Source organism: Psychrobacter sp. TB20-MNA-CIBAN-0197 (assembly GCF_040309765.1).
Taxonomy (GTDB): Bacteria; Pseudomonadota; Gammaproteobacteria; order Pseudomonadales; family Moraxellaceae; genus Psychrobacter; species Psychrobacter submarinus.
The window spans coordinates 1-115,343 of the sequence record NZ_JBEOPC010000001.1 but is presented as its reverse complement, the minus strand read 5'-3'; the positions used below and the strand labels follow the sequence as shown (position 1 = coordinate 115,343).

Below are 115,343 nucleotides of genomic sequence, written 5' to 3'. Positions count from 1 at the left end.
GGCGGATGGATAATCAGACCAAAGTCTTGTAGTACGGGATTGAGATCAGCGCCATCTACCGGCAGGTTAGGTAGAGTACGCTCGAACGGCGATGAGGTAAAGATCAGCATCGCCAGCATCATCAGCTGCACTGCTGCCAATATCACGAGTACCCGCGCGCGCATAGATAATGGCAGACCGCGGCTAAAGTAGGAAACTAAGGCGCACCAGCTGGCCATGATAGTCATCCACAGTAGCAGCGAGCCTTCATGCCCGCCCCATGTTGCGGATAGCTTATAGTACCAAGGCAGCAACGTATTGGAGTGCTGAGCCACATAGACCAAAGTGAAATCATTGTAATAAAAGCCTGCCATCAACGCGGCAAATGACACAATCATAGCGGCAAACTGTGCCCAAGCTAGACTTGGTGCCAAGCGCTGCCAAGCGACTTGATGACGCATAACGCCAATGGTCGGTAATACAACTTGCAATATTGCCAACACAAAAGCGGCAAGCAAGGCAAAATAACCCAATTCTGTGATCAACATACCGTCTAACCTTGTCTACTTTAGCGCAAAACCTCAAACCGCCATTAAGCGGTATAAGCATGCTACATTTAGCGGCTTATCTTTTAGGTTTTGCTTGATACCATCGTCGTTTATTTTGTCGCCGCGAGTATAGTACGGTTCAATAATTTATAACTACTTAATACATGCAGCGATTAAGTAGTTGTTGAGTAGTTATATTGTCTTTTGAGTAGGGCGTTATTTATCGCAGCTTTTAGCCTACTTTGGATATCGAGGTATTTGGCTATAAAAAACCTAACCCACAGCGGGGAAAAATACTAATACTAAGTGTAGCCAACCGGCTAAAAACCCAGTCAAACCGCCAAGTACAATCAGCGTCAGCTCATCCTCTCGAAAGGCAGGTCGCAGCAAGTTTTGAAACTCACGCGGGGTCAAAGCGCGGATGCGGTCACGAAATAAACCAAAAATTTTGCTAGCGCGGCTCTCGTTCAGCTCAGGATCGCGTATTGGTACCATCGTAGCGCTAATCGACTTATCGATGATAGTGTTTTTGAGCTTACCAAACTCGCGACGACCTAAGCTCATACGCAGCGACGTCCTAATGACAGGAGTCTCTAACAGCTCATAAAGGTGCGACTTCATCAATACACGCGTATCGTTTGCGCGCGTACCATACATCATCTCATTCATGATGTTCTCAAGTGTCACCAAGTCTTTGACCACAATCTCAGCAAATACCTCAGAGACCTCTTCTTGGCGCTTCATAAAACCGCCTTGAAAGCGAAACTGAGCAATATGCGGTAGCTGCGGCACTACAAACGGAAAGCGGCTACTGCGTCTAAAGAACTTTACATAAGGAATAAAGCGCGGCTCTACAGGATTAAACACCATCCAAATAGCAATCCAATTGGTCAAAAGCCCCCAAATAGCAGCAAAAAACGGTACTGTCCAATGCTGCGGTACAAACAAGAAGATAAACATCTGAATCAGGCCGAATACTAACCCAATGAGCGCGCTGATATGCCAAATGAAATTAATCTCTTTTTGCCCAACCCGTAAGAACATATTGACCATCAAGCGCCGATCGTTCTCCATCGTATTGACGATCATCTGGCGCATATCTACTAATTCTTCGACGTTATTGGTCAAATCCAGTACCAAAGCTTGCATAATCTCTGGCAGGGCTTTGTGCGCTTGATTATAAATACGGCGTTTGATGGCATAAGGCAAATTGCCCCACAACGTCTCTGAGCGCTCAAGCATAATCTCATCGATGAGCGCCTCGAGGTTTTCATCGACCTTTTCGGTAATAAAAACAGCCATCTGTTCAGGCTCCATCGCCTTAAAAAACTCATCTAATGAGCCAAGCTTTGAGAGCGTCTGATCAACGATAACCCCAGATATCTTACCCGCTTTACGCGGTACAATACCTTGCCACCCTATCCCTGGTAAACCAAAGAAGGGAAAGTTAGGAATGCGAATACCCCAAAACTTGATGGGATAAAATAGCATTTTTAATGCCATCCATACGTGTGCCCAAGTGACAAATGCAGTCACCGGCGGAATAGTCAGCATAGCAAGGAATTCTGGATGCTCAGCGATTGTCTGCCATATCGAGGTTACGTCCATGACTTTGCACGTCCCTTATATAAAGGTTATTGTCAGCCTATTGATTTTATACGGTTACGTTTTTACTGATAACTTTTTATTAGGCTTAATGATAAGCCGTCTTACTGCATTGATACCGTTTTGATACCGGACATAAAGCCGCCTGATTTTAACATACTTGCTATTTTTTAGCACCCATATAGGTTATGGAAGTTATGACCGTAGGCGACACTTTTAGTGAAGCTCAATTGGCTCTACTCATCTAAAATAGTGTTGTTAAGTAAGCGTCTAAGAGTAAGGCTAAAAGCAAGATTGTGGGCCTTTTACATCAGTCATTATTTAGCGTCACTGTGCATAATTTTTATTAGCCAATACTCATTAACATATCCTCATTATTGGACACTTATTAGTGAACTTATAGCCTGCTACGGTTATATCCTTTTATATTTAGTGAGTAGTCTCTGTTATAATCTGCGCCTTGCAGCTTGGCTGACATTATAACTTAGCGCAAAAAAATCGCTATGTGATTGAAATTATTATTGTTATTTTTGTCAGCATCCTATATATTTGCTGCACTCTTTATTGCTTAGTTATTGCTCAGCGCTGTATGTGTCGCCCCTCTCGTTTTAGGTCCCTGTCTGCTATGAATAAACCACTCACTCCAAATACTGAACAGGTCAATCGCATGTTTATGCGGCGGATTATTATCCTTGGAGTGCTGATATTTTTGGGTTTGAGCGGTTTGATAGTGCGTTATGGTTTTTTGCAGGTGTACGCTCACGATCGTTATAGTACGCAGGCGGACAATAACCGTATCAAACTGATATCTGCGCCGCCGAGTCGCGGTTATATCTACGATCGTAACGGTATCTTGCTTGCGGATAATCAGCCGGTATTCACCGCTATGATTAACCCAGATATTGTCGAAGACCCTGAGCGTGTGCTTGCGCTACTTGCACCTATTTTTGATTTGAGCGATAAAGATATTACCGATATTTTGTCCCGTCTGTCTCGCAGTAAGCGCGATCCTGTCACCGTCAAAATCGATTTAACAGAGACTCAATTGGCGCAGTTTAGCGAGCGTAAGCCTTTTTTTCAGGGGGTGACTATTCAAAGTAAGCTCACCCGCTCCTACCCTTACGATGAGCTGTTTGCCCATGTGATCGGTTATGTTGGCCGGATTAATGATAAAGAAACCAAGCGCATCGATAAGGATCGTTACGCAGGTACAGACTTGATTGGCAAAATCGGTATCGAGGATTATTACGAAGATATCTTGCTCGGCGAGCCAGGCTATCAGTCGGTGGAGACTGACGCTCATGGTAATATCATTCGCCAATTAGAAACCAAGCCGCCTATCGCAGGCAATGACATTACTTTGAGCTTAGATTATGGCCTACAAAAAATAGCGCAAGAGCAGCTAGATGGTAGACGCGGCGCTATCGTCGCTATCGACCCGCAAAATGGCGATGTACTCGCCTTTGTCAGTAACCCAAGCTACGATCCCAATCCGTTTATCTCTGGTATCTCATTCAAAGACTATGGCGCCCTGCGCGACGATATCGATCAGCCGCTATATAACCGTGCCCTGCAAGGAATGTATCCACCAGCATCTACAATTAAGCCTTTTGCAGGTTTAGGCGGTATTCATTACGGTCTACGCGACTGGGAAACCACTATCTATGACCCTGGTTACTTCAGCTTGCCTGGGGACTCGCACCGTTTTCGTGATTGGAAACGTGGCGGTCACGGTACCGTCGATCTCAAAAAATCGATCATGATGTCGGTCGATACTTATTATTATAAGCTTGCTTATGAGATGGGTATTCAGCGCCTACATGATTGGATGGTTAGATTTGGCTTTGGAGAGCGTACCGGTATCGATTTGCCTAATGAGAAATCTGGCATCATGCCTTCGCCCAAGTGGAAAAAAGATCGCTATGATAAAGACTGGCTGCCGGGCGAGACGATATCGGTGAGTATCGGTCAGGGTTATTTTTTAGCCACCCCGCTCCAAGTCGCTAACGCCACTGCGATGACGGCTAATAAAGGCAATCATATCACCCCACATCTACTAAAAAGCAGTGAAGGCGCGGCTCCTGTCAAGGTCATTAGCAAGCCTGATGGCAAAATCGACTATAATGGAAAGCCATCCGACTGGCTGCGTATGCACGATGCTATGGAAGATACCGTAAAGCGTGGAACCGCGCGCCGTATTTATACCAAAGACTATCGTATCGCTGGTAAAACCGGTACCGCACAGGTAAAGTCTATCGCGCAGGGTAAAAGCTATGACAAATCGGCTCTGGATAAACGGCACTGGGATCATGCTTGGTTTACCGGTTTTGCGCCAGTTGAGAACCCAACTATTGCGCTAGCAGTATTGGTCGAAAACGGCGGCGGCGGTAGTACCGTGGCCGCCCCTATCGGACGAGAGCTCTTTGACTATTGGGTCGTGCAGCGTGATAAAGACCCTATTATGCCGCCAACCCCAGATCAGCTAAAAATAATTAAGCGTCACAAAGCGTTAGAAAAGGCGCGCCTTGATGCTATCCGTGAAGCAGAAGCCGCCGCCGAAGCTGAGGCCGAAGCTTTAGAAGAAGAAGCGCTATCTACTACCGAGACATCTACTCCCTAAAACTATTAATATTCAACCGTTTTATTATGAAAAAGCCCTCAGCAATACGCCGCTCGCAAGCCCAAAAAGTAAAAACTCAAAGAACAAAAGCTTCAAAACCAAAGGGCGGTAAAGCAAAAGATAGTACATTAAGATCGCAACAAGCGGCCGGCCATGTCCGCATCATCGGTGGTCAGTTTAAGCGGCGTAACATCACCTTTATCGATGGTGAGGGCCTGCGTCCGACGCCAGATCGCCTGCGTGAAACGCTATTTAATTGGCTACTCGCTGACATTCATAGCGCGCGCGTATTAGATAGCTGTGCAGGTAGCGGCGTCTTAGGCTTTGAAGCTTTATCTCGCGGCGCTACGCATTGCACTTTTATTGAAGCCAACCCAGCACAAGCAAAACTGCTAGCACAAAGCGCTGAACAGCTACGTTTAGAGGCGGATAGCTTTATTATAAAGTCTGGTAAAGCTGAGCTATTATTGCAGCAAGATCAGAATATTAACCAACCGTTTGATATTGTCTTTATCGATCCACCATACGCAGACGATCTGTGGCAGCCTATCTTGAAGACACTTATAGAGCAAGAATTACTCACTCCGAGCACGCTCATCTATTTAGAAGCCGATAAAGACTTAACGACTCAATTGGCGCAATTGGCCGAAACCCTCAATGAGAATAGTAATTTGCAGCCAATAACTGGCTTTGAGTGTCTAAAACAAAACAAAGTAGGACAAGTTGTCGCTGGACTTTATCAGCTGTCAACGTCATAATTATCTCACTGCTTTTTACGATTAGACTTAACCCCTCATCATCAAATAATGATAAGGTATCGAGTGCTTTATCGCTGAAAAGTACAAAACCCGTAAAAACCTGCTAAATACGACTGTTTAATGTAATGCAGGAGAAAATAAACCCCATTGGCGCTTGCAAGCCGGAGCGCTACTGCTTATAATGTGCAGTCTGTTTTTTGAGAGCCCCGTTCCCAGCTAAACTCTCAACGAATTCTAAATTTAAGGTTTTATCATGAAAACACTTAGTGCAAAACCAGCTGAAGTGACCCATGACTGGTATGTTGTCGATGCTGACGGCAAAACCCTTGGTCGCTTAGCCACGCAAATCGCTACTCGCTTACGTGGCAAGCACAAAACGTCTTATACCCCGCACGTTGACACTGGTGACTTCATTGTCGTCATCAATGCAGATAAAGTCGCGGTAACGGGCAAAAAAGCACAAGATAAAAAGTACTATCGCCACAGTGGTTACCCAGGTGGTATTAAAGAAACCAACTTCAACAAGCTGATTGCACATAAGCCTGAAGATGTTCTACACAAAGCAGTTAAGGGTATGCTTCCTAAAGGCCCTCTTGGCTATGCGATGATCAAGAAGCTGAAACTATATGCGGGTACAGAGCATCCACATGAAGCTCAGCAACCTAAAGAACTAGACATCTAAGGATAATTTTATGGAACGCAATTACGGAACTGGTCGCCGCAAGACGTCTACCGCTCGTGTCTTTTTAGCGAAAGGTACTGGTAGCATCAATGTCAACGGTAAACCACTTGATGAATACTTCAGCCGTGAAACTTCACGTATGGTTGTTCGTCAGCCATTAGAGCTACTTGAATCACCTAATGATTACGACCTTTACATCACTGTAAAAGGTGGCGGTATCAGTGGTCAAGCAGGCGCGATTCGCCACGGTATCACTCGTGCCCTAATCGAGCTTGACGAAACTAATAAGCCTGCTCTAAAAGCAGCTGGTTTTGTAACTCGTGATTCACGTCAAGTTGAACGTAAGAAAGTTGGTCTACGTAAAGCACGTAAGCGCCCACAATTCTCAAAACGTTAATCGAAGCTATGGCTTATTGGCTTGCTACTCTATTTCTCGTCAGATATTGGTAAGAGTAGCTGCTAATTTAAGCTTAGTTTTGCAAAACCTTATAAGTGGCTCGCTGCTTATAAGGTTTTTTTATGCCTGACGATTTATATATTGTAATCAACGATGTAAATAAATTATTGGGCTCAAACACAGACTCATACTTGCTACAAGCAAAACTCATCTTGTAAAGCAAGCTTATCTACCCCATCATAGTAGCACCTTTTATTATAGTACCTTCTTATGAAAGCGCCCGAACAATACGATCCTAGCAAAGCCGATAACCAAAATTCTACCGCACCAAATAGCGTCTCTAATAAGCAAGCAAAATCACCTGCTCTGCCGGCAGGTACGCCTATGATTACTGAGACGCAAAAGAAAACTGCCCAAGCCGAGAAAAGGCCTTTTGAATGGCAGTTTTTATTGCCGAAGTACTGGGGTATTTGGCTAGTTTTAGCGCTAGTATTGCCGCTGATTTATTTGCCGCTACGTTATCAGTTTTGGCTCGGTCGTAAGCTCGGTGTTTTGATTTACAAGCTAGCAGGTTCGCGGCGTCGTGACACGCTGATTAACTTAAGTCTGGCTTTTCCAGAGAAGCCGGAAGCGGAGCGCGAGCTAATGGCAAAGCAAGTCTTTGTCAATCAAGGCGTCGGAGTGTTTGAAACCTTATGTGCTTGGTTCCGTCCTAATGTATTTACCCGTACGGTATCGGTATCGGGTTTGCAGCACTTAGTCAACGCCCAAAATGAAGGGCGTGCGGTAATTTTACTGGGCGCGCACTATACGATGCTCGATTTGGGCGGTCTACTTTGCACGCAGTTTTTTGCCGCCGATTGTATGTACCGCGCGCAAAATAACGCGCTGCTTGATTGGTTTATCTACAATGGTCGCACCAATATCTTTGGCAAGCAGATCTCTAGTCGTGATATGCGCAGCTTAGTCGATTCTATTAATAAAGGCCATGTCATTTGGTACTCACCCGATCAAGACTATGGCCTCAAGCAAGGAGTTATGGCGCCCTTTTTTGGTGTACCTGCGGCGACCATTACGATGGCACGGCGTTTGGCTAAGCTAGGTAGTAAAACCCATCCACCAGCAGTAATGGCGCTGCATACTTATCGGCAGACCCCAGATAATCTGCCGCGTGGTAAGCGCCCACATTATCATCTAACAATCACACCAAAGCTTGAGAACTATCCGAGTAAAGATGAAGTCGCTGATGCCACGCGAGTCAATGAAATACTAGAGAGCCTCATTCGTATTGACCCCACTCAGTGGATGTGGTTTCATCGGCGCTATAAGCATGGTCCTAACGGCCGCCGCGATATTTATAAGTAATAGGCTAAATAAACTGCTCTTCAGTTATTCGAGCATAAAAATCGCCGATAAATTTGTTATACTCTGCGGTTATGATTTAGCACCTAAACGCCTATACACCATAATTTAAAAACACTGTAATGGATATTTTATGAGCGATAACTCTAATTCGGACGCTTCCAATCAAAGCAAACGCATCCTTACCGGTATAAAACCCACCGGTATTCCTCACTTAGGTAACTATGTTGGTGCCATTCGTCCTGCGATTGAGTCCATTCAGAATAGTGACGATGAAGCGTTTTTTTTCTTAGCCGATTATCACGGTATTATTGGCTGTTATGATCCTGCTATCATTCATGAGTCAACTAAAACCATCGCCGCCACTTGGATCGCTTGCGGTCTTGATCCTGAGCGCGTAACCTTTTATCGTCAATCCGATGTGCCAGAGATTACCGAGCTGGCTTGGATCTTAAACTGCTCTTGCGCTAAAGGTCTGATGAACCGCGCACATGCTTATAAAGCTGCAGTCGATATTAATGCTGAGAAACCAGACGTCGATGCAGATTTTGGCATTACTATGGGTCTATTTGGCTATCCGGTGCTGATGGCGGCTGACATCTTGATGTTCAATGCCACTCACGTTCCTGTAGGCCGTGACCAGATCCAACATATTGAGATGGCACGCGATATCGCTGGTACTTTCAATCATAGATATAAGCCACTATTTACCTTACCAAGCGCAGTAGTCGATGATGACACTCCACTACTGACGGGCCTTGACGGCCGTAAAATGAGCAAGAGCTACAGTAATACTATTCCGCTGTTTGGTGAAACCAATCCGCAAGTGAGCTCAGAGAAGCAAATGCATAAAGCCATTATGAAGATTGTGACTAACTCACAGCTGCCTGATGAGCCAAAAGACGCGGACGATTCGGCTATCTTTGAGATATACAAAGCCTTTGCTACTCCTGCTGAGATCGCTGATATGCGCGCGCAATTTGCGACAGGTATTGGCTGGGGCGATGCCAAACAAGCGCTCTTTGATAAGATTAATAATGAGATTGCCCCGTTCCGCGCGCGTTACGAAGAGCTGATGGCCAATCCAAAAGAGTTAGAAGAAATCTTGCAAATGGGCGCAGACAAAGCTCGCCGTCATAGCCGTAAACAGCTTGATAAAACGCGCCGCGCCATCGGTATTCGCCCACTAGCTAAACTCAAATAACCAGTCAGCTAGTCAGATTAAGATGCCTTCAACGATTAGCCTAGCGCCTGATGCTGCCTCTGATTTAGCCGACCAGGCGTCAACTGATACGATTGATGCCGCTCTGCGCATTTATCAAACGCCAGTAGCAAACCTGCCCGAGGACTTATATGTACCGCCGGGCGCTTTTGCTATTTGGCTTGAGCAGTTCGCAGGGCCGTTAGACTTTTTGTTGTATCTCGTCAAAAAAAACAACGTCGATCTAACCCAGATGGATATTTTGCCGATCACTGAGCAGTATTTGGCTTATATTGGCGAGCTTGATAGTGATCATTTTGAGCTCGCTGGTGATTATCTACTGATGGCCTCAACTTTGATTGCCATCAAGACAGAGCTGCTGCTACCAAAACCGCAAACCCCAACTGATGAACGTGACCCAAAAGCGGAGCTGATTGAACGCTTAGAATCTTACGCGCAAATCAAAGAAGCAAGCCTGCGTTTAGATAGCTTAGTTCGTCTTGAGCGCGATGTGTTCTTAGCTATGGTCAGTTTGCCAAGTACGGATGTCATGCAAGCTGAGCTACCTTGCTACTCACCTACTCTACTGATCGATAGCTTATTTAAGATGCAACTGCAGCCTGATTATCAAATGCATAACATCAAAGTCGACGCGGTGCCCCTATCTGATCGAATCGCTAGCATTAGTCGGCAGTTAAGTACTGGTAGTGCTCGCTCCTTTTATCAGCTATTAGACAAGTCGCAAGGCAGAGTCGGCGCAGTAGTGAGCTTCGTAGCGGTGCTAGAGCTCATGAAAAGACAGTTAGTAGGCGTAGTTAGTAGCGATGTAGAAGCTGATAAAGAGGCTAGCCAGATAAACTCGTTAACTTTGCAATGGTTGCTGTAGTGTTCGCCGTTGGCGTTTAATTTACCGATAAATAGAACAGACATGATAAATAATAACGATATCTCTAATACTAAAGAGCATAGCCTACAAATAGAGGTGCTACTGCACGCCTCAGATGCACCGCTGACTGATAAAGCTCTACGCAAGCATCTGTCTGTGTCTGCCAAGGAATTAGAGCAAGCCCTAGCGGAATTACAACAGCGCTTAGCTTCTAGTGTGTTAAGACTTCATCAAACCGCTAGCGGCTACCGTTTGCAAATCGCTGACGACTATAGCGCGCTCATTCAGCGTGTGTTTCCACAGCGGCAACAGCGTCTTAGCCAGGCGCTACTTGAGACGCTAAGCGTCATTGCCTACAAGCAGCCGGTCACTCGTAGCGATATTGAGTATGTGCGCGGCGTGACGTTATCTAGTAGCCTATTAAGACAGCTGTTTGATAAAGGTTGGATTATGGAAGAGGGCTATAAAGACACTTTAGGACGTCCAGCGCTACTGCATACTACCCCACAATTTCTGGACGCTTTTGGATTGACAGCTTTGGACGAGCTGCCACCGATGCCGGATTTGTCCTCAACTGTTACGTCTACTTGATTCGCAATAAAAAAGAGCTTACTAATCAACTAGTAAGCTCTTTAAATTACAATAACTTAGTTTTAGTAAGTCGCAAGCTCAATACCGATACCAACACCGACATCGGTTGACTCTACATCTGAATCTACTGCCCATAATCTTGTGCTAACTTTGGTCAGCGGCTGTAGCTGATGCTCCCATGCAACATCGACAGCGGTGAGCTTATCCGTTGTTGGATAGGCTTGGTTATCCGCCTCCCCAGTGCGAGAGTCTAACTCTCCTGACTGATTGACTTTAGCGTGTTGTAGTTTGGCATTGATAAAGTTACGCTCATCAAGCCATAAGCGACCACCAAGCGCAATACTTTCCGCATCACCGCCTAGTGCATAGCCTAATGGAAAACCTTGCTGATAATAACCATCGGTATAGTTAATATGGTCATAGGAGATCCCTCTGACCTCACCACTTGTACGCGTATCGGTATATTCAGCATACAGCTGATAGGGCTTGCCGTAGGCAGATGAAGCATAGTCAGCGCCAGCTAGATACATGTTTTTAGCCGGTAAGCCGCCAGCTTCGTCTTCACCAATATACTGGCCGTAGACGCTAGCCGGAACATCAATCAGTGAGGCAAGCTTGAGTTTGGCATCAAAGCCGCCCAATTGATTGGCTGGATCGCCACCATCACGACCACCATTGTCTTTGGTACCTAATATGGCATCACCAAAGGAGCTTAAACTTTCAGGTCGACCCTCGCCGCCCCACATAAAGGTACGAGAAGCGCCGACTTCTAACCAAGGCAATGGACTAGCGGTTAGACGCGCGCCAAATAGCTTAGCGTCAGGAACCGCATCATAATCATCCAATTGCCCAGCAAATAGCTGATACTGCCAAGGTCCGACCCAGTTTAAATACTTATAATCAGGCGCAGTTTGCGTATCACGCTGCATAGTAAAGCCGGTCACCGGGATACTAGCATCACCGCGAATCAGGCTACCATCATGCCCAGGACCCCACCAAGTCGGAATCTTACCAGCGACTAGCCATTGGTTAGCAGCCATACCCGCTAGATAAGAGCCTTCAAAGCTGACGTCAGAATCATCATCTATGAGCTCATCATTCTTGACATTAGCCTGCAGATTAAACTCCCAATTGGCTTCGCTAAGTCCGACTGAACCGCTAAGTTGCTGCCCAGCGAGTTTATTATCGCCGAAGCTTTGTGGCAGCTGTTGACGATCGGTCTGTATAGAGAGCTCGCCAGTCGCTTTAACTAAGGACTCACGATCTTTATTAAGACGGGTTTGGATAGACTGCACGACTTGCTGCTGCACAGGCGTAGTTAACTGGGCGCCCAATAGTCCGCGCTCAATCTCATTAGCCGTCAACGGCCAAGTGCTCGTACTGATCTGAGTGACGCCTTGAGTGTTGAGCCAGTCGATATCAGCCTTTAAGCGCAAGTCATTCATATAGAGGTTTTGCGCAGTAGCGGTTGTGGCTAGCATAGAAGACATTGTTACGATACTGGCAGTTAATGCCGTCATTAACTTTTTATTCATAAGGGTCTGCTTTTATAACAAGGTTTGATAAATAATAGCTTAATAATACAGATTATACTTACACAGCATCAGCCATTTTGGTAAATACTTGTTCGATAGCTTGCACAGTTTGTTCAATCTCTGACTCAGTTAAAGTTGGATGTACCAAGAACATAAGACTCGTCTCACCCAATTGCTTGGCTATCGGTAATGGCAATGTTGGCCGCAGACCTGTATCATCAAAAGCTTTTTCTAAATACACTTCAGATGCTGAGCCTGAAAAGCACGGCACGCCTTGCTCATTAATGGCTGCAATAATACCGTCTCGTGTCCAGCCTTTGGGTAGGTTTTCAGGCTTTACATAGACATACAGCTTATAGTAGGCGTGCTTGGCATCAGCAAAGTCGGTGCGCTCTTCTAAGCGGGGTACAGACAAATAGCCTTTTTCTGCCCAGCGTGTGCACGCATCCAAAATTGCCTGCGCGTTTTGCGTGCGCTTTTGTGTCCAATCGCTCATTCGCGCCAGCTGGATACGCCCGATCACCGCTTGCATCTCAGTCATACGCCAATTGGTACCAAAGCTCTCATGCAGCCAGCGATAGCCTGGTGGATGCTCGGTTTCATAGACCGCGGCATAGCTTTTACCATGGTCTTTATACGCCCACATCTTGCGCCATAATTGCTCATCATTGGTGGTGACCATACCGCCTTCACCGCCTGTGGTCATTACTTTATCTTGGCAAAAGCTCCACGCACCGATATGGCCAATACTACCAACGCTACGACCTTTGTAGCGCGCACCATGTGCCTGCGCGCAGTCTTCGATGACATATAAATCATGCGCATCCGCCAATGCCATGATACCATCCATATCGCACGGCCAGCCAGCCAAATGTACACAAATGACCGCTTTGGTCTTATCCGTCAATACCGCTTTGATGGTCTCAGGCGAGATGTTGCCAGTCTCGGCATCCACATCCGCAAATACAGGCGTCGCACCTGCATTGACCACACAAGAGATACTGGCAATAAAGGTGCGCGGCGTGACAATCACTTCATCACCTGCGCCGATATCCAGCGCTTTTAATGCCACATCCAATGCCAGTGTGCCATTAGCAACGGCTACTGCATATTTGCTGTCTGCCCATGCTGCAAATTCTTTTTCAAACTCGCGCCCTTCTTGTCCGGTCCAGTAGTTAACTTTATTAGACAACAAAACAGCACTGACCTTGTCCGCCTCTTCTTGAGTAAAGCTCGGCCACGGTGAAAAAAATGAATTTAGCATAATATCCTCAATAAATAAGACGTTGGAACAATTAGGGCAATATATTAAGAAAAAATTGAGCGGGTATTAGCGCGCCAACGGTCTGGCGGGGTTGCCTATCATAATAGCACCTGCAGGCACGCTCTTGGTGACGACAGCGCCCATACCTATGACTGCGCCCGCACCGATGACTAAGGGCTTGTCAGGAGTACCCTGTTTAATCACGGCACCTGCACCGATATAGGCATGGTCATGGATATGAATGTTGCCGTTACAGCTGACACGCGGGGCAAAGGTCACATAGTCGCCAATGACGCAGTCATGCTCGACATAACTGTATAAATTGGCATGAAAGCATTTGCCAATACGCACATTTGCACCAATCGTCACAAAAGGGCTGAGCGCTGCACCGGCAGCGATACTGACTGCATCCATAATTAAAGTGGTGGTTCCCTTTACTGTCCACAATGAGATACCATCTTGAACCAATTTATCTGCAATTTTTTGACGAATGCTGCTATTAGCAATGGCAATCAAGACAAATTTATCATCACTATTTATACTCTTAAATTTTGCATAATTCATCGCTGTATAGCCGTTAACATTCGCATCTTTATCTAATGCGTCATCAATAAATACGATTTGGCTATCTGCTTGAGCATTTAAGCTCCGTAATTGATCAACGGCTACCGGCATTAAGCTACGACCACAGCCTGAGGCACCATAGACGGCAAATATTTTACTCATAGCTATTTTCTAAAGCTGATTGGTTTTGAGAACCAGTAAACTTACTCATGGTCGCTTCGCCGTCAGCGCTAATACCATCTTTGATAACTACTTTTTTTACCGTCTTAAACAATATCTTGATATCTAACCACAATGATTGGTTATCTACATACCACGTATCAAGCTCAAACTTCTTATCCCAACCGATGGCATTACGCCCATTCACTTGCGCATAACCCGTAATACCAGGGCGAACATTATGGCGACGCGCTTGTTCTTTACTATATAGCGGCAGGTATTCCATTAATAATGGGCGTGGTCCCACTAAACTCATATCACCTTTGAAGACATTCCACAGCTCAGGCAGTTCATCCAAACTACTATTACGTAGTGCTTTACCAAAGTCAGTTAAACGCTCACTATCAGGCAAAGGATTGCCATCACTATCTATGGCATCTTTCATGGTACGAAATTTAATCATCTCAAATGGCTTACCGTCTAGACCCGGACGTGTCTGACGAAATAGCACTGGTGAGCCTAAGTTCTTTTTGACTTTGTAAGCAGTGATCACATATACCGGAGATAAAGCAACTAAAGCGGTGGTAGCGGTGGTGATATCAAAAAGGCGTTTTATCATTCTTCTTCCTGTGACTCTACTATATAAATTATAAACCCATCGCTTCTAGCATTGATTGATTGACAGCATCCACATCAAACTTTTCTTCTACCAATTGGCGTGATGCCTTACCCATTTCAATAATAAGCGCTGGATTAACAATAAAATATTCCATCGCAGCCGCTAATTCTTCTACCGCTTTAACAGGAACGAGATAACCATTATAACCATCAATCACTGTTTCACGACAACCTGGTGCGTCCGTCGTAATGATTGGGCGACCCATTGCCATCGCTTCTAGTACCGTGCGCGGTGTGCCTTCTCGATAAGAAGGCAATACATAAATAGAACTCGCTGCAATGGCTGGCTTCACATCATCAAGCTTACCCCAAAAGTTAAATAACCCTTCATTAATCCAATTATCTAACTCTTTTTGCTCGATAGCATCAGGGTTATCGTCGATCCAGCCTACTAAGTCAAATTGAGCTTGCGGATATTTCTCTTTTACAATACGAGCTGCCTGTGCATATTCGCGTACTCCTTTATCGCCCAGCAAGCGAGCTATCAATAGAAACCTAGGGATCAATATATCATCTATAGTGGCAAATGGCTGGACACTATATTCTGATATATCAACACCTGAGCCATTAACAACGGTAGTTGAGGCATTGGGCGTTAAGATACCCATAGATTTAAATAATGCTTCATCATCAGGATTTTGAAAAAATACTTTATGAGTTGATGCTAATGCTACTGAATACAGCTTATGCATTATTTTTTGTAGATTAGACTTTTTATAGTCTTGTTCATCTGCTCCTTGAAAGGCGTAACCAAGACCTGTAATCAGAGCAAAACGATGCGGCACACGAGCGAGTTTAGCTGCTAGCGATCCATAGATGACTGGTTTAATGGTATAACCCATTACATGGCTGGGCTTAATTTTCTTCATCAATAAGTATAAAGCAGACAAAGTTTTAGCGTCGTTTAACGGGTTGGTCCCTGTACGCTGCATAGGTATAGGGTGAACCACATAGCCTAAAGCAGTGAGATTCTCATACTCTTCTGGAAAAGTCTCAAATTCAGGAGCAGCAATGTGAACCTCAAAGCTCTTATCTTGTAGCGCTTGAATTAAAGCACCACGAAACTTTAGAATTGAAGCGGGATAGCTGGCTATAATTAGGAATTTCATTAGTTACTTTAGCCTTAGTTCTTTATGAGAAAAGTCAATCTCAGAATAATCTTAATTTGTAATAACTGCTGTTTTTCTTTCTTTTCCAATGAGAGATATTAGTAGAAATATAAGCATAGGGGCAAACATCCACTTCTGTCGCATAGCTATACCTAAGTTTGCAGTAGTCATTGCCAAGATAATCCAAGCTAAAAAGCAGTATATCCACAAGAACATTCTATTATGCTCAGCGAACTGACTAGGCAATTTCTTTTTTATAGCAGCACGAGTACCTGCAATGAACAAAAATAGCAATATTATATTATCTATTGATGCCAGTAGCGAAAATATACTATTCGCCTCAAATGGCATAGGGCGGAATAAGTAGGTAAACAGTTTCATAGGAAAGCTCATGTTGGCAATGTCAACACTAGAACCGCCTTGTAAGTTCTGTCCTTCACGTCCTTCAATATAACTCATTACATCACTAGAATTTGCATCCTCACCTACTCCAGCATAATTAAGCCCTAAAGGCACCAAAACAGCGGTTGCTACAATAGCCACTGCACCAAAAACTATGCGTTGGACAATAGGTGTCCTGCGCTGAAATACCATAGAACCGGCTAACCCGATCACCATCATGCCAGCAATATGTGGTCGCACAAACAGCATAACTAATACAGCAATCACCATCAACACTACTCGGCGATTGAGCTTCATTGCTGCCCATAGCGCTAAACCCATTGCCATAAAAGATAAGGAGTCTTTACCTATTGCAGACGACCAAAAACTAACTGAGGGTAAGAATACGATTAAGGTGGCTATACGGCGTATTTGACGAGATTTATATTGTGTTACTTCTCTTAGAGCGGCATCGAAAGCTAACAGACCAATAAACCCAAAAATTTGAAAAACAAGAAACGTACCTAATAGTGAGAGACCAAAACCTTGGGTAAACAAAGAGGTAAATAATATGACGCCTTTCGTTCCAAAAGAAAATACTAGTTCTGGTAAAAAACTACTCTTAAAATACATAATAGCGTCTCCGCCATTATTGATTACATAAAAAACATAAACAATAGATAAAAGAGCATGCCATAAATAAAGCGCAAGCGCACGTTTAGTAGAACAGTTAAATGATCTACGCAAGCTTATAGCGATAATTGCACCGAAGACGAAAACTATAAAGGCTGTAATTATTTGCCATGGGTTTGTAACAAGATTCATAAGCACAACTTTAATCTAGGGGCTGTAGTAGATAAGGATTAAATATCACACCATTTTTTCAGCGTTTTCAGCTTATTAGATGGTGAGCCATAGTTAAACCTAAACTCACACTCTTTTAAAAATAAATGGAAGTTCTTCTTATCGATCCCATTATATTTTCTGAGCGTTCGTTTAGACTGATTCCAAAAGTTCTCAATGCCGTTGATGTGATTGTTTTTACCGCAAGTGAACTCTATAGAGTGATTGACTCTGAAATGTTTAAACTCGCTCACATCCAGTGCATTGTAACTTCGATAGCTATCCGTATAAACAAAGCTGTCAGGCTTGATTTTACGCTTAATAACAGGCATTAGAGTAGTCTGTTTGGTGTCTGCTACGACAATGGTATACACCTTACCGTTTCGTTTTAGAATCCCAAATACAGCGGTTTTACCAGCAGCCCCGCGACCTCTTTTGCCTTTGCGTACGCCGCCAAAGTAACTTTCATCTAATTCGACTTCGCCATCAAAAAGCTCATCAGCTTGTAATGAGAGATGATGATCTATCACAAGTCTTATTTTATGATAAAAAAGTGCAGCAGTATTAGGCTGAATATCAAGCAAATCTGCGGCTGTTCTAGCAGTCACTTCAGCCGTAAAAAACTCTAACAGCCTTCGCTGTACTTTTTTACTGAGTTTACAACGGGTTATCTTCATAAAAGTAGTCTAGCATAGTGCTTATCTACTACAGCCCCTTAATCTATATTATTTACTATATTATTTAAAAACCAAGATTATTATCAGCTTAAAGAGATATTTTATAAGTTTTATTTATAAATATTATTATCATAATAAACCAGCTAAATATAAAAAAGAAATTAACTATTAAGCATCAGTTCTTCTAAATCACGTGTCGAAGCAGAATAGAGGTACAACCACTTCTTAATAGCGCCACCTAATGAATAATGCTGTATAACCCTCTGCCTTGCCTTTATACCTAATTCTAGTCTCTCATTAACACTTAACTCTAAAGCTCGTTCTAGTGCATTAGCTAATGCCTGACAATTCTTAGGCGGCACAAGAAAATTCGTTTCACCTATTACTTCTTTTACTCCGCCACAATCAGTAGCCACAACTAAACGCTCACAGGCCATAGCTTCAGCAACTACCAAGCCAAACCCTTCCCAAGCTGAGGAAAGTACAAAAACATCTGCAGCAGACATCAAAGATGGAATATCTCTTCGTATCCCTAAAAACTGAATAACATCAGTCAGGTTTAGCTCATCAATGCGCTGTTTGAGGTCATCTTTTAGGGGGCCATCACCAGCTATAAAAAGCTTAAAGTCTTTTCTGTTTTTGCTTAAAAAATGTACAGCATTTATAAGATTTGGATAGTCTTTTTGTGTATCTAATCGTCCAACAGCAAGTAATACTTTCTCATTATTTACGGATAGCTCGGCTCTTATATTTCCTCTAGCATTTCTATCGAATGAAAACTTTCTAATATCAATCCCATTTGTTACGTTGACCATGCGACCTGTTTTCACTGCACCTTTACGAATAAACTCAGATACTGCTTCACTACTTACATTTGTAGAAATATCTGTCAACTTATCCGTTATTCGATAAGCCAACATTCTAGTCTTTCCACCTTCATTAGTGTTATGTGCTGTACTTATTAATTTAGGAATATTAACGGATATCCTTAGAAGTCTTGTGAATATATTTGCATGAAACATATGGCTATGAACAACATCTGGATTAAAGCTATTAATGAGCTTTCTCAACTGTAAATATGATGAAAGGGTATCTGTATAGCTATTCATCTCTAGAGAAACGACCTCTATTTTCTTACTCTTAGGCAGCACTAACTTTGGCCCAGTCATATAAGCTACTTTAACCTCATGATCTCTATTAACAAGTTCATCTGCTAAATTAGCTACTACATGTTCAGCACCTCCCATACCCAGGCCTGTTATGACTAATAATACTTTCACACCATTCACCTTATTATTTATTATTTATTATTAATTCTATATATGAATGTATTTTTCCTAGCACTTCGTCTTCATTGAATATTTTAGCTTTATCAATACAAGCTTGATGATAGCTTTCTGCATTATCAATTAGTGAAAGTACTTGTTGTTGAAATTCTAAAGAATCTATTTCCTTGGGCTCAAAAGAGATACCAGTAGCTCTACCAAAGCCCTCTACAAACTCCGCACAGAATCCAGCACTTTTAGTTGTTATAGCTGGCACACCACGAGCATGCGCTTCAAGTAAAGTAGTAGCAAACCCTTCATGATGACTGGTAATAGCAAAGCATTTGATACTGTCGTATATAGCTGGTAGATCTTTCCTATCCGCCCAGTCTTGCAAATCTATAACATCTTGCAACCCTGCTTGTTCAATAGCACTGATGATGTTTTCTTTTTCTTCACCACGCCCTAATATTAGAGATTTGATTGGCTGAATGCCTTGAGAATTAAGCCTATTTATCAAATTAACAAAAAGCGGAATATTTTTTTCCTTGGAAAGTCTAGAAATAATAGCTAAATCATACTTCTTAGATGCTTTACTGTCACTAAAAAACCAAGGAGAGATAAAGTTACCTATAAATTCAACCTCTACAGGAAATGCTTGTAAGTTCTCTTTATTTACACTAAAAACCTTGTCGCAAAAACGGCTTGAAAACCTTAATAGATGGTATTCCGCATCGCTATGTCCCAATCCAGCCGCATTCCTTTTCTGCAGATATAAATGCAAAAGAGACACTACCTTAAATCCCTGTAATCTAAACATGGGGGCTAGCCATAATGAAGACAGGTCATTAAGAACGATAACTTTGATACCAGAACGCTTAAGGGTTTTAGCAAGGTGTAATGAGCTGGATAGTCTTTTGGCTTTTGAAGCGACTGAATCCATCGTTATTGTGGGGCAAGAAAAGGTATCAGGCTCTGAGGTTGCAATGACAGTCGCTAGACCTTTATCATTCATATAGCGACATAGATTCTCTATATAAATCTGACCGCCACCCCAAATATTCTCACTCGGAGAGTAAATACATACCTCTAAATTTTTTATCATAACTTTATACTCATTTATCTTATCAACTAAACTTTAAACTTTAACGCTTGTAAAATATATCGATTAATTCTTTATATAAGAGTATATTTTAAAGGTATTTTTTAATATAGGTTCTGGAGTGAGGTTAAACGTAAATAAGAAAATAGAAATCTTATCTAGCTGAGGTAAAGACAAACTAGAAAGCTTCTTTGCTCTCTTGATATCTTTATTAAACACTGATGCTTTTACACCGTTGAATAGGCGACTGTTAATATATTTCTTTACGTTATTTCTTTTGAGAATTGCAGGATTCTCCGTAGCCCTCTCTACTAACATATTTACAGAGGGTGACAAGTCTTTCAGTGATTTGATACCTGTTCTCTTCCGAGCTGCTACGCTTTCGCTCTCCATTATACCTCCTGTCCCTCTGAAGTAATAACAGGTTATTTTATCAGATATTGCTACTGGATAAGATAGTGCTACTCTTGCCCAATACTCTAAGTCTTCTCCCATTTTTGCATCACTAAAGCCACCAATACTACTAAACACTTCCTTTTTGATTGCTACTGAAGAACTGTGTATAACACTTATATCTTTAGCAGCTTCAAGGAAATAGTCTGCTACGCGAATAAAACTTAGCGTATCTTCTTCAGTATCAGTTATATTCATAGCTGTATTTAACTGTAATACCTTATTAGATACCATCTTTGATAAAGGAAAGGCATTGATTATTTTCACTAATTCAGCTAAATGAAAAGGTGACCATGCATCATCAGCATCAAGGAGTGCAATCCAATCATATTTTGCTTCAGCCATTCCTGTATTTCTTGCTGGACCTACGCCTTGATTAGCCTGCTGTATGATTCTAACTCTAGGGTCTGAAATATTTTTAATAACCTCTAAACTACTATCGACTGAACCGTCATCGACAATAATTAGTTCGAAATCCACAAAACTCTGAGAGAGAACGCTTTCTACTGTTCTTAAAATATATTCTTCTTTATTATATAGAGGTATAACAACACTGAACATTTTGACTTCCTTAAATTAAAATTGGTGTGCATCCTGCTTTTTTACTTAACTCAAATAGCTCAGGGGTTTTAGGAGCGCCTTTAGGAAGTAGTACTATACACTCTTTACAAAGAGGTCCTATATTGAGCATAACTGTGCTAAACAGACCAACTAATACTATAGAAGCATCTTTTGCATCTAATATTATCGCTTCTTCAGCAATCCTACCTCTTTTATCTAGAAGTTTAGCACCCAGATTAAGTAGATTTTTCTCCCTTGGGTGAGCAACATACGCGTCTACTTCTAGAGCTCTGGCATACTTCTCAAGCCTATCTATTTCTTGTAGATTCATAACCTCTTCAAAGGGTGCACCTAGAAAATATATTTTACTTTCATTAATATTTCTAGATAATTTTTCAGTCCATCCTTCTATATAGCGAAGCCTATTTGATTCTACTATATTCTCTCGATCCCTATATAAGGTGTAGTGCCTACTAATTTTTTGCTTTAATTGTATAAGCGGCAAAGCTTTCATAAAATATCTATAGAGAAAAATCCTCAGATTATTACTCTCTACGTGATAGATACTATTAGGATTTATATTTGCAGTCCCATCATCAAAAGTTATCAATTGTGCATTAGGATAAGCATTTGCTAAAGAATTAATAAAAAACGCATCAATGCTCGCAAAGAGCAATTGATTATAATTTGATGATTTATACCAGGCTCTCGATTTGATTTTGAACATTATAGCCGACAGTATACTAAACCGTTGAGAAGGTACAAAAACATACTCTGAATTTCTAGCTTTCAAAGAAAGTTTTTCATAGTAAAAACCATCTTCTTTAGAGTTATTTTGAGTAAAATATAGAACATCGAAAATTTTAATACACTCTTTTTCTAAAACTTTTTCTACTAACCATGCTTGAAATGGTGTTCTAATAATTACTAAGGCCCTCATGTAGCTCCTACTCTAAATAACTTAGATTTATTTAATATTGTTAGTGTATTAACAATTAACTATAAGCATTCTAATTTTACTGGCGTGTTTTTATACACTTCTTTAGTCAATCGCTTCCCTATAACCTCATCCAAAAACTTAGGAGCCAACCCAAACCCAGGACGCACACTACGCACTGCATCTTCAGTAATAATATCCCCAGCTTTTAAATCTTTTACAAAGTATAACGAGCGACGAAATTTAATGTTGCCTTGCTCACTTGCTTTGCGCCCATAGTCTACTTTACCAAGAGCTTGCCACGCAGTCTTACTATCACGGCATAGAGCGGTTAAGTCCTTAGGTTCTAAAGAAAAGCTATCATCAGGACCACCGCCGTCACGATTAAGCGTAAAATGCTTTTCTATAATAGACGCACCTAGTGCCACACTAGTGATTGCTGTCGTATTATCAATAGTATGGTCAGAGAGGCCTGTAACTAAGCCAAAACGCTCTCTCATATCTAAAATAGTGCGTAAGTTATAATCTTCTGCCGGTGCAGGGTAACCACTAACACAGTGTAGGATAGCAAGCTCTTTACAGCCTCCAGAACGAGCTGCTTCAATTGCTTCTTGTATCTCTTCAGCATCAGCCATACCGGTTGATATGATCATTGGTTTACCAGTACTCGCCACATATCGTATTAAAGGCAAGTCAATCGCTTCAAATGAAGCGATCTTATAAGCTGGTGCATTTAAGTCTTCCAATAAATCTACAGCCGTATTATCAAAAGGCGAGCTAAACATAGTGATATCTAACTCACGAGCATAGTCAAATAAGGGTTTATGCCACTCCCAAGGTGTATGTGCTTCTTGATAAAGCTCATAAAGCGTACGCCCATCCCACAGACCACCATGAATCTGAAAGTCTGGTAAATCAGAATTCAAGGTTATTGTATCAGGCGTATACGTTTGTATTTTTAAAGCATCTGCACCTGCTTTTTTCGCTTCTGCAATAATGTCTTTAGCTGCATTGAAGTCACCATTATGATTAGCAGACATTTCAGCAATTATATATGGAGGTGTGTCTAGACCGATAATACGGCCGTTAATATTAATATTATTCATTGTCTATTTTCTCTAACGTTAATTTAAATTTTTTACCATGAATTTCTAAATAAGCTGGAAACCGACTAGGGTCGCATACTCTTATTTTGTCAAATTGGCTTTCAATGCTTTTAGATATATCTATTTTACTATCTAACGGAGTCCGTTTTGGATAATAAGTTGGTTGTATATCAGAGCTTTGCGGAGTGGGAGCAATAGATTCAAAGTTTTGTACGGCTAAATCTATTAGTTCAATCTCTTTATCAAAAAGTATATGGTTGATTTCATCCCATAATGCATGATTCGGTATTTTAAACTTTATTTTCTTCCATATGTTTCCGCTATCAACCTTATCCGCAGCTTCTAAAAGGGTGAGAGTTATTTCATCGGAACCATCAATGATTTGCCATATATGTGGACTCCATCCTCTTCCTTTCGGAAGATCACTGGCATGAAGGACTAGGCTTTTGTTGTAAGAAGAACGATCTTCTTTATTAATAATTTCTGAGCAAGAAATAAGAAATAAGATATCACCTCCGCTCAGCTCACTTTTTTTCCTAACTAATTCAATAGTATGCTTATCAGTATTGTCTTTAATCCAGTTGTATAAGTATGTGTTAACCGGATGCTCTGAATCACTACATAAAAAACTGATTTTCATTATTAAATTTTATCCTTAGCAGTATTAGACAATAACTTTAAGAGTCTTTGCGCACCTAATCCATCACAAATTAAGCTGGCTGCCTCACTCATTTTAAGAAGGTTATCTTCCTTGCTAATAAAACCTACGCTTAAGTCAGTTATGGAACCGTTATTTAACTTCACCAGAGATACTGCGCCTGCGTCTTCTAAATTTTTAGCAATTAGAAGCTGATTTTCCGCTAAAACTAACATGAGAGTAGGCAAGCCTAAGCAACACCGCTCCCAAGATGTAGATCCAGCAGCACCAATAGCTAAGTCACTGTTCGCCATTAGCTCAGCCATATTAGAAACACCTGTTTTTACTTCCGTAGGCCAAGGCAGTTGTTCAGCTTTCTTCTTAACCGCCTCTATCCAGGGAGAGGTTGAGCCCATTACCACAGTGATTTTGCATGAATCAGATAGAGGGGTCTGTTTTAATGTATCTAGCATCTTTGACGTTAGATTATCTTTATCCACACCACCCAAGTTAACTAATATATGCTCTAAAGTATTATTTTTTCGACGTTCTAAACTGTATTGACGCCATTTAGAAAACTCTGGGCGTAACAGTGCATAAGTAGTACCACATAAAACTTTACAGTGATCTCGAACTAAGCCCTGGTAATCCTGCCTGTTACGACCAAATGTTTGATCTAATAAGACATCGCAGTCATGTTTTCTATCTGCTAAATCATCAATTACTAATATACTGTCACAATGAGGTCTAAACTTTTGTTCCCAATAATCGTTTAGTGCATAGTGATCAACAATAAGCCATTTAGGCTCTATATCACTAACGATATCTATAGTTTGCTTAGCGTCTTCAGCTTGACTTGTTCCTAACCATTCTGAATGAAATAGAGTAGACTCCGCTTCACCCTTGTTGCTATTATTTAGAGGTATTGCATCAAGCTTATAAACCTTATAACCCTTTTTAGTAATAAGATCTATAAGATTGCCTTCATGCTCACGACATATAAAATAGCATTTAGCACCCTGACGAGCTAACTCATCAGCAAGGGTTAAGCAGCGCATGACGTGACCGGTGCCTATTAGAATGGAGGCGTCGCAGCGAAAAACTACATTCATAGTTGCATGGCCTTAAACAATAGCTCAGCACGTTGCCAGTCTTCAGGAGTATCAATATCTTGAACCCGATGTCTAGGCAAAATAACAGGTGTAGATTCCGAGCCAAAGATAATCTTTTCTATTAGCCAAGCCTCTTTAGTACCCCAGTAAAACTGCCCAGCATCATGATAAGCTTCTTCTAAGTCTTGTGAGCGAGTATTAAACTGTTGTGGCTCAAACATTTCTACGCCAAGAGAGGACTTAATTTTAAAGGCCCGTTGAATAGGAAAGGCATAGCTGGTCGCTGAAAAAGCATACGCAGCGTTCGTATCTTCTAACTGCTGTAAACCCTGTTTTATTGCTTCCGGCGTTATAAAGGGTGCAGTAGCATACAGACAGCAAACAAATTCAGGAGTTCTACCCTGCTCAATTAAGCAGTTAACAGCGTGCTGTATTACAGGAATGGTACCTGCATGATCATTAGAAAGTTCTTCCGGTCTAATAAAAGGAACTTCTGCATTATACGCCTGCGCTACTTCTGCAATCTCAGTATCATCCGTAGAGACAATAACTCTGTCAAAGCAGCCAGATTCAATAGCTGCTTCAATAGAGTAACTTATCATTGGTTTTCCACAGAACTCTTTAATATTCTTTCGTGGAATACGTTTGCTACCGCCTCTTGCTGGAATAATAGCTACTTTCATTGATGAGGCTCCAGTAATCCTAAAAGCTTTATAGGTTTACCCCATGAGAGATCTCGGTTCTCTAGAAAGTAAGCAGTTTGGTCGTTTAATTGTAGGTATGATAAATACCAGTGAAATAAAAAGTAAGTTTTGAATTTTAAGCTTTTACTTTCTAGAAGTGATATATGATTTTGTGTAAGGTTTAATTCGGTAGATACTTCTCTAAAGTATCGCATTATTTTATGTGTGATTAGCCATTTTTTGGAAGGCTTAAGTGAGTTGAAGATACTAACGTTTCCAAAAAGAGTATAATTAATAAACTTAGTTTCTAGTAGCTGTAATTGTTCCTTATTATTAGTCAATTTTCGAGCTGCTTTGAAGCATACTACTGGAGTAAAAAGTCTATCAAAGTTCCTTGGGCTGTATTCATTACCTCTTGTGATAGAGTCGAATTCAGTATTATGAGTGTATGCAACAGTATCCGATTTATAGCATGTTTTTATAAAAAATGGATATATGAAAAAAGTCATTGGACCATCTTCATATATACAGTTTTCTGGAAAAAATAAACCATTATTAATTAGAAGGTCTCTTTTAAAGATATTTGTCCATATCCATCCAAAATTTAAAAGAAGGGTCTCGGGCATATATTCTTGATCACTATAAACACCCTCTTTAAGGCGCATACTATTATGGGTTTCGTTATTATTAGAGTGATTAAAAGCAATCAAATCATAACTTTCAAGACTTAAGCTTTTTATTTCTTCTAATGCTTCTGGTTTAATGTCATCATCTGAATCAACAAACCAAACATACTGACCCTTAGCTACTTTTAGCCCAGCGTTTCTTGCTCCACCAGGGCCTTTGTTTTCTTGGGCTATAACAATAACATTAACCTTACAACTCTCTTTGAATTCTTCTAAAGCAGTCAGTGTACTATCAGTCGAACCATCGTCAACTAATATTAGTTCTATTCCATTATCTTCTATACTAGATAGAGTTGATAGAAGTCTCTTAGATTTATCCTCAGAATTATGGAAAGGTATAATTATTGATAAATAGTACATTGTTTTAAGCCTCTAGAATAGATTTTAGACTAGAGACAACCTGATTTTGCTGATCTTCAGTCATGGTTGGAAACATAGGTAAGCTAATGGCTTCTTTATAGTACTGCTCAGCTTCAGGGAATTGATCTTCGTTAAAGCCCATTTCCTGATAATAAGGCTGCAAGTGTACTGGAATATAATGAAGGTTTACCAGGATGCCTGCTTCACGCATACCATTAAATACTTCAAGATGGGTTTTGGATATCTTATCTAATTGCAAACGAATCACATATAGATGCAAACCTGAGTAGCTGTCCTCAATCTGCCAAGGTAATGTAATAGGCAGGTCTTTCAGTAACTGATTATAACGCTCAGCTAAATTATGGCGTTTAGCAACGTACTCATCTAAGCGCTGCATTTGCGAAACGCCTAAGGCAGCTTGCATATCCGTCATGCGGTAATTATAACCAAGCTCAATTTGCTGATAATACCAGGGTCCATCAGCAGGTTTAGTCATTAAGCCTTCATCACGAGTGATACCATGGCTGCGTAACAGATTTAACTGCTCCGCTAACTCAGGATCATTCGTAACTGCTATGCCACCCTCAGCAGTGGTTACGATTTTTACAGGATGGAAGCTAAAGACAGTGATGTCACTATAACGGCAATTGCCGATAGGCTCGTCTTTATATTTACCACCGATAGCATGAGAAGCATCTTCAATAACCTTAAAGCCATATTTCTGAGATAAGGCATGAATGGCTGCCATATCACAGGGCTGTCCACTAAAATGAACAGGAATGACGACTTTAGGCAGTGTACCTTCTTGTTCTGCAATAATAAGCTTTTGTTCCAAAGCCTTGGCAGACATATTATAAGTACGAGGATCGATATCAACGAAGTCCACTTGGGCACCACAATATAAGCCACAGTTAGCAGATGCCACAAAGGTATTAGGTGTTGTCCATAACCAGTCCCCTTTAGCAAGTCCTAATGCGAGACAAGCGATATGTAGGGCAGAGGTTGCACTGTTAACCGCTACTGCATACTTAGCGTTACAGGCATCCATAACGGACTTCTCAAAAGCAGGCACCTTAGGTCCCTGCGTTAAGAAGTCAGATTGTAATACTTCAACTACCGCATCAATATCTTGTTGACTAATATCTTGGCGACCATATGGAATCATTTAGATGCTCCCGATTTTTTCACGATTGATTTCGATCCACTCTTGAAGTTGCTCGTCACTCATCCATTCAGAGTTGTTATCGCTAGCATAGACAAAACCTTCTGGTACACGTTTACCGTCTTTAATGCGTTTAGGATCAGTTGCCCAATGATTAATAGTGGGTAAAATCTTGAAATGCTCTGGATATTCGTAGGTGTAATAGGCGTCTTCAGCACTGATCATTTGTTCATGAAGTTTTTCGCCAGGACGGATGCCAATGGTTTCTTGCTTGGCTTCTGGAGCTACAACGCGAGCCAAATCAGTCATCTTCATTGATGGAATCTTCTTGACGTATATCTCACCACCGACCATATCTTCAAAAGCATGCCAAACCAATTCCACACCATCTTCTAACGAAATCATAAAGCGGGTCATACGCTTATCAGTAATAGGCAATACGCCTTTGTCTCTAATAGACATAAAGAAAGGGATGACTGAACCGCGTGAACCCATCACGTTACCATAACGCACTACTGAGAACTTAGTGCCATGTTCACCAGAGTATGAGTTACCTGCAACAAATAGTTTGTCTGATGCTAGTTTGGTCGCACCATATAAATTAATTGGACTGCTGGCCTTATCCGTCGATAGCGCAACAACTCCTTTAACACCTTTATCAATACAAGCATCAATTAAGTTCATAGCGCCATTGATATTGGTTTTTACACACTCAAAAGGATTATATTCAGCTGTAGGTACAATTTTTGTTGCAGCCGCATGAACGACATAATCCACTCCATCTAATGCACGATATAAGCGCTCTTTGTCACGAACATCACCAATAAAAAAGCGGACTCTATCATCCCCAATAAATTTTTTGGCCATGTCCCATTGTTTCATTTCATCACGTGAAAAAATAATAACTTTTTTAGGGTTATATTTTTCTAACACCATGGGAACAAAAGTGTTACCGAATGAACCTGTTCCGCCGGTGATCAGAATAGTACTATTACTTAACATTTAGAAATTCCTTTAGCGTAGTTATGTTGTAAGCAACTCATATTTACGAGATATTTAAGAATTAAAATATTTATTAGCTTTCCAAAGCTCAGCTACTTAAGCTTATCTATTGATATACAACAACTTTAAAAAGCATTTATTTATTAGGCTTTAGTCAAAATTTTTCCAATAATTTTTAAGCGTTTTAAACGACATAGTATGCTTTGTTTTAATCGATGCCGAATAACTACTAAGTCGCTCCGAATCGTCTATATTTGCTGACTCAATTGCCATATCTATTGCGCTTTCTAACGTCGGGCTATTGAAGGTATTTATTTGATAGTCTTGCTTAAATGTTAAATCATTTAAAGAGTTAGTTATGGTAATAACTTTGCCAACTTTGGCTAAATGCATGATTAGGTTAGGTTTGAACTGATTAAAAGCTTTCTCTACCGCCTCTGCATCACAAATGTCAATCTGTTGAAATGTATATCTTGGATTTTGATCAATCTCTTTGAGAGATTCTAAATTACCCGCGTAGGTTAATTTATCAATATTTAAGACTTCGTCGTCCGTATTATGGATAATATGGCGGATAACAGCAGAGCCGATAAAGCCTGCGCCACCTGTAACTAATATTTTCATGATTAAACCTTTATATATGCCCTATTATAGGAAGCTAAGAATGCTCTGCCATCTCTCTAAATTTAGGGTTGTTATCTACAAGCTGTTGGTAGGTGCCCTGGTCAACGACTTTACCTTTTTCCATTAGATAGATGGTGTCGCACTTCTGAACTGTTTTTAGACGATGGGCAATCATAATAATAGTTTTTTGGCCACTAAAATCATGAATAGCATCCATGATTATTTTCTCAGTGATACCATCAAGCGCACTGGTCGCTTCATCAAATATTAAAACATCTGCTTGATTATAAAGGGCTCGAGCAATACCAATGCGCTGGCGCTGACCGCCAGAAAGTTGTACTCCACGCTCACCCACTCTGGTATGAAGTCCTTTAGGTAACTCTTCAACCAGTTCAGTTAAATGTGCCAGCTCAATAGCCTTCAGCACTTGACTATAATCAATTTCATTAGCGGATATCCCAAAAGCAATATTTTCAGCAATACTACCTTCACTCAAAAAGATACTTTGGGGCACAAAACCTAAGTTATTTCGCCAGCCCCTTATATTATCTTCAGTGATAAGCGTGTCATCAATATAAATGTGACCAGATTGAGGAGGCAGTAGACCCAGAATGATATCGATTAAAGTAGATTTACCTGAGCCGGAAGAGCCCACGATGCCTATCACATGATTAATAGGAATAAAGATACTGACATTATTGAGAGCGTAATTCTCTTTGTTGGGATAAGCAAAAGTAATATTATCAAGTTTAATTTGCTGCTCAAACTTTAGTTTTGGAGATACTGTTTTTTCATTGAGCTCATTCTTAGTTATTTTCGATTGCTGTAAATCCTCTTTAACAGCTTCAAAGGCTGCTGAGTTCCCTTTAATCTGCGTAATACTAGAGTAAATTTGCTGTAAAGCAGGCAGTAGTTTAAAACAAGCTAATGCATAAATAGCTAATACCGGAAGCACCTGCCCTAAATTTCCATCGTAACTTTTTATTAAGACGAGTACTAAGCTAATCATAGCTCCAAAAGCCAGCAGCTCAACAAAAAATCTTGGCACTAGGCTAATCGTATTATTCGTTCCCTGCGCGCGAGCTTGCAACCCACCTTCCTCTGTGAACCTATCTATGAAGTCATACTTACGGTCTAATAGCAATACATCCTTAATACCACCAAAGCCTTCATTCATTAATCTAAATCTTTGCGTAGAAACTTCTGATAGTCTACGCCCATTAAGTATAAGGGACTTACGCACGAGCTTGTACATAATCATATAGGCTAAAACAAAGGCAAATATACCTGCTAGAGCAATAATAGGGTTGTAGATAAAGATACTTACTGAGATAAATAAGGCCAATACTAACTTAGCATTAAGACTCATCAAAGGCTGAATAATACCTCCACTGATTCTATTAGCTTCAGTAGATACTTGCTTGGTAAGCTGGGCGCTACTACCACTGGCGTGAAATAGCCAAGACTGCTGCATATAGTAAGAATATAGGCGGTCTGCAAGTTCTGTACCCACGCTTGCCCCATACACCGCTAAACGCCAAGTAGTGAGCATAGACACTATAGTAGATATTGTAAGCATTAAAAGCACTAGACAACCGGCAGCAAATACAAAGTCAACAGGGCTATTTATCCCCGAAAACTGATATAGCTTAGAATAAATACCTTCCTGTTGTAGCAAACTCGTATCACCTACTAATGCCATAAAGGGAGCAATAGAAGCAATCCCTAGTAGCTCTGTAAAGGCCATAAGAATGACTAGAAACTGTAATATGTAAAAATGCTTACGTTGCTTCTCAGAAAGTAAAGAAAATAGCTCTTTTATGACGCTTAACATATAATTTCATCTACAGTTTATTTTGAAGTGAGTGAACATACCAAGGCATCGCTTTCTCAATACCTTGAATAATATCAAACTGTGGCGCATAGCCTAGTGCACCTTGTATCTTACTAATATCAGCCTGACTATGACGCACGTCTCCTTCACGGAAATCTCGATAGACTGGTTCTTGAGTATAGCTAACTCCGTTAGCACTTAAATGTTCTTTCAGTGCTGAAAACAGTGTATTAAGGGTAGTACGACCACCAACTGCCACGTTATATACTTGGTTCTTGGCTTCTTCGGTAGCAGTCGCTGCCAAAATATTAGCTTGTACTGCATTTTCAATAAAGTTAAAGTCGCGACTGGTATCGCCATCACCATTAATATAGACTGCATCACCTGCGATCATAGCAGCCGTCCACTTTGGTATTACCGCTGCGTAGGCACCATCTGGTGTTTGGCGTTTACCAAAGATATTGAAATAACGCAGACCAATGGTCTTAAAGCCATAAGTACGTGAGAATACATCTGCATATAGCTCATTGACATATTTAGTTACCGCATAGGGTGATAACGGATTGCCAATAGCATTCTCGACTTTTGGTAACGCAGGATGATCGCCATACGTTGAGCTACTCGCCGCATAGGTAAAGCTAGCTACCTGAGCATCACGAGCTGCTACGAGCATATTTAAGTAGCCTGAGATATTGGTATCATTGGTATTGATAGGGTCAGCGATAGAGCGTGGCACCGAACCTAGGGCTGCTTGATGCAGTACGTAGTCCACGCCTGTACATGCTGTCTGACAGTCATTTAAATTACGAATATCACCTTCTATAAAGGTAAAGCTCTGCCACTGATCTTTGCTGACCAAACCCTGTACTTCATCTAAATTATGCTGAAAACCCGTCGCAAAATTATCTAAACCGACTACTTTTTGATTTAGTAATAGTAAAGTTTCAAGTAAATTAGAACCAATGAACCCCGCTACCCCAGTAATTAACCATGTCTTTGGCTCGTTAATTAGCGACTCTTTAATTTTTTCATATGCAGTTAACGTCATAACCATTACTTTCCGTATTTTTTATAAATTTATAGGCGGATATCAGTGTCTTCTTTAGTGAAAACATACTTTAAATCGTAAAGCACGTGTTCATTCTTTCCAAACGCTCTAATCTGCTCGATACCTAGATCGACGAACTCATTATGCGCGACGGCTAAGATAATACCATCATAGTTATTTACAGTAGGTTTGCTGATAGGCGTAATATTATACTCACGCTCAGCTTCTGCTTTATCTACCCAAGGGTCATAAACGTCAACTTCAATATTATATTCTTCTAACTCATGGACAATATCTATAACCTTAGTATTACGCACATCAGGACAGTTTTCTTTGAAACTCAGCCCTAAGACCAATACCTTGGCACCTTCAACTTGAATACGCTTTTTAATCATGGTTTTGACCAACTGCGTGACCACATACTCACCCATGCTGTCATTCAAGCGACGACCGGCCAATATAATTTCTGGATTATAACCAATCGCTTGCGCTTTATGAGTCAAGTAATAAGGATCTACACCGATGCAGTGACCACCGACGAGACCTGGACGGAAAGGTAAGAAGTTCCACTTGGTGCCAGCTGCTTCTAAGACCGCTTGAGTATCGATACCCATTTTATTAAAGATAACGGCTAACTCATTAATTAAGGCAATATTGACATCTCTTTGGGTGTTTTCGATCACCTTTGCCGCTTCTGCTACTTTGATGCTTGATGCCTTATGTGTACCAGCGGTAATAATCAAGTTATAAACACTATCGATGAAGTCTGCGACTTCAGGTGTAGAACCTGCAGTTACCTTCAAAATATTAGTAACTCTATGCTCCTTATCTCCTGGGTTGATACGCTCAGGACTATATCCTGCATAAAAGTCCTGATTAAAGATAAGTCCAGAAACATGCTCCAATACTGGAATACATACTTCTTCAGTTGCGCCAGGGTACACAGTAGACTCATAAACGACAATATCGTCTTTTTTAAGTAGACTACCGATAGCTTCTGATGCTTTGATCAAAGGGGTCAGATCCGGCTGCTTATAATCGTCGATAGGCGTAGGTACAGTCACTATAAAGAAATTGCATTCTTGGAGATCCGCTATTTCTGAACTGAAACTCAAATGTGTTGCTTGAGATAACTCTTCATTATTTATTTCTAAAGTATGATCTGTACCTGATATTAGTTCAGCTATACGATCAGTATTAATATCAAAGCCGACAACTGAGTGATGCTTACCAAATTCAACTGCCAATGGTAGCCCTACATATCCAAGACCGATGACCGCAATTTTCGAATTTTTAATATTGTGCATAAGTTTTCTCTGTATAGTATCTATCAATCGATATTACTAATTAGTATAACCATCAGGGTTTTGAGATTGCCATCGCCAAGTATCTTTCATCATGTCCTCAATAGACCTTTGGGCAAACCAATTTAGTTGTTGATGAGCTTTAGTCGCATCAGCATAACAACTAGCAATGTCACCAGCTCTTTTCTCTACAATTTGATAGGGGATGTTAGTGTTACTGGCTTTTTCAAATGCTTTCACCATATCTAAAACAGAATGGCCGCTACCAGTTCCTAGATTCCATACATGGTATCCTAGATTGTTAACTATATAATCTAATGCTCTTAAGTGCCCTTCAACCAAGTCCATAACATGTATATAATCGCGTATACCTGTCCCATCATGGGTAGCATAATCATTACCATAAACAGAGAGTTTATCTCTTTTACCAACTGCAACCTGAGCGATATAGGGCAAAAGATTATTGGGAGTGCCATTAGGGTCTTCACCTATCATGCCACTCTCATGTGCGCCAACTGGATTGAAATACCTCAACGTAGCTACTGCCCAAGTAGGATCAGACTCTACTACCTGCATTAGCATTTGCTCTACCGCCATTTTTGTATAGCCGTAAGGGTTCGTAGGCATATACATAGGGCATTCTTCAGAAATTGGTAATTCGTCTGGATCGCCATATACGGTAGCAGAAGAGCTGAATACTATTTTCTTTACGTTGTATTTTTGCATAGACCTTAATAGTTGTAGGCTTCCGCTAATATTATTATCAAAATACAACAATGGTTTTTCGGTACTTTCACCTACTGCTTTTAGACCTGCAAAGTGGAGGACAGCGTCGATATTATATTTATCAAAAATACTATTCAGGCATTCACTATCTCTTATATCACCTTCAATAAATATACACTGCTTATTACTTAGAGCTTCGACTCTCTTGATAGACTCGTAACTACTATTTAATAGGTTATCTAAAACAACTACTTTATGATTCGATTCTAGTAATTTCAGTAGCATATGGGAACCTATGTAGCCTGCTCCACCTGTTAATAGAATCATAGAAAGCACCTTATAAAATTTAATTCTGTTTTCGAAGAGTTTTACTAAAATGTTTGATTATGAAACCGATTGATACCCTGCGACAAAATAGCGAAACTCTTGTTTGAGCCAATCAACATCATAGTTCTGCGCTCTTTGCGCAAGCTCGTTCAATGTCTTTTCTATATCCGCCAAAGGAAAGCTAGATTCCATCGCCTGCATGATCAGCGGATGGTCGGTGTCTTCAACATTGTCATCACCGATTATGAGCTCCTCATAGAGCTTCTCTCCTGGGCGTAGTCCAGTATAGGTGATCTCGATATCTCCATAGGGATGGGCTTCGTCTTTTACCTCAAAGCCGCTTAATTGAATCATACGGCGCGCGAGATCAACAATCTTTACTGGTGCGCCCATATCGAGGACAAACACTTCCCCACCTTTTGCCATTGCCCCTGCTTGAATCACTAAGTTTGCCGCTTCAGGGATCGTCATAAAGTAACGTGTGACATCTGGATGGGTCACAGTAATAGGCTTACCCTGCGCGATTTGCTTGGTAAATACCGGCACTACTGAGCCTGACGAGCCTAATACATTACCGAAGCGCACCATACTGATAAGGGTATGATTGTTATTAGGGTTATTTTTCTGGCTCAGTGCTTGACAAACTAATTCCGCTAAACGCTTCGTCGCACCCATAACATTAGTCGGTCTTACTGCTTTATCAGTGGATATCAAGACAAAAGTCTCAACCTTCGCTTCGATAGCGGCGCGAGCACAGTGATACGTGCCCTTGCTGTTATTTATTGCACCTTCAAAAGGGTTATGCTCGACGATAGGCACATGCTTATAAGCAGCGGCGTGATAGACGGTCTGGATTTGATAGCGTTTGAGTACACGTAGTAGATTGGCTTCATTAGTGACATTACCGATCACTGCGATGACTTCGATGCCTTGATAGATGTCTTTGCTAGCGACTCGAGCGATCAGCTCTTGATGGATACTATAGAGCGCAAACTCAGATAGCTCGTAGAGTACCAAAACTTTGGGCTTATTTATGATAATTTGCCGGCACAATTCGCTACCGATAGAGCCACCGGCACCAGTGACCAGTACGCATTTATCAGTGATATTGTGCCGCAATAAGCGCTCATCAGGCTCGACCGTCTGCCGATCTAGTACATCTAAGATATCGACTTTGCGCATACTACTGACAGTGACTTTACCATCGACTATCTCTTCTAGGCTTGGTAGCTCTTTGATTTTAATCGAGATGCCTTCTAGCTTGTCGATGATTTGCCGCTTGCTAGCACGGCTGATAGAAGGAATAGCTAAGAACACTTGAGAGATATCAAGCTTAGATACGACTTTCACTAGCTCATCAGCACCATAGATGCGCTTGCCTAACACATAAGCGCCGGTAAGCTGAACATCATCGTCAACAAAAGCCACGACATTATACTTATGAGAGTTTCTAAGGCCCTCTAGCAGCTCTTTACCTGCCTCACCTGCACCATAAATGATGACATTATCAGAGTCATCATTGAGCTGACGCTGCGGCCGCTGACCTTGCCAACGTGCAAGTAGCTCGCGAATAGTTAAACGACTATTCCAAAGCCAAATAAAGAATAAAAACAAGTATAGAATAGGTACGGCACGCGGCATACCGGGTATCAGATCAAGATAAAGAGCCCCTTGCGCGATGACGATCAGCAATAAGAACAGTTGTAGCACTTTGCCCATCGCTGAATCAAAAAAGCTACGGGCAACACCTTTATAAAAGCCTATAAGGTATAAACCAATCACCGGGATTAATGCATAAAAGCATAGCGCAACTGGGCTGATATGATTGCCCATATAACCATAGCGTGCTGCAATGGCGAAATATAAGCATACCGCTGACATCATAAAGTCAGCCGTCATCAAGATAGCTTGCTTAGCGCTGCGCGGTAGCGCTAGTAGATACTCAGCAACCCGTTGCGACCAACTGGTCGCTTCTTGGTGCTGCTGAGCGCTAGTAGGCTTAGACTCTATCGACATAATGGACAACTATTTTATTTATAGGCTTAGTTAAATATTCACAAAACCATAGTTAGCTATTATTACCATAGGCATAGCTATAGTGATAACTATATTTACTCATTAGGCCTTGTTGTACATCATTAAGGACGATGCCATCGACTTGGATATCGGCCTTATGCATCTGCTTGATCGCATAAGCCACTTGCCCTTCTACCGATTGATCATAGCGCGTGACCATCAGTACTTTATCCGCGTAATGCGACATAATCATCGCGTCTGAAGCAGCTAAGATAGGCGGCGAATCGATAATAATATAATCGTAGTGCTCATTGAGCTCAGTCATCATCTGTTCAAACTTATCACCTGAGAGTAAGGATGATGGGTTCTTAGGATGCTGTCCACGCGGCATAAAGTCGATATTATCTATAGAGGTCGGATGTATAGCCGCTGCTAACTCTCCCTGCTGCGCTAAGTAATCTCCTAAACCATTATCAGGCGTCATATCGAACATTCTATGTAGTTCACCTAAGCGCATATCCGCATCTATGATCAACACCTTTTTATCGAGTTGCGAAAATACTTCAGTTAAGTTAGCAGAGATAAACGATTTACCTACCCCTGGGCTCTCACCGGTGATTAAGATGACTTTAGCACGTTCACCGACTTTGCCGACTACTGGCATACCAAACATTAAGTTCGTTCTTAAACTCTTTATCGCCTCGTAGCTCAGGCTATTGTTATCGGCATGGGCCAACAGACGATTTGGTGACTTCTTATTCTTTCGTAGTCTGGTTAACAGTGGTGAGCGCGGAACAGTCGCAATGACTGGTACACCGGTCTTAGCTTCAAGGCGCTCAGGATCTTTAACCACGTTTCGTAATAAGTTTTTAAGCAGCACTAACATAGTTCCTAGCATGCCACCTAATAATAGCGCTAAGATCATGATTTGTAGCTTTTTAGGGGCGATAGCATCAAAGGTGTTGATAGGCAAGTCAATAATACGCGCAAAGCCTTTTTGACCTGCTTTTGCTATTTGTAGCTGTTGATAGTTCTTAAGTAGATTTAAATAGATCTCTCTATTTATCTCGGTATCTTGTGATAGCTTTAAGAACTCACGCTGCACTTCTGGTAGGCCGGCAATGGTATTATCAATTTTTTGCTTGCGAGCATTCAATACAGCTATTTGCTCATTGATTTGAATAACTAATGGATGCTCGTCAGTGTAATACGTTGTGAGATCTGCTTTTTTTAGCTTAAGCTCACTGAGCTGTGTGTCAATTTGAGAGTTTTCTGCTAATAAAATCTCTGCTTCTTGGCTGACATCGATGGTACCGTACTTAGTTCGAAACTCATTGAATTCTGCCTCAGAGTCTTCTAATTTTTCTCTCAATACCGGAATTTGAGTCTCCATAAACTCAAGCGTTCTAGTGGTATCTTCAGTGCCACGAGACTGGTTTTGACCCACATAAGATAAGACGATCTCTTCAAGGATAAGACTAGTCTGTTGCTGGTTATTACCTGTCATGGACAGTTCAATAATACCAGTCTGTTGACCCTTTTCAACTACCGATAGCGCGCTATTTATCGTATTGGTAGTCTTTTGTAATGATTGCTTAGTCAGGCTAATAGCATGATTATCAGGTAAATCGTTTACCGTAATCTGGATCTGGCCATCCGCCCCTTTGAACTGATGAGGTTGGTTCAGCTGACCTTTAAACTCATCAAGCTCATTGCTAAGCGTAAAACCCGTTTCAGAGCGAGTGAGAGTAAATGGCTGATTTAGATAGCCTTGCGAGACATTAAATTGACTGATATTGGCTTGACCGTCTGTCGTAGTTAGGGACACTCCTTCTGGCGTATGTATAGCAGTATTTGTACGGTCATTGACGATTCTATCTATAGCGCCTACTTCAGGATCAGCCAGACGGATACGCAGATGTAGCGAGTTAATCACGGGCTCTAAGATCATCCGAGAACGGATCAATTCAGCTTCCGCCTGCGCTTTACTATCTTCAGCGCCGATTAGCTCTGAGATATCGCCGCCAAGCGCTGATACCCCTGATGATTTTTCATCGATCTGTATGAGAGCTTCAGATTTATAAGTCGGATTGACATAGCGACTATATAAGATACCAATCAATAGCCCCAGTATGGCAAAAAACAGTATAGTCTTCCAACCACGCAATAACGCTAATAGTAGCGCCATTAGGTCGATTTCATCGTCTTCTTTTTCGACAGCCGTTTTGGCACTATTTTGTGAATCTATAGTCATAACTTTGGGTTCATCATCTTAGATTAGTAGCTCAATATCAGTAACTCGATATCACTTAATTAGGGGTAAGCCGTTAGCTAATTTTATCAGCCCAAGGTTTTAGGCTATCAAAGATATCTTGCCGCGCCTTTTCAAACACAGCAAGATCATGGCGATATGGATCAGCGATGTCTTTGTCAATCCAATGCCCAATACGAAAAGTCTTACCGCGGCAATGCGGCCAACGATCCTCAATCCATTTGCTTTGATTATTAGACATCGTCAGGATCAAATCCGCGCGCTTCACTAGCGTCTCGTCAATCTGCTTGGCAATATGCGCAGACATATCTATGCCGAGCTCTGACATCACTGCCAAAGCGTTAGGATCAGCGCCATTACCGACTACAGCAGAGAGCCCAGCAGAGTCGATTGTCTTATTAGGATACTGCTGCGTAAGAGCCGCCTCAGCGATAGGACTGCGACAAATATTGCCTACGCAAACCACCAAAATATTATCAAATGCCATAATATTTGCCACCTATAAGATTGAAACGCTTCTAATTGCTGATGTAGAAGGAAGCAATGCACTGATCACACGGTTCCAACGCGTCAGGCCAGTTGGATCCACATAGAGAATATCATTAGGCTGCATCTCGAAGCGATTGGCCAGTGCGAGGCTAGTCAGATTTTGCATATCAGCATAATAAATGTTGGTACGCTGATAGTTTGGATTGTCACGGACTACATATACTTTGGCCGCATTAGCAGTAGCAGAGTTCAGACCTTTAGATCTGCCTAAGACTTGCGCTAAGCTCAGTCCTTGCTCCAAGATAGGCACCGGCTCAATTTGACCAAACTCGCCTAAGACATAGACAGTGTTTCGATCTTGGCTATTAACATGAATAGAGTCGCCGTCTTGAATATAGATCTGATTACCCGAAGCGCCTATCTGCCGTAGATCGCTTAGACCGATATTATAATTACGGCCATTACGGTTTAGCACGATACTGTTTGAATCGCCGGTCTCTGTCGCGCCGCCTGCTTTAGAGATCGCACTATATAGTGATACAGGCGCATCATCAATAGCAAACTCGCCAGGCTGTTTGACTTCACCATCGATAAAGAACTTATTACCGCGGTAATTGATAATCTTTACTTGTGGATCGGAGTATTTCAGATAGCGTTGCAGTTGACTTTGCAAGGAGGCGGTAAATTGCGGTACGCTCAATCCTGCGGCCTTAACTCTGCCGACTAACGGAAACTGCACGAAGCCTTGCTGATCTACTGGGTATCCTGCAGATGCCGGGCTATTACCACCTCCAGATGAGGCGATATTCATATCTGGATAACCCACTAAATTAATAGCTAAGATATCACCTTGAGAAATACGATACTGTTTCTTAGTGGAGCTCGCTATCAACTGATAAATGTCATTTGTAGGACGGCTGACTTGCGGAGGCGGCAAGGTCGCTAAGTTGAGCGGCTGAATATTAAACTGTAAACCATTTTCGGCAGTGAAGTCCCCTACTGGCGGCAAATCACCTGCTTGTAAGCCTGAATTGATCGTCGTCGTCGCGCATCCTGCAGACCATAAAGTCATGAGCAATAAGCCCGAGGTGCTTAACAGTTTAAAGGATTGGCGCATAATGAAGACCTTTATAGAGCATGATGACAGATAAAAAGTATAGATAACAACGATATACTACTAATTTAGTAAGGCATTTATACTATAAAAAAAAGCCATAATAACATAATTGGTTAAAATTTCATCTATTGTTATTATTTTTGTTCACTTTTATCTACACTAGTTTGCAGATATTATAGTCGCTGACTACTGCTTTGTCGTTCAAAGTAGCGTAAAATAGCCAATCTAACTTTTTACATTGAGAAATGTACACACTCACCCGATTCAAGGATATATTATGAAAGATGAAAAACTACAAAAAGCACTCGCCCGTATGGGCCTTGGCTCACGCCGGCAGATGGAAGAAGTCATCAAATCTGGGCGCGTCACGGTCAATAATGGCCCTGCGACTATTGGCGATCGCGTCAGCCCAGGTGATGAGATTCGCGTTGATGGTCGTCAGATCAAATACACCAGCGAAAATGAAAAGCGCCGCCGCGTCATTGCTTATTATAAGCCTGAGGGCGAGATTTGTTCCGCTAATGACCCAGAGGGTCGTCCAACTGTGTTTGAGCGCTTGCCAAAACTGACTCATGACCGCTGGGTAATGGTCGGTCGGTTGGATATTAATTCAACTGGACTACTATTATTTACCAATGATGGGGAGCTGGCGCATCGCTTAATGCATCCATCGAATGAAATCACTCGTGAATATGCGGTACGAGTGCTAGGCGAAGTGACGCCTGAGATTGCCCGTACCTTAACCTCTGGCGTGATGCTAGAAGATGGTATGGCGCAGTTTGAAGATATTAAGGAAGGCGGCGGTGAAGGCGTGAATAAATGGTATCACGTCAAGCTTAAAGAAGGACGTAATCGCGAAGTGCGCCGTCTATTTGAGTCGCAGGGTCTAAAAGTCAGCCGCCTATTACGTACGCGCTACGGCTCTATCGATCTACCCAAAGAGCTGCGTACAGGTCGTCATATTGAATTAGACAAAAAAGACATTAACACTTTGACTGATTTAGTTAGCTTGCGCCCGCGTCAGGGTACCGGTCTGCATGGTGCAGCTAAAGAGAAGCAAAAGCGTATTAGAAGTAAACCGCTAAAAGCGCGACGTAGTGACAACCGTAGATCTGAGAGCAATGATAATAACGCTAAGTCTAAGCGTAGTGGCAGCCCTGCTAGTAAAGGTCGTAGCCGTAATAGCAATCGTTAAAACAAATTTATCAAGTTAGGTTAGACAAAATAAAACGGCCATTGATATTTAATATCAATGGCCATTCTTTTTGTAGGTTATGATTTTAGCTCACGTAAGGTGCGCCCTGCGCACCGATTATTGAGAAAAACCTAGCCAATGGTACGTGGAACGCACCTCACAGAAGTTGCAGCATAAGCTAACTTTGGCTATCCATATACTGCTTCATCACCCGTAGATCTTGCAGATGATGGCTTCGCATTTGTTCGAGTAAAGACTCTAATCTTGATTCAATATTATCCAACATTGCTTGCAGTAACTGCCGCGCCTCTACTTGCTTGCTATTTTCGGTTTTATTATTTTGCTTAAACAGATGGTAATAGCTGGCTAGCATCTCCGGCAGTCTTGTGTGTAGTAACTTATGCAGCACAAACTGCTGCTCGGTCATAGTGGCGGTGATTTTTTGCTGCGCTAAGCTCTGCTGATAATCGCTATATACCGCTACCCTATCGTCGATAGCTTGTAGCTGTCGCAGCTGCTGTTGCGTTAAAGTTGCTAAGTGCTTTGGATCCAAAGTAAGCTGACGCCAGCGCATATCTTTAGGTGTTAGCGCTTGATTAGGGTCTTGATAAACCAACACGCCAGGGCTAATCCCAACTGCTTTGTGCAGCGCCTGCCAGCCTTTTTTACCAATGTAAATGACGCCGACAGTAGTCGCAATGCCTACGCCTATCAGTACACTCATGTCATTTAGCCTTCTATTTTCTTACTACTCTTTGCCGCTGCTTTTGCAAACTATGCCTATTAATAAGTTTATATTTAGATCTAAAAACTCGATTAATAAAATTCCAAATTAATAATTAAACTTGCGACTCGCTTTTATCACTTAGCGCTTGCTCATTTATGACTATATTTGGCGCTCTATTAGTATTATTACTAGTAGTAGGAGCATCGAAACGCTGCTGTAAGTAGCGATTGGTCACTAGTAGTTTTTGCCCGTCTTGATGATAAGATGCATCGAGTAAGTCATCGAATTGACGATCTACTGTATTTAGCACCTCTAACAGCGCCTCTTTACCCGTGACACCAGAGTGTTTTATCTTAGTGGTATCGGCGCGCTGACCATCCAAATCGTGGAGACGACGGTAGTCGGCTACCGCTTGCGGGATATGCTTGTCCATCAAGTTTTGAATCATGATATAAGTTTCGGTCACCGTATCCGTATCATCAATTTTGCCATCGTTATTGGTATCGCCGTAGATGACTCGTAGCTTCTCACCTTTTTGATTAATCTTATCAAGTAAGGTTTTGACCTCAGTAGGTAAGCTCTTTTCAGGAATATAACCGAGCTGCGGCATCGCCTTGTACTCAAGCATTTTTGGCGCCGTTACTTTTTTGATACCGCGGTAACCCAGATACAATCCTGCTGCCGGTAGCACACCGTAGAGGATGAACATCACAAACATGGCGGTTACTTGAGTCATGGCGGTATCCTTATAAAAGGTGGAAAAATTATCTGTATTTTGCTTACTATGTTAGTAAATACAGCTTAGCTTTGCGTGCGGCTTTTGACATAGCGATGAGTCGATGCCAAGCGATTGAGCACGGTTTGATGCAGCTCATCAAGGAGCTCATCAAGCTCGTAATCAATCTCCAAAAACAGATCAGTCAACATATCACCTGCCGTCATACTCCCTTGCACCATAGTGTTTCTGGTTCGATGCGGACTAAAGCGCAGTAGTTGCTCATAATGATGCAGCGCTTCTGGGATGCTCTCGGACACCAGTTTATCGATGACGAACTGGCGCTCATTATGCTGCTGTTGCTCTTCATTCAGCTCATCGCTCCAGTCACGGTAGCGTTTGAGCTTGCCATTAATACGATCAAGAATAGCCACCGCCTCGATAGGCATAGCGTTTAGGGTGGCCTCATCAACCACATCGACAAGTTCGGTCATAATCGGGCAGCGTCCATGTTTGAGATACCACAAGGTATCGGGGTCAAAAGGAGGTCGATTGGGCGAGCGCCACTGAGCGCGGTTCGCCAAATAGCGATCGGTCAGCGGCGTTGGCGTACCAATATCATTAACTTGTGCCAATGCAGCACAGATACGCTCAGCGCGTTTAGGCTCAGTAAGCGGCGATAACGCTTCAATATGTTTACGGCTATTGTTAGCACTACTGTCAGCAGCAGTATCATCTTGATTCACGTTACTTGCTGCTTTTTGTACATTTTTGGCAGCCGAAGTCGGCAGGTCATCTTGCTCTTGCCCAAATGACTGTAGCATTCTTGCCAGACTTATTACCATAACTTGCCTTTCCCTAATCGCTCATAATCTACCCGCTCAAAGCGCACTTACGCTATTGCATTCGACTTTTGAATAGCTTATCTTAACAGCTTTTTTGCCATCTTCCAGTAAGCAAACGTCACCAATTATAGTAAAAAACTAAGCCACTCTTTATGAATATTGCTGATTATTTGTCTGGGTTTTTTCTAGGCTTATCGCTGATTATAGCTATTGGCTCACAAAACGCCTTTATCCTCAAACAAGGCCTTAAACGCGAGCACGTGTTTCTTATTTGTCTATTCTGCGCTGTCAGTGATGCATTGCTGATTTCAGCGGGCGTCGCAGGCTTTGGCGCGGTAACGGCTCGTTTCCCGCAAGTGGTGACTATCGCAAAATTCGCAGGTGTGGTATTTTTAGTCGGTTATGGACTGCAAAGCCTATATGCTAGCGCAAAACTATCTCATGCCTTGACGACCGAAGGCCAAGCAGTAGGCAGCCTTAAAAAAGCGCTACTACTTTGCATTGGCTTTACTTGGCTCAATCCGCACGTCTACTTAGATACTTTGGTGCTCGTGGGTATGGTTTCAACCGGTGCTAGTAGCAAACTCACCTTTGCTCTAGGAGCCGTCAGCGCTTCTTTTGTGTTCTTTTTTGCGCTAGGCTATGGTGCACAGCTATTACGGCCATTATTTGCCAAACCTAAGGCTTGGAATATACTCGATGCCTTAGTCGGAATACTGATGCTGTATCTAGCGTGGCATTTATACAACAGTTAGCATTTTACAAACCTTTCATCGCTAATATATTTAGCCATAAAAAAAACCAAACACACTATCTCAGCATGTTTGGTTTCGATGTGATAAGCGTTATAAATGTTATCTATTTAAGCATTGTCTAATAACTATTAGCTAAAATAGTATTGATAACCTTTAGCTAAGACGCTTTTTTGTGCTTTTTGGACTTAATAAAGCTTAAGTTCAAAAAGTGCTCTAGCGAATCATCAGTGATATCTAACCAAGGCTCTGGTAGCTCTGGCGCTAACGTACCGGTCAGCGTTGAGCGGTAGGCTTTTTCTCTGAATTTCATGATATCTTCCGTTTTATCTTTCTGCCACTGCTTCAAGATATCTGCTTGCTTTTCGACTGCAAATTCAGGATAGTTCGTCGCGTTATTGAGATCGCGGATATAGGAGGCTTGAAAATCGATCGAATCATTGACCGTTACACACTTAGCGTAAGTGGCGAGCCATTTTTCTTCGTCTGCTTGGCGGCTCTCAAGATCCGGCAACTCAATATCACCTAGGATGACATCACGAGCGTACCACGCTTGCGCGTCAAACATATTAAAGGTGAAGTACTGATCCTGCATACCTAAATAGATAAGCTGCGGGTTTGGCTGCCAAAAGATGCCTTTATAAAGGTTGGCCGGATACAGACAGTTATGCGTCTGCAAACGTAATTCATCTGGCAAGAACGGGAAATGGAACAAATAGCCGGTACACATAATAATCGCGTCAAAGCGCTTACTCGTACCATCAGCGAAATGCGCCACATCGTCTTCAAAATGCGTCACTAGCGGGCTCTCGCTAATGCCCTCGGGCCAGTCATATCCAAGCGCTTGCGTGCGATAGCTGATAGTGACCGATTTAGTGCCGTATTTATAGCACTGTGTTCCGATATCTTCAGCAGAATAGCTACTACCGATGAGTAAGATATCTTCATCTTTAAACTCTAAGGCATCACGGAAATCGTGAGCGTGCAATACGCGGCCTGGGAAGGCTTCTAGTCCTTCAAAATAAGGCATATTCGGCGTTGAGAAATGACCTGTTGCGACGACCACATGATCAAACTCACCGACTTCTTGCTCGCCGGTTTTGTGGTTCATCACTGTTACGGTAAATAACTTGGTTTCATCATCAAAAGTGACCCAACGTACCGGGCACTCAAAACGGATATATTTTTGGATATTTTGCTTATCGATACGTCCCATGATGTAGTCTTTTAGGACTTCGCGCGGTGGGTATGACGGGATAGGCTCGCCAAAATGCTCTTCAAACGAATAATCGGCAAACTCTAAGCATTCTTTAGGGCCATTCGACCATAAGTAGCGATACATACTGCCGTGAACGGGTTCACCGTTTCTATCTAGACCAGTACGCCAGTTATAGTTCCACATGCCGCCAATGGCATTTTGTTTTTCATAACATACAATTTCTGGTAAGTCCTTAGCGCCTGCTAAACGCGCCGCTTCAAAGGCACGTAATTGTGCCAAACCGCTTGGACCTGCACCTAATATAGCAATTTTTTTCTTGTTCAAGATTTACTCCTGCTGATAATAGTGGAGCACTACTATAACATATTTTTATATTTCATGTTTTTAGACGCTCTACTTGGTCATGGATCAGGGGTTTAGAGCAATACAGAAGACCTCAGCAAACCTCTAAAAGAACGAGATTGCTGAGGGGTTTTAGGCAGGGTAATTTGTATGGCAACAGACAAAGGCATGAAGCGTTATCAATCAATATAGTCGAACCACTATTAAAGTGTTACAGCGTTAGACTCGTTTAGCCTACTACTGTAGTACTTGCACTCGTCTGCCTTGTACCACTTTTAATATTGATTGACTATAAGTACGCTGATAATTGAGCTAATAAACGAATTGATAGAATAGCTATAATAAAACAGGAAACAGGCTACGCAGAGCATTGACGATGATTTCGATAGAAACAGCTGCTAATAACATACCCATAATTCGGCTCATAATATTGAGTCCGGTATCGCCTAATAAGCGGCTAATCCGGCCTGCTGCCATCAGCGCTAAATAACAAAAGATACTGATTAGCAAGCCGGCGATAAGAATAGCGGATATCTGCAAAATACCAGACACTTGCGATGAGTAGATGATAACCGTTGAGATACCGCCGGGCCCAATCATCATCGGAATGGCGAGTGGTACCACTGCTGCGGCTGTCGTTGGCGGTGCGTCCTGCACATGATCGACATCGAAGTTCTCTTGATCAGGCTTAACAGGATTACCCTCACCGTTCATCATATTAAGGGCAATTAAAAACACCAAGATACCGCCTGCCAGCTGAAACGAGCCGATGGAGATGCCCAAAGCCTTTAGTAGAGTCTCCCCCACTACGGTAAAAAAACTAATAGTAATAAAAATAGTCAAACAAGCGATGCGCGCGACTTTGCGGCGGTTCATCATCGAATAACCGCGCGTCAAATCCAAAAACAGGGTCAAGGCGCTAAAAGGATTAATCAGCACCAAAAAAGCTAAGATAATTTTGATAATTTCAGTATTCACGGAGCGCTCGCTTGTTTTGCATAAACATCGGGCAAAAGATAAGGCCATCGTGCGATTGCAGCGATGACCCCGTGTATTTTTGATGCCATTATTATAGCATGGCAAGAGAGGCGAATTAAATCACTAACTGCCTTTAAGTGTTTCATTTTAAGATATTAATTTAAGGCATCGCTAGTCGCTTAAGCGCTAAAATCCAAGCCGATATCTAGCGCGGTCGTGCTATGGGTCAAATAGCCCATAGCGATAAAATCAACCCCCGTCTTCGCCGCCGCTTGCACGGTCTCAGGTGTGATACCGCCAGAAGCTTCAGTCTTGGCGTGGCCTTGGCACATCGCTACCGCTTCGCTCAACGTATCAGGACTCATATTATCAAGTAGCACTAAGCTGACGCCTGCGTCTAATGCTAGCTGCAACTGCTCTAAGGTATCGACCTCCACCTCAATCGGGATGAGATGACCGGCAAAGTCTTGCGCCTGCTTAATTGCCGTTTGGATATCGCCGGCTATCGCAATATGGTTATCTTTGATCAAAATCGCATCATCTAAGCCTAAACGATGATTTCGGCCACCGCCGCAGCGCACGGCATACTTTTGCAGTGTACGTAGACCTGGAATCGTCTTGCGCGTACAAGTGATTTGCGCCGGATACTCAGCAACGCTATCGACGATTTGCTGCGTGGCAGTCGCGATACCGCTCAGATGAGTTAAGAAGTTTAAAGCCGTACGCTCCGCAGTTAATAAGTGCCGCGCATTACCGCTGACGATAGCGAGCACAGTACCAGCGGTGACGCGCTCACCATCTTGAACTTGAGCGACAAACTCTATCTGCTCATCGACTGCAGCAAACGACAGCCTTGCTACATCCATACCGCAAATCACTCCTGCTTGCCGCGCCCGAATCTGTAGCTTTGCTTGCTTGTCAGCGGGAATGGTCGCTTGCGAGGTCACATCGCCGCGCCGACCTAAATCTTCTACGAGTGCTGCTTGTACTAATGGCTCAAGCAGTACTTTATCTAGCGCCAGCTCTAAGTGAGTGTTCATCGTTTGGTTTATCCTCTGCTTAAAAAGAGTCAAGTCTCTAAACGCTTATGAGGCGCTAATTACTTAAACTCAAAATGAGCATAAATATAGCGTAATGTGCTTTTATTTTCAATAAAAAGTTTTTGAGGTGGAAATTGAGTTAGGTAAAAGTTACTAAAACTACTTGGGTAGACAATCACTTAAGCAATGAGTAAAGAGTCACTTACGCTTCGGTAGTTTACTATCCATAAGCAGACTTTGTAGTTCGATATCATGGCAAAACCGATAGAGCTTCGCCGGACGGCCGCGCTGAGCGCTACTACTCTCCCCAGTAGGCATGACAAGGTTTTGCGACTCTAGTAGACGCCGAAAGTTCTGTTTATGCAGCCGCATACCCGATAGCGCCTCGACGCTTTGTTGCAGATGCGATAAGGTGAAGCTATTTGGCATCAGACCAAAGATAAGTGGACGATATTCTATCTTCGCGCGGAGCCTTGAGATGGCGGTAGCAATGACGCGGCGATGATCATAATACATCGGCAAGCCTATCTGTTGTGACCAATTAGCAGCAAGCCTATTGGGATGATAATTCGGCGCTTCTGGTACTAAGTCCGCTTCATAGAGCATCTCATAACGTAGCAGCACATGCTCTGCTACCCAGTCGATTGTATCTGCTTCACTAGCGTTCGCTCCGTTTTTATGGCTCTCGCTAGTTTGACTGACACCCCAACATAGCCCGATACGCTTATGCCGTCTTTGCCGGATAGCCTCATCTTCTGCACTATCGGCCCACATATATAGCGCCGGTAGGATTAGATTGGTAATAATATCCGGCGTACCTGTTAAGTGGTTTTCCCACGGAAAATAATCGTACCAATCCTGCCAGCTCGCTTGGCTCTGCGCTTGCTTGGCCTGCTGCTCTTGTACTAAACCTAGGTAGCTGACATAGACCAACGCATGACCATCTTCATTACGCCGATTGGTATCGACGAAGGTATAAAGCTGCTCCAAATACCCTAGCGGCTGCTGTGTTTGCTCCTCCACCCATTGCCGCACGCCGGCTTGCAGCGAGCGATGCAGCGGCATTAAAGGGCCATTAGGTAACAGCTTACCTTGATCAACAGTGAGCACTTGCGCGGTATTATCAGTGATAGTTATCAGTACCGCCACGACCTCAGTAGTGCCGCTACCTTGTTGATGCGCGTGTGAATAGGACAACGTCATAGTGTTATATTTTTACCCTTTAATCATCTTTGTTTATAACTTCCATCGAGCACTAATGCCAATATGCCAATGTCATGCAAAGTCATGCAAATGAATGGTTAACCTTTAGCAGTATAACGCGATTTGCTGACTATCCTAGTCTCAGGTTGTAATTCTATCGCTCAAAATGAGCGCTCATCTACAGACTACAGAACTACTCTGCAAATTAGCCCATAAAAAATACTTGTATTTATGCTCAAAATGAGCATAATATAAAACCTCTCATTAATTTGACTATCTATTTATTTCCTTTAAAACCAATATTTTTATAATAAGGCACACCCTTATGAACACTTATCCCTACGACGCACCAGTATTAAGCGCTGACAAGCGTATCGCGATACAAACCGGTATCGATTATGCCAAAGCCAAACTACCTGCTGACTTGCCACGCTCCGAGCGACTACAAGTCGAAGCGAACATCAAACAGCTCCTGCTTGAGCATAACGCGGTACTAGTTGCGCATTACTACGTTGACCCTTTTATTCAAGATTTGGCGTTAGCCACCGGCGGCTGCGTGGGCGATTCATTGGAGATGGCGCGCTTCGGTCAAGCGCATAGTGCGCAGACTCTGATTGTCGCAGGCGTGCGCTTTATGGGTGAGTCTGCCAAGATCCTCAGTATGGAAAAGACAGTGCTGATGCCAGATCTGGAGGCGGAATGCTCGCTGGACTTGGGCTGCCCTGTCGATGAGTTCTCCGCCTTCTGTGACGCGCATCCTGATCGTACCGTTGTTGTCTATGCCAATACTAGCGCTGCGGTCAAAGCGCGCGCCGATTGGGTGGTGACGTCCTCTGTCGGTATCGATATCGTTCGTCACCTGCACGAGCAAGGTGAAAAAATCATCTGGGGCCCCGATCGGCATTTGGGTAAATATATCGCGCGCGAGACAGGCGCAGATATGCTGCTTTGGCAAGGCTCCTGCCTCGTGCATAACGAATTTAAAGCAACTGAACTCAATCAGCTTAAGGCAGAATATCCTGAGGCAAAGGTGCTAGTACACCCAGAATCTCCTGATAGCGTGGTTGCGCTCGCTGATGTGGTCGGCTCGACCAGTAAGCTGCTGCAATCGACTTATGAGCTGGACGCTGATACTTTTATCGTGGCAACCGATCTAGGTATCTTGCATGAGATGCAAAAGCGCTCACCCAATAAGCGTTTCCTCGCTGCGCCGACTGCTGGTGAAAGCGCGAGTTGTAAGAGCTGTGCGTTTTGTCCTTGGATGGCGATGAATGGTCTACTCGGCATTGAGCAATGCTTGCTGAATAAGAGCGGCGAAGTCACACTATCAAAAGAGCTAGCAGCTGCGGCAAGCAAACCTTTACAGCGGATGCTTGATTTTGCCGCCGCAAAAAAACAACGCGTCTCTGCTAGTGGTGATATCGTCAAAGACCGTGCACTGTTTAATAATGTGGGAGCCGCCTAATATGAGCGTCGCCGCTAACAGCAAGCCGCTTGATGCAGCCAAAACTCATCCTGTTACTGAGTCTATTCGTACTGAAGTACTTATCATTGGTGCCGGTTTAGCAGGTCTTAGCACGGCGCTGGCGCTACCAAAGTCGCTAAATATCACTGTGTTGAGTAAGGCGGATCTACAAGCTTGTTCTAGCCATTATGCCCAAGGCGGTATCGCTGCAAGCTTAGCGGCAAATGATAGCGTTAACGACCATGTCCAAGACACCTTAATCGCCGGCGCTGGACTTTGCGCGCCGGAGCATACTGCAAGTATCTTAAGAGCTGGCAAACAAGCCGTACAATGGCTGTGCGAGCAAGGCGTACCTTTTACGCAAGTGGCTAACCCTAGTGATAATGACCATATTGATGTTGATGTTAATGTCAACGCGAATACCAGTACCGCCTCTTATCTACAGCCCAATCTGACGACTAATAGTCTGCATCTGACCCAAGAAGGCGGGCATGGTTGCCGCCGTGTTGCGCATGCTGACGATGCGACTGGTCGTCATATTATGGAAGCTTTGACTGCGCAAGCACATGCCGCTAGTAACATTACTATTCTGCCTTTTCATGAAGCTCTGCAGTTATTAACGGATAAAGGAAGTAAAGGAGGTAATCGCTGCCAAGGCGCTATCGCTTTTGATCATAATCATCAGCGCCAACGGACTATTGAAAGTCAGGCGGTAGTGATGGCGAGCGGCGGCCTTGGTCAACTCTTCGCTCGTGCTAGCGCGCCAAATGTCTGCGTGGGTGATGGCGTGATGATGGCGTGGCAAGCCGGTTGCCGATTGGCCAATTTGGAATTTGTGCAGTTCCACCCGACAGGTCTTGCTTTAGGTGAGTCGAGCTTTTTGATATCAGAAGCACTGCGCGGTGAGGGCGGCCGTTTGTATTGTCCGATCACGGGCCAACGCTTTATGCTAGCGGTTGACAAGCGCGCCGAGCTTGCACCGCGTGATATCGTCGCCCGTGCTATTGCCGAGCAAATCGCTAATAACGGCTTAGGTTACGTACACTTAGATGTCAGTCACTTGCCCACATCATTTTTGCGTGCGCACTTTCCGCAGATTTATCAAACGCTGTTAGCGTTAGGAATAGATATCACCACTGACCCTATACCCGTCGCGCCAACAGCCCACTATAGCTGCGGCGGTATTGTCACCTGCGATCAAGGTCTAAGCGATGTACCCGGATTATATGCTGCCGGTGAAGTGGCATATACCGGTCTGCACGGCGCCAATCGCCTAGCGAGTAATTCGCTACTAGAATGTATCGTCGTTGGTCATAAAATCGCTAAGCACCTACCACGCTATTTGACTGATCATATCTGGTCGACGCCTACAGTCGACAACCTCCAACCTATCTTACTCTCAGAGGACATTACCTTCCATCAGTCTACTGATACTGATATTGATGCCAATTCTGATATTGATACTGATTCTATAGCCGCCTCACTCAAGACGCTAATGACCACTCATTTGGGCATCGTGCGTCATGCTAAGTCTCTTGAGCGAGCTTTAGGGCAACTACAGCAGTGGCAGCAACTGCTCAAAGCCCTTAGCATAAATGATATCAGTCACGCACAAAGCCGAGGTAATCTGAGCGCTTGTTTAGAATATACAGCAATAACTTCTGAAACTTTATTGCTCTTTAAGCTTGCCCGCCAATTACAACTAGCAACCTTAATTGTGCAATCCGCCCTTCAGCGTCACGAGAGCCGCGGCGGTCATTACCGTCAAGACTACCCTACTTTAGCCACTAAACCTTTGGTCAGCGTTATCAGCCCTTGTATTAGTGAGAGACCTTTAAGATTTGAAATAACCAATAAAATCAAAAATATAGAGCTATTTGAAGAAAACCTTACTCACAGTCAGCCTTTATCAGCGCTCGCCCCTATTTAATAGCAGCCTTATCTAGTATAGTAAGTTAATGGTACAGTATCTTATAGAGTGAATCACTAATGAGCACTGATACGCTATTTGTTATCTTACTTATGCTTACTGTCAGCTCGGTTTGGGCGCTACTGGCGATACCGAAGCTGCGTGCTCGTTTGCCTACGATTTATCTCATCGCGCGCTCTTGGTGGTGGATGCTTGCCGCCTTAGGTAGCTGCTATCTTATCGCCAAAACAAACAGCAGTAGCCACCGCTTCGATAGCCATTATCCTTATCAATGGCTACTAGTGGGATTCTTCGTGCTTATCGGTTTACGCGGTAGCTATGAGATCAGTCGTCTGTGGCGCTCCGAGAGCAAATCCCGACTGATTAGTAAGCTACAAGCCCGCGGTCTACAGCCCAAAGCGCTAGCGTTACCCATTTCGCAAAAACAGCTGATAGCAGCAGACTCAAACACCGCGCGCTCTAATAGCTCTTCTGGCTCTCACACCATCAACGACCCTCTGACTGGTCATAACACCCCGCCTTATATCTATCTCAACCTACTAGACGGGCTCTTTAGTGGTGCTTTTATTTTACTTATTGTCAGCTTAGTGTTTTTACAGCAGCTGACTTGGCACCGTAGCCAATACGGGGTGTTGTTGTTTGTATTATTCGCCAGTCAGTTTAATGATATTGCGCAGTATTTATGCAGCAAACTGTTTAAAGGCCGACTGTTCAAACGTGGTCTTGCGCCGCGAATCAGCCCGAATAAAAGTATTGAAGGGGCTTTTTTTGGTAGTTTACTGGCTGCGCTATTAGCCAGTTTTTTAGGGGTTTGGTTGACACCATTTGCTTGGTGGATTTGTTTGCTTAGCGCTTATGGTCTTGCCGTTAGTGGTATCGCAGGCGACTTGCTCGAGTCGGCTTTTAAGCGCCAACATGGGGTCAAAGATACTGGCACGATGCTAGCAGGACATGGCGGCGTGCTCGATAGAGTAGATAGTTTATTAATTGGCGTGCCAATATTCACGGTAGCTTATTGGTTATTAGGCTAACTGGACTTAGCAGTCCTTTGTCGTTCTTCTTATTTATCCAACTTGCCGCGCAATACTCGATCCAGCAGCGGTTTAGGTAACTTATTTAACATGTAAGTTAGGTAGTAAAGGCGCTTTGGAAAAACAGCGAGCTCCACCCCTTCATCGATGGCTTTCATAATAAGCTGAAGCGCTTTATCTCTACTAATAATAAAAGGCTTATGATCGGCACTACCCTGATTTAAGTCCCGTAAGGCTTTCGTATCTATATATCCTGAGGCAATGCAAGTGACTTGAATATTATAAGGCGCTAATGCCAAGCGATAAGCGCTAGCCGTAGCGATCATCGCCCGTTTGCTTTTGGCATAGAGACTAGCGTATGGATAGTCCATCATGCCTGCGATAGAAGCCATACAAATCAGGCTCGGTTTCGGCTGAGCGTTGTTCATTATCGATTTTGTTGTATGTTTAGCAGTTAACTGTTGGTGTTTTAACTGCTGACTACCCCATGCAAATACCTCCTGAAATGCTTGTAAGTTAATCGCTAACATCAAGTCGCTATCGGCCTTGTTAAGCTGATGTACACGCTCATTAAGATAACCTCCCGCACTATAAATCACTCTATCAAAGCGGGTTCGTTCTAATTCCGCTAACAAGCGCCGGCGCTGCTCAGAATCAGTCAAGTCACACGCATAAGTTATGATTTCAGGATGCTCTACGTTGATCTTGGTAATCTTAGCATCATTATGACCGACCACACGCACTTGCCAGCCAATAGCGCTGTGATGTAAAGCCAAAGCTAGACCTATGCCGCTAGTACCACCTACGACTATCATCTGAGGCGCGCTTTGCTTTTCTGTAGTGTGTTTATGATCTATGGCAGAGGGGCAGGTTTGCATATTGGATAGCCTTAAACATTTAGCAAGCGGATGGGCGTCTCGCCCCTATAGCAGTTTTATCTGCTAAATTTATTCCTCATTATGGTACAATTGCCGGCTTGTAAAAACGATGTGAATGTCCCACAGTCCCTGCTATTTCGAGCCTGCCCTATGCAAAGCCTAATTACCCTCGTTTTGGTCTTGATGCCAATGTTTATTGGCTTTGCCATTCCCTCTAACCCAACCTTGACCAAACTTGCCGATACAGGCTTGTCTTATTTGGTCTATCTTATCTTGGCACTGATCGGTATTGAGCTATCAAAGGTAGAAGGGCTGGGTAACCAAGTTGGCGAAATTGCCCTGTACGTGACCGTCTTATCTATATTGACGATTGGCACAGGATTGTTTGCACTGATGGTATTTGACCGTGTCCGACCATGGCAAGCTAAAAAACCAGTAGCCAAATCTAAAGAACATCGAGTCAGTATTAGAGGCAGCTTGGCACAAGTGGTTTGCGTTGTCATCGGTATGGTGATTGGTTATTTTTTACCGGCAGGTTATATGCCGCCTGAAAACACCATGACCGTCATGCTGATGATATTGATCTTATTGGTCGGTATTGGCTTAAAGGGTTCAGGCATTACATTAAAAGAAGTCATGCTTAATAAGCGTGGCGTTGAGATGAGTGTTATCTTTACGCTGTCGGTGTTGGTTGGTGGGCTTGTGTTTGCCTTACTATTTACCGATGTGTCATGGACCAAAGGCTTAGCACTAGCCTCAGGCTTTGGCTGGTATTCGCTCTCCGCTATCGTCATGACCGAGGCTTATGGCGCAATTTGGGGCAGTGTGGCGTTATTTAATGACTTAATCCGTGAGTTCTTTGCACTGATATTTATACCGGTGTTTATGCGTAAATATCCGTCTGCCTCAGTTGGCCTTGGCGGCGCGACAAGTCTCGATTTTACCTTACCGATTATTCAGCAATCAGGCGGCCTCAAGGTCGTGCCACTGGCGATTAGCTTTGGCTTTTTGATTAATATCATCTCGCCGGTACTGATGGTAGTGTTTTCGGCTTTGGGGTAGCATTTGATAATTTTACTTTTTGGTGGTGTGTCAAAAAGTATGCTGATTAAAATTTGCACAATTTTTGAAGCCTTGAAAGCCCTATAGAATCAGAGAGCTTAACATAGATTTCTTATTGACTTTTATCGCCAGCATACTTTTTAGAACACCACCTACTTTTTTAATTTTTAAACGCTGAATATACTATTCAACATTGCTAATAAGCGCTTGACTTCCTCCCCGACCTAAAGGAACGGGGATTCCTACTAAAGACGGCCAAGCCCGACCGCGAGAATGTTTTTCGCTCCATTAACATCTCTGTTATGGGTCGTTTTACAAGAACGACAAAACCACTCTCTTATACCAAGACCTTCTCTACCTTTCGGACTGTCTTGGCGAGAGCCGCAACACGAGCAGGTTTGGGTGCTGTACGCTTCATTGACTTCGATATAGTGGCAACCTGCGTTCGCGCATTTGTAATCCAGTTGCCGCTTAATCTCAAACCAACCCGCGTCATAGACGGATTTGGCCAGTTTGGATGAAGTGAATGAGTTTGATTTAATCTTACCAACAACGATTAAGTTGTTGGCTTTAACTAATTTATTGGTAAATTTATGAATGAGGTCTTTACGGGTGTTTTTAATCTTGGCGTGAATGGCACGGACCCGCTTTTTGTTTTTAGCACGTTGAGCAATGGCCAGTTTTTCGGCGTATTGATGGGTCAGCTTAGTGGTTAGAACATCGCCATCACTACTGACTGCGGCATCTTTACAGCCTAGATCAATACCAACTCGGCCAGTGCCGCAGACTGTTTTTGGAAATTCTTTAACGGTGACACAGGCGTACCAGTGACCACGATTGTCTTGTACTAATTCGCAAGTATTGATGCTGTAGAGGGCTAAATTGTAGCTATCCCACACATCAATGATCAGCTTTTTGCCTTTAGCAAGGCTTAGCTGAATAGTAGATTTAAGGCTTTTCTTGCCTGACTGACGGGTTGCTAAGTGCTTAATCGCGGTCTTTTTAAAAGGAATCCAGCCAAGAGATCTACGTTTGGCTTTAGGGTTATTGGTACGCCAGTTGAGTTTGGCTTTTTTAAACTGTTTACGGGATTTAGCGTGAACCTCACTAATCGCTTGCAAGGTTTGACTGTGCAGATTTAGGTATTCACCCGCCCCTTTGGTGTAAACGGCCAAGTCATAGGCTGAAAAGAATTTGCCTGTGCGCTGTAAATGTTTAAAACTCAGCTCATTAACGTAATTCCAGACAAAATTAACCGACCCAGCCAAGATATTGAGCTGAGTGGCGTGTTTGTCTTTGATGCGTAGCTTGAGCGTTCTCATGGAATAATTATGATCTCAATGCGTTTGGTTATCAAGGCATGTTCAATCTTAGGTGACAACAGATGACGCCTGATATCCACGCCCTAGAAGGATGTGGTTTTACGGCGTTAGATGATAAAGTGCTTATAGCAGCCGTCATTATATCCAATGATTTAATATTCATAAGCTACTCATCCTTGAGCTATTGACCCTAAACCCCACTCGCCTGCCTCGCAAACAACCGCATTAAAGGTTTAATCTTGCCCACCCGATACATACCTTCGCTACGCAGTTGCTGCATAGGACGAGTTTGTGAAAGCTCGCCGGCAAATAACCAATTCAGCGCGGAAAAGCTATGCATCATCAAGCTATTATGCGGACGACGCAAACGCTCATAAGTGCGTAGCGTTTGCGCGCTACCCCACAAGGTATTACCGCTGCGCTGATAGTCGTACTCTAATTGCGCAAATAGCGCCTTGACATCGAGCATACCTAGATTGAGCCCTTGTCCTGCCAGTGGGTGAACGCCATGCGCGGCATCACCTATCAATACCAGATTATCCGCGATATAGCTTTTGGCTTGCTGCGCGGCGAGCGGGAAGCTGGCGATAGATTCTATTTTGTCGATTGCGCCAAGCTCATAATGACTAGCGGCTGCTAATTGCTCAGCGATATAGTCTGGTTCTTCTGCTAGTAACGCTAACGCTTGGTTGCGCGGCAAAGTCCAAACCACTGACTGCCAATGTTCTGGACGGGCTTTATCTTCCTCAGTGATATCCGCTAAGGGCAATAATGCCAGCGTCCCTGTCGGCAACATCGCTTGACGTGCCGTAGCCAGATGCGGCATAGCAGTGTGAATCGCGCAGCAAATCGCGGTTTGCTGATAGTCCAAAGTAACAAGCTCAATAGCCGCATGCTTACGGACAAACGAGCCGCGGCCATCAGCGCCGACGAGCAAATTGGCACTAATCTTTTCGCCATTTTCCAAAGTCACTTGATAGCCTGCTTGCGCCCCTAGCCAGTCCATATCGACTACTTTTTGGCCTTTAATCACTGTAAGATAATCGCTAACATCACTATCATTTAGGCGCTGCCAAAGGGCATGCTCGATAACCAACGGTTCCACCATACTGCCTAATATATTTAGATGCTCTGTATCACTATCGCCAAATAATAGCTCGCCTAAGCCGTTTAATTGCCAAACCTGCATTTGTGAATAGTCGGCTTTACGGCCGCTAGTCTGAATATTTTGCCAAGCGCCGACCTCTTTGAGTAGCTCAATACTGGCAAGACTCAGCGCATAGACCCGCGCATCGCGCTGGCTAAGTAGCTCCTGCCAACTCGCTTCATCACGCTCAGGCGCTGCATCGACTAAAGTTACGGGACGTTTAGCTTGTACGAGCTTTAGCGCTAAAGTTGCGCCGACGATACCGCCACCGATGATTAAGCTATGGTTATTTTTCATAAATACTTCCTAGATACAATATTTCCTAGATTCAACACTTCCTAGATTTAATAGCTGTCCATACTTTGACTTTGCGTAAAACGAATTAAGACTTAAGTCCCATGGCATAAGTGGCGACTAAGGGCTTGATATTCGGCAGCTTATCAAAAGCCACTAAGGCGACATTACGTGCCAGCTTAATCGCTGGATTAGAATGGGTAAAGCCGTGTACCACTGCATCACAGAAGCGAATGACGCGCTTTTGGTCGCTCTGACGCGCTTTTTCATAGCGCTTGAGCATCTGCTTATCGCCGATATCTGCGCCCTGCTTGACTTGCTCGCTTAGCATTTCTGCCAGGACATGGGCGTCGCGCATACAGAGGTTAAAGCCTTGACCTGCCACTGGATGCAGTGTGTGCGCCGCGTTGCCCATAATTACGCAGCGGCCTTTGACCTGTCTGTCAGCAAGCACTCGCGTTAGTGGATAAGCGCCGCGGCGACCGGCTTTGATAAAACTGCCAGCGCGCTCGCCAAACGCTTGCTGCAATGTCGCTAAAAAGTGCGCGTCATCTTCTAGATATTGCTGCTCTTCCCCATTAGCACAGACCCAAACTACCGAACGACGATAGCCTTTTTGATACTTATTATTGCCGTCGCCTTCAGGATCAGTCAATGGTAGAACGGCTAACGGGCCAGCGGGGCTAAAGCGCTCAATCGCCACATGATTATGCGCCATAGAAGTTTCCACCACGCCGACGATAGCGGTTTGCCCATAGTCGTAATCGGTGGTGCTTATCCCTAACAGCCGACGCACTGTCGAATCACGGCCATCACAAGCGACCAACACACTGCCTTGCAACTGCTGCTCACCCTCACTACCGTCATAATAGTTAAAGGTCAAAGTAACACCATCCGCTTGTTGTTCAACCGCCACTACGTCAGCATTATCGATTAAGGTAATCAGTGGCTCATCTTGCGCCGCCAGTAATAGCTTACGGCCGAGCCAAGCATTTTCCATCACTTGCCCAAAAGACTCGACCTTTTCTTCTTCCTTTTTAAGCTGCGCGCGCCCAAAGCTGCCTTGCTCGCTGATTTGTACCGCATCAATTCGGCAAGCATGGCTTTGTAGCTCATCCCATAGCCCTATCTCTTGGTAGATCTGCACGGTGCGCCGTGACAAGGCAGTATTACGACTGTCTAGATAGTGACTACGCTTGGCATCGTCTTCGGGGCCGATCTCAGGGTAGCTGTTTTTTTCAAGTAAAGTACTTTTGATGCCATGATGCGCTAATAGCAAGGCAAAAGATAAGCCAACATGACCGCCGCCGGCGATAAGTACTTGCTGATCGGTCACTGCATTAGGCTTAGGGTCTAAATTAGACTTAGCGCTATGTTGTTCGAAGTTTTGCATAATTATCCCTATATAAAACTAAAATATTTTAAATTGACTAAAATAAAGGCTCAGTTTTTCTCATTATTTTTAACTGAACTTGTATGTTTAAAAACATCCATTCATGAACATTAATAATCGAACTATATTAGCCATAGGTTACCACAGATTATCTTAAACTCTGTGGGCTTAACGCTACTTACCGCGTCTATCATTGACGCGATTAGGTAACTTATAGATAATGCCAATTCGATAATTCTAGTAGCAAATAACTACTGCCAGCTCTTAGCTTAGGTGTTTGCAATCGACATACAAAACAGTCATTACCAATAGCGCTAAAGGCTTGAATTTAAAATATTATCAACCATAATGAAAGATATCTAATGACTTATTACATTACTTTTTGCCCACCAAATAAAGGGCATTTATTATAAGGATAATCGCTTGACTGAATCCATTAGCCGCAATATAAAGTTTGAATTTTTGACCCAAGCTCAGCTAAAAACCGTACTAGGTGAATACAATAAGCACCTCAAATATATTCAAGAACGTCTCGATATCAAGATCAGCCAGCGCAAAACCGACTTTTGCCTTAGCGGTGATATCACCGGAGTTGAGCGCGGTGAGCGCATCATATATAAGCTAGTTGACGAAGCGCAAAACTCAAAAGATATCAGCGCCGAAGAGCTGCATCTTATTATTCAAGCCAGCCTATCTCGCGATGAAGACATGGCTTACGACCAAGATAGCACGGACGACGCTCGCGTTGACGATAGTGAAGATGATGACGACTTGGACGCAAGCAATGAGTTTACGCCGATTAGTCTGCGCACTCGTAAAGGCAAAATTATCCCGCGCGGTGGCAATCAGCAGCGCTACGTCAAAAACGTTTTGACCTCTGATGTCTCTTTCGGTATCGGCCCTGCTGGTACCGGTAAGACTTATCTGGCGGTCGCGTGCGCGGTCGATATGATAGAGCGCAATGAGATTGAGCGTATTTTGCTGGTACGTCCGGCAGTCGAAGCCGGTGAAAAGCTAGGCTTTTTACCAGGAGACCTCACTCAAAAAATCGACCCTTACTTACGTCCACTATATGACGCGCTATATGAGATGCTAGGCTTTGAGAAAGTCGGTAAAATGATTGAGCGTCAAATCATTGAAGTGGCGCCGCTGGCCTATATGCGTGGTCGTACGCTCAACAACTCTTTTGTGATCTTAGATGAAGCACAAAACACCACCCCTGAGCAAATGAAGATGTTTTTGACTCGTTTGGGCTTTGGCTCACGCGCTGTTATCACTGGTGACATCTCGCAAGTTGACTTGCCGCGTGGTACCAAATCAGGACTAGCGCAAGCTTTGGATATATTGAGCGGTATAGATGAGATTCATATTACTAAGTTTGGCTCAAAAGATGTGGTACGTCATCATCTGGTACAAAAGATCGTTGAGGCCTATGATATCTTTGATGGGGAACAATTAGTCATTGATGAGAAGCGTAAGCAGCAGCGCATAGCGGAGCAAGAACGCAAACAAGCAGTTGCTAACGCAGCCTCTAAGCTTTAGTTGTCCGGTTAAATCCTTAGTTATAAGAACAGACGCAACCTTACTGCAACCAGATTATTATTAATAGTCTGGTTTTTTATATTTAATCTGGTCTTTATGCCCACAAACGCTTAGCAAAGAGAATTTTAAAATAAGGCAAAACAGATGACTTATCTCAATGACATAGACATCAGTGCTATTGATACTATTAATGATCATTTAATCGATGAGTTTTACCGCGCAGAAGTACTACAGAATATACTGTCAAAAGCTTTAACTTATATCGACGAGCGTGTTAAAGACGGTTTAACTCTGCCCTACTTTGCAGATATCGATGCTGCATTGTGGCAGAGCAAACCCAAAGCTTTAGATATCTATATTACTGATATGGTTGAAGGAAAAGCATTGAATTTAGACGCGCGCGGTAAAGACTATGCGACCAATATTCTCTCTTATCCAAGTGAGCTGCCCGCCAGCGTTATCGATCTAATGCCAGCGCTACCGTTAGGCGAGCTGATTATATGTCATGAGGTGCTCGTGCGAGAAGCAAGCGAGCAAAATAAAAGCCTAGCGCAGCATATCAGCCATTTGCTTATTCATGGCGTACTGCATCTGCTAGGCTTCGATCACGAGCTTGGGCAGGCGGAGCAAGACGAGATGGAGCAGTTTGAGATTGCTATCTTAGCCCGACTTGATTTGCCTAACCCCTATTTGGCTTAATATTTAAAACCGACGGACTCTTTATGATTGTTTATCCATTGGCAGCTTTTGCGATTGATCCATATTATTCATCATCTGATCGAGACCTTTAATATGTACACTGCGCTGCGGGAACGGTATCTCAATCTTCTCGCTATCAAACACTTCTTTGAATCGCTCAAGTAAGTCGCACTGCATCGCCCACCAGTCATCATTTGTGGTCCAGACGTTTAGCGTTAGATCGACTGAGTTGTCTCCTAAGTTCGTCACTCGTACGATAGGCTCAGGATCACTGAAGGCGACTGGGTTTTCTTTGGCTAATCTCAAGATTAGCTCCTTAGCGGTCTTGATATTAGCATCATAGCCTACCCCAATAGTGATATCGACACGGCGATTGGGCAGCGCGGTGTAGTTCGTCACCGCGGAGGTGGTGATATCGCTATTAGGAATAATGATGTCATGGTTGTTAATGGTAGTCATATGAGTATTGACTAACGTAATTTCCTCCACCGTACCAGTATAGCCACTGATCTGCACATAATCGCCTTTAATGAAGGGCTTAAAAGTGACGATGATAATACCCGCCGCGAAGTTTGAGAGCTGATCTTTTAAGGCCAGACCTATAGCAACGGCTGCGCCGCCTAAAATAGCAACGACCGAGGTGGTATGAACGCCGACTTGGTTTAGCGCAGCTAAAACGATAACGACCAATAAAATGCCATATAACAGTCGACTCAAAAAATTAGCCGCTGTTGTTTCTAAGTGGCCACGCACCATCAGACGATTAGCAAAGGTGACTAGTTTTTTGGCAAGCCAGCGGCCAATGACAAAAATGATTATCGCAAAAGCCACTTTGAATATCAAAGCGATGGCACTACTGGTCAATGTCGCAACGTCAACCGTAAATCCTAAAAATTCCATAATGATCCTGCTCTTTATAATTTTGCCGATGAATATTAATAATAAGGACGCTTAGTAAGTGACCTCAATTTTATCACTATAACGATAAGTACGAATGAGTCTGAGTTCAACGATATCACTCATATCTTCGGTGAACTTGCCAAAAGGCGCGGCCTTACGCACCGACTGCTTCGCCGCTTCATCCAAAATATTGGAGTTTGAGCTCTCAAGCAGACGGATGGCTTTGATATTACCATCATTACTGATGATGACCATCAAGCGCACTTCACCGGTGATGCCTTGTACTCGCGCCTGTCTTGGATAATGCAAATTACCCACGCGCTCGACATGATCGCGAAAAGTCTCTATATAATCCGCCGCCGCGCCGCGCGTAGTAGAGTTGCTATCGAGGGTGACGACTTTTGACTTAGTGGCATAAACTTGCTGACGCTGAGATAGCTGCGCCTCAAGCGTGGCGATCTGTTTACGCAGGCGCGCCTCCTGCGCCCTAACATCGTCTTTTGCTTGCTGCTCGTCGTTATCGGTATTGTCACTCGCTTGCCGCCAGCTTAAAGTGGTGCGCAAATAGCTTTCTTGATACTGCTGTTGTCGCACTTGCTGCTGCAAATTGATGACATCTTGGGTTTCACTGATTTGTTCAGCTGCGAGCGGACTGGTTTGCGCGCTTTCTTGCCGAATCTGCTCATCTACAGTGCCGCCGCCTATCTGCGAAGCATTAGCGATATAATAGGCATCTTCGTTTGGCTGCATGTTATCAGTGAGCGCTTTTGCCACATCTTGTATCATAGCGGCAGGATGACTGCCCATCGAGAAGCTAATACCGAAGATAAGCAGCACATGCACGCCAAGCGCGATAATAATCGCTACTGGCATACTAAAGCTGCGAGTAGGCGCTTGGCTTGAGAAATGATAACTTTGTGAATCTTTGATATGCGCCACGGCAGCTCTCAGCTGAAATCAATGAATCTGATGACCGAATAAAGGTATAAAAATAACTGCGCTATGATAACACGAGCGTCAAGCAAATGTTTATTGCTGATTTAACGCAAGCTTAGCTTTCGTTTATGTCGGCCCGGACGACAATGACTGATAATGTATAGTTTTAAAAACGCTTATCAGCGTTATTTGCTAAAATGAACACCCATGCGTTTTTTGCCTAATGCTTTTGCTATATACTGGCTTTTATTGGCTATTTTATAGCTCGTTTTGTCGCCTGTTTTATAATGATGACTACAAGGATAATGAGTTTGACTGATTCTAGCAACTTTGATGACTTTTATGATTTCGCTGATGCTATAGGAGAGCGTTTTAACCAGTCCTTTCATGAGGGCTGGGATAGCCTGGCCTCTGCGATAAAAAAACTATATGGCAAAACTTCGGATAAGTTAGAAGATGAGATCCCACTACCAGTCGCCCAAAAGTACGTCAACGACGCTCTACAAAAATTTGTCACCGATAATGTAAAAGCCATTTTGGAGCTGCGAGTCGAGCTGCATGATAACTGGTTTCGACTGTTCTGTACCGTCGATGTCGCCGGTATCTATGCAGAGGTCGCCAGTAACTTCAGCCTAGTGCATGTGCAGCTTGATCGCAATGTCCAGCGCTTTGTTTTTGGTCAGCAGACTTATACTGATGTGCTCAACCTGCGCTGCGATTCTTTTATTAAGCGCCAAGGTATCAAGCTGTTTATTTGGTTTTATCATAGCGTACTAAAAAAAGACCCTTTAGGCTTTATTTTATCTTATATCAATATTGCCCGGCCTAAAGACGAGATTATCTATTTAGATATTCATCGCTGGTTAAAGAAGAATAAGAAAATAATGAGCGCCTTGCATAAGGTGCAAGTCAACTATGGTGAAGTTGAAGAAGAGCAATTGGTTCTCAAAGCTCAAGTCAACTACCGCGACTTATTAGGTAGTAATGGCGACGATATTATTAGCGAAAAAGACAAAGTCGATGATGAGCCTGAATTGATGCAAGGGCCTATCAATCCGGTAGATGACGCGACCGAACCCAGTCAAGAGTAAGAGCAAGAACATCCCTTGTCTTATAATGACAAGAACATCTCGTCTCACAATGAAAAGCCCCACTCTAAATATTTAGAATGGGGCTTTTCATTATGGACTGAGCTATTTGGCTTACCAGTAGTTCTCTACGGCAATATTACCTTCACCGCGGCGATTCATCACCATACCTAAGGACTTTAAAGTCTCTTTGGTGTCTTCGACCATATCAGGGTTACCGCAAAGCATGACATGGGCGTTGTCGATATCAAGTTCGATACCGGCTTGCTTTTGCAAGCTACCGTCTACTAGCAGCTTGGGCAGACGCTCGCTCAATGCGCCTGCCACCGGCTCACGGGTGACAATCGGCACAAATATCAGCTTAGCAGGATTATCCACTAGCTCACCAAAATCGGACTGCAAACGGTTAATCAGCTCAACGTACGCCAGCTCCTCTTCACTGCGCGCGCTATAGGCGAGTACGATATGCTCATAGTCTTGCCACGTTTGTAGATCTTGCAGCATCGATAAAAATGGCGCAAGGCCCGTGCCAGTCGCTAGTAACCATAAGTCTTTCGGTAGCGGTTTTTGATAGCGCGCTAGCGTTAAAAACCCAAAAGGCATGGTATTGAGTAGCAGCTCATCGCCGACTTGCAAATGCTGCAGCTCGGAGGTGAAAGCGCCGTCTTCAATGACAATAGAGAAAAACTCTAATACCTCATCGAAGGGAGATGAGACGATAGAATAAGCGCGAAAGATATCTTCATTGGGCACCTCATCAGCGCCCTCACTCGACTGCTGCTGATGATAGTTAAGCTTGCTAGGATTGACCCCTAAACGCACGAACTGACCGGCAGTAAACTTAAAGCTATCCGGACGCGTCACGGTAAAACTAAATAGATTAGGCGTCCAAGTGGTTTTACTTAGTACCGTTACTTTTTGAATATTAGCGCTCATAATGAAATCACTTATCGTTATAGATTAATATGGTTATCGATTTAATATTGTTATTAATTTATTGTTGTCAATTTCTCAGGACTTGTAATGTGCTATAGCCGATCCACTATAAAACAAATACAGTGCTACTAGAGTGAATTTTGCGCAGCCTCTGTGAATACAGCACGCAAGGAAAATTTATACCAGTAGCACGCTACTAAAGCTGTACTCTTTTAATTTTGGATTAACGGTATAAATAGCTATCTATGAGGTTTTGCTAAAGCTGTTGTCACTGTTATACATTATGGCGCTCAGACTCATATTCAAGTTCACAATTTATATCTTCGAGTTTTAGGTTTTAAATAGTCACAAAAAAGGCTAGCCTGCGCTAACCTTTATTTATTAATTAAATGACTACTCGTTTCATGTTACCAAATACGTGCAAGTGCTGCCCACTCAATCATATTGTTCGGTAAGATACCAAAGCCGATAATAAGAACCGTCACAGCGATTACCATCAGACCACCCATACGCATGCCCCAATGACCGACAACATCAAACTCAGCGTAAGCTTTTGGTCGTTTGAACAAAGTCAGCATCACACGTAGATAGTAGAATAGGCCAATAGCGCTACCTAAGATAATCAACGCTGCTAAGAACCACTGCGCGCCTTGTACCGCCGCTAAGATGGCGAACAGCTTAGTAATGAAGCCTGCCGTCAGCGGAATACCCGCAAGCGATAGCATCATAATGGTCATAACCGCAGTCAGTACCGGACGACGCCAGAATAGACCTTGATAATACACCAGCTTGTCCGCTTCACCTGAAAGCCGATATGGGCTAGACATTAGCGTCACTACCCCAAAAGCACCGATCGAGGTGAAGGCATATACTGCCATATACATGCTCGAAACACTATCAGCAGCGGCGCCAATACTGACGACGACAATCAGTACATAGCCCATATGCGCAATAGAAGAGTAGCCCAATAAGCGCTTGAGATTACTCTGACGAAGGGCAAGCATGTTACCGATCAGAATAGATAAGGTCGCCATTACCATGAGGAGCATCTGTACTGAAGGCAACGCTAGTAGCGCGGTATCGAGTAAGAAACGCACGGCCAATGCCATCATCGCCACTTTTGATACTGAGGCTAGATAAGTGGCAATTGGTGCAGGTCCCCCTTCATAGACATCAGGTGTCCACATATGAAACGGTGCTGCAGATAATTTGAACGCGATACCGAACATCATCATCGCCGCGCCCAAGATTACCAAAGGTGAGTCGTAGGCGTTAACGAGCACAACACTAATCTGCTTAAACCCTAAAGCGCCGACTTGCGCATAGATAAAGGCCATACCCATCAGTAAGGTGGCAGAGGCCGTCGCTGACAGTACCAGATACTTAAGCCCTGACTCCAAGGATTGGTTGCGCGAAAAAGTATAAGCAAGCAAACCATATAAAGGCACTGATAATAGCTCTAAGCTGATAAAGAACGCGGCCATGTGCTGAGCACAGACCATCAGTAGCGCCCCGACTGTAGAGATGAGAATCAGCAGGTACAGCTCTTCTTTATTATCTTGTAGGTTAGCAAGATAAGCATAGGACAAAGTGCAGCAAGCGAGCGCACAGATAAGAATGACCACCATATTGAACTGGGCAAAATTATCAATGACAAACAGCTGCTCAGCCAAAGGCATCAGCGTGCCAGAGCTTACCATACCAGTCATCTGACCGAGCAAAGTAAACAAAGCTAAGTTCAGACCTATGACGGTAATCGTACCGGTAATAAAATGTGAGCGTTTAATAGTAATCGCAATCATCGTCAAGATAACGGTAATCACTATGATAAGAATCGGTGCGTAAGGCATCAGCCCCATCAAATCATTCATCGTAATATCAGTCATGACTTAACGTGCCTCCATTGCATCAAGCAAACTCGATGCGTCCACTTGAGTGACTTCGCTATAAATATAGGCATTATTGATCCACTGCATCGCATGGCTAGAAGTATCTAACACTGGTTGTGGGTACAGTCCGAGCCAAACTAGACCGGCCGCTAAGGTCAGCAGCAAGGTAATCTCACGCTTGCCTAGATCCTTTAGTGGACGCTCAGGCAGGCCATGTGCCTTAGTATGTTCTAACGCGACTTCTTTAGCATTATTCACACCAAATAAAGTACGGTAAACCAAAATCAGTGCATACAAGCCCGCTAACACTAAGCTAAAGGTCGCCAGTACGACGAATACAGGATACTGAGCGAAAGTGCCAAATAAAATCATGAACTCGCCAATGAAGTTACCAGTACCTGGGATACCAAGCAGCGCGGCACAAAAGAACATCAGCATCGGTGCATAATAGCGGAACTGCCCCCACATACCGCCCATCAATGTGATGTCGCGGGTATGCAGACGCTCATAGAGCTGACCTGCCATAATAAATAACGCCGCTGAGCTAAGCCCGTGTGCGAGCATCTGTATCATCAAGCCTTGTAAGCTGAGCAAAGTACCAGCATAAATCGCTAGGACAACAAAGCCCATATGCGAGATACTAGTATAGGCCAGTAGTCGCTTCATATCGGTTTGCATAAAGGCAAGCCAAGCGCCGTAAAAGATACCAATAGCGCCAAGCGTCAACGCAATAGGCGCAAATTCTTGCGAGGCAGCTGGAAATAGCGGCAACACAAAGCGTATCAAACCATAAGCGGCCGTCTTAATCAGTACCCCAGCCAAATCGACAGAACCTGCCGTTGGTGCCTGCGCATGCGCGTCAGGTAACCAGCCATGAAACGGCAAAATCGGCAATTTCACGGCAAAACCGATAAAGAAGCACAGCATAATCGGATATTCCCAGCCACCAAGCGAGGTGCCGAGCAGGTCATTATAGTTAAAGCTAACAACGCCTGTTTGCGCGCGGTTAAAAATAACCAGCAGCAAAATACCGATCAGCATGATAAGCCCTGATGCTTGGGTATAAATAAAGAATTTTGTTGCGGCGTATTCTTTGGTCTTACCACCGACCACATCATGACCCCAAAGTGCGATCAAGAAGTAGATAGGAACCAGCATCATCTCCCAAAAGAAGAAGAATAAGAAGAGATCAATGGCTAAAAATACCCCGATGACGCCGCCTAGGCTCCATAGCAAGTTGAGATGAAAAAACCCAACTCGGCGCTGAATCTCATTCCATGAACAAGCAACCGCTGCCACGCCCAAAAACCCAGTCAAAGCCACCATCAATAGTGACATACCATCCATCGCTAGATGGAAGCTGATGCCCATAGCGGGTATCCAAGGCACACTGAATTCAGCGACCCAAGGTACAGCCGACTGCGGCGCAATGACCTGCTTACTCATGCCGCTAAAATCACCGTAATGCCATAGTACTAACGACAAAACGAAAGTCAGTATCATGCCGAACAAAGCAATCCAGCGCGGCAGGCGCTTATTGAAGCGCTCAACCAACCAACATAACAACCCCGCTATGAACGGAATTGCAATCAATGCTGGTAGCATCCACGTTTGTTGTAACTCTATCATCTTACACCACCGTCATCATTACCAGCACTAGCAATACCGCTACGCCCAAGCCAAAGCTTGCCGCGTAGCCTCGAAGAGATCCTGTCTGCGTCCGGGAAAATACTTTATTACCGATTGAGGCCAGCGTAGGCAGTACCATCCAGCTTTTATCGACAGGATCGGCTTTGAACAAGCGGCCGATGAATAAAAAGGGTTTTACAAATATAATATCGAATAACGCATCGAAGCCTAAACCGTGATAGCACCAGTAATAAAGGCCGCCACCGATAGTCGAGCGCTTGAACTTAGTGAGCATCCGGCCTTTATCAACGACATACAACAGCGCCGCTATAATTAAACCTAACAGCATCGCACCCATAGCGATATATTCAGCAGTATGCTTACCATGCGCCTCACCGCTCAGCTCTAATAGATGCCCAAAGCTCTCTGGCAGCACCCCTTGTAACGGCGGCGTGATCCAAGCACCAACGGCAGTCGATAGTACTAACAATATGGTTAATGGCAGCCAGTAAGAAACCCCTTTTAGCTTGTGCGCGTGGGTTTTCTCTTCACCAAAGAATACAATCCAAATCATCCGGAAAGTATAAATTGCCGTTAAGAAGGCGCCGAATACGCCCATATAAAATAGCACTTGATGACCGGTGGCATAAGTCTCCCAAAGAATCGCTTCTTTAGAATAAAAGCCAACCGTCACCCAAGGAATAGCTGCTAGAGCGCCGCCACCTACCAAGTAACACCAAAATACTAAAGGTATCTTTTTGCGCAGACCGCCCATCTTAAAGATGTTTTGTTCATGATGTACCGCGAGGATCACTGCACCTGAAGATAGGAATAATAAGGCTTTAAAGAAAGCATGCGTCATCAAATGGAAGATAGCGCCTTGCCATGCGCCTACGCCGAGCGCTAAGAACATATAGCCGATTTGACTCATAGTCGAATAAGCAAGAATACGCTTGATATCGGTTTGCGCTAAAGCACAGAAACCTGCGACCACAAGCGTTAACGCGCCAACGCCGCCGACCCAGTACAGTAAAATCCCTGGAGTCAGCTCAAACAGCGGATGCATACGAGCGATTAAATAAACGCCAGCGGTTACCATAGTTGCGGCGTGAATCAGAGCCGACACTGGCGTCGGACCTGCCATCGCGTCAGCGAGCCAAGTATGTAATGGCAGCTGTGCTGACTTACCCATAGCGCCGCCAACGAGCATCATGGTCGTCAGTATCATGGTTGGATTATTAATATCAAACACTTCTGGCGCGCGCGTGATAATCTCTTGAATATTAAGCGTGCCAAACTCGCGGAATAGCAAGAATAGACCAAAAGCCAAGAACACATCACCGATACGAGTCACGGTAAAGGCTTTGATTGCTGCCTGACCGTTAGCACGGTCATGGAAGTAATAACCAATTAAAAGGTATGAGCAAATGCCGACCCCTTCCCAGCCGAGATATAACAGCAATAAGTTATCAGCAAGCACTAGCAAGAGCATGCTAGCGACAAACAGATTCATATAGCTAAAAAAGCGCGCAAAACCTGCATCGCCTTTCATATACCAAGCGGCAAATAGATGAATCAAAAAGCCGACGCCCGTGATAATGCCTGTCATCGTCAGCGCTAAACCATCAAAGCTTAAGCTAAACCCAGGGGCAAAATCGCCGACTTGAAACCAAGTCCATAGCGGTATTTGCATAACACTGCCAGCAGGATAGCTCGTTAAAAAGCTAAAGCTTGCCACTAAGGTACAAAGCGCCGATAGCGCCATGCTGCCGACACCGACGAAGCCAGCGGCCTGCTCAGATAATTTGTCACGCATAAAGGCTAAAATCAAAAAGCCAATGAGCGGAAATATAAAGGTTAATGGTAATAAACTCATGGCATCATCCTTTCATCTCATTGGCGCTATCGACATCGAGATGCCCACGCTTATGATAAAACTGTAATAGTATCGCAAGCCCAATGGAGACCTCAGCTGCGGCTAGAGTCAAAATAAAGATAAACATCACTTGTCCATCTGGATCGACCCAGCGGCTGCCTGCGACCACAAATGCCAACGCTGCGGCATTCATCATAATCTCAAGTCCCATCAGCATAAATAAAAAGTTGCGCCGTACCATGACACCGCACAGACCGATAGTGAATAAGATACCTGCCAATATGAGTCCATGGCTCATCGGTATCAGACCTAGCGTATTTTGCATTGCCATAGCAGGCTCGGCAACACCCACTACCTCATGCGCAAACGGCACGCTTGACACCTCATGTGCCGCGCTCACTGCTTGTACCATCAGTCTAGCTCCTTACGCTTGCTACGCGGCGCTGCCACATAGTCATTAGGATCAACCGTATCATAAACATAAGGCTTAGCCATTTTGGTCGCATCAGTATTACTCTCAAGCTTATCTTCTTCATATTCTTTGATGCTACCCACCGAAGGACGATACGCTAAGCTATCGTTATCGACAATCTCATCATCATTAGACTCTTTACCTAAATGATAAGCAGCAACTAAAGCGGCGAGTAACAAAAAGGCCGCCACTTCAACGAGCATAATATATTTGGTAAATAGTACGGTGCCGACTGCTTTTGCTGGGACATTAACCCCGCCGATAACCGCGGTCTCGTCATGATTAAGACCGATCATACCATATAGCACTACGGCGATAATCAGGGTAAGCCCAGTCGGTATCGCCCAAGTCTTTGCATCGAGCCAACGCTCTTCACGCGCCTCATCTGCCATGCCCAAATTGAGCATCATAATCACAAAGACAAATAGCACCATAATGGCACCGGCATAAACGACAATCTCAAGCGCGCCAGCAAAAGGCGCCCCTAAAACAAAGAAAATACCCGATAACGCCAGTAAAGTGACGATCATCGCCAAGATAGCGTGGACGGGATTGGCGTGAGTCACCACTCGTAGACTGGCAAAAATAGCCACTGCGCCTAGAGCATAAAACCCTACCAAATCCGGATGATTCATAAACTCCATCATGGTAGTAAACTCCTTACATCGATAGGTGCCGACTCGTTTTGCGCCGCGCCTTTTGGTTTTTCGTCTACTGCCATACCTGTCACTCGGTAATAATTATAATCAGGATATTTTCCTGGCCCTGAGATCAATAGATGCTCTTTTTCGTAGACTAAATCCTGACGCACATACTCACCAAGCTCAAAATCTGGCGTCATCTGAATCGCAGTCGTCGGACAGGCCTCTTCGCACATCCCGCAAAATATGCAGCGCGAGAAGTTAATACGGAAAAACTCTGGATACCAGCGCCCATCTTCGCGCTCCGCTTTTTGTAGCGAGATACAGCCTACAGGGCAGGCCACCGCACATAAATTACAAGCCACGCAGCGCTCATCGCCATCAGGATCACGCGTCAATATGATACGTCCGCGAAACCTCGGCGGTACTGGTACCGGCACTTCTGGATAAAGTATAGTATCGCGCGGCCTTATGGCATGGCTGTTGACCATCCACATACTGCGGACAATGGTAAACAGACCAATGACCGTCTTTTTTATGGCGTTTAACATGGGATTATTATCCTTATCAGCATTTCTTTGCGTCACCTATAAGACAGCATACAGCTACAGCGTTGGCGAAAAAATCAAAATAACCAAAGCCGTAATCAATAGATTGATTAATGTGACTGGTAGACAGACTTTCCAGCCAAAGTTCATCACCTGATCGTAGCGAGGACGCATCAGTGAGCCCCGGGCCAAGACAAACATAGTCATAAAGAAGAGCGTCTTAATCATGAACCAAAAAGCGGGCGGTATAAACGGAATATCGATATTGAACGGTGGTAACCAGCCGCCAAAGAACAGACAAGTCATCAAGGCTGAGATGAGCACGACGTTGACGTATTCACCAATAAAGAACATCCCAAACTTCATGCCTGAGTATTCAACGTGATAGCCTTCAGCAAGCTCCTGCTCCGCTTCTGGCTGATCAAAGGGGTGTCTATGCGTGACAGCAACGCCTGCGACCACAAAGGTTAAAAACCCAAAAAACTGCGGGATGATATACCAGCCATCAATTTGCGATTCGACAATCTCGCGCAGGTTAAAGGAGCCAGTCAAAGCGACAACGCCCATGAGCGATAAGCCCAAAAACACCTCATAACTGATGGTTTGTGCCGCTGAGCGCAGACCCCCTAGCAAGGAGAACTTATTGGCCGAGGCCCAACCGCCGAACATCACCGCGTAAACGGCCAACCCTGCCATCGCAAAGAAGAACAGAATACCGATATCCCAATCTGCCACGCCAAGGGTTGGTGAGACTGGAATAATAGCAAAAGAAGCTAAAGCGGTGAACATCGCTACCGCTGGCGCTAAAGTAAAAATAAACTTATCGGTGAATTTTGGCGTCCAATCTTCTTTAAAGAAAATCTTTAGCATATCGGCGACTAGCTGTAACGAGCCAAAAGGCCCGACGCGATTGGGACCGTAGCGATCCTGCCATAACGCTAGCATCCGGCGCTCATAAACAATCATCACCGCCGCGACAATGACTACGACTAAGAAGATCACCAGAGCTTGTAGGACTAAGAATAAAATAGACCAAGTCTCAACGGTTAGGCTATTTGCCAAAAAGCTTGGCACATCAGGAATGATACGAGTGATTTGCATATTACACCTCCTGCGTGCTGCTAATACTGACATTGTCAGCAGTGGCGGTCATCTCACTAGCAATGTCATCAGCCATGTCACCGTTTATTTTAACGTCAGCGGCTGGTGCTTCGACCTTGCGTACTGAAGCTGGCATCGAGGGATGAATAATATTCACTTGCCCTACCGGATAGCCAATACAGCCTTCTGCTAAATAATCAACCACTTGCACCGGCAGCGTCATCTGCTGCTGCTCGATATCGATCGCTAGATAATCACCAGTACCAATGCTCCACGCGCCCGCATCTTCAGCACCGATATGCCAAGTGGCGATAGGTAGCTGCGCGGCGACAACCGGACTACGTGCGGCCATTATTGAGCTGGCAAAGATATCATAAATAGGCACAAGCTTGGCTTGGCCTTGCTCCATATCTGTACGCTTAGAGGTGCCTGCTTCTGGCGCCACATACTGGCGCGCGACTAAGCGCTCTGCTTGATCGAATAACCGCACGCCCGGATCGCCGCCTTTGAGATGACCACCGACTTTATCTTGGTACTTATTCCAAGCTTGTGGTGAGTTCCAACCTGCTGCACTGGCAAATGGAATCATGGAGCTGGCAGCTTGCTTACCACTATAGCCTTCCATCGAAAAGGTCAAACCGGTATCTAAATCTTTTGGCTGCATTGGCTCATGTACGGAGATAGGCGCGCGCATAGCAGTACGGCCAGAATAGCGGCGCGGTTGACGGGCTATTTTTAGACCGCTGATACGGTAATCAGCATCGGGCGCGGCGTCTTTGATAGCAGCAAGATTAGGATGGGTGGCGATTAAGGCATTAATCACATCATCGAGCTGCGTCCAATCGACCGGCTTACCAAGTAGACTATTATGCACTGCATGCAACCAGCGCCAGCCTTCTTTGATACTGCTCATAGGATGATAATAGTCATTATCATAGACTTGGAAGAAGCGCTGCGCGCGGCCTTCCGCTGATACTAGTGTGCCGTCTGCTTCTGCAAAGCTCGCCGCCGGTAGCACGATATCGACATCTTTATGCCAATCTAGCAGCTGATGATCAAGGGCGATAACCGTTTTATCAGTCAATAACTGAGTTAACTTACTAGCGGCGATAGCATCGCTCAATTGGTTTTCAGCCACGACGACAACATCAAAGTCAGTCGCTAACAGCTCTTCTACCGATTGGCCACCGAGCAGGCACACACCAATACTATTGGCATCTGGCACGGTCAAATAAATACCCGCCTGCGCGCTGTAGTTAGTATTCGCCTCTTTTAGCTCAAGGGTATCCGCAGGCTCGCGATTGACATCTTCTTGCTCTTGTTTATCCGTACCGGTTTCTGGTTTGGCAGGCTTAGCGGCGAGCTCCTTGTCCTCTTCAGGCTGAGCGGTTTGCGCTTGTTGCTCTGCCGCCTTGACTTTAGCATTGTGGGCATCGACCTGCTGTTGTTCCGTGTTTTTTATAGCAGCGCGTTTGTTCGTTAACACTTGCGTAATCTGCGCCGCCGCTTCAATCATAGCGTTAGAGGCTAAGCTGGTGCCCGCGATAACCAAAGGCTTATCAGCTTGTATTAAGTCATAAGCGATCTGTTTGGCTAACGCTTGCATACCATCACTATTATCGCCATCTTCGCTATTATTGTTGTCAGTAACATCAGTATCGGCTGAAGCTTGGCTTTGTTGTTCAGCTGGATCGTCTATTTGCGTCAAGTCGTCCGCTAAACTCGCAATCTCATCTGCCACCTTGAACCCTAAGCGGGTGATATCTTCCGGAGTTGCCACTACACTTGCTTTACTGATGTCATCAAGCTTGGTTTGGGTGACGTCGATGACATAGACCGGACTGAGCGCGTCTTGAGCAATACGCTTCACTGGCTCAGCAAGCCAAGCTTGCGTCTTAGCCGCCGCCGCCATTTTCAAACCTTTATTTTTCGCCGCTTGTCGTACCGATAGCGCTACCCGTGAGGAAGTTTGCGTGATATCTTCGCCAAGTACCAACACCGCATCATGACTTTCGATATCCGTCATGCTCGGATTATAAATACCTTCGGTGCTCAGCACTTCGATACACTTATTGACGAGCGACTGCTGCTGATGATTCAGACCAGTTGAGAAGTTATCAAAACCAACTAGGTTTTTTAGTGCAAAGTTAGTCTCTAAGCTTGCGCGCGGCGAGCCAATACCGACGATTTTTTTATCTTGCAGACGTTTGATCGTCTCATCTAATGCATAATCAATATTGATTTTGACGTGTTTATCATTGATACGTTCAAGCGCTTGCGTTGGACGATCGGCGCGGTTGACATAACCATAGCCAAAACGACCTCTATCACATAAGAAGTAGCGGTTAACCTCGCCGTTATAACGGTTCTCAATGCGGCGTAGCTCACCATAACGCTCGCCAGGCGAGATATTACAACCCGCTGAGCAGCCATGACAGATGCTAGGTGCATACTGCATGTCCCATTTACGGTTGTAACGCTCAGAGTGTGTCTTATCAGTGAACACGCCCGTTGGGCAGACTTCGGTTAAGTTGCCAGAGAACTCACTTTCAAACTGTCCGTCTTTTTCACGGCCGAAATAGACGCGGTTGTTCGAAGAGAATACGCCCAAATCCTCGCCGCCGGCATAATCTTTATAAAAACGTACGCAGCGATAGCACGCGATGCAGCGATTCATCTCATGGGCGATAAACGGACCAAGCTCTTGGTTATGGTGGGTACGCTTAGTGAAGCGATAGCGGCGCGTATTATGGCCTGACATATAGGTCATATCTTGCAAGTGGCAATGCCCGCCCTCTTCACAAGTCGGACAATCATGCGGATGGTTGGTCATTAATAGCTCAACCATCGACTTACGAAAGGCCTTGGCCTCATCATCTGTCACCGAGATATACATGTCATCGCCTGGCGCAACCATGCAAGACATCACAAGCTTACCTTTACCTGCCTCTAGGTCTTCTTTGTTTTGGTACTGCTTGACGGCGCACTGACGACAAGAGCCGACTGAGCCTAATGCCGGATGATAACAAAAATACGGCACATCAATGCCAAGTGATAGGCACGCTTGCAATAAGTTATCCGCGCCATCAACTTCGACAGTGGTTCCATCAATATGTATGACTGCCATGCCGTTCTCCTTATTTTGCTACTGGCTGTGGATTACCTGCAGCCTCAATCACATCTTCGCCTACCGCCTGAGCAATCTTACTATCGAACTCAGGACGGAAATATTTGATTGCACTCATCAGTGGCTCCATAGCACCAGGAGCGTGAGCACAGAACGTCTTACCTATCCAAAGATCGCGGGTCAGACCTTCAAGTTTCTCGACATCACCGACTTGCCCTTCGCCATCATTGATAGCAGTAAGCAGCTTGACGCCCCAAGGCAGACCGTCACGGCACGGCGTACAAAACCCGCAAGATTCGCGCTGAAAGAAAATCTCTAGGTTGCGCAGTAGCGGTACCATATCTTGCGCTTCATCGACCACCATAAGCAGTCCTGTACCCATCCGGCTACCGGCTTTTTGAATGGTATCGAAATCGACAATAGTATCTAAATGCTCAGCGGTCAAAAAGTCAGTGGATGCGCCGCCGGGTAACCAAGCCTTAAGGGTACGACCCTCCTGCATACCACCGGCAAAATCCTCAATAATCTCGCGCGCGGTGTAGCCAAATGGCAGCTCCCAAAGGCCTGGATCATTGACCAGACCTGAGCAACCAAATAGCTTAGTACCAGGGGTTTCAACCGTTCCTTTGATTTTTGATAGATCTTGATACCACTTGCTACCATGCAAAATAATGGCCGAGACGTTATGTAGGGTCTCAACGTTATTGACGATAGTTGGTCTGCCCCACGCACCAGCGACTTGCGGAAATGGCGGCTTAGTACGGGGATTGGCACGGCGACCTTCTAAAGAGTTCAGAAGCGCCGTCTCTTCACCGCAGATGTAGCGGCCAGCGCCCGTATGCACATGCAAATCAAAGCTAAAGTCTGAGCCCAAGATATTATCACCGAGCAAATTGTTAGCGCGCATCTCATCGAGCGCCGCATTTAGACGCTCGGCTGCCAATATATACTCGCCGCGAATAAAGATATAACCTGCTGTCGCTTCAATGGCATAGGCTGAGATGAGCATACCTTCGATGAGCTGGAACGGTAAACGCTCCATAAGTAGTCTATCTTTAAAGGTGCCAGGCTCCATCTCATCAGCATTACAGACTAAGTAGCGCGGCCCGCCATCATTAGGCGCCATCAGCGACCACTTAATACCAGCGGGGAAACCAGCACCGCCACGGCCTTTTACCACTGCTTCTTTGATAGTGCTCAGCGTATCGCCAGCAGACTGATTTAAAGCTATTTTCAGCGCTTCAAAGCCGCGTAGGGACTCATAAGTGGCCAAATCGAGTACAGCATCGTGGTGCGCAAGTCGCCACGTCAAAGGCTTCGTTTCACTAGTCGCTGTATCTTTATCGCCATAAACGGCAATGCGCTGCTCATTTAACTGGCTTGGGGCTTTGCCTTGGCGACGCTGGGCAATTTGCTCTGCAACGGTTAGTCTCATGCGTATAGCTCCAATAGTTGCGCGACCTCATCAGGTTGTACTGGGCCGTAAGTATCTTCATCGATCAATACTGCCGGGCCTTTGTCACAGTTACCTAAACAACAAATCGGCAAAATAGTAAAACGGCCATCAGCGGTAGTTTGACCATACTCAATACCCAGCTCAGCTCTAAAAGCCACTGATAACGCCTCATAGCCTGTTAGATAACAGGATACCGAGTCACAAATAAGAATCACGTGACGGCCAACGGGCTGCCGATAAATACGATTATAAAAAGTGGCGACGCCCTCGATATCGGTCACCGGAACTTCTAGGATATTAGCGATAGCGTTGACCTGCGCATCATCTACCCAGCCATTGCGCTTTTGTACTATTTTTAGCGCATCCAAAGACGCAGCGCGCGCTTGTGGATAATGATGCATAAACTCATTAATAGCGGCAATCTCACTTGTCGTCAAAATACTAGCGACATCTACCTTTGGCGTTTTATCAGAAACAATCTTCATAATCTTCTATTCTATCCTCACTCATCACGCTGCGCCCTAAGGCTTTAATAATACTGCTGCAGCGGTTTGGTGTGCCTATTGGCGGTAATATCAATGTTGCTTATTTGCCTATTTTTTCTTTACTGGTCTTTTACTTTAGTGGTTCGTAACCTAAAACAATTAGCGATCACAGTCCGCCATGACGATATCGATAGAAGCTAAGTACATAATAGCGTCTGACACTAGCGAGCCGTTAATCACCGATGGCATCTGCTGTAAGTGCGCAAACGTCGGCGTGCGAATACGGGTACGGTAGCTCATCGTCGAGCGATCTGAGGTAATATAATAGCTATTTAAGCCTTTAGTCGCCTCAACGATAGTCGCGCACTCACCAGCTGGCATCACAGGACCCCAAGAGACGGATAAGAAATGATTAATCAAAGTCTCGATATCATTTAGGGTGCGATCTTTTGGTGGTGGCACCGCTAGTGGATGGTCTGCTTTGTACGGCCCTTGCGGCATATGATCCATACACTGACGGATAATACGCATCGATTGGCGCATCTCCTCAATCTTGACCATACAGCGATCATACGCATCGCCGTTATAGCCAATAGGTACCTCAAAGTCGAAGTTCTCATAGCCCATATACGGCCGCGCTTTACGTAGATCAAAATCGACCCCTGTCGCCCGCAGGCCAGCACCCGTCACGCCCCAAGCCAATGCTTGCTTGGCGTTGTACTGTGCTACGTTTTGGGTTCGACCTTTGAGCACACTGTTTTGTAGCGCCGCTTTGACATACTCATCCAAGCGTTTAGGCATCCACTCCAAAAACTCACGAACCAAGCGCTGCCAACCACGCGGTAGATCTGCCGCTGTCCCGCCAATACGGAACCAAGCCGGATGCATCCGGTAGCCGGTCACCGCTTCAATGACGTCATAAGCTTTTTGGCGATCGGTAAACATATAGAACACTGGCGTCATACCGCCGGCGTCTTGAATAAAGGTACCGACATAAAGCAAGTTATTAGTAATGCGGAAAAACTCGCTCATCATCACTCGGATAGTCTGCGCGCGATCAGGGATAGTAATTCCCGCAAGCTTTTCAACCGACATGATATACGGCAGCTCATTCATGACCCCGCCGAGATAATCAATACGGTCGGTATAAGGGATGTAGGAGTGCCAAGTCTGACGCTCAGCCATCTTTTCAGCGCCGCGGTGATGGTAGCCGATGTCCGGAATACAATCGATCACCTCTTCGCCATCGAGCTGTAGCACTAAGCGAAACGCACCATGAGCGGATGGGTGGTTAGGACCGATGTTCAAGAACATAAAGTCCTCATCGCGGCCCGAGCGCTTCATGCCCCACTCTTCTGGCACAAACCGTAAGTTTTCTTGCTCGTATTGCTGCTTAGCGGTATTCAAAAAGTACGGCGTAAACTCAGTCGCCCGCGCATGATACTCTTTACGCAGCGGATGACCTTCCCAGTATTTGGGCAATAAAATACGAGTCAGGTGCGGATGGCCGCTAAAGACAATGCCGAACATGTCCCAAACTTCACGCTCATACCAGTTGGCATTGGGCCATATTTTGGTGGCGCTTGGAAGAGTTAAGTCATCTTCACTGAGCGCGACCTTGATACGCACATCGCTGTTGCGCTCAAGCGACATCAAGTGATAAAACACGGTAAAGTCGCTCTCTGGCAAATCACCGCGGTGCTGACGCAGACGCTCATCCATTGCCGATAGATCAAAGAGCATCACGTAGGGCTTTGGCAGCTTACGCAAGAACAGTAAAATGTCTAGCAGATCGCTGCGAGCGACCCAAACCGTTGGAATCTCATCGACAGTATGCTGCACCACAAACTTACCTGCATACTTATGCTCCAGCTCTCTGATGACGGCTGGTACCGGTTTTATCTTAGGGTTTTTGTTTTCGACTACCGTGACCATGAATGCTGTCTTCCTTCATTAATCATAACGTTTGAGCGGAACTGATTGATCAAAACCAGACTGTGCCAATTATCACTGCGCTAAGCATTACTATGCTAAATATAGTCAACGGACTAAATACTATCTGGACTACGCAAATTTTTCACCGCAATTCGATCCGCCTGCTTGCGATCACGCTCAGCCGTTAACTGCGGCTGATAAATTCCTTGATCGTTGACATGTACGCCTAGCGGGCGGCGTTCTTTGGCGATAGACTCTTGCAATAACATAAGACCTTGGATCAGTGCCTCTGGACGCGGCGGACACCCTGGTACATATACATCGACGGGAATGATTTTATCAACGCCCTGCACTACAGAATAGATATCGTACATGCCGCCTGAATTAGCACAAGCGCCCATCGAGATCACCCATTTTGGCTCAAGCATCTGTTCATACAGACGCTGAATCACCGGTGCCATCTTGATAAAGCAAGTACCAGCGACGATCATCACATCCGCCTGACGCGGTGATGCCCGAATGACCTCAGCACCGAAGCGCGACAAATCATGTACCGCGGTCAAAGTAGTGGCATACTCGACATAACAGCAAGACGTACCGAAGTTAAAAGGCCAAAGTGAGTTTTTACGGCCCCAGTTGGCAGTCGAATGTACAAGATCCTCTAGGCGACCCATAAAAACATTTTTATGAACCTCATCCTCTAACGGATCATTGACCGTTTCACGAGTTTGCGCAGGATAGGTATCTGCATCAGGATTGGCTTTGGTTAGTGTATATTTCATACCATACAACCTTTTATGAAGAGCAGTTAAGCAGCTATAAACTAAGGCCATTTAACTCTTAAGCATATAATGCTGCGACTGCTAAAAAATAGCGGGTGATGCCCAAGTTATCTTAAGCGTGATAACTCGTTTGCATATTAATAACGCCCATAAACCGTTATGAAGGCTCATCATCTGCGGCAAAATCAACAGAAGTGATATTACCGGTGGTATTAATATGATCAATGTTTTGCAAGTGACGACGATTAGCCTCAATGCTATTTGAGACATTGATCTGGCCCGATGACTGCGCCGGTACTTTACCCGTCGGATCGACCATCAACTCTTCAACACCGTTGAACTTAGTAATATCTGCTAGATTGAACCCTGCAGGCGCTGCATGCAAGCGTGCTTTTTTGCGCAGTTTATCGGCAGGTGACCAGTTCATAGCCCCTAAACTGAGCTCATAAATAAGACCGACGATGAGCACCCCGATAAATATCGCAGCCGCAGCAAAGCCTAGCCAGCCCGTTTCGCGGACTGAGACCGAATAAGCGTATAGGTATAAGGCTTCTAGATCGAAAATAACGAAGAATATCGCTACTAGGTAGAATTTGGCAGACAAACGAATGCGGGCATTGCCAGCTCCGACAACACCCGCCTCAAATATCTCTTCTTTTTGTAAGCCTTTTGCGCGCCCGCCAAGCAAGCGCGGTACGGTCAACATAAAGACAACCAGACCGATGGCGGCTAAAATAAAGGCAACTGCTGACCAACTAAAGGCAGACATGATAATACTTGCTCCTCACCCAATCGAGTGTCAGGACTTGATAAACCATGGTTAGGACACAGAACCTCTTATCATTAAGAGGAGCATGAGGGCTATGCAGCCAACATCCTAAAGCAACAATTCTATCAAGCACCGTAACGCAGACGAAAACACAGGTTCACTGTGCTGGTAATGGCCAATTATCAAGATCATTGACACCAAAAAAGAGAGGACACAGAATTTAGGTTTATCTAGCCCTAGGCTCAGATAAAAGCTGGTCATCAACCCCTTGGTATAAAGTAAAAGTGAATTTATTAAATCAATATCATATTGTGACATTTAATTGATTTAATAACTCATTACCTACAGTCAATAATGGCGCGATAACTGGCGTAAACGGTTTACACACTATACGCATATCAACGCTCAAAAGCCAGTTTTTCACTGTATTGCACGGTCATTTTATATGCTACAAAATATATCAATCCATCCACTACCCATGTTACAGCATTTTTACTATCTTCCTTTAGTACGCTAGTTTATGCTAGCTGACTTCCTTATCTATCATCGTCAAAACCTGGCAACTTATAGTACGGATGAACCGCTAATATCTTCATTCAAAAACGGCCGCTCAAAGCTTAGAGCAAGCGTCAAATTACGCGGTTATTGTAAACCAAATCCGCTCAATTGCAACCTGCCAAATGTGACGAGTCAACACATTGACTTCCTCCCCGACCTAAAGGAACGGGGATTTCTACTAAAGACGGTCAAGCCCGACCGCAAGGATGTTCTTAGCGGCATTGATATCTCTATCATGCACTGTGCCACACTCAGCACAAGTCCATCCTCTTATTCCAAGATCTGCTCTACCTTTCGGACTACTGCCACTTATTTTAAGGCAGTACGAGCAGGTCTGGGTAGTGTATCTCTCATTTACGATCTCTAAATGACAACCTGCATGCTTGCATTTATATTCCAGTTGTCGTTTGATCTCAAACCATCCTGCATCGTATGTCGATTTAGCCAGTTTGGTTTTTTTAGTTGTAAATGAGCGTGATTTAACATCACCGACCACAATTAAGCTGTTATCTTTAACAAGCTTGGTGGTAAATTTATGAATTAAGTCTAATCTTGTATTTTTAATTTTTGCGTGGATTGCTTTAGCGCGGTTTTTATTCTTAGCACGCTGGGCTACTGCTAATTTATTCGCCCACTTTTGCGTTTGCTTAATGGTTAGCTTGTCGCCATTTGATGTGGTAGCAGACTCTGTTAAGCCTAAATCAATACCAACTTGGCCAGTGCCGCACTTAATCTTTGGAAATTCTTTAACGGTGACACAGGCATACCAGTGACCACGATTGTCTTGTACCAACTCGCAAGTATTGATGCTGTACAGGGCTAGGTTATAGCTGTCCCACATATCAATGATCAGCTTTTGACGGTTAGCTAAGCTAAATTGCAGGGTGCTTTTTAGAGACTTTTTACCGCTTTGGCGCGTACTGATATGCTTAATCGCGGTCTTTTTAAAAGGAATCCAGCCAAGAGATCTACGTTTGGCTTTAGGGTTATTGGTACGCCAGTTGAGTTTGGCTTTTTTAAACTGTTTACGGGATTTAGCGTGAACCTCACTAATCGCTTGCAAGGTTTGACTGTGCAAGTTTAAATACTCGCCACTACCTTTGATATAAGCGGCCAAGTCATAGGCTGAAAAGAATTTGCCTGTGCGCTTAAGATGTTTAAAACTTAGCTCATTAACGTAATTCCAGACAAAGTTAACCGCCCCAGCTCAGATATTAAGCTGAGTGGCGTGTTTGTCTTTGATGCGTAGCTTGAGTGTTTTCATGGGATAATTATGATCTCAATGTATTTGGTTATCAAGGGGTTCGCCATACTGGGCGACAATGACTGACGCCTGATATCCACGTCCTAGAAGAACGGGATTTTACGGCGTTAGATGATAAAATAGGAGCAGACCTTACATCGGTCTGCTCCCTCTATACACTAGCTATCTTTTATTGATTCATAAACAATCAGCATTGCTTATTGATTGATGACATCAACACCTTTAGGCGGGGTGAATTTAAATTGGCCACTACCCAAATTAGGGTTGAGCTTGATGTTACTAAACTTGATAGACGTGGTTTGTCCTAAGTTATCATTGAGTACCATCATCACAGGCTTGCCGCCACTAAAGCTCATAGATAAGTTTTTGAAACTCGCATCACTCGCTTTTGGATAGAGCACATAGTAGTTTTTATTGGCGTAAGGTTGGGTGATTTTGAAGTTCTGGGCGATTTTATTGGGATCGCCTGATAATAATAGCGCTGGCGTATTACCCACTTGGCTATCTACCGTCTGCTTAGTCGCTTGCTCTAAGTCCTTGTCGTACACCCACATGGTACTACCATTAGCGACGATAAGCTGTTGAGACGGTGATTTTGTCTCCCAGCGAAAGTTATTCGGGCGCTGCACGCTCATTGACCCTTTAAAAGTGCCACTATTAGCGCCTTTTGTGGTTTGTGAAAAATCAGCGCTCATGCTCTTAGTGTTTGTCAATAAGCGATTTAAACGCTTGGCCGCTTGTAGGCTATCTGCTGGTGCAGCATTCGCCGTTTGAGTCATAGCGACCATAGGCGCAGCTACTCCTAAGCTGGTCATAAGCACGCCTGCTAATGCGCCACTCATTATTTTTTGTTTTGTAGTTGGCTTCATTGTCTCTTGCTTGCTCACTGTCATCGTAATTATCCTCTCTAAAGTTATAAAATAAAAATGAGTCATCATTTAAAGGTAATGATAAGTCTTAATAGCAACTGCGCTTTTGTGTTGTCATTAGTTTTACATACATTTTGCAAACTTAGTTTTTGAACACTCGCTTTGAATACGTAGTCTTTTAAGCTGCGCTATTAAGCAATGAAGACAGTCTGCCAGTTTTTTTATTACGCGCCTAGACATGATTTGCAATAATTACTACGCCTGCCATACACGCTTGTAACTGCTACTAAGACGGATTAAGTCCAGCCATAAAAAAACCCTACTACCAAATAGGCAATAGGGAATTTTTAATCATTTAGCCATCAGCGAATTATTAAAAAACGCAGGCAATATTAATGATTATGCGCTTTCAACAGTCACATAGCGACGGTTAAATTTACCTTTGGTCTCAAACTTTACAACACCATCATTTAGTGCAAATAAAGTATGGTCACGACCCATGCCAACGCCTTCGCCGGCGTGGAATTCTGTACCACGTTGACGAACGATGATGTTACCAGCAGTGATGGTTTGACCACCAAAGATTTTTACACCAAGCATTTTTGGGTTTGAGTCACGACCGTTACGGGTTGAGCCGGCAGCTTTTTTATGTGCCATGGATAATTCTCCTTGTTAATATGACTTATCACTGAGGTGATAACTCTTAAGCTTTTAGTGCGCTATTTATTATCAATAAATGATAATAGCTAATTAAGCATTAATCGCTTTGATTTTTAACAAGGTGTACCACTGACGGTGACCTTGCTCTTTGTGATAATGCTTACGGCGGTTGTGTTTGATGATACGGATTTTTTCACCGCGACCATGCTCAACCACTTCGGCTTCTACGCTTGCGCCGTCAACGATTGGTTGACCGACTTTTACGTCATCGCCGTCAACAACCATTAAAACATCTTCAAATTTGATTGTTTCGCCTTTCTCTGCTTTAAGCAATTCAACTCTTAGCAATTCGTCGGCTACGACACGGTGCTGCTTACCACCACTTTTGATTACTGCGTACATTGTCTGACTCCGTTTAACCCGTGTGCCGTGGTAGATATTATACCTACGCTTCAATAACGAACACGACAGGGAAAAATTAAAGGCGTTATTTTACGTTTTCTGAATGATAAAAGCAAGCCGATTGTCTGGTTTTAGCAGCGCGTATTAGGTCTTATCATCTTAATAATCATAGCGATAGCCTAGCTAGCCTTAAGCGTAGTATTATAGCTCATTAAATCAATGACATATAGCTTATTTTATTCCATACTTATTCAATAGCTATTTCTGTTTTTTATTGAGACGGTTTAATAGCTATTATTTAGCAACTACTCTATAAATTTCACTTAGTCTGACGCTATGACGCAATATTGTCGATAGCAATGAGCTGGCTGCGGCCTAATGACTAAAGCCAATAACACATATTAATCACCAATTAACCAAATAGGCTGTGCTATTATAGGCAAATCTTAAAACTCATCTAATAAATACGACTCTACATTATGACCAGCACCTCTTTAGCTTCTTCAGACCTTGCCTCTCAAGCGCCTAATTATACGGACATTCAAAGCATCGTCGCTCATGATTTTGACATTATGGATGAGCAAGTCTTTGGTAGTCTCAATTCAAAAGTACAATTGGTGATGAGCGTCTCAAAGCATGTGATTGATGCCGGTGGCAAACGCATGCGCCCGCTTATTACCCTATTGTGCGCGCGTATGTTCAACGACGCGCCAAGCGAACAAGCGATGCATCTAGCCGCTATTACGGAGATGCTGCATACGGCCACGTTAGTACATGACGATGTCATCGATGAATCTGGTCAGCGCCGCGGCAAGCCCACTGCTAATGCCACTTGGGATAATGCCACTGCAGTATTAGTGGGCGACTATTTGATCGCTCGCGCCTTTAATTTATTGGTTGGCTTTCAAAGCTTAGAGCTGCTAAAGCTGTTCTCTGATGGCACTTGTGATATCGCTGAAGGTGAAGTATTACAATTACAGCATCAGCATAATCCAGCGGCGACAGAAACCGACTATCTCAATATTATCGACGGTAAGACCTCACGCCTATTTATGATGGCGACCCAAGGCGCGGCTATTTTGCAAGGACAAGAGCAGCATCTACAAGCCCTAGCTGATTTTGGTCAGCATTTTGGTAATGCCTTCCAGATTATCGATGATGTGCTTGATTACAGCGGCGATAGTGAGCTGATGGGCAAAAACTTAGGCGATGATTTGAGTGAAGGTAAGCCAACGCTACCGACTATTAAGGCGCTTGAGCTACTCAAAAACAGTGACAAGCAAGGTTATGAGCAGCTGCGTATCGCCGTACAAACGGGGAAAACGCCAAATGCTGAGCAGCTTATCGAGCTCGTCCGCAGCTCAGGGTCGCTTGATTATTGTACCAAGCGGGCGTTAGAAGAGACCAGATTGGCACAGCAAGCACTCAGCAGCTTACCTGACAACCGTTATCGTCAAGGTCTGTACCAGCTGACTGAGCTCGCTAGCGCACGATTGGTATAATGACATATGAATCGTCTGTGTTATTAGCTAATTGAGACGGCTCATTTTTTAGCAGCGTTTTTGAGCAACCGAGCCATAAATATTCATTGATCAAAAGCAACAGTCTCTAAAAAGACACCCTCTTAAAACGGGTGTGTCAGTCAAATAGTTACCTTTCTTTAAGTTTCATAAATCCTGACGGTACTATAATTGTGTCAGGATTTTTTAATGGTTAAATGCTGATTGACCACGCTCATTAGAGGCTACTGACTGGTCTAAGTCGCTATATTTTAAAGATCATAATTAGGGGTTGATAAATTAGTCAATTTGTTGACAAAGCAGATTTTTGGTGGTTTTAAAACCTCAATAACACTATGGCTTTACAATTATAACAAAAAATTACAATAAATTTGCATAGCGGGTTGTATATCTTCTTATTAGCTGCTGGTTGGTGTAGCGGTTACTATGGCGGGATTTTATTTACTCAGCGAGCACAGTGCGGTCAGTTTTTGTCAGCTTTCCTATCGTGAATCACTTGACTGCGGGGTAAACCCTATAGTTTATAATAATGCCTTAAATTTACTTGACGTCCTATAATTAGCTAGCGGTACTGCCCTATTTATCAATTTTATCAATAGCTTCTTATTTTTTGGCTATAAACTTCTATAAAGTTTATTATTGCTCTTCGAAAAATAAGCTATTTTTTGATTATGATACGCTCTACCTCTATATCTTTTATTCTATATTTTACTACTCTACCGAGGACCTTGATGAAGCATTCTTATCTTGCGCTTGTAATAGCATCTGTACTATCGGCTACAGTACTGGTCGGCTGTGACAATAAAGAAGACGCCGCTGCGGGTGAAAACGCTCAGCAGCAGATGCCGCCCGCTGTCGTCAACGTCCAAACTGTCAGCTTTGATACTGTGCCTCAAGTTCAGACTTTCTCTGGTCGTACTGCCGCTTATCAGACGGCTGATGTACGCCCTCAAGTCAGCGGCGTAATTGACGAAGTACTGTTCCGTGAAGGCAGTAACGTCAAAAAAGGCCAGCCGCTTTATCGTATCAATACTGACAACTACACGACCTCGGTCGCTAGTGGTCAAGCGGCGGTCGCGCAAGCACAGGCTAATCGCCAAACCGCTATCGCCAATAATGCCAATGCTAAAGCAGAGTTAGCCAGTCGCCAAGCCTCATTAGCACAAGCGATAAATGACTTTCAGCGTCTAAAAGGCTTGGTTGAGATTGACGCTATCTCCAAGCAGCAATATGACCAAGCGCAAACTGCCGTACGTACAGCGCAAGCGGCTCTAGAGAGTGCTCGCGCTGCAGTCGGACAAACTGAAGCGAGCATTAGAAGCGCTGAGGCTGGGATTAAAACCGCGCAATCAAACTTAGATGCTAGCGCTTTGGATCTCAATCGTACTATCGTACGCGCCCCTTTAACTGGTCGTAGTGACCGCTCAAGCGTTACTGCAGGAACCTTAGTTAACGCTAGTCAATCTGAGCCTTTAGTGACGATTTCGCGCTTAGACCCTATCTATGTCGATATCAGTCAGTCGTCATCCGAGCTATTGCAGCTTCGTCAGCAGATAGCTGAAGGTAAAGCGCAGGCGGGTATGAACTCTGTCGAGCTGGTCCTAGAAGATGGCTCAGTGTATCCAGTGCGTGGCAAGCTTGCGCTGTCTGAAGCTAAAGTCGATCAATCTACTGGCGCGGTGACTCTACGAGCTATCTTCTCAAATCCTAATAACGTGCTACTGCCAGGTATGTATGTCTCAGCGCGTCTGACTCAAAGCGTCATTCCTAATGCAGCCTTAGTGCCGCAAAGCGCTGTAATGCGTACGCCTAAAGGCGATTCACAAGTCTACATCGTTGATGAAAACAATCAAATCCAAGTCCGTCCCGTTACCATTAATGGTACTTATGATGGTCAATGGGTGGTCACCGATGGCTTAAGTAGTGGCGATAAGCTAGTGGTTATAGGCGGCTCTAAAGTTAAGCCTGAGCAGGAGGTCGTGGTCAAGCCGTTAGAAAACGCTAATGGTGCACCTGCAACGCCTACCGCCAAAACACCACAGCAAGCTGCGAAAACGGTAGCTGATGACACTTCTGAGCAGGACACTGCTAATTAATTCCATTCAAAGATAGGAAGACCTAGGGATATACTATGTCACGTTTTTTTATTGATCGCCCTATTTTTGCATGGGTGTTGGCCATTTTGGTCATGCTTATCGGGGTAATCTCGGTTGTTAATTTGCCGATTGAGCAGTATCCGCGTATCGCACCGCCCACCGTTTCTGTTAGTGCCACTTATCCTGGTGCAAACGCGCAAACGGTCGAAAACTCTGTGGTGCAGATTATTGAGCAGCGCATGAAGGGCCTTGATGGTCTGATGTATATGTCATCGACGAGCTCCTCAAACGGTAGCGCTTCAGTGACGCTTACCTTTGAGAACGGTACCGACCCTGATACGGCGCAAGTACAAGTACAAAATAAACTGCAAGCGGCGATGAGCTCGTTGCCTGAGGCTGTTCAGCGTCAAGGTGTCAACGTCAATAAGTCCTCCAGCAGCTTCTTAATGGTGCAGGCATTTATTTCTGAAGATGGCAGTATGGATCGTGCTGATATTGCCGATTACATCAACTCAAACGTCGTCGATCAGCTTAGCCGCGTAGAAGGCGTGGGTGAAGTGCAAGTGTTTGGCTCCTCTTATGCCATGCGTATCTGGCTAGATCCTGCGCGATTGCGTAGCTATAACATGATGCCATCTGACGTGGTCAGCGCTGTACGCGCGCAGAACGCACAAGTCTCAGCTGGTCAATTAGGACAGGCGCCAGCCGACACTGATCAGCAGGTTATCAATGCCACCGTCAGTGTACAAAGCTATCTGCAGACTCCAGAAGAGTTTAGAAACATTCTACTAAAGACAGACAGCTCAGGCGCGCAGGTACGTCTCGGTGACGTCGCAGACGTAGAGATTGGTAGTGAAAACTATAGCATCATCTCCTTGTATAACGGTCAAGAAGCGGCAGGTCTAGGTATCTCATTGGCTGCAGGCGCAAACGCGCTAGAGACCCGTGAGGCGGTCGGCGCACGTATGGCCGAGCTAGAAACCAACTTTCCAGCAGGCCTAAGCTCTGTTGTGCCTTATGACACCACGCCGTTTGTGCGTTTGTCTATTGAGCAAGTGGTCAATACGCTTATCGAGGCGATTGTACTCGTCTTTATCGTGATGTTTGTCTTCTTACAGAACTGGCGCGCCACCATCATTCCTACTCTTGCCGTTCCTGTCGTTTTGCTAGGTACTTTTGCTGTACTGTATATCGCAGGCTTTAGTATCAACGTCTTGACGATGTTTGCGATGGTACTCTCCATCGGTCTACTGGTTGATGATGCGATCGTTGTTGTCGAAAACGTCGAGCGAATATTAGAAGAAGACCCTGATATTTCGGTCAAAGATGCCACCGTTCAGTCGATGGGCGAGATCAGTAAGATCGTTATTGGTATTGCGCTGATTTTGTCTGCCGTATTTGTACCGATGGCCTTCTTTGGGGGATCGACAGGTGTTATTTATCGTCAGTTCTCTATCACCTTGATCACGAGCATGGCGCTGTCAGCCATGGTGGCTCTAATCTTCACCCCTGCCCTATGTGTGACCTTGCTAAAACGTGGTAAGAGCCATGAAAAAGGCAGTACTGAACAACAAAAAGGCTTCTTTGGCTGGTTCAACCGCGGCTTCTTTAAACTCAGCCGCTCTTATGAAAACTTCGTCGGCAAAAGTATTCGTTTTAAGTGGTTGTACCTGATCGGCTATGCCGCCATCATCGGTATTATGGCCGTTGTCTTCTTACGTATTCCAGGTTCGTTTTTGCCAGAAGAAGACCAAGGTATTATGTTCACCTTAGTCCAGCTTCCTGCTGGCTCCACGCTAGATGAAACACAAGACGTGCTCGATAAAGTCAGTAATTATTACGACACGCAAGAAGGCGACAATATTGCCTCTGTCTTTACCGTTGCTGGTTTTAGTTTTGCAGGTCAAGGCCAAAACATGGGTCTGGCATTCGTTCGACTGTCAGATTGGGAGGAGCGCTCTGGGGAAGAGAATACCGCACAAGCGGTAGCAGATCGCGCGATGGGTTATTTCTTTACCCAGTTAAATGAAGCGCAAGTTTTTGCTATCGTACCGCCTGCGATTACTGAGCTTGGTAATGCTAGTGGTTTTGATTTGATGATACAAGATGTGGGCAATCTCGGTCATGATGGCCTACTCGAAGCCCGTAATATGCTGCTAGGTATGGCTGCACAAAACGAAAATGTGGCAGGCGTACGTCCTAATGGTCAAGAAGATGCACCGCAGCTCAAAGTCAATATCAATCAAGAACAAGCCGCCGCTTATGGTCTATCTTTAGGCAGTATCAATAGCGTTATCTCGACCGCCTGGGGCTCAAGCTACATCAATGACTTTATCGATCGTGGTCGTATCAAGCGTGTCTATGTTCAAGGTGAAGCCAGTAGCCGTACCAATCCTGATGACATCGGTAAGTGGTATGTGCGCGGTGAAACCGGTAACATGGTCTCTTTCGATGCTTTCTCAAGTAGCGAATGGCAGTCAGGCTCACCGCGTCTGACGCGTTATAACAGCTTACCTTCGATGAATATTCAAGGTAATGCGGCACCTGGTCTTAGTACTGGTGAAGCCATGTCAGCTATGGAGAACATGATCAGTCAGCTCCCTGAAGGTATCGGTTACGAATGGACTGGGCTATCACTTGAAGAACAAAAATCAGGCTCGCAAGCTCCTATGCTTTATGCGCTATCGATTCTAGTCGTATTCTTGTGCTTGGCGGCACTATATGAGAGCTGGTCTATCCCCTTCTCTGTCCTATTGGTTATCCCGCTTGGGGTATTGGGTGCGGTGATATTTACGTGGTTACGCGGTTTTGCTAACGACATCTACTTGCAAGTGGGTCTACTCACCGTCGTTGGTTTGTCCGCCAAAAACGCCATCTTGATTATTGAATTTGCCAAAGAACACCAAGAAGAAGGCTATAGTCTCAGAGAGGCCGTTATGACCGCAGCACGTCAACGTCTGCGTCCAATTATCATGACCTCACTTGCCTTTGGGCTCGGTGTTGTGCCATTATTCTTGGCGAACGGTCCAGGCTCAGGCAGTCAGAATGCTATTGGTACCAGTGTGGTCGGTGGTGTCTTAACCGCTACCTTCCTCGGCATCTTCTTTATTCCGATGTTCTTTATTTGGGTGCGTAGTTTGTTCCCTTATAAAGGCAATGAAGCTCACAATGGTAAAGGGGATGATGATAACCATCCAGGTGGTAACGGCGGCGGTGATAATCCGGTCCCATCTGCCCCTACAGAAGATAAGCAATCATTAACTCCTCCTGCGAGTTATCAGCCTGTAAGCCTTGGAGATAATACACAATGAGTTCTTTATTCTTAACCTCTAACTCAGCCGTAAGAGCGATAAGCTCTAAAGCTTTACTAGCTACTGGTAAATCATCGCGCCTACTTGGCCTCAGCGTGTTAGCTCTGAGTATGGCCGCTTGTAATACTATCCCTAAAGCAGATACAAGCCCCGTTCTCGCCGAACCTAACCTGCCGATTGAGCAAGCTTATGGCGCTTTTGGTGATGAGACTGTCAGCACCTCTGAGCAGCCTAGTATCGCCGGACAGCGTTGGCAGGATTTTTATAGCGATGAGCGTCTTAAAAGGTTAATCGCTTTAGGTCTTAGCAATAATAAAGACTTTGAGAGTGCCCGTTTGGCTATCGAAAAAGCGCGAGCGCAGTATCGTATTACCGATATCAACGACTTGCCAACTATCAATGGTCAAGCAGAATACTCACGCCAAAGCCAATCCTCTCCGCGCGTTGAGACGCCTTTTGGCAGTACTGGCGGTAGACAGACGACAGATAGCTACAGTGTCAATCTCGGTTTGGCAAGCTATGAGCTGGACTTTTGGGGCCGAATCGATAGCCTAAAAGATCAAGCGTTGCAGAGATTTTTGTCAACGACGGCAGCCAAAGACTCTATTCAAATTAGTCTGATTAGTAACATCGCGCAGAGCTACGCGAATCTTAGCTATAGCTTAGCGCAGCTCAAACTCGCCGAGGCAACTGTTGAGAGCCGTGAGCGCTCGTTGTTTATTGCGCAAGAGCGCTTTAAAGCTGGTATTGATCCTAAGCTGCCTTCCTTGCAATCTGCAGCAGCTTTAGAGAGTGCAAGACTTGCGGTACTACGTGCGCAAAGCAGTATTTTGACCTCCAGAAATGCTCTGCAGTTCTTATTAGGAGCGCCGGTACCTACTGAGCTTATCCCAGCACCCGCTGTCAGCAATATCACCAATCACGAGGTGTTTAGTGCCGGTTTGCCAAGCGAGCTGCTACGCTATCGCCCTGATGTATTACAAGCGGAATACGATCTAAAAGCCGCGGGCGCAAATATCGCTGTCGCCCGTGCCGCTTATTTCCCAACGATAAGCTTAGCCAGTAGCGTTGGTGTCCGTAGCGATGGCTTGAGCGACTTGTTCGATAATGATGCAGTCGGCTGGTCATTTGGCCCTAATATCAGCGTACCCATCTTTGATGCTGGGCGTTTGGATGCAAACTACGATGTCGCACAAATCGAGCGCGAACAAACGCTTGCCAGCTATGAGCGCTCAATTCAAACGGCGTTCCGTGAGGTCTCCGATGTGCTCGCTACTCGCGCAACTCTAGGCGAGCAGCTCGCAGCTCAGTACCGCCTGCAAGATAACTTTGATCAGACTTATGAGATTGCTGATGCACGCTTTAAAGCTGGTATCTCAAACTATCTCGATGTCCTTGATGCTCAGCGCTCATTGTTTGACACTCAACAAGGCATTCTAGATTTAGAGCTACAAAAAATCATCAGTCAAATCGAGCTATATCAAGCGCTTGGCGGCGGTGCCAATCTCGATACACCTGTCGCGATTCCGGTTCCGCAATATACTAACTTGGCCCAAGTTGGTACTTTATTAACCAAAGATGCCGAGTCGCAAGCGGCCTATGCTATCGACGCTGCTAGCTCAGCGCGAGTAGCTGCAGCACCAGAAGCCGCCGCTATCAAACAAGCACAGACGCCTGTGAAGGTTGACTTTGAGCCGACTGCGATTGTCGATATCGATAATGACAACGACGCTGATGCAGCGGTTGGGGTATTGACTGAAGAGACACCTACTGAGCAAGTACCAGTGCCACAGATTGTCACTCCATAAAGATGGTTATATAACATTTGGTAACTAGCTAGCGTATTATTTTTATAACAATTAGCTCTACCTTCTTGGTGGGGCTTTTTGTTGTTATGTGCTACCTTTAGTAGTTATATATAGATAGTAGCTATATATAAAAGCTAAAAATTTTAGCTGCATCTGATGCTTTACTTATTTAATGATTACCCCTCAAACTCACTAAAACTAATAATAAGGAAAAAACAATGTCTTATACGTTTAATCGTCAATTCCCCGAGACTCGCCTGCGCCGCTTGCGCTACAACGATAATATCCGTGCTATGATTCGTGAAGTCGAGCTTCACCCCAAACATTTCATAGCCCCAGTATTTGTATTAGAAGGTAGCAATCAGCGCGAGGCCATCGCCAGTATGCCGGGCGTTGAGCGCTTATCGATAGACCTATTGATTAATTATGCCAAAGAGCTTTTAAGCGAGGGCGTGACGACTATCGATATTTTCCCTGTTATTGACAACTCGCTAAAAACTCCTGATGGCAAAGCGGCCTATGATGAGAATGGGCTAAGCGCGCGTGCCGTAGCAGCACTAAAAGACGCAGTGCCTGAGATGGTGGTGATGACCGATGTGGCGCTCGACCCTTATACGTCACACGGTCAAGACGGCTTGCTTGATGACAGTGGTTATGTGGTCAATGATGACACCGTTGAGGTACTCGTCAAGCAAGCACTCGTCCATGCTAGAGCTGGCGCTGATATCATCTCTCCAAGTGATATGATGGATGGCCGTATCAAAGCCATGCGTGATGCCTTTGAAAGCGAAGGTCTTGTCAATACCGCTATCATGGCTTACTCTGCCAAATACGCTTCTGCTTATTATGGGCCGTTCCGTGATGCAGTCGGTAGCGCCGGCAACCTAAAAGGCGGTCATAAAAAACAATACCAGATGGACTTTGGTAACCGCGCTGAAGCTTTGCACGAAGTGGCGATGGACATCAATGAGGGCGCAGATATGGTGATGATTAAGCCTGGTCAGCCCTATCTCGATCTGATCCGTGAAGTCAAAGACACCTTTGGCGTACCGACTTTTGCCTATCAAGTCTCCGGCGAATACGCGATGCACATGGCAGCTATTCAAAACGGCTGGCTGACTGATGCGGTGATCCTAGAATCGCTTATTGGTTTTCGCCGCGCCGGTGCCGATGGTATCTTGACTTACTTTGCACTTGAGGCAGCTCGGCAGTTAAATAATGCTTAATATGGAGTAAAGGTGTTAAGTCCAATAAAACAAAATAGCGCCAATTGATTCCGTTCAGTTGGCGCTTTTTTGTGCACACTCCGTTAGCTATCTGCTCCCAAAAGTCAGCACTTTTGCTTTATAATAGCTCACCTAATTTTGATAGCTTCTGTTAGCTATCAACCCGTTATCTACCGAATTTTATTACTAAAATTTGTGATCCTTGCTATCTCGCGTTCGTAACCTCTGTCCAAAAGGTAATCTATGAGTCAACTCAATCCTCGACAACAAGAAGCCATGCTCTATGTATCAGGGCCGCTACTGGTATTGGCTGGCGCAGGCTCGGGTAAAACTTCAGTGATTACCCGTAAGATTGCTTATCTTATCGAAGAGTGTAATACGCCAGCCGAGCGTATCACGGCGGTAACCTTTACCAACAAAGCGGCGCGCGAGATGAAAGCACGGGTCAGCAAATTACTGCCTAGTGAGAAGACCCGCGGGCTAACGGTCTCAACCTTTCACCAATTTGGCTTGCAGTTTTTGCGTTATGAGCTGATTCATACTCCGCTCAAGGGTAACTTCTCTATCATGGATAGCGATGATAGTAAGCGCCTACTTATGGAGCTGATGATGCGCGATAACTTATCAGGCGCAGAGAGCCGCGAGCTGGTGGGTAAAGCCATTAAGATGATCTCCGATTGGAAAAACGACTTGGTTGAGCCTGAGCAAGCGATGGAGACGCTTGATGATCCTGAAGATATGATTTTCGCCACGCTTTACGCCTTATACGAGCGTAACCTACGCGCTTATAATGCCGTGGATTTTGATGATTTGATCGTGCTGCCAACCAAGATACTGCGTGAAAACCGCGAGCTGCGTGATAAATGGCAAAACCGTATTCGCTATTTATTAGTCGATGAGTATCAAGATACCAATACTGCCCAGTATGAAATGATTAAATACCTAGTGGGGCCGCAGGGACGCTTCACCGTGGTGGGCGACGATGACCAATCGATCTACGCTTGGCGCGGGGCCAAACCTGAAAATATGGCGCTGCTCAAAGAAGACTTTCCAAAACTCAAAATCGTCATGCTTGAGCAAAATTACCGCTCTACCAGTCGTATCCTAACGTCAGCCAACGCGGTCATTACCCATAACGAGCATCTATTCGAGAAAAAACTATGGTCAGATAAAGGTGAAGGCGAAAAAATTCGTATTATTAACTGCCGCAATGACGATGATGAAGCCGAGCGTGTCGCCAAAGAGATCGCCACGCATAAACTGCGTTTTGGTAATGAGTGGGAAGACTACGCGGTGCTGTATCGCAGTAACTTTCAGGCGCGAATGCTAGAGGCGAATCTGCGTCAGCTACAAGTCCCTTATAAATTATCAGGCGGTCAGTCGTTTTTTTCGCGTAGCGAGATCAAAGATATCATGGGCTATCTGCGCTTGATTCTAAATCCCGAAGACGACAGTGCTTTTTTGCGCATCATTAACACGCCAAAACGCGGTATGGGGCCTGCGACCCTTGAGAAATTAGGCCTGTTCTCGCAAGAGCACAGTATCTCGCTACTTGCTTCGTGTACTCATGGCGGCTTGAGTCATGTATTACCGAGTAAGGCTTATGGTACGCTAAAAGAGTTTGGCGACTTTATCGAGCATTATACTCGTGAGCTCGATCAACATCCTGACCCGGTTCCTATCGTCCGGCAGATGATTGATGAGACCGGCTATATTGATTTTGTGCGTAGTGACGCAAAAACCCCGCAGCAAGAAAAAAACCGCATCGATAATATCGAGATGCTTTATACCAGTATTCAGTCCTTGATCAATCGCGCTGAAGACGATGAAGATCGCACTATCGATACTATCATTCGTAAATTAGTACTGCTTGATATGCTCGAGCAGCAGCAAGAAGAAGAGAATACCAATAAAGTTAATCTGATGACGCTGCACGCAGCAAAGGGCCTTGAGTTTAACTACGTCTATATCATGGGTCTTGAGGAAGAGATGCTGCCGCACCGCAACTCAATCCTCAGCGAAACTATTGAGGAAGAGCGGCGCTTGATGTACGTCGGTATCACTCGGGCGCGCCGCGAGCTGACTTTGACTTTGGCCGCTCAGCGCCGTGCCGGTGGGCAGATGCGCGTCACCTCCGAGTCGCGGTTTTTGGATGAGCTGCCAGAAGATCATATCGATTGGCCCGCTAAGGCGAAAAAGAAAAAAGCCACCAAAGATCCCGCCGCTGTCGCTGATGAGTATCTAGCCAATATTCGAGCACTACTGGGTAATCGTTAGCAGTGCATTAGCCTTACTACTGTCTTTAACCTGTCATCACTTTTGGAACTGTTATGTCTGCACCTACGCCTAATTCTGAACGCGCCACCACCCTACCGGCAGACTATAATCCGTTAGAATATAGTGCAGAATATAAGCTGCTGTACCTGCAAGAGTTAGTCGCAAAAGAAGCTTCCAAAGAGATTGTTGAATTCCTCGCTAAGCAATCAGAGTACGAGATTGCTAACTTGCTAGAGTCCTTCCCTATCCAAGATCGGCACCTGATTTGGGCGCAGGTGCCAGAGGAGCTCAAAGGCGAAGTTCTCGCTGAGCTTGAAGATGAGACGCGCCAGCCTTTACTTGAAAACGTCTCCTCCAAAGAAATCTCCTTATTCACTCAAGATCTCGATGCGCAAGATATCTCCGAGATTTTGGAGACTGTGACTGATACCGTACGCTCATCAGTCATGGCGACCTTAGATGAAGACGTTCGCGTTCAGGTCAATAAGCTGGATACTTATGCTGACTGGGAAGTGGGCAGCTATATGGATCCTGATATCATTCAGGTACATGACGATGTTAGCTTGGCTGACGTACAAGGCTGGCTACGAGACAACATAGATCTGCTTGATGATCAAAGCCAAGAGCTATTGGTCGTCGATCAAAGCCAGCAGCTCTTGGGCCTACTTAGCTTAGTTGACTTAATTAAACACGATCAGCAGGCTTTAGTCGCTGACTTTATCGATAACGCCATTACTATCAATGATAGATTAGATATCACTGATGCCGCCGCTATTTTTCGCTCAGAAGATATCCGCTTTGCGCCTGTGATTAACGACTTTGGTGAGCTGGTCGGTCAGCTCAATGCCGAAGACATCATGGAGATTATTCAAGATGATGTCGATAGCACTATGCGTAATCTAGCAGGTGTTAGCCAAGACGATGAGCTGTTTGCGCCTATCCTAGATAGTGCAAAAAGCCGTAGTATTTGGCTCGGTATTAATTTGGTTACCGCGCTGCTAGCGGCTGCGGTCATCGGTCAGTTTGAGGAAGTACTCGCACAAGTAGTCGCTTTAGCTATTTTGATGCCAGTGGTTGCTAGCATGGGTGGTATCGCCGGCTCGCAGACTTTGACGGTGGTGATTCGCGGTATGGCGATGGGTCAAATCGGGGGTTCTAATCGGGTTTGGCTGCTTAATAAAGAGCTGTGGGTCGGCGCGATAAACGGTATTATCTGGGCCATTATTATGGCAGGTATTGCGCAGTTGTGGTTTCAAGATGGTAAGATCAGCGCGGTAATTGGCTGCGCTATCGCTATCAATATGACTGCGGCTAATGTCTCGGGCATCAGTATTCCGCTGCTACTCAAACGCATGAATATCGACCCTGCCCTCTCCGCTTCGGTTATTTTGACGACGGTCACTGATATCGTCGGCTTTATGTCGTTTTTGGGGCTCGCAAGTCTCTTGATACTTTAGCGCCCTTTTCGCTTCGTGTTCGCTTAGATGTAGTCATCAATGGCATCAGCGAACTGCTAACCTTGATAAAGGACTCAAACATAATCTTAAAACAGCCATTTTAATTCATAAAAGTATTAGGACAAATGATGCAAACTGTACAAGTGAAAGTATTAAACTCAAAAGTAATCGACGACCCAGCCTTTTCGCTACCTACGCGCGCCACTGACGGCTCAGCAGGTATTGATCTGCGCGCTTGTATTGACGAGCCTTTAACGATCAAGGCGGGCGAGACGCATCTAGTAGGTACCGGCTTGGCAGTCTATATTGCTGATTCTAATTTTGCTGGGATGATTTTACCGCGCTCAGGTCTTGGTCATAAGCATGGTATTGTGCTTGGTAATTTAGTAGGATTGATAGATGCAGATTACCAAGGCGAGCTGATGGTCAGCGTGTGGAACCGTAGCGCTGATGATTTTGTGCTTAATCCAGCGGAGCGGATGGCGCAGTATATTGTAGTTCCAGTCGCGCGCCCAGAGTTCGATATCGTCACCCAATTTAGTGATCAAAGCGCGCGCGGCGTCGGCGGCTTTGGTCATTCGGGTCGTCAGTGATAGTCAGTTTTTTTAAGAAGTAATATTAATACACGTATAATAAGCGACATAATAAGGCCACGGGAACAAAAAGATGCAGAACAAATCGCCTTTTGCTGCCCAAAAAGCCTTATTTCGTGCTTATGATATTCGCGGCGCGCGGCGCTATTTTACGCAAGACTTTGTGCAGGCGTTAGCGCAAGCTTTTGCGCAGCTCTATACTACTCAGCGTCATAATCCCAAAGATTATATTCAAGGTCAGACGCAGTCTAGCCCTACCGTGGTCGTTGGCTATGACGTGCGCCACGGTAGCGACTGTATAGCGCAAACGATAGCTGATATTCTACAAGCCAGCGGCCTAAAGGTTATTCATCTAGGCTTAGTCACTACCCCTATGGCGGCGTTTTGGGCGCAGCAATATGATGGTCATAGCATCATGGTCACCGCCAGTCATTCTGCAAAAGACACTTTGGGGATTAAGTGGCTGGTCCATAACGCCTCGCCTAGTCACGCCCAGATTCAAGCCCTCTATCAGCAAGTCGCTAACAGTCAGCTCAGTGCTATGGCTGATAACACTCATAAAGATAAAGTATCAACCAGTCCCTGCTTGCCCGCCGATACCATCGCAAGCATTTATATCGAAGCGATAGCGCAAGTGATACACGCTATTCATCCGGCTGATAAACGCGTCTCGGACCATAATCGTAACAAAGATAGCTTCTTACGGCATACCGTCTCTCAACCGGCTTTGAACCTAGACAAAAAGCTAGACTTGACTCTGGTTATTGACTGTCTCAGCGGCGCGACCAGTAATATCGCCAAGCCTTTGTTTGAGCGCTTTTGTCAGCGCGTCATTATGCTCAATGACTGTCCTGATGGCAGTTTTCCTACAGGTAATCCTGATCCGACAGAGCCTAACCGGCTTGCAGAGTTACAGCAAACGGTCATCGTTAATCGAGCCGATATGGGCTTAGCTTTCGATGGTGATGGCGATAGACTCATGATTGTCGATAATAGCGGCAAAGTCGTCACCCCTGATCATTTATTGTACTTATTAGCGCAAGTGGCCATTACTGAGCGACATTCAAAATTAGATACAACTGCTAACGATGAAACTAGCGACCACACTGCTACGGCGCCGCCCGTATTATTCGATGTCAAATGCTCTCATCATTTAGCAAAATTGCTCGCCGCTCTTGGTGCTAAGCCCGTTATGACTCAAACGGGCAGTAGCCTATTACGTCAACACTTACAAACTGATCACAAGCAAGCTATCTTTGCCGGTGAGTTATCGGGTCACTTTATCTTTAACGATGGCTATTTTATCGTTTATGATGATGCGATGTACGCCGGACTGCGCTTATTATACTGGCTAGCGTTTACCGCTGTCCCTACTATCGCGCAAACAGAAAAAGTCATGCTGACCACTGACTTGTGGGGCGAACTGCGTTCAGTATTACCGCCTTATGCTTTGACAGATATCACAAGGAGCCTACCTACTTTAGTCAGCACCGCTGATCACTATCTACCCTTACCTGCCAAGCAAGTTTGTCAGGCTTCCTTATTAGAGCATCTAACAGTTTGTTGCTGCTACTTACAAGATTTAGCGAGTGGGCACGGTACTAATACGGATAACACTAAGCTAAGCCCTGTAGATTTATTTAAAAACTTAACACTTTGCAGTTGTTTTAATAATAGCGCTAATACTCGTACTGAAACCCATCTTGCTGTTCATAATGTTTGCAATATCAGCATAGAGCAAGCGAAGCAGCTGATGCCATTAGATACGCAGATATCCCTGATAGACGGCGTACGCTTAGACTTTGCGAATGGTTTTGGTGTGCTGCGTGAGTCTAATACCAGTCATAGCCTTACCGTACGTTTCGCTGGCGATAGCATGAAGGATCTGCAAGCAGTACAAGCGCGATTCGTCGCTTTATGCGAGCTATTTGATACCCACTTAGCTCAGCAAATTGCAGCTATCGAGCCGGAATGATACCGTGCAGCTAAGCAATTTAATTTATACTACAAGCTGCGCAGTATTTAGTATCATTGCTATCTGATAATTGCTGCTTAATAGTTATTGTTTAATAGCTATTGTTTAATAATTACTGTTCAATGATTTTATGCCAGTCTCTGGAGATTGCCGCCTTTTTTTATATTGCGCTGACGTTTTGATTCGACCTGTTTTAAACTGGTTTTTTTAAACTGATATCTTGAGCTACCTTTTAGGAGTCCCTCATGTCCCTTAATTTTAATGACGCCAAAACCACCGCAGAGGTTTTGACCACCGCACTGCCTTACATTCAACGTTTTGTCGATAAGATCATCGTCGTCAAATACGGCGGTAATGCCATGACCGATCCTGAGCTTGAGAGCTCTTTTGCTCGTGACATTGTGCTGCTAAAGACAGTTGGGCTACATCCCGTGGTCGTACACGGCGGCGGCCCGCAAGTCGATACCTTACTCAAAGAGCTCGGACGCAAATCAGAGCGTATTGATGGTATGCGTGTCACGGACAAAAGCACCATGGATATCGTCGAGATGGTGCTTGGCGGCGGCGTTAATAAGTCGATCGTCAGCCTCATTAATAAACACGGGGGCCGCGCGATTGGCCTGACCGGTAAAGACGCCAACCTGATTCATGCCAAAAAAATGCTCATGCAAAAGGTCGATGATGATGGTGTTGAGACGCCTATCGATTTGGGTTATGTTGGTGATGTAGTCAGCGTCAATAAAAACGTCATTAATATGCTCATCTCCTCCAACTTTATTCCCGTTATCGCGCCGCTTGGTGTCGATGACAATGGCGATACTTATAACATCAATGCTGACCTGGTCGCAGGTAAAGTAGCTGAATTTTTGCAAGCGGAAAAGCTAATGCTACTTACCAATATCAAAGGCGTATTAGGCCGTGATGGTAAAGTAGTCACTGGCCTGACGCCCAAAAAAGTAGATGCCATGATAGAGGATGGCACCATCTCAGGCGGCATGATTCCGAAGATCGGCTGCGCTTTAGATGCGGTGCGCAGCGGCGTCAAAAGCGCGGTTATCGTTGATGGCCGTGTACCGCATGCGACGCTTCTCGAGATTTTCACTAATGAAGGCGTCGGTACACTGATTAGCCGTGAAGTCGACTCGGCCATGAGCTAGTTTTAGTAATAAATGGGAGCGCGGTTATGTCATTAGGGCTATGGTGTGTGCTTTTTATCATTCAGCGCCGTAAAACCACGTCCTTCTAGGGCGTGGATATCAGGCGTCAGTCATTGTCGCCCAGTATGGCGAACCCCTTGATAACCAAATACATTGAGATCATAATTATCCCATGAAAACGCTCAAGCTACGCATCAAAGACAAACATGCCACTCAGCTCAATATCTTAGCTGGGGCGGTTAACTTTGTCTGGAATTACGTCAATGAGCTTAGTTTTAAACATTTACAGCGCACAGGCAAATTCTTTTCAGCCTATGACTTGGCTGTTTACACCAAAGGGGCGGGTGAATACCTAAATCTACACAGTCAAACCTTGCAAGCGATTAGTGAGATTCACGCTAAATCCCGTAAACAGTTTAAAAAAGCCAAACTCAACTGGCGCACCAACAACCCAAAGGCCAAGAGAAGAAGCTTGGGCTGGATTCCGTTTAAAAAGACCGCCATTAAGCATATCAGTACGCGCCAAAGCGGTAAAAAGTCTTTAAAAAGCACCCTGCAATTTAGCTTAGCTAACCGTCAAAAGCTCACAATAGACCTATGGGATAGCTATAACCTCTCGCTCTACAACATCAACACTTGCGAATTGGTACAAGACAATCGTGGTCACTGGTATGCCTGTGTCACCGTTAAAGAATTTCCAAAGACTAAGTGCGGCACTGGCCAAGTTGGTATTGATCTAGGCTGTAAGGATTCAGCGGTCAGTAGTGAGGGTGATCAGCTACAAATCAAAGTCACCCATCAATACGCAGAAAAACTGGCCATTGCTCAACGCGCTAAAAACAAAAAGCGGGTCAAAGCCATTCACGCCAAGATTAAAAATACCCGCCAGGATTTAATTCATAAATTCACATCAAATCTTGTCAAAGCCAACAGCCTAATCGTTGTTGGTCAAATAAAATCAACATCATTCACTTCATCCAAACTGGCCAAATCCGTCTATGACGCGGGTTGGTTTGAGATTAAGCGGCAACTGGATTACAAATGCGCGAACGCAGGTTGCCACTATCTTGAAGTCAATGAAGCGTACAGCACCCAAACCTGCTCGTGTTGCGGCTCTCGCCAAGACAGTCCGAAAGGTAGATAAGGGCTTGGTATAAGAGAGTGGTTTTGTCGTTCTTGTAAAACGACCCATAATAGAGATGTTAATGGAGCAAAAAACATTCTCGCGGTCGGGCTTGGCCGTCTTTAGTAGCAATTCCCTCCGTTTAGGGAGGGAGGAAGTCAATTTGGAGAGTATCTACTGCTGGTGGATCATAGGTTATGGCGGCGCCAAATGGATCGAGGGCTGGAAGTCGTTTTTTATGATTGAGTGGTTTGCCCTTGATTGGACTGCAGAGCAAATCAGACTTTATGTCCTCATCATTTGGCTGTTTAGCGTGATTTGGTTTATCGTAGGGGTAATAAAACCTGAGCTTAGATTTTACTGATTTTTTTAAGGTCAGGTTTTATTGTAGTCTCGTGCTACTGCGACAGTATTTATAGTGTCTACAGTGAGCGGTGAGCGCTTTAAGCAAAGGCTTTGTCAAACTCATCCGCATCAAAACCGCAAAGTAGAATGGGCTGCTCATTATGCACCCCTTCTATAATTGGGCGCTTAATCATACTGGTATTTTCCAGCAATAAACCGATAGCTGTGTTGACATCAGCGTCTGCGGCCTGCTTTTGCTCATCGCTTAGCTTACGCCATGTAGTACCGCGTTTGTTTAGCACTTTATCAATGCCCAAATCCGCGACCCAGCGCTGGACTGAAGCTTTATCAATACCTTGCTTTTTATAGTCATGAAAGTCATAACTGACATCCAGCTCATCGAGCTTGGTAAATGCTTTTTTCATGGTGCTGCATGATTTGATACCATAGATAGTGATTGTCATCGTTATTCCTTATATTATTCTTGCTTGAAAATTAAAACTTTGGTCTTTCAATACTGCGCTATTATTACCCTAGCCCATCGCATTTTTCCCCAATTTGCGCTATTCTAGCGTATCTCATTTTACTAATTATTTGTTTTTAGAACTTACACTCCAAAACGTCAATAAAAATATCTAACTTCGAGCCAATTATGAACCACGCTGTGACCTCTGACCACTCTATCCCTAATAATAACGCTACTTCAGCCGCCGATAATACGCTTTATCAGCCACAGCTGATCGAAACGCAGCAGCAAGCCAAATGGGCAACAGATAAGCGCTTTGAAGTCAGCAATGAGCCAAGCGACAAACCTAGCCGCTATATGCTATCGATGTTCCCTTATCCGAGCGGTAAGCTGCACATGGGTCATGTACGTAACTATACCATCTCAGATGTGCTGAGCCGTTACTATCGCCTTAAAGGCTTTGAAGTCATGCAGCCAATGGGCTGGGATGGGTTTGGCTTGCCAGCAGAAAACGCAGCAATAGCCAATCAGACGCCGCCTGCCAAGTGGACGTTTGAAAATATCGATAATATGCGCGCGCAGCTTAAGCTGTTAGGCCTGTCGATCGATTGGTCGCGCGAGTTTGCTACTTGTAGCCCTGAGTATTATCAATGGGAGCAGTGGCTATTTTTGCAGCTGTATAAAAAAGGCTTAGTTTATAAGAAGCTTGCGACCGTCAACTGGGATCCAGTGGATAATACTGTCCTTGCCAATGAACAAGTCATCGATGGTAAAGGCTGGCGCAGTGGCGCACTCGTTGAGAAGCGCGATATTCCGATGTATTACTTTAATATCACCGAATACGCTGATGAATTACTCGATGATTTGGATCAGCTAGAAGGCCATTGGCCCTCAGAAGTACTGACCATGCAGCGCAATTGGATCGGTCGTAGTGCCGGTATGGAAGTGCATTTCCCTTACGAGCTTGAAGGCCAAGAGAGTACCTTGGATGTATTTACCACCCGTCCTGACACCTTGATGGGGGTCACTTATGTCGCTGTTGCAGCTGAGCATCCATTAGCGAAATATGCGGCTGAAAAGGATGAGGTCATCGCCCAGTTCAATGCATTGTGTAAAAAAGGCTCAGTTGCCGAAGCCGACTTGGCCAAAGCAGAGAAGATCGGTATGGATACTGGTCTCACAGTCACCCACCCACTGACTGGGGAGGCGCTGCCAGTTTGGGTCGCTAACTACGTGCTAATGAGCTATGGCTCAGGCGCGGTCATGGCAGTACCGGCACATGATGAACGCGATTATGAATTTGCGACTAAATACGACTTGCCAATCAAACAAGTCATCGACGTCCCTGCCGGTTATTTTGATGCGGCAAAAGCTGAGGCCGAAGCCGAAGGCTGTGAAGTTAACCTCGCCTATACTGAGCGCAATACTTTAGTCAACTCAGGCGAGTTTGATGGTATGGATTTTGAGCAGTCTTTTGCAGCGATGCTTGAGAAGCTCGAGCCAAAAGGCCTTGCCAATAAAAAGATTCAGTTCCGTCTGCGCGATTGGGGCGTCTCTCGCCAGCGCTATTGGGGCTGCCCGATTCCGATGGTCAACTGCGAGCACTGCGGTACGGTGCCGGTAGAAGAGCAAGATTTGCCAGTCGTACTACCGACTGAGGTCGTGCCTGATGGTCGCGGTAATCCGCTCAAAAACATGCCTGAGTTTGTCAATACCAGTTGCCCTAAATGCGGTAATCCGGCAGAGCGCGAGACCGATACCTTTGATACCTTTGTCGAATCCAGCTGGTACTACGCGCGCTTTGCTAGCCCCAATGACGACAAGCATATGGTCAATAAATCAGCCGCTAACAAGTGGCTACCGGTTGATCAATACGTCGGTGGAGTTGAGCACGCAGTGATGCATCTGCTTTATGCGCGTTTCTTTCATAAGCTCATGCGAGATGAAAATTTAGTCTCAGGTGATGAGCCTTTCAAAAACTTGATGACCCAAGGCATGGTACTCGCTGGCACCTTTAATCGTGTGAATAGCGATGGCAGCACGACGTATTATTTCGCTGATGATGTCGATATCGACTACAACGAGCGGGGTCAACCGATTAAAGCGACACTTAAAGCAGATGGACAGCCTGTAAATATTGGCAAAATCGAAAAGATGTCAAAGTCTAAGAATAACGGCGTCGACCCGCAAACCACTATCGATCAATACGGCGCGGATACGGTGCGTTTATATACCCTGTTTACCGCGCCTGCCGATCAAACCCTTGAGTGGTCAGATGATGCGCTCAAAGGGCCTTATAACTTTGTCAAAAAAGTCTGGCGTCTGGCTCATGATCATATTAATGCTGTAAGCGCGTCAAACTTAGCGCTTGCTACTTTAAATGATCAGCCGTTAACTACCGATAATCTAAGCCGCGAGGCCAAAAACCTACGCCGTAAGACTCATGAGACAGTAGGTAAAATCGATAACGACTTAGGCGAGCGCTTGGCCTTAAATACTCCAGTATCGAGTCTTATGGAGCTTGCTAATGAGCTCACAAGCTTTAAAGTCAACGGCGAGCAAGACTTACAAGTGCAGCATGAAGCTTTGATAGACTTGCTCATTATGCTCTCGGTCTATGCGCCGCATGCTGGCGAGTATTTACTTGAGCAATTAGGCGTGGATACACTAACGATGAGCTACCCTACTGTCGATGAGAGCGCCTTAGTACAAGATACGATCACTATGGTGGTGCAAGTGAATGGTAAGGTACGCGGTAAAATGGACGTCGCGCCTAATAGTGACCCTGAAGAGCTTAAAGCTCAAGCACGCAGCATCGATAGCGTCGCTAAGTTTCTTACTGGCGAGATCAAAAAAGAGATCGTTGTCCCTAATAAGTTAGTGAACATTGTCGTTGTTGGCTAGTTTATTTTTTAACTACAAGTGATGTTTTTGGCTTTTTATGGCGATGAAGGATGAAGGTTATGGCGTATCAACAGCAAAACATGCAGTCAGCACGTAAGAACAGCTTAGGTACGCCTGCTAAAGGTAAAAGCCTTGGTAAAACGCTAGCTACTTCTTTGTTAGCAGTGCTACCTATGATGACGGTGGTGACGACAGCGACTGTCCTTACGGGCTGCGGATTTCATCTGCGCGGACTGGATGCGCCTTTAAATTTTGAGGTCGAAAAAACAGCAGTGGTGATTGAAGATAATCGTCGCTCGTTCCCATTGAAGCTGCCACTAACTAGACGCTTAGAGACTTTGGGAGTAGACGTCGTTGATGGTATGACGATGATTGAAAACGCCGCAAATAGCAAAGCCAATAACACCGATGCCGAAAAAATCGCCCTTATAAAAGTAGACAATTTACGCTTTCGGCGCTATGAACTAGTAGGCGTCTTAACAGAGATACGTTTGGTACTCTCTGCTGATGTGACCTATGACACTTATCAAAATGGGCAGCCAGTGACTTTGACTAATCCCATCCAAGTGGAGCGTAGCTATCAGTATAATGAGGCATCGGTCAGCACTGACGATCAACAAGGCGATCAGATCCGCGATTGGCTCTACGATAGTCTTGCGCGCCGTATTACCGATCAGTATGTCGCTATCAGCTTACCCAAAGTGTCGCCCAATACTAGTAAGGCTCGCCAAACCGCACCTATGTTAGAGCACTCAGCGCCCTCGACCACTGTGGTGACTACCCCGACCTCTTAACGTTTTAAATGAATGCTTTAAGTGAATACGTTGAATTGACACTTTGAACTGATACCTTTAATCCTCACTTCCAATCAGCAACTGATGGCTTATCTTTTATGCAGCAGACCTTTATCCAAGCCTATCCTAAACTGCTGCAACCTTCAGTAGCTGTAGCGGGCTTGTGGCTGGCGCACGGTGATGAGCCCTTACTGCAGCAATGGTTAATTAATGCGCTGCGGCCACATTGGCGCGAGCAAAACTACGCCATCAAACGCATTGAGCTCATATCGGTGAAGTCTTGGCAAGAGGTGTTGTCTGAATTAGGTAGCCAATCGCTCTTTGATGATGCCAGCGCGCTCATCGTGACGGGCAATCATAAGCCGGATAAAGCCACTATTGCCGAGCTTGAGCAGTTTGCTATCGATGCACAAGCCGGCGCTCATAGTCATAGCTTATTATGGCTAACGCCGAAGCAAGATAAACGCAGCCAAGCCAGCAAGTGGTTTGCGCCTTTTGCCAAGTATGGCCAAGTTATCGATGGTAACTTATACGATGAGCGCGCGCGTCAGCAGTTATTGCAAGTACAAGCAGAGCAATTCGGCCTACGTCTTTCGCAAGAGGCTTGGCAATTATTGATGTCGCACACCGAGCATCACCTACTCAGCGCTTATCAAACCCTTTGGCGCTTATCCTATCTGTTCGCTCCAAAGTTATCTGAAAATAATAACGACAGTCTCAGTCCTACTACTGACAATCGTAATAGCGACGCGGCCAGTCATAAGAACCTAGCTCTAGGTATTACTGACTTGCAAGCTGCTTTAGTCAGCGATGCGCAATTCAGCGTTTTTGACTTATCCGATGCTATGCTCACAGGCAATAGCATGCAGGTAGCGAAAATCATATTTCAGCTACAAGCTACTGATGAACCAACGACTTTGGTACTTTGGGCAATAGCCAAAGACATGCGGTTGGTCATGGCGCTAATGGATGGGCAAGATCCGCAAAGCTTAGGAATCTGGCGTAGTAAGCAAGGCTTGTACAGCCAAGCTTGTCGTCGTCATTCCCTTGCGCAAACCGCCGAGTGGCCGGATTTGCTATATCGCTGTGATCAGGCCATCAAAGGCCTCATTCGTCAGCCTGCTTGGGAGCTGTTATTACAAGCTGCGCTTGAGCTGTCAGGGAAAAAGCTCTTTGCTGCTTAATGGCTTACTCAAATAATGACTTACACCTTTTAATAAAGCCCTTTTTATACCCTCTTATGTTGCAGCTACCCCGCTTTTCCTTAACCTTTCGCAAACTAATAACCATTTCAATTTGCCCCTGAAGTCTTTACTATAGTCAAAATTGTTTTGATGGTAAGTGGACTTTGAGCATGGGCAAAATCACCAAAAAATCAGCTATAAAATGGGGCATTATCGCCTTAGTTGTGCTTGCACTTATTGTGCTGGCTTACAGGACTTTTAAACCCAAAGAAGAGAGCCCTAATTACATTACCGCCACCGCTGAGATAGGTGATATCGAAAACAACGTCATGGCGTCCGGTAAAGTAAAGGCGCTTAACACCGTTGACGTTGGCGCGCAGGTGTCAGGAGAAGTCAAACGGCTGTTCGTGGAAGTCGGAGACGAGGTTAAGCAAGGCGAGCTCATTGCCCAAATCGATCAAGTCACCCAAAAAAACAATCTAAGCAATGAGCAAGCCAGCCTCGAGCAAAGCGAAGCCGCCATTCAAAGTGCTGAGGCTGAGCTTTTGAGTCGTCAAGCCAGCCTAAAGAGCGCCTATGCTGATCTGGCCAGTCGTCAATCTGAATACAAACAAGCCCAATCTGACTTTGCGCGTCTCAAGGGCTTAGTGGCTATCGATGCGATATCGCAACAAGAATATGATACTCAGGCCACCAGTGTGGCAACGGCAAAAGCCGCGGTTGATAATGCTCGCGCCGCTATAGATACTGCCAAAGCCGCTATTACCACCACTCAAGCCAATATCAACAGCCAACGCGCCGCCTTACGTAAAGCACAAACCAACGTCAGTACCGCTGAGGAGGATCTGAGCTACACCACCATTCGCGCGCCGATATCAGGTACAGTGGTCTCTATCACCACTGAGCAAGGCACCACCGTTAACGCCAATCAAACTGCGCCGACTATCGTCACCTTAGCCGATCTCTCGACCGTACGCATTAATGCGCAGATCTCTGAAGCCGATGTCATTAACGTGCAAGCAGGCATGCCGGTGTATTTTAATATCATTGGTAATCCTGACCAAAAGTATGACGCTACCCTAAAAGCTATTGAACCTGCGCCCGAGAATATCAGTGATACCAGCTCTACTGATGCTGCTATCTATTATATCGGTTACATCGAAGTGCCAAACACTGAGCGCCGCTTTCGTATCGACATGACCGCACAGGTTTATATCGTTATTAATGAAGCTAAAAACGCGCTGCTTGTTCCTTCTGCTGCCCTACAACCTGCTAAAAACAGTAAAAGATCTACTGGCGACTCAAGTACTGATACTGATGTTTCTACTAGCGCAGGCGTGGTTCGCGTGCTCAAAGACAACGGCGAAGTCGCTGAACAACGCGTTACCGTTGGCATTAACAACCGCGTTAACGCCCAGATTTTAAGTGGATTAAGCGCAGGCGATGAGGTGATATTGAGTGAAGAAAAAGCAGGGGGTAGTCAAGGTGGTAGAGGAGGACCCCCTTTTTAACAGGTCATGTTAGCTAACGTACCAGTTAAGGTACTTAGATTCAGTTAGCTCCAGTGCTGTTGAACGTCTTGCAACCTTTAAGCTTAGAGCACTATAACTTTTAGACCCTTAGTGATTTTCTGATTTGATAATATAGGTCGTTGTATTCATGGATCCCCTAAAAACCAATGCCAATAGCGCAGCAACTGCGCCGCTGATGCAAGTCAAAGGCTTGATTAAAGAGTTTCGTGCAGGCGAGCAGACGATACGCGTGCTGCATGATATCGACCTCACTATTCATCAAGGCGAGATGGTCGCTATCATCGGGCAATCTGGCTCTGGTAAGTCTACTCTAATGAATATCTTGGGTTGCTTAGATCAGGCGACAGCAGGTGACTATAAGATTTATGGACAGCCTGTCAGCCGGCTTGATGCCGATGAGCTGGCGAAATTACGCCGCGAGCACTTTGGTTTTATTTTTCAGCGCTATCATCTGCTTGGCGATATTAATGCTCGTGATAATGTCTCTGTGCCTGCTGTTTATGCGGGGATGGATGGACAGGCTCGCAGCGAGCGCGCTGAACAGCTACTGTCAGATTTAGGTCTTGCGGATAAGGTCAATAATCGTCCGAATCAGCTCTCAGGCGGTCAACAGCAGCGGGTATCAATCGCTCGCGCGCTAATGAATGGCGGCGATATTATCTTAGCTGATGAGCCCACAGGGGCGCTCGATAGCAAGTCAGGCGAAGATGTCATGGCCATCTTGCATGACTTAAAGTCGCAAGGTCATACCATTATCATGGTCACCCATGACCCCGGTCTTGCCGAGCAGGCTGAGCGCGTCATTGAGCTCAAAGACGGCTATGTCATCGAGGACTATCGTACCAAGCATTATCAGCAAACGGCAGTTGATAATAGAGTGCAGCCAGAGCCTATACTCAACAGGCATCGTAAAGGCAAGATAAGTAGCTTTATTGATCGTTTGTTTGAAGCTTTTAAGATGTCCCTGCTCGCCATGCGCGCGCATAAAATGCGTACGCTTTTGACGATGCTCGGTATTATCATTGGTATTGCTTCAGTAGTCTCAGTCGTAGGGTTAGGTAAAGGCTCACAAGAGCAGATACTCGCTAATATTAGCTCATTGGGAACCAACACTATTACCGTAATAGACGGTTATCCATGGGGCGATCCTAGACGTCAGTACAATGACGACAATCTCACGCCTGAGGATGCGCAGGCGGTCGCTGATCAGCCTTATGTGACCAGCGTTAGCCCGCAGCTTGATAGTAACATGAGTGTACGTTATCGCAATGTACAAGAGGCGGCGAGTATCAGCGGCGTGGGGCAAGACTATCTTGACGTTAGTGGCGAGACGTTATCCCAAGGTCAAGGTTTCGATGAGCAAAGCATCTTAAAACGCACGCAAGATATTATTATTGATGACAATGCTAAGCAGACTTTCTTTGCTGATGTTGATAACCCTATCGGCGAAGTCGTGTTAATCGGTAGTGTACCCGGGCGAGTGATTGGCGTATTGGAACCTAATAACAGTGGCTTTGGCGGTCAAGTAGAGTCGCCTACCCTTTATATGCCTTATACGACCATGATGTCACGCTTAGTAGGTAGTCCCAATATTGAGCGTTTCGTCGCTTTAATCGACGACAGTATCTCCTCCTCCGCTGCTGAGTCTGCCATCTCCACCCTTATGGAAGGTCGTCACGGTACCGACGATTTTCGTATTCGTAACTCAGACTCTATTCGTCAAACGATTGAGTCAACGACAGGCACTATGACCTTACTTATCTCATCCATTGCTATCATCTCCTTGATCGTCGGCGGTATTGGGGTGATGAATATCATGCTAGTTTCAGTCACCGAGCGCACCAACGAGATCGGCGTGCGTATGGCAGTCGGCGCTCGTCAAAGCGACATTATGCAGCAGTTTTTGATCGAAGCCATCTTAGTCTGTATTTTAGGCGGCTTATTGGGTATCGGACTTGCCTTTGCTATCGGCGAGCTTATCAATAGTGTCGCTGGTGATAGCTTTAAAGTGATTTATTCTCCAACTTCTATCATTGCCGCCTTTGTTTGCTCAACTTTAATTGGCGTTATTTTTGGTTTTTTACCAGCGCGTAATGCGGCCAAGCTTGACCCAGTGGAAGCGCTGTCTAGAGATTAGATCTGTACTTATTGTTAGGCTCAAAAGATATAAACATTTCTAATAAAGTTGGTTAGTTTAAAAAATCTATAAAATTTACGCTCAAATCATAATTTTTGTTCCTCATGGGGTTGTAATTATCGCAGGAATATATATAATGTGCTCTCACGTTTAGGGATACAAATTATCTAGATGTGAATGAGAGAAAGCTTTGCGAATGACTTAATGTTTAAACTTAAGTTGTTAGTATAATCTTTAGAATTTTCCCTTTAAGGAAAATTCTCTTGCGAGACTAAAATTGCAGTGCAATTTTTTAACGTCTCTCAGGACCGATAGCTCAGTTGGTAGAGCAGTTGACTTTTAATCAATTGGTCCCGCGTTCGAGTCGCGGTCGGTCCACCATTTTTAGTAGTACGCTTATTAAGTATTCTGCCCTATTCGGTATTAGCTTAATAAGTTTGGTTTTAAATAATTTTCCTCTTTCAGGAGATTATTCTTGCAGAGCTAAAAAAGCAGTGCTTTTTTTAGTCAGATATCGTTAAGGTATCAAGTTTTAGGAAATCCTATTTAAAGGATTTCCCTTACGAAGCTAAAATTGCAATGCAATTTTTTCATGCTTCTCAGGACCGATAGCTCAGTTGGTAGAGCAGTTGACTTTTAATCAATTGGTCCCGCGTTCGAGTCGCGGTCGGTCC

The 115,343-nt window shown here is 44.6% G+C and carries 93 protein-coding genes, 2 tRNA genes and 2 pseudogenes (1 of these 97 running past the window's edge); 36 read left to right on the top strand and 61 right to left on the bottom strand.

What is annotated here, in order from left to right; translation table 11 throughout:
• Nucleotides 1–527, bottom strand: partial view of a heme lyase CcmF/NrfE family subunit gene (locus AAEY83_RS00485; protein ID WP_025647139.1) — the start only. Its footprint begins 1,501 nt before the window's first position; the window shows 527 of its 2,028 coding nt (coding positions 1–527); its start codon is at nucleotides 525–527; its stop codon lies beyond the left edge, outside the window.
• A gap of 273 nt (nucleotides 528–800) precedes the next feature.
• Nucleotides 801–2,135, bottom strand: a complete 1,335-nt coding sequence (locus tag AAEY83_RS00480) for a DUF445 domain-containing protein (RefSeq protein WP_025647140.1) — start codon at nucleotides 2,133–2,135, stop codon at nucleotides 801–803.
• Between the two features lie 622 nt (nucleotides 2,136–2,757).
• On the opposite strand from AAEY83_RS00480, the gene mrdA reads away from it, so the two are divergent.
• The 8 genes from mrdA (at nucleotide 2,758) to scpB (ending at nucleotide 10,629) form a co-directional block, all read left to right on the top strand.
• Nucleotides 2,758–4,752 (top strand): penicillin-binding protein 2, encoded by a 1,995-nt coding sequence (mrdA, locus tag AAEY83_RS00475; RefSeq protein ID WP_025647141.1) that lies wholly within the window; start codon nucleotides 2,758–2,760, stop codon nucleotides 4,750–4,752.
• Between the two features lie 26 nt (nucleotides 4,753–4,778).
• Entirely contained in the window at nucleotides 4,779–5,510 is a 732-nt protein-coding gene (gene rsmD / locus AAEY83_RS00470) for a 16S rRNA (guanine(966)-N(2))-methyltransferase RsmD (protein WP_025647142.1), read from the top strand.
• 253 nt (nucleotides 5,511–5,763) lie between these two features.
• Nucleotides 5,764–6,192 (top strand): 50S ribosomal protein L13, encoded by a 429-nt coding sequence (gene rplM / locus AAEY83_RS00465; RefSeq protein ID WP_025647143.1) that lies wholly within the window; start codon nucleotides 5,764–5,766, stop codon nucleotides 6,190–6,192.
• Nucleotides 6,193–6,202: 10 nt separating this feature from the next.
• Nucleotides 6,203–6,589, top strand: coding sequence for a 30S ribosomal protein S9 (gene rpsI / locus AAEY83_RS00460; RefSeq protein WP_025647144.1), 387 nt, complete (start codon nucleotides 6,203–6,205; stop codon nucleotides 6,587–6,589).
• Between the two features lie 270 nt (nucleotides 6,590–6,859).
• Entirely contained in the window at nucleotides 6,860–7,954 is a 1,095-nt protein-coding gene (locus AAEY83_RS00455) for an LpxL/LpxP family acyltransferase (RefSeq protein ID WP_025647145.1), read from the top strand.
• Between the two features lie 130 nt (nucleotides 7,955–8,084).
• Complete coding sequence (trpS, locus tag AAEY83_RS00450; RefSeq protein WP_025647146.1) at nucleotides 8,085–9,155, top strand: tryptophan--tRNA ligase; 1,071 nt, start codon at nucleotides 8,085–8,087, stop codon at nucleotides 9,153–9,155.
• Between the two features lie 22 nt (nucleotides 9,156–9,177).
• The gene (locus tag AAEY83_RS00445) at nucleotides 9,178–10,038 is read left to right on the top strand and encodes a segregation and condensation protein A (protein WP_051397486.1); all 861 of its coding nucleotides are present in this window, start codon (nucleotides 9,178–9,180) and stop codon (nucleotides 10,036–10,038) included.
• 42 nt (nucleotides 10,039–10,080) lie between these two features.
• Nucleotides 10,081–10,629 (top strand): SMC-Scp complex subunit ScpB, encoded by a 549-nt coding sequence (gene scpB, locus AAEY83_RS00440; RefSeq protein ID WP_025647148.1) that lies wholly within the window; start codon nucleotides 10,081–10,083, stop codon nucleotides 10,627–10,629.
• A gap of 62 nt (nucleotides 10,630–10,691) precedes the next feature.
• Here scpB and AAEY83_RS00435 read toward each other — a convergent pair whose 3' ends face one another.
• The 27 genes from AAEY83_RS00435 to AAEY83_RS00305 form a co-directional block, all read right to left on the bottom strand.
• Nucleotides 10,692–12,164, bottom strand: a complete 1,473-nt coding sequence (locus AAEY83_RS00435; protein WP_025647149.1) for a capsule assembly Wzi family protein — start codon at nucleotides 12,162–12,164, stop codon at nucleotides 10,692–10,694.
• A 58-nt stretch (nucleotides 12,165–12,222) separates the two neighbouring features.
• Nucleotides 12,223–13,428, bottom strand: a complete 1,206-nt coding sequence (locus AAEY83_RS00430) for a DegT/DnrJ/EryC1/StrS family aminotransferase (RefSeq protein ID WP_025647150.1) — start codon at nucleotides 13,426–13,428, stop codon at nucleotides 12,223–12,225.
• A gap of 66 nt (nucleotides 13,429–13,494) precedes the next feature.
• Entirely contained in the window at nucleotides 13,495–14,154 is a 660-nt protein-coding gene (locus tag AAEY83_RS00425; protein WP_025647151.1) for a NeuD/PglB/VioB family sugar acetyltransferase, read from the bottom strand.
• The gene (locus AAEY83_RS00420; protein WP_025647152.1) at nucleotides 14,147–14,770 is read right to left on the bottom strand and encodes a sugar transferase; all 624 of its coding nucleotides are present in this window, start codon (nucleotides 14,768–14,770) and stop codon (nucleotides 14,147–14,149) included. The genes AAEY83_RS00425 and AAEY83_RS00420 overlap by 8 nt, the downstream gene beginning before the upstream one ends.
• A 28-nt stretch (nucleotides 14,771–14,798) precedes the next feature.
• Nucleotides 14,799–15,938, bottom strand: a complete 1,140-nt coding sequence (locus tag AAEY83_RS00415; protein ID WP_025647153.1) for a glycosyltransferase family 4 protein — start codon at nucleotides 15,936–15,938, stop codon at nucleotides 14,799–14,801.
• A 51-nt stretch (nucleotides 15,939–15,989) separates the two neighbouring features.
• A complete protein-coding gene (locus tag AAEY83_RS00410) occupies nucleotides 15,990–17,144 on the bottom strand; it encodes a hypothetical protein (protein ID WP_025647154.1) in 1,155 nt (384 codons plus the stop codon).
• A gap of 38 nt (nucleotides 17,145–17,182) precedes the next feature.
• Nucleotides 17,183–17,839 carry an IS1595 family transposase gene (locus tag AAEY83_RS00405; protein WP_025647155.1) on the bottom strand — a complete coding sequence of 219 codons (657 nt, stop codon included), beginning with the start codon at nucleotides 17,837–17,839 and terminating at the stop codon, nucleotides 17,183–17,185.
• A gap of 161 nt (nucleotides 17,840–18,000) precedes the next feature.
• The gene (locus AAEY83_RS00400; protein WP_025647156.1) at nucleotides 18,001–19,119 is read right to left on the bottom strand and encodes a glycosyltransferase; all 1,119 of its coding nucleotides are present in this window, start codon (nucleotides 19,117–19,119) and stop codon (nucleotides 18,001–18,003) included.
• A 13-nt stretch (nucleotides 19,120–19,132) separates the two neighbouring features.
• Nucleotides 19,133–20,209 (bottom strand): glycosyltransferase family 4 protein, encoded by a 1,077-nt coding sequence (locus AAEY83_RS00395; protein ID WP_025647157.1) that lies wholly within the window; start codon nucleotides 20,207–20,209, stop codon nucleotides 19,133–19,135.
• A gap of 63 nt (nucleotides 20,210–20,272) precedes the next feature.
• Nucleotides 20,273–21,220 carry a glycosyltransferase family 2 protein gene (locus AAEY83_RS00390; protein ID WP_025647158.1) on the bottom strand — a complete coding sequence of 316 codons (948 nt, stop codon included), beginning with the start codon at nucleotides 21,218–21,220 and terminating at the stop codon, nucleotides 20,273–20,275.
• Between the two features lie 10 nt (nucleotides 21,221–21,230).
• The gene (locus AAEY83_RS00385) at nucleotides 21,231–22,160 is read right to left on the bottom strand and encodes a glycosyltransferase family 52 (RefSeq protein ID WP_025647159.1); all 930 of its coding nucleotides are present in this window, start codon (nucleotides 22,158–22,160) and stop codon (nucleotides 21,231–21,233) included.
• Between the two features lie 59 nt (nucleotides 22,161–22,219).
• Complete coding sequence (gene pseI / locus AAEY83_RS00380; RefSeq protein WP_025647160.1) at nucleotides 22,220–23,263, bottom strand: pseudaminic acid synthase; 1,044 nt, start codon at nucleotides 23,261–23,263, stop codon at nucleotides 22,220–22,222.
• On the bottom strand, nucleotides 23,256–23,903 hold the full coding sequence (locus tag AAEY83_RS00375; protein WP_025647161.1) for a formyltransferase family protein: 648 nt from the start codon (nucleotides 23,901–23,903) through the stop codon (nucleotides 23,256–23,258). The genes pseI and AAEY83_RS00375 overlap by 8 nt, the downstream gene beginning before the upstream one ends.
• A 2-nt stretch (nucleotides 23,904–23,905) precedes the next feature.
• Nucleotides 23,906–24,958 (bottom strand): UDP-2,4-diacetamido-2,4,6-trideoxy-beta-L-altropyranose hydrolase, encoded by a 1,053-nt coding sequence (pseG, locus tag AAEY83_RS00370; protein ID WP_351058220.1) that lies wholly within the window; start codon nucleotides 24,956–24,958, stop codon nucleotides 23,906–23,908.
• 50 nt (nucleotides 24,959–25,008) lie between these two features.
• Nucleotides 25,009–25,695 carry a pseudaminic acid cytidylyltransferase gene (gene pseF / locus AAEY83_RS00365; protein WP_025647163.1) on the bottom strand — a complete coding sequence of 229 codons (687 nt, stop codon included), beginning with the start codon at nucleotides 25,693–25,695 and terminating at the stop codon, nucleotides 25,009–25,011.
• Nucleotides 25,692–26,741: a glycosyltransferase family 2 protein gene (locus tag AAEY83_RS00360; protein ID WP_025647164.1), complete on the bottom strand. Its 1,050-nt coding sequence runs from the start codon at nucleotides 26,739–26,741 to the stop codon at nucleotides 25,692–25,694. The genes pseF and AAEY83_RS00360 overlap by 4 nt, the downstream gene beginning before the upstream one ends.
• A gap of 4 nt (nucleotides 26,742–26,745) precedes the next feature.
• Nucleotides 26,746–27,906: a UDP-4-amino-4,6-dideoxy-N-acetyl-beta-L-altrosamine transaminase gene (gene pseC / locus AAEY83_RS00355; RefSeq protein WP_025647165.1), complete on the bottom strand. Its 1,161-nt coding sequence runs from the start codon at nucleotides 27,904–27,906 to the stop codon at nucleotides 26,746–26,748.
• On the bottom strand, nucleotides 27,907–28,905 hold the full coding sequence (gene pseB, locus AAEY83_RS00350; protein WP_025647166.1) for a UDP-N-acetylglucosamine 4,6-dehydratase (inverting): 999 nt from the start codon (nucleotides 28,903–28,905) through the stop codon (nucleotides 27,907–27,909). It abuts the gene before it with no gap.
• A gap of 150 nt (nucleotides 28,906–29,055) precedes the next feature.
• Nucleotides 29,056–29,529: an NAD-dependent epimerase/dehydratase family protein gene (locus tag AAEY83_RS00345; protein ID WP_025647167.1), complete on the bottom strand. Its 474-nt coding sequence runs from the start codon at nucleotides 29,527–29,529 to the stop codon at nucleotides 29,056–29,058.
• Nucleotides 29,530–29,563: 34 nt separating this feature from the next.
• A complete protein-coding gene (locus AAEY83_RS00340) occupies nucleotides 29,564–31,363 on the bottom strand; it encodes an ABC transporter ATP-binding protein (RefSeq protein WP_025647168.1) in 1,800 nt (599 codons plus the stop codon).
• 10 nt (nucleotides 31,364–31,373) lie between these two features.
• Entirely contained in the window at nucleotides 31,374–32,417 is a 1,044-nt protein-coding gene (locus AAEY83_RS00335; RefSeq protein ID WP_025647169.1) for an NAD-dependent epimerase/dehydratase family protein, read from the bottom strand.
• 23 nt (nucleotides 32,418–32,440) lie between these two features.
• Complete coding sequence (gene tviB / locus AAEY83_RS00330; RefSeq protein WP_025647170.1) at nucleotides 32,441–33,718, bottom strand: Vi polysaccharide biosynthesis UDP-N-acetylglucosamine C-6 dehydrogenase TviB; 1,278 nt, start codon at nucleotides 33,716–33,718, stop codon at nucleotides 32,441–32,443.
• A 36-nt stretch (nucleotides 33,719–33,754) separates the two neighbouring features.
• Complete coding sequence (galE, locus tag AAEY83_RS00325) at nucleotides 33,755–34,768, bottom strand: UDP-glucose 4-epimerase GalE (RefSeq protein WP_037059832.1); 1,014 nt, start codon at nucleotides 34,766–34,768, stop codon at nucleotides 33,755–33,757.
• A gap of 57 nt (nucleotides 34,769–34,825) precedes the next feature.
• The gene (locus AAEY83_RS00320) at nucleotides 34,826–36,784 is read right to left on the bottom strand and encodes a polysaccharide biosynthesis protein (protein ID WP_025647172.1); all 1,959 of its coding nucleotides are present in this window, start codon (nucleotides 36,782–36,784) and stop codon (nucleotides 34,826–34,828) included.
• 52 nt (nucleotides 36,785–36,836) lie between these two features.
• Nucleotides 36,837–39,038 (bottom strand): polysaccharide biosynthesis tyrosine autokinase, encoded by a 2,202-nt coding sequence (locus tag AAEY83_RS00315; protein WP_025647173.1) that lies wholly within the window; start codon nucleotides 39,036–39,038, stop codon nucleotides 36,837–36,839.
• A 73-nt stretch (nucleotides 39,039–39,111) separates the two neighbouring features.
• Nucleotides 39,112–39,543, bottom strand: a complete 432-nt coding sequence (locus AAEY83_RS00310; protein WP_025647174.1) for a low molecular weight protein-tyrosine-phosphatase — start codon at nucleotides 39,541–39,543, stop codon at nucleotides 39,112–39,114.
• A 12-nt stretch (nucleotides 39,544–39,555) separates the two neighbouring features.
• Nucleotides 39,556–40,662 (bottom strand): polysaccharide biosynthesis/export family protein, encoded by a 1,107-nt coding sequence (locus AAEY83_RS00305; protein ID WP_025647175.1) that lies wholly within the window; start codon nucleotides 40,660–40,662, stop codon nucleotides 39,556–39,558.
• Nucleotides 40,663–40,939: 277 nt separating this feature from the next.
• On the opposite strand from AAEY83_RS00305, the gene rluB reads away from it, so the two are divergent.
• Nucleotides 40,940–41,857 carry a 23S rRNA pseudouridine(2605) synthase RluB gene (gene rluB, locus AAEY83_RS00300; protein ID WP_025647176.1) on the top strand — a complete coding sequence of 306 codons (918 nt, stop codon included), beginning with the start codon at nucleotides 40,940–40,942 and terminating at the stop codon, nucleotides 41,855–41,857.
• A 178-nt stretch (nucleotides 41,858–42,035) separates the two neighbouring features.
• Here rluB and AAEY83_RS00295 read toward each other — a convergent pair whose 3' ends face one another.
• The 3 genes from AAEY83_RS00295 to AAEY83_RS00285 all read right to left on the bottom strand — a co-directional run bounded on the left by AAEY83_RS00295 (nucleotide 42,036) and on the right by AAEY83_RS00285 (nucleotide 44,144).
• A complete protein-coding gene (locus AAEY83_RS00295) occupies nucleotides 42,036–42,581 on the bottom strand; it encodes a hypothetical protein (RefSeq protein WP_025647177.1) in 546 nt (181 codons plus the stop codon).
• 115 nt (nucleotides 42,582–42,696) lie between these two features.
• On the bottom strand, nucleotides 42,697–43,320 hold the full coding sequence (locus AAEY83_RS00290) for a hypothetical protein (RefSeq protein WP_025647178.1): 624 nt from the start codon (nucleotides 43,318–43,320) through the stop codon (nucleotides 42,697–42,699).
• Nucleotides 43,321–43,385: 65 nt separating this feature from the next.
• A complete protein-coding gene (locus AAEY83_RS00285) occupies nucleotides 43,386–44,144 on the bottom strand; it encodes a hypothetical protein (protein ID WP_227501947.1) in 759 nt (252 codons plus the stop codon).
• 152 nt (nucleotides 44,145–44,296) lie between these two features.
• On the opposite strand from AAEY83_RS00285, the gene AAEY83_RS00280 reads away from it, so the two are divergent.
• Entirely contained in the window at nucleotides 44,297–44,899 is a 603-nt protein-coding gene (locus tag AAEY83_RS00280; RefSeq protein WP_037059835.1) for a LysE/ArgO family amino acid transporter, read from the top strand.
• Between the two features lie 157 nt (nucleotides 44,900–45,056).
• On the opposite strand, the gene AAEY83_RS00275 is transcribed toward AAEY83_RS00280, so the two are convergent.
• The 4 genes from AAEY83_RS00275 to AAEY83_RS00260 form a co-directional block, all read right to left on the bottom strand.
• On the bottom strand, nucleotides 45,057–46,439 hold the full coding sequence (locus AAEY83_RS00275; RefSeq protein WP_025647181.1) for a trimethylamine monooxygenase: 1,383 nt from the start codon (nucleotides 46,437–46,439) through the stop codon (nucleotides 45,057–45,059).
• 354 nt (nucleotides 46,440–46,793) lie between these two features.
• The gene (locus AAEY83_RS00270; protein ID WP_025647182.1) at nucleotides 46,794–47,435 is read right to left on the bottom strand and encodes a MarC family protein; all 642 of its coding nucleotides are present in this window, start codon (nucleotides 47,433–47,435) and stop codon (nucleotides 46,794–46,796) included.
• A 179-nt stretch (nucleotides 47,436–47,614) separates the two neighbouring features.
• A complete protein-coding gene (nadC, locus tag AAEY83_RS00265) occupies nucleotides 47,615–48,475 on the bottom strand; it encodes a carboxylating nicotinate-nucleotide diphosphorylase (RefSeq protein WP_025647183.1) in 861 nt (286 codons plus the stop codon).
• A gap of 198 nt (nucleotides 48,476–48,673) precedes the next feature.
• Entirely contained in the window at nucleotides 48,674–49,678 is a 1,005-nt protein-coding gene (locus tag AAEY83_RS00260; protein WP_025647184.1) for an NUDIX hydrolase, read from the bottom strand.
• 325 nt (nucleotides 49,679–50,003) lie between these two features.
• Here AAEY83_RS00260 and nadA point away from each other — a divergent pair, with 325 nt between their 5' ends.
• From nadA to AAEY83_RS00245, 3 genes are read left to right on the top strand one after another with little or no spacing between them, the layout of a single operon-like run.
• Nucleotides 50,004–51,143 carry a quinolinate synthase NadA gene (gene nadA / locus AAEY83_RS00255; RefSeq protein WP_025647185.1) on the top strand — a complete coding sequence of 380 codons (1,140 nt, stop codon included), beginning with the start codon at nucleotides 50,004–50,006 and terminating at the stop codon, nucleotides 51,141–51,143.
• Nucleotide 51,144: 1 nt separating this feature from the next.
• Nucleotides 51,145–53,073: an L-aspartate oxidase gene (nadB, locus tag AAEY83_RS00250; RefSeq protein ID WP_025647186.1), complete on the top strand. Its 1,929-nt coding sequence runs from the start codon at nucleotides 51,145–51,147 to the stop codon at nucleotides 53,071–53,073.
• Nucleotides 53,074–53,132: 59 nt separating this feature from the next.
• A complete protein-coding gene (locus AAEY83_RS00245; protein ID WP_025647187.1) occupies nucleotides 53,133–54,104 on the top strand; it encodes a phosphatidate cytidylyltransferase in 972 nt (323 codons plus the stop codon).
• Between the two features lie 29 nt (nucleotides 54,105–54,133).
• On the opposite strand, the gene AAEY83_RS00240 is transcribed toward AAEY83_RS00245, so the two are convergent.
• Nucleotides 54,134–54,982, bottom strand: coding sequence for an SDR family NAD(P)-dependent oxidoreductase (locus tag AAEY83_RS00240; protein WP_025647188.1), 849 nt, complete (start codon nucleotides 54,980–54,982; stop codon nucleotides 54,134–54,136).
• Between the two features lie 150 nt (nucleotides 54,983–55,132).
• On the opposite strand from AAEY83_RS00240, the gene AAEY83_RS00235 reads away from it, so the two are divergent.
• Nucleotides 55,133–56,044, top strand: a complete 912-nt coding sequence (locus tag AAEY83_RS00235) for a LysO family transporter (RefSeq protein ID WP_025647189.1) — start codon at nucleotides 55,133–55,135, stop codon at nucleotides 56,042–56,044.
• Nucleotides 56,045–56,289: 245 nt separating this feature from the next.
• Here AAEY83_RS00235 and AAEY83_RS00230 read toward each other — a convergent pair whose 3' ends face one another.
• The 3 genes from AAEY83_RS00230 to AAEY83_RS00220 all read right to left on the bottom strand — a co-directional run bounded on the left by AAEY83_RS00230 (nucleotide 56,290) and on the right by AAEY83_RS00220 (nucleotide 60,200).
• Nucleotides 56,290–57,366, bottom strand: coding sequence for an RNA-guided endonuclease InsQ/TnpB family protein (locus AAEY83_RS00230; RefSeq protein ID WP_025647190.1), 1,077 nt, complete (start codon nucleotides 57,364–57,366; stop codon nucleotides 56,290–56,292).
• Nucleotides 57,367–57,556: 190 nt separating this feature from the next.
• On the bottom strand, nucleotides 57,557–58,810 hold the full coding sequence (locus AAEY83_RS00225; RefSeq protein ID WP_025647191.1) for an FAD-dependent monooxygenase: 1,254 nt from the start codon (nucleotides 58,808–58,810) through the stop codon (nucleotides 57,557–57,559).
• Between the two features lie 85 nt (nucleotides 58,811–58,895).
• The gene (locus tag AAEY83_RS00220; RefSeq protein ID WP_198013362.1) at nucleotides 58,896–60,200 is read right to left on the bottom strand and encodes a UbiH/UbiF/VisC/COQ6 family ubiquinone biosynthesis hydroxylase; all 1,305 of its coding nucleotides are present in this window, start codon (nucleotides 60,198–60,200) and stop codon (nucleotides 58,896–58,898) included.
• Nucleotides 60,201–60,623: 423 nt separating this feature from the next.
• Between AAEY83_RS00220 and AAEY83_RS00215 the strand changes: the two genes are divergently transcribed.
• Nucleotides 60,624–61,742: a PhoH family protein gene (locus AAEY83_RS00215; protein WP_025647193.1), complete on the top strand. Its 1,119-nt coding sequence runs from the start codon at nucleotides 60,624–60,626 to the stop codon at nucleotides 61,740–61,742.
• A 144-nt stretch (nucleotides 61,743–61,886) separates the two neighbouring features.
• Nucleotides 61,887–62,441 (top strand): rRNA maturation RNase YbeY, encoded by a 555-nt coding sequence (gene ybeY / locus AAEY83_RS00210; protein WP_025647194.1) that lies wholly within the window; start codon nucleotides 61,887–61,889, stop codon nucleotides 62,439–62,441.
• Between the two features lie 21 nt (nucleotides 62,442–62,462).
• On the opposite strand, the gene AAEY83_RS00205 is transcribed toward ybeY, so the two are convergent.
• Both AAEY83_RS00205 and AAEY83_RS00200 read right to left on the bottom strand, forming a co-directional pair.
• Nucleotides 62,463–63,341, bottom strand: coding sequence for a mechanosensitive ion channel family protein (locus AAEY83_RS00205; RefSeq protein WP_025647195.1), 879 nt, complete (start codon nucleotides 63,339–63,341; stop codon nucleotides 62,463–62,465).
• 51 nt (nucleotides 63,342–63,392) lie between these two features.
• The gene (locus AAEY83_RS00200) at nucleotides 63,393–64,280 is read right to left on the bottom strand and encodes an energy transducer TonB (protein ID WP_025647196.1); all 888 of its coding nucleotides are present in this window, start codon (nucleotides 64,278–64,280) and stop codon (nucleotides 63,393–63,395) included.
• Nucleotides 64,281–64,582: 302 nt separating this feature from the next.
• Between AAEY83_RS00200 and AAEY83_RS00195 the strand changes: the two genes are divergently transcribed.
• Nucleotides 64,583–65,368: a hypothetical protein gene (locus tag AAEY83_RS00195; RefSeq protein ID WP_037059839.1), complete on the top strand. Its 786-nt coding sequence runs from the start codon at nucleotides 64,583–64,585 to the stop codon at nucleotides 65,366–65,368.
• Nucleotides 65,369–65,479: 111 nt separating this feature from the next.
• Here the strand turns inward: AAEY83_RS00195 and AAEY83_RS00190 are convergent, their stop codons facing one another.
• From AAEY83_RS00190 to rplU, 18 genes and pseudogenes are all read right to left on the bottom strand, one after another.
• Entirely contained in the window at nucleotides 65,480–66,301 is an 822-nt protein-coding gene (locus AAEY83_RS00190) for a ferredoxin--NADP reductase (protein WP_025647198.1), read from the bottom strand.
• 407 nt (nucleotides 66,302–66,708) lie between these two features.
• Nucleotides 66,709–68,187 carry an NADH-quinone oxidoreductase subunit N gene (locus tag AAEY83_RS00185; protein WP_037059841.1) on the bottom strand — a complete coding sequence of 493 codons (1,479 nt, stop codon included), beginning with the start codon at nucleotides 68,185–68,187 and terminating at the stop codon, nucleotides 66,709–66,711.
• Between the two features lie 3 nt (nucleotides 68,188–68,190).
• Nucleotides 68,191–69,819: an NADH-quinone oxidoreductase subunit M gene (nuoM, locus tag AAEY83_RS00180; protein ID WP_037059844.1), complete on the bottom strand. Its 1,629-nt coding sequence runs from the start codon at nucleotides 69,817–69,819 to the stop codon at nucleotides 68,191–68,193.
• 1 nt (nucleotide 69,820) lies between these two features.
• The gene (nuoL, locus tag AAEY83_RS00175) at nucleotides 69,821–71,695 is read right to left on the bottom strand and encodes an NADH-quinone oxidoreductase subunit L (protein WP_025647201.1); all 1,875 of its coding nucleotides are present in this window, start codon (nucleotides 71,693–71,695) and stop codon (nucleotides 69,821–69,823) included.
• A 4-nt stretch (nucleotides 71,696–71,699) separates the two neighbouring features.
• Nucleotides 71,700–72,020 carry an NADH-quinone oxidoreductase subunit NuoK gene (gene nuoK / locus AAEY83_RS00170; RefSeq protein WP_037059904.1) on the bottom strand — a complete coding sequence of 107 codons (321 nt, stop codon included), beginning with the start codon at nucleotides 72,018–72,020 and terminating at the stop codon, nucleotides 71,700–71,702.
• A gap of 86 nt (nucleotides 72,021–72,106) precedes the next feature.
• Nucleotides 72,107–72,814, bottom strand: a complete 708-nt coding sequence (nuoJ, locus tag AAEY83_RS00165) for an NADH-quinone oxidoreductase subunit J (protein WP_025647203.1) — start codon at nucleotides 72,812–72,814, stop codon at nucleotides 72,107–72,109.
• Nucleotides 72,811–73,359, bottom strand: a complete 549-nt coding sequence (nuoI, locus tag AAEY83_RS00160) for an NADH-quinone oxidoreductase subunit NuoI (protein ID WP_084212670.1) — start codon at nucleotides 73,357–73,359, stop codon at nucleotides 72,811–72,813. Before nuoI ends, nuoJ begins: the two co-directional genes overlap by 4 nt.
• Nucleotides 73,360–73,413: 54 nt before the next feature.
• Nucleotides 73,414–74,457 (bottom strand): NADH-quinone oxidoreductase subunit NuoH, encoded by a 1,044-nt coding sequence (nuoH, locus tag AAEY83_RS00155; protein WP_025647205.1) that lies wholly within the window; start codon nucleotides 74,455–74,457, stop codon nucleotides 73,414–73,416.
• Between the two features lies 1 nt (nucleotide 74,458).
• Nucleotides 74,459–77,584, bottom strand: a complete 3,126-nt coding sequence (nuoG, locus tag AAEY83_RS00150; RefSeq protein ID WP_025647206.1) for an NADH-quinone oxidoreductase subunit NuoG — start codon at nucleotides 77,582–77,584, stop codon at nucleotides 74,459–74,461.
• A 10-nt stretch (nucleotides 77,585–77,594) separates the two neighbouring features.
• Entirely contained in the window at nucleotides 77,595–79,019 is a 1,425-nt protein-coding gene (gene nuoF, locus AAEY83_RS00145; protein ID WP_025647207.1) for an NADH-quinone oxidoreductase subunit NuoF, read from the bottom strand.
• Nucleotides 79,016–79,525, bottom strand: a complete 510-nt coding sequence (gene nuoE / locus AAEY83_RS00140; RefSeq protein ID WP_025647208.1) for an NADH-quinone oxidoreductase subunit NuoE — start codon at nucleotides 79,523–79,525, stop codon at nucleotides 79,016–79,018. Before nuoE ends, nuoF begins: the two co-directional genes overlap by 4 nt.
• A gap of 159 nt (nucleotides 79,526–79,684) precedes the next feature.
• Nucleotides 79,685–81,460: an NADH-quinone oxidoreductase subunit C/D gene (nuoC, locus tag AAEY83_RS00135; RefSeq protein WP_025647209.1), complete on the bottom strand. Its 1,776-nt coding sequence runs from the start codon at nucleotides 81,458–81,460 to the stop codon at nucleotides 79,685–79,687.
• 113 nt (nucleotides 81,461–81,573) lie between these two features.
• Nucleotides 81,574–82,242 (bottom strand): NuoB/complex I 20 kDa subunit family protein, encoded by a 669-nt coding sequence (locus AAEY83_RS00130; protein WP_025647210.1) that lies wholly within the window; start codon nucleotides 82,240–82,242, stop codon nucleotides 81,574–81,576.
• 157 nt (nucleotides 82,243–82,399) lie between these two features.
• Nucleotides 82,400–83,011, bottom strand: coding sequence for an NADH-quinone oxidoreductase subunit A (gene ndhC, locus AAEY83_RS00125; RefSeq protein ID WP_025647211.1), 612 nt, complete (start codon nucleotides 83,009–83,011; stop codon nucleotides 82,400–82,402).
• A 736-nt stretch (nucleotides 83,012–83,747) separates the two neighbouring features.
• A pseudogene (locus AAEY83_RS00120) lies at nucleotides 83,748–84,833 on the bottom strand (RNA-guided endonuclease InsQ/TnpB family protein).
• A 197-nt stretch (nucleotides 84,834–85,030) separates the two neighbouring features.
• Nucleotides 85,031–85,726 carry an outer membrane lipoprotein periplasmic chaperone LolA gene (gene lolA / locus AAEY83_RS00115; protein WP_025647212.1) on the bottom strand — a complete coding sequence of 232 codons (696 nt, stop codon included), beginning with the start codon at nucleotides 85,724–85,726 and terminating at the stop codon, nucleotides 85,031–85,033.
• Between the two features lie 375 nt (nucleotides 85,727–86,101).
• Complete coding sequence (gene rpmA / locus AAEY83_RS00110) at nucleotides 86,102–86,359, bottom strand: 50S ribosomal protein L27 (protein ID WP_025647213.1); 258 nt, start codon at nucleotides 86,357–86,359, stop codon at nucleotides 86,102–86,104.
• 93 nt (nucleotides 86,360–86,452) lie between these two features.
• Complete coding sequence (gene rplU / locus AAEY83_RS00105) at nucleotides 86,453–86,764, bottom strand: 50S ribosomal protein L21 (protein WP_025647214.1); 312 nt, start codon at nucleotides 86,762–86,764, stop codon at nucleotides 86,453–86,455.
• 479 nt (nucleotides 86,765–87,243) lie between these two features.
• Between rplU and AAEY83_RS00100 the strand changes: the two genes are divergently transcribed.
• The 12 genes and pseudogenes from AAEY83_RS00100 to AAEY83_RS00045 all read left to right on the top strand — a co-directional run bounded on the left by AAEY83_RS00100 (nucleotide 87,244) and on the right by AAEY83_RS00045 (nucleotide 105,671).
• Nucleotides 87,244–88,266 carry a polyprenyl synthetase family protein gene (locus AAEY83_RS00100; protein ID WP_025647215.1) on the top strand — a complete coding sequence of 341 codons (1,023 nt, stop codon included), beginning with the start codon at nucleotides 87,244–87,246 and terminating at the stop codon, nucleotides 88,264–88,266.
• Between the two features lie 749 nt (nucleotides 88,267–89,015).
• Complete coding sequence (locus tag AAEY83_RS00095) at nucleotides 89,016–90,380, top strand: efflux RND transporter periplasmic adaptor subunit (RefSeq protein WP_025647216.1); 1,365 nt, start codon at nucleotides 89,016–89,018, stop codon at nucleotides 90,378–90,380.
• Nucleotides 90,381–90,415: 35 nt separating this feature from the next.
• Nucleotides 90,416–93,691 carry an efflux RND transporter permease subunit gene (locus tag AAEY83_RS00090; RefSeq protein WP_025647217.1) on the top strand — a complete coding sequence of 1,092 codons (3,276 nt, stop codon included), beginning with the start codon at nucleotides 90,416–90,418 and terminating at the stop codon, nucleotides 93,689–93,691.
• Nucleotides 93,688–95,499 (top strand): efflux transporter outer membrane subunit, encoded by a 1,812-nt coding sequence (locus tag AAEY83_RS00085; RefSeq protein ID WP_025647218.1) that lies wholly within the window; start codon nucleotides 93,688–93,690, stop codon nucleotides 95,497–95,499. The genes AAEY83_RS00090 and AAEY83_RS00085 overlap by 4 nt, the downstream gene beginning before the upstream one ends.
• A 218-nt stretch (nucleotides 95,500–95,717) precedes the next feature.
• The gene (gene hemB, locus AAEY83_RS00080) at nucleotides 95,718–96,725 is read left to right on the top strand and encodes a porphobilinogen synthase (protein WP_025647219.1); all 1,008 of its coding nucleotides are present in this window, start codon (nucleotides 95,718–95,720) and stop codon (nucleotides 96,723–96,725) included.
• Nucleotides 96,726–96,968: 243 nt separating this feature from the next.
• Nucleotides 96,969–99,002, top strand: coding sequence for a UvrD-helicase domain-containing protein (locus AAEY83_RS00075; protein ID WP_025647220.1), 2,034 nt, complete (start codon nucleotides 96,969–96,971; stop codon nucleotides 99,000–99,002).
• A gap of 53 nt (nucleotides 99,003–99,055) precedes the next feature.
• Entirely contained in the window at nucleotides 99,056–100,459 is a 1,404-nt protein-coding gene (locus AAEY83_RS00070; RefSeq protein ID WP_025647221.1) for a magnesium transporter, read from the top strand.
• A 128-nt stretch (nucleotides 100,460–100,587) separates the two neighbouring features.
• Nucleotides 100,588–101,052: a dUTP diphosphatase gene (gene dut, locus AAEY83_RS00065; RefSeq protein WP_025647222.1), complete on the top strand. Its 465-nt coding sequence runs from the start codon at nucleotides 100,588–100,590 to the stop codon at nucleotides 101,050–101,052.
• A gap of 73 nt (nucleotides 101,053–101,125) precedes the next feature.
• Entirely contained in the window at nucleotides 101,126–103,027 is a 1,902-nt protein-coding gene (locus AAEY83_RS00060) for a phosphohexomutase domain-containing protein (protein ID WP_025647223.1), read from the top strand.
• Between the two features lie 245 nt (nucleotides 103,028–103,272).
• Nucleotides 103,273–104,184, top strand: a complete 912-nt coding sequence (gene argB, locus AAEY83_RS00055; protein ID WP_025647224.1) for an acetylglutamate kinase — start codon at nucleotides 103,273–103,275, stop codon at nucleotides 104,182–104,184.
• 172 nt (nucleotides 104,185–104,356) lie between these two features.
• Nucleotides 104,357–105,453 (top strand): annotated as a pseudogene (locus AAEY83_RS00050) (RNA-guided endonuclease InsQ/TnpB family protein).
• Nucleotides 105,454–105,470: 17 nt separating this feature from the next.
• A complete protein-coding gene (locus AAEY83_RS00045) occupies nucleotides 105,471–105,671 on the top strand; it encodes a hypothetical protein (RefSeq protein ID WP_025647225.1) in 201 nt (66 codons plus the stop codon).
• Nucleotides 105,672–105,750: 79 nt separating this feature from the next.
• Here the strand turns inward: AAEY83_RS00045 and AAEY83_RS00040 are convergent, their stop codons facing one another.
• Nucleotides 105,751–106,116: an arsenate reductase gene (locus AAEY83_RS00040; protein WP_025647226.1), complete on the bottom strand. Its 366-nt coding sequence runs from the start codon at nucleotides 106,114–106,116 to the stop codon at nucleotides 105,751–105,753.
• Nucleotides 106,117–106,304: 188 nt separating this feature from the next.
• On the opposite strand from AAEY83_RS00040, the gene leuS reads away from it, so the two are divergent.
• The 7 genes from leuS to AAEY83_RS00005 all read left to right on the top strand — a co-directional run bounded on the left by leuS (nucleotide 106,305) and on the right by AAEY83_RS00005 (nucleotide 115,343).
• The gene (gene leuS, locus AAEY83_RS00035) at nucleotides 106,305–109,022 is read left to right on the top strand and encodes a leucine--tRNA ligase (RefSeq protein ID WP_025647227.1); all 2,718 of its coding nucleotides are present in this window, start codon (nucleotides 106,305–106,307) and stop codon (nucleotides 109,020–109,022) included.
• 59 nt (nucleotides 109,023–109,081) lie between these two features.
• Nucleotides 109,082–109,816 (top strand): LPS-assembly lipoprotein LptE, encoded by a 735-nt coding sequence (locus tag AAEY83_RS00030; RefSeq protein WP_025647228.1) that lies wholly within the window; start codon nucleotides 109,082–109,084, stop codon nucleotides 109,814–109,816.
• 98 nt (nucleotides 109,817–109,914) lie between these two features.
• Nucleotides 109,915–111,000: a DNA polymerase III subunit delta gene (gene holA / locus AAEY83_RS00025; protein ID WP_025647229.1), complete on the top strand. Its 1,086-nt coding sequence runs from the start codon at nucleotides 109,915–109,917 to the stop codon at nucleotides 110,998–111,000.
• A 170-nt stretch (nucleotides 111,001–111,170) separates the two neighbouring features.
• Nucleotides 111,171–112,511, top strand: a complete 1,341-nt coding sequence (locus tag AAEY83_RS00020) for an efflux RND transporter periplasmic adaptor subunit (protein WP_025647230.1) — start codon at nucleotides 111,171–111,173, stop codon at nucleotides 112,509–112,511.
• 148 nt (nucleotides 112,512–112,659) lie between these two features.
• The gene (locus AAEY83_RS00015) at nucleotides 112,660–114,669 is read left to right on the top strand and encodes a MacB family efflux pump subunit (protein WP_025647231.1); all 2,010 of its coding nucleotides are present in this window, start codon (nucleotides 112,660–112,662) and stop codon (nucleotides 114,667–114,669) included.
• A gap of 305 nt (nucleotides 114,670–114,974) precedes the next feature.
• A tRNA-Lys gene (locus AAEY83_RS00010) sits at nucleotides 114,975–115,050 on the top strand.
• Between the two features lie 221 nt (nucleotides 115,051–115,271).
• Nucleotides 115,272–115,343, top strand: a tRNA-Lys gene (locus tag AAEY83_RS00005).

Excerpts from the sequence above, each read along its gene's own strand:
- dut (WP_025647222.1), top strand. The coding sequence starts at position 100,588 with ATGCAAACTGTACAAGTGAAAGTATTAAACTCAAAAGTAATCGACGAC.
- nuoE (WP_025647208.1), bottom strand. The coding sequence starts at position 79,525 with ATGAAGATTGTTTCTGATAAAACGCCAAAGGTAGATGTCGCTAGTATT.
- AAEY83_RS00020 (WP_025647230.1), top strand. The coding sequence starts at position 111,171 with ATGGGCAAAATCACCAAAAAATCAGCTATAAAATGGGGCATTATCGCC.
- AAEY83_RS00420 (WP_025647152.1), bottom strand. The coding sequence starts at position 14,770 with ATGATAAAACGCCTTTTTGATATCACCACCGCTACCACCGCTTTAGTT.
- AAEY83_RS00310 (WP_025647174.1), bottom strand. The coding sequence starts at position 39,543 with ATGGCATTTGATAATATTTTGGTGGTTTGCGTAGGCAATATTTGTCGC.
- rplM (WP_025647143.1), top strand. The coding sequence starts at position 5,764 with ATGAAAACACTTAGTGCAAAACCAGCTGAAGTGACCCATGACTGGTAT.
- AAEY83_RS00280 (WP_037059835.1), top strand. The coding sequence starts at position 44,297 with ATGAATATTGCTGATTATTTGTCTGGGTTTTTTCTAGGCTTATCGCTG.
- mrdA (WP_025647141.1), top strand. The coding sequence starts at position 2,758 with ATGAATAAACCACTCACTCCAAATACTGAACAGGTCAATCGCATGTTT.
- AAEY83_RS00435 (WP_025647149.1), bottom strand. The coding sequence starts at position 12,164 with ATGAATAAAAAGTTAATGACGGCATTAACTGCCAGTATCGTAACAATG.
- nuoC (WP_025647209.1), bottom strand. The coding sequence starts at position 81,460 with ATGGTCACGGTAGTCGAAAACAAAAACCCTAAGATAAAACCGGTACCA.
- AAEY83_RS00455 (WP_025647145.1), top strand. The coding sequence starts at position 6,860 with ATGAAAGCGCCCGAACAATACGATCCTAGCAAAGCCGATAACCAAAAT.
- scpB (WP_025647148.1), top strand. The coding sequence starts at position 10,081 with ATGATAAATAATAACGATATCTCTAATACTAAAGAGCATAGCCTACAA.
- AAEY83_RS00415 (WP_025647153.1), bottom strand. The coding sequence starts at position 15,938 with ATGAAATTCCTAATTATAGCCAGCTATCCCGCTTCAATTCTAAAGTTT.
- pseB (WP_025647166.1), bottom strand. The coding sequence starts at position 28,905 with ATGTTAAGTAATAGTACTATTCTGATCACCGGCGGAACAGGTTCATTC.
- pseI (WP_025647160.1), bottom strand. The coding sequence starts at position 23,263 with ATGAATAATATTAATATTAACGGCCGTATTATCGGTCTAGACACACCT.
- AAEY83_RS00245 (WP_025647187.1), top strand. The coding sequence starts at position 53,133 with ATGAGCACTGATACGCTATTTGTTATCTTACTTATGCTTACTGTCAGC.
- nadC (WP_025647183.1), bottom strand. The coding sequence starts at position 48,475 with ATGAACACTCACTTAGAGCTGGCGCTAGATAAAGTACTGCTTGAGCCA.
- AAEY83_RS00090 (WP_025647217.1), top strand. The coding sequence starts at position 90,416 with ATGTCACGTTTTTTTATTGATCGCCCTATTTTTGCATGGGTGTTGGCC.
- AAEY83_RS00320 (WP_025647172.1), bottom strand. The coding sequence starts at position 36,784 with ATGTCGATAGAGTCTAAGCCTACTAGCGCTCAGCAGCACCAAGAAGCG.
- AAEY83_RS00375 (WP_025647161.1), bottom strand. The coding sequence starts at position 23,903 with ATGAAAATCAGTTTTTTATGTAGTGATTCAGAGCATCCGGTTAACACA.
- nuoJ (WP_025647203.1), bottom strand. The coding sequence starts at position 72,814 with ATGATGGAGTTTATGAATCATCCGGATTTGGTAGGGTTTTATGCTCTA.
- nuoL (WP_025647201.1), bottom strand. The coding sequence starts at position 71,695 with ATGAGTTTATTACCATTAACCTTTATATTTCCGCTCATTGGCTTTTTG.
- AAEY83_RS00240 (WP_025647188.1), bottom strand. The coding sequence starts at position 54,982 with ATGCAAACCTGCCCCTCTGCCATAGATCATAAACACACTACAGAAAAG.
- nuoI (WP_084212670.1), bottom strand. The coding sequence starts at position 73,359 with ATGTTAAACGCCATAAAAAAGACGGTCATTGGTCTGTTTACCATTGTC.
- AAEY83_RS00225 (WP_025647191.1), bottom strand. The coding sequence starts at position 58,810 with ATGAAAAATAACCATAGCTTAATCATCGGTGGCGGTATCGTCGGCGCA.
- AAEY83_RS00305 (WP_025647175.1), bottom strand. The coding sequence starts at position 40,662 with ATGCGCCAATCCTTTAAACTGTTAAGCACCTCGGGCTTATTGCTCATG.
- rluB (WP_025647176.1), top strand. The coding sequence starts at position 40,940 with ATGAAAGATGAAAAACTACAAAAAGCACTCGCCCGTATGGGCCTTGGC.
- AAEY83_RS00445 (WP_051397486.1), top strand. The coding sequence starts at position 9,178 with ATGCCTTCAACGATTAGCCTAGCGCCTGATGCTGCCTCTGATTTAGCC.
- AAEY83_RS00130 (WP_025647210.1), bottom strand. The coding sequence starts at position 82,242 with ATGAAATATACACTAACCAAAGCCAATCCTGATGCAGATACCTATCCT.
- nadA (WP_025647185.1), top strand. The coding sequence starts at position 50,004 with ATGAACACTTATCCCTACGACGCACCAGTATTAAGCGCTGACAAGCGT.
- AAEY83_RS00315 (WP_025647173.1), bottom strand. The coding sequence starts at position 39,038 with ATGACTATAGATTCACAAAATAGTGCCAAAACGGCTGTCGAAAAAGAA.
- AAEY83_RS00220 (WP_198013362.1), bottom strand. The coding sequence starts at position 60,200 with ATGCAAAACTTCGAACAACATAGCGCTAAGTCTAATTTAGACCCTAAG.
- AAEY83_RS00235 (WP_025647189.1), top strand. The coding sequence starts at position 55,133 with ATGCAAAGCCTAATTACCCTCGTTTTGGTCTTGATGCCAATGTTTATT.
- ybeY (WP_025647194.1), top strand. The coding sequence starts at position 61,887 with ATGACTTATCTCAATGACATAGACATCAGTGCTATTGATACTATTAAT.
- pseF (WP_025647163.1), bottom strand. The coding sequence starts at position 25,695 with ATGAAAGTAGCTATTATTCCAGCAAGAGGCGGTAGCAAACGTATTCCA.
- AAEY83_RS00390 (WP_025647158.1), bottom strand. The coding sequence starts at position 21,220 with ATGTTCAGTGTTGTTATACCTCTATATAATAAAGAAGAATATATTTTA.
- rpsI (WP_025647144.1), top strand. The coding sequence starts at position 6,203 with ATGGAACGCAATTACGGAACTGGTCGCCGCAAGACGTCTACCGCTCGT.
- AAEY83_RS00205 (WP_025647195.1), bottom strand. The coding sequence starts at position 63,341 with ATGGAATTTTTAGGATTTACGGTTGACGTTGCGACATTGACCAGTAGT.
- holA (WP_025647229.1), top strand. The coding sequence starts at position 109,915 with ATGCAGCAGACCTTTATCCAAGCCTATCCTAAACTGCTGCAACCTTCA.
- nuoG (WP_025647206.1), bottom strand. The coding sequence starts at position 77,584 with ATGGCAGTCATACATATTGATGGAACCACTGTCGAAGTTGATGGCGCG.
- nuoM (WP_037059844.1), bottom strand. The coding sequence starts at position 69,819 with ATGATAGAGTTACAACAAACGTGGATGCTACCAGCATTGATTGCAATT.
- nuoF (WP_025647207.1), bottom strand. The coding sequence starts at position 79,019 with ATGAGACTAACCGTTGCAGAGCAAATTGCCCAGCGTCGCCAAGGCAAA.
- AAEY83_RS00410 (WP_025647154.1), bottom strand. The coding sequence starts at position 17,144 with ATGAATCTTGTTACAAACCCATGGCAAATAATTACAGCCTTTATAGTT.
- AAEY83_RS00070 (WP_025647221.1), top strand. The coding sequence starts at position 99,056 with ATGTCTGCACCTACGCCTAATTCTGAACGCGCCACCACCCTACCGGCA.
- AAEY83_RS00100 (WP_025647215.1), top strand. The coding sequence starts at position 87,244 with ATGACCAGCACCTCTTTAGCTTCTTCAGACCTTGCCTCTCAAGCGCCT.
- leuS (WP_025647227.1), top strand. The coding sequence starts at position 106,305 with ATGAACCACGCTGTGACCTCTGACCACTCTATCCCTAATAATAACGCT.
- AAEY83_RS00345 (WP_025647167.1), bottom strand. The coding sequence starts at position 29,529 with ATGAAAATATTAGTTACAGGTGGCGCAGGCTTTATCGGCTCTGCTGTT.
- lolA (WP_025647212.1), bottom strand. The coding sequence starts at position 85,726 with ATGACAGTGAGCAAGCAAGAGACAATGAAGCCAACTACAAAACAAAAA.
- AAEY83_RS00190 (WP_025647198.1), bottom strand. The coding sequence starts at position 66,301 with ATGAGCGCTAATATTCAAAAAGTAACGGTACTAAGTAAAACCACTTGG.
- argB (WP_025647224.1), top strand. The coding sequence starts at position 103,273 with ATGTCCCTTAATTTTAATGACGCCAAAACCACCGCAGAGGTTTTGACC.
- AAEY83_RS00425 (WP_025647151.1), bottom strand. The coding sequence starts at position 14,154 with ATGAGTAAAATATTTGCCGTCTATGGTGCCTCAGGCTGTGGTCGTAGC.
- AAEY83_RS00030 (WP_025647228.1), top strand. The coding sequence starts at position 109,082 with ATGGCGTATCAACAGCAAAACATGCAGTCAGCACGTAAGAACAGCTTA.
- AAEY83_RS00385 (WP_025647159.1), bottom strand. The coding sequence starts at position 22,160 with ATGAGGGCCTTAGTAATTATTAGAACACCATTTCAAGCATGGTTAGTA.
- AAEY83_RS00295 (WP_025647177.1), bottom strand. The coding sequence starts at position 42,581 with ATGAGTGTACTGATAGGCGTAGGCATTGCGACTACTGTCGGCGTCATT.
- AAEY83_RS00040 (WP_025647226.1), bottom strand. The coding sequence starts at position 106,116 with ATGACAATCACTATCTATGGTATCAAATCATGCAGCACCATGAAAAAA.
- galE (WP_037059832.1), bottom strand. The coding sequence starts at position 34,768 with ATGATTCTATTAACAGGTGGAGCAGGCTACATAGGTTCCCATATGCTA.
- AAEY83_RS00230 (WP_025647190.1), bottom strand. The coding sequence starts at position 57,366 with ATGAGAACGCTCAAGCTACGCATCAAAGACAAACACGCCACTCAGCTC.
- nadB (WP_025647186.1), top strand. The coding sequence starts at position 51,145 with ATGAGCGTCGCCGCTAACAGCAAGCCGCTTGATGCAGCCAAAACTCAT.
- AAEY83_RS00185 (WP_037059841.1), bottom strand. The coding sequence starts at position 68,187 with ATGACTGATATTACGATGAATGATTTGATGGGGCTGATGCCTTACGCA.
- AAEY83_RS00405 (WP_025647155.1), bottom strand. The coding sequence starts at position 17,839 with ATGAAGATAACCCGTTGTAAACTCAGTAAAAAAGTACAGCGAAGGCTG.
- AAEY83_RS00290 (WP_025647178.1), bottom strand. The coding sequence starts at position 43,320 with ATGACTCAAGTAACCGCCATGTTTGTGATGTTCATCCTCTACGGTGTG.
- AAEY83_RS00360 (WP_025647164.1), bottom strand. The coding sequence starts at position 26,741 with ATGTACTATTTATCAATAATTATACCTTTCCATAATTCTGAGGATAAA.
- AAEY83_RS00335 (WP_025647169.1), bottom strand. The coding sequence starts at position 32,417 with ATGGTTATGACGTTAACTGCATATGAAAAAATTAAAGAGTCGCTAATT.
- pseC (WP_025647165.1), bottom strand. The coding sequence starts at position 27,906 with ATGATTCCATATGGTCGCCAAGATATTAGTCAACAAGATATTGATGCG.
- AAEY83_RS00060 (WP_025647223.1), top strand. The coding sequence starts at position 101,126 with ATGCAGAACAAATCGCCTTTTGCTGCCCAAAAAGCCTTATTTCGTGCT.
- pseG (WP_351058220.1), bottom strand. The coding sequence starts at position 24,958 with ATGCGCTGCTTAACCCTTGCTGATGAGTTAGCTCGTCAGGGTGCTAAA.
- ndhC (WP_025647211.1), bottom strand. The coding sequence starts at position 83,011 with ATGTCTGCCTTTAGTTGGTCAGCAGTTGCCTTTATTTTAGCCGCCATC.
- nuoK (WP_037059904.1), bottom strand. The coding sequence starts at position 72,020 with ATGCAAAATACGCTAGGTCTGATACCGATGAGCCATGGACTCATATTG.
- AAEY83_RS00260 (WP_025647184.1), bottom strand. The coding sequence starts at position 49,678 with ATGACGTTGTCCTATTCACACGCGCATCAACAAGGTAGCGGCACTACT.
- rpmA (WP_025647213.1), bottom strand. The coding sequence starts at position 86,359 with ATGGCACATAAAAAAGCTGCCGGCTCAACCCGTAACGGTCGTGACTCA.
- AAEY83_RS00430 (WP_025647150.1), bottom strand. The coding sequence starts at position 13,428 with ATGCTAAATTCATTTTTTTCACCGTGGCCGAGCTTTACTCAAGAAGAG.
- AAEY83_RS00480 (WP_025647140.1), bottom strand. The coding sequence starts at position 2,135 with ATGGACGTAACCTCGATATGGCAGACAATCGCTGAGCATCCAGAATTC.
- trpS (WP_025647146.1), top strand. The coding sequence starts at position 8,085 with ATGAGCGATAACTCTAATTCGGACGCTTCCAATCAAAGCAAACGCATC.
- AAEY83_RS00095 (WP_025647216.1), top strand. The coding sequence starts at position 89,016 with ATGAAGCATTCTTATCTTGCGCTTGTAATAGCATCTGTACTATCGGCT.
- AAEY83_RS00195 (WP_037059839.1), top strand. The coding sequence starts at position 64,583 with ATGAGTTTGACTGATTCTAGCAACTTTGATGACTTTTATGATTTCGCT.
- AAEY83_RS00075 (WP_025647220.1), top strand. The coding sequence starts at position 96,969 with ATGAGTCAACTCAATCCTCGACAACAAGAAGCCATGCTCTATGTATCA.
- AAEY83_RS00015 (WP_025647231.1), top strand. The coding sequence starts at position 112,660 with ATGGATCCCCTAAAAACCAATGCCAATAGCGCAGCAACTGCGCCGCTG.
- rsmD (WP_025647142.1), top strand. The coding sequence starts at position 4,779 with ATGAAAAAGCCCTCAGCAATACGCCGCTCGCAAGCCCAAAAAGTAAAA.
- rplU (WP_025647214.1), bottom strand. The coding sequence starts at position 86,764 with ATGTACGCAGTAATCAAAAGTGGTGGTAAGCAGCACCGTGTCGTAGCC.
- AAEY83_RS00340 (WP_025647168.1), bottom strand. The coding sequence starts at position 31,363 with ATGTTAAGCGTCATAAAAGAGCTATTTTCTTTACTTTCTGAGAAGCAA.
- AAEY83_RS00285 (WP_227501947.1), bottom strand. The coding sequence starts at position 44,144 with ATGGTAATAAGTCTGGCAAGAATGCTACAGTCATTTGGGCAAGAGCAA.
- AAEY83_RS00395 (WP_025647157.1), bottom strand. The coding sequence starts at position 20,209 with ATGATAAAAAATTTAGAGGTATGTATTTACTCTCCGAGTGAGAATATT.
- tviB (WP_025647170.1), bottom strand. The coding sequence starts at position 33,718 with ATGCACAATATTAAAAATTCGAAAATTGCGGTCATCGGTCTTGGATAT.
- AAEY83_RS00085 (WP_025647218.1), top strand. The coding sequence starts at position 93,688 with ATGAGTTCTTTATTCTTAACCTCTAACTCAGCCGTAAGAGCGATAAGC.
- nuoH (WP_025647205.1), bottom strand. The coding sequence starts at position 74,457 with ATGCAAATCACTCGTATCATTCCTGATGTGCCAAGCTTTTTGGCAAAT.
- hemB (WP_025647219.1), top strand. The coding sequence starts at position 95,718 with ATGTCTTATACGTTTAATCGTCAATTCCCCGAGACTCGCCTGCGCCGC.